The organism is Streptomyces sp. NPDC002536 (assembly GCF_053594995.1).
On sequence record NZ_JBSFWU010000003.1, the window covers coordinates 54,108 to 166,902 of the forward strand.

At 72.7% G+C, this 112,795-nt stretch carries 99 protein-coding genes and 4 pseudogenes (1 of these 103 running past the window's edge); 53 read left to right on the forward strand and 50 right to left on the reverse strand.

Features of this window, described 5'->3' with window-relative positions; translation table 11 throughout:
- The 7 genes in view from panD to ACWD4B_RS02035 are tightly spaced (at most 60 nt apart) and all read right to left on the reverse strand, a layout consistent with a single transcriptional unit that may run on beyond the window.
- Window positions 1–302, reverse strand: the 5' portion of a protein-coding gene (gene panD, locus ACWD4B_RS02005) for an aspartate 1-decarboxylase (RefSeq protein WP_390778748.1). It extends 115 nt beyond the left edge of the window; 302 of the gene's 417 nt are visible here — the first part of the coding sequence; its start codon is at window positions 300–302; its stop codon lies beyond the left edge, outside the window.
- Window positions 303–362: 60 nt separating this feature from the next.
- Window positions 363–875, reverse strand: coding sequence for a flavin reductase family protein (locus ACWD4B_RS02010; protein ID WP_336412220.1), 513 nt, complete (start codon window positions 873–875; stop codon window positions 363–365).
- Window positions 876–880: 5 nt separating this feature from the next.
- Window positions 881–2,080 carry an acyl-CoA dehydrogenase family protein gene (locus tag ACWD4B_RS02015; RefSeq protein ID WP_451418932.1) on the reverse strand — a complete coding sequence of 400 codons (1,200 nt, stop codon included), beginning with the start codon at window positions 2,078–2,080 and terminating at the stop codon, window positions 881–883.
- 16 nt (window positions 2,081–2,096) lie between these two features.
- Window positions 2,097–3,257 (reverse strand): acyl-CoA dehydrogenase family protein, encoded by a 1,161-nt coding sequence (locus tag ACWD4B_RS02020; protein ID WP_451418933.1) that lies wholly within the window; start codon window positions 3,255–3,257, stop codon window positions 2,097–2,099.
- Complete coding sequence (locus ACWD4B_RS02025) at window positions 3,254–3,517, reverse strand: phosphopantetheine-binding protein (protein ID WP_451418934.1); 264 nt, start codon at window positions 3,515–3,517, stop codon at window positions 3,254–3,256. The genes ACWD4B_RS02020 and ACWD4B_RS02025 overlap by 4 nt, the downstream gene beginning before the upstream one ends.
- Window positions 3,514–5,133: an amino acid adenylation domain-containing protein gene (locus tag ACWD4B_RS02030; RefSeq protein WP_451418935.1), complete on the reverse strand. Its 1,620-nt coding sequence runs from the start codon at window positions 5,131–5,133 to the stop codon at window positions 3,514–3,516. The genes ACWD4B_RS02025 and ACWD4B_RS02030 overlap by 4 nt, the downstream gene beginning before the upstream one ends.
- A complete protein-coding gene (locus ACWD4B_RS02035) occupies window positions 5,130–5,915 on the reverse strand; it encodes an alpha/beta fold hydrolase (RefSeq protein WP_451418936.1) in 786 nt (261 codons plus the stop codon). Before ACWD4B_RS02035 ends, ACWD4B_RS02030 begins: the two co-directional genes overlap by 4 nt.
- 283 nt (window positions 5,916–6,198) lie before the next feature.
- Between ACWD4B_RS02035 and ACWD4B_RS02040 the strand changes: the two genes are divergently transcribed.
- Window positions 6,199–7,092, forward strand: a complete 894-nt coding sequence (locus tag ACWD4B_RS02040) for a LysR family transcriptional regulator (RefSeq protein ID WP_451418937.1) — start codon at window positions 6,199–6,201, stop codon at window positions 7,090–7,092.
- Between the two features lie 57 nt (window positions 7,093–7,149).
- On the opposite strand, the gene ACWD4B_RS02045 is transcribed toward ACWD4B_RS02040, so the two are convergent.
- Together ACWD4B_RS02045 and ACWD4B_RS02050 are read right to left on the reverse strand one after the other, a co-directional pair.
- The gene (locus ACWD4B_RS02045) at window positions 7,150–7,716 is read right to left on the reverse strand and encodes a GNAT family N-acetyltransferase (RefSeq protein WP_451418938.1); all 567 of its coding nucleotides are present in this window, start codon (window positions 7,714–7,716) and stop codon (window positions 7,150–7,152) included.
- A gap of 347 nt (window positions 7,717–8,063) precedes the next feature.
- Window positions 8,064–8,804: a Mut7-C RNAse domain-containing protein gene (locus tag ACWD4B_RS02050; protein ID WP_451418939.1), complete on the reverse strand. Its 741-nt coding sequence runs from the start codon at window positions 8,802–8,804 to the stop codon at window positions 8,064–8,066.
- Window positions 8,805–9,050: 246 nt separating this feature from the next.
- On the opposite strand from ACWD4B_RS02050, the gene ACWD4B_RS02055 reads away from it, so the two are divergent.
- The 13 genes from ACWD4B_RS02055 (at window position 9,051) to ACWD4B_RS02115 (ending at window position 18,955) form a co-directional block, all read left to right on the forward strand.
- Window positions 9,051–9,356, forward strand: coding sequence for an acyl carrier protein (locus ACWD4B_RS02055; protein ID WP_451418940.1), 306 nt, complete (start codon window positions 9,051–9,053; stop codon window positions 9,354–9,356).
- Entirely contained in the window at window positions 9,353–10,576 is a 1,224-nt protein-coding gene (locus ACWD4B_RS02060; RefSeq protein ID WP_451418941.1) for a beta-ketoacyl-[acyl-carrier-protein] synthase family protein, read from the forward strand. The genes ACWD4B_RS02055 and ACWD4B_RS02060 overlap by 4 nt, the downstream gene beginning before the upstream one ends.
- Window positions 10,573–12,768: an MMPL family transporter gene (locus tag ACWD4B_RS02065; protein WP_451418942.1), complete on the forward strand. Its 2,196-nt coding sequence runs from the start codon at window positions 10,573–10,575 to the stop codon at window positions 12,766–12,768. The genes ACWD4B_RS02060 and ACWD4B_RS02065 overlap by 4 nt, the downstream gene beginning before the upstream one ends.
- Before the next feature lie 144 nt (window positions 12,769–12,912).
- Window positions 12,913–13,050: a lasso RiPP family leader peptide-containing protein gene (locus tag ACWD4B_RS02070; protein WP_451418943.1), complete on the forward strand. Its 138-nt coding sequence runs from the start codon at window positions 12,913–12,915 to the stop codon at window positions 13,048–13,050.
- 22 nt (window positions 13,051–13,072) lie between these two features.
- Window positions 13,073–13,213 carry a lasso RiPP family leader peptide-containing protein gene (locus ACWD4B_RS02075; protein ID WP_451418944.1) on the forward strand — a complete coding sequence of 47 codons (141 nt, stop codon included), beginning with the start codon at window positions 13,073–13,075 and terminating at the stop codon, window positions 13,211–13,213.
- 16 nt (window positions 13,214–13,229) lie between these two features.
- Window positions 13,230–13,367, forward strand: coding sequence for a lasso RiPP family leader peptide-containing protein (locus tag ACWD4B_RS02080; RefSeq protein ID WP_451418945.1), 138 nt, complete (start codon window positions 13,230–13,232; stop codon window positions 13,365–13,367).
- Window positions 13,368–13,387: 20 nt separating this feature from the next.
- A complete protein-coding gene (locus tag ACWD4B_RS02085; protein ID WP_451418946.1) occupies window positions 13,388–13,519 on the forward strand; it encodes a lasso RiPP family leader peptide-containing protein in 132 nt (43 codons plus the stop codon).
- 6 nt (window positions 13,520–13,525) lie between these two features.
- Window positions 13,526–15,376 carry an asparagine synthase-related protein gene (locus ACWD4B_RS02090; protein WP_451418947.1) on the forward strand — a complete coding sequence of 617 codons (1,851 nt, stop codon included), beginning with the start codon at window positions 13,526–13,528 and terminating at the stop codon, window positions 15,374–15,376.
- Entirely contained in the window at window positions 15,373–15,636 is a 264-nt protein-coding gene (locus ACWD4B_RS02095) for a lasso peptide biosynthesis PqqD family chaperone (protein ID WP_451418948.1), read from the forward strand. The genes ACWD4B_RS02090 and ACWD4B_RS02095 overlap by 4 nt, the downstream gene beginning before the upstream one ends.
- Entirely contained in the window at window positions 15,633–16,061 is a 429-nt protein-coding gene (locus tag ACWD4B_RS02100) for a lasso peptide biosynthesis B2 protein (RefSeq protein WP_451418949.1), read from the forward strand. Before ACWD4B_RS02095 ends, ACWD4B_RS02100 begins: the two co-directional genes overlap by 4 nt.
- Window positions 16,058–17,008, forward strand: coding sequence for an ATP-binding cassette domain-containing protein (locus ACWD4B_RS02105; RefSeq protein ID WP_451418950.1), 951 nt, complete (start codon window positions 16,058–16,060; stop codon window positions 17,006–17,008). The genes ACWD4B_RS02100 and ACWD4B_RS02105 overlap by 4 nt, the downstream gene beginning before the upstream one ends.
- A complete protein-coding gene (locus ACWD4B_RS02110; RefSeq protein WP_451418951.1) occupies window positions 17,005–17,820 on the forward strand; it encodes an ABC transporter permease in 816 nt (271 codons plus the stop codon). The genes ACWD4B_RS02105 and ACWD4B_RS02110 overlap by 4 nt, the downstream gene beginning before the upstream one ends.
- A 313-nt stretch (window positions 17,821–18,133) precedes the next feature.
- A complete protein-coding gene (locus ACWD4B_RS02115) occupies window positions 18,134–18,955 on the forward strand; it encodes a lipase family protein (RefSeq protein WP_451418952.1) in 822 nt (273 codons plus the stop codon).
- An 88-nt stretch (window positions 18,956–19,043) separates the two neighbouring features.
- Here ACWD4B_RS02115 and ACWD4B_RS02120 read toward each other — a convergent pair whose 3' ends face one another.
- The gene (locus ACWD4B_RS02120) at window positions 19,044–20,096 is read right to left on the reverse strand and encodes an NAD(P)-dependent alcohol dehydrogenase (RefSeq protein ID WP_451418953.1); all 1,053 of its coding nucleotides are present in this window, start codon (window positions 20,094–20,096) and stop codon (window positions 19,044–19,046) included.
- 119 nt (window positions 20,097–20,215) lie between these two features.
- On the opposite strand from ACWD4B_RS02120, the gene ACWD4B_RS02125 reads away from it, so the two are divergent.
- The gene (locus ACWD4B_RS02125; protein WP_451418954.1) at window positions 20,216–21,085 is read left to right on the forward strand and encodes a helix-turn-helix transcriptional regulator; all 870 of its coding nucleotides are present in this window, start codon (window positions 20,216–20,218) and stop codon (window positions 21,083–21,085) included.
- 88 nt (window positions 21,086–21,173) lie between these two features.
- Here the strand turns inward: ACWD4B_RS02125 and ACWD4B_RS02130 are convergent, their stop codons facing one another.
- Window positions 21,174–22,250, reverse strand: coding sequence for a S1 family peptidase (locus tag ACWD4B_RS02130; protein ID WP_451418955.1), 1,077 nt, complete (start codon window positions 22,248–22,250; stop codon window positions 21,174–21,176).
- Window positions 22,251–22,822: 572 nt separating this feature from the next.
- On the opposite strand from ACWD4B_RS02130, the gene ACWD4B_RS02135 reads away from it, so the two are divergent.
- Window positions 22,823–25,183, forward strand: coding sequence for a terpene synthase family protein (locus ACWD4B_RS02135; protein WP_451418956.1), 2,361 nt, complete (start codon window positions 22,823–22,825; stop codon window positions 25,181–25,183).
- On the opposite strand, the pseudogene ACWD4B_RS02140 reads toward ACWD4B_RS02135, so the two are convergent.
- From ACWD4B_RS02140 to ACWD4B_RS02150, 3 genes and pseudogenes are all read right to left on the reverse strand, one after another.
- Window positions 25,121–25,573, reverse strand: a pseudogene (locus ACWD4B_RS02140) (DinB family protein); the annotation flags it as partial. The gene ACWD4B_RS02135 and the pseudogene ACWD4B_RS02140 overlap by 63 nt on opposite strands.
- Before the next feature lie 11 nt (window positions 25,574–25,584).
- A complete protein-coding gene (gene proP / locus ACWD4B_RS02145; RefSeq protein ID WP_451418957.1) occupies window positions 25,585–27,153 on the reverse strand; it encodes a glycine betaine/L-proline transporter ProP in 1,569 nt (522 codons plus the stop codon).
- A gap of 220 nt (window positions 27,154–27,373) precedes the next feature.
- The gene (locus ACWD4B_RS02150) at window positions 27,374–27,949 is read right to left on the reverse strand and encodes a cysteine hydrolase family protein (protein WP_451418958.1); all 576 of its coding nucleotides are present in this window, start codon (window positions 27,947–27,949) and stop codon (window positions 27,374–27,376) included.
- Window positions 27,950–28,171: 222 nt separating this feature from the next.
- On the opposite strand from ACWD4B_RS02150, the gene ACWD4B_RS02155 reads away from it, so the two are divergent.
- On the forward strand, window positions 28,172–29,377 hold the full coding sequence (locus ACWD4B_RS02155) for an alpha/beta hydrolase family protein (RefSeq protein ID WP_451418959.1): 1,206 nt from the start codon (window positions 28,172–28,174) through the stop codon (window positions 29,375–29,377).
- A 31-nt stretch (window positions 29,378–29,408) separates the two neighbouring features.
- Here ACWD4B_RS02155 and ACWD4B_RS02160 read toward each other — a convergent pair whose 3' ends face one another.
- Complete coding sequence (locus ACWD4B_RS02160; RefSeq protein WP_451418960.1) at window positions 29,409–30,110, reverse strand: IclR family transcriptional regulator; 702 nt, start codon at window positions 30,108–30,110, stop codon at window positions 29,409–29,411.
- Window positions 30,111–30,302: 192 nt separating this feature from the next.
- Here ACWD4B_RS02160 and ACWD4B_RS02165 point away from each other — a divergent pair, with 192 nt between their 5' ends.
- The 3 genes from ACWD4B_RS02165 to ACWD4B_RS02175 all read left to right on the forward strand — a co-directional run bounded on the left by ACWD4B_RS02165 (window position 30,303) and on the right by ACWD4B_RS02175 (window position 34,436).
- Window positions 30,303–31,331: a radical SAM protein gene (locus ACWD4B_RS02165; protein ID WP_451419020.1), complete on the forward strand. Its 1,029-nt coding sequence runs from the start codon at window positions 30,303–30,305 to the stop codon at window positions 31,329–31,331.
- 248 nt (window positions 31,332–31,579) lie between these two features.
- Complete coding sequence (lanL, locus tag ACWD4B_RS02170) at window positions 31,580–34,345, forward strand: class IV lanthionine synthetase LanL (RefSeq protein WP_451418961.1); 2,766 nt, start codon at window positions 31,580–31,582, stop codon at window positions 34,343–34,345.
- 1 nt (window position 34,346) lies between these two features.
- Window positions 34,347–34,436 carry a hypothetical protein gene (locus tag ACWD4B_RS02175; RefSeq protein WP_336412250.1) on the forward strand — a complete coding sequence of 30 codons (90 nt, stop codon included), beginning with the start codon at window positions 34,347–34,349 and terminating at the stop codon, window positions 34,434–34,436.
- A gap of 66 nt (window positions 34,437–34,502) precedes the next feature.
- Here the strand turns inward: ACWD4B_RS02175 and ACWD4B_RS02180 are convergent, their stop codons facing one another.
- From ACWD4B_RS02180 to ACWD4B_RS02195, 4 genes are read right to left on the reverse strand one after another with little or no spacing between them, the layout of a single operon-like run.
- The gene (locus ACWD4B_RS02180) at window positions 34,503–35,642 is read right to left on the reverse strand and encodes an XdhC family protein (protein WP_451418962.1); all 1,140 of its coding nucleotides are present in this window, start codon (window positions 35,640–35,642) and stop codon (window positions 34,503–34,505) included.
- Window positions 35,626–37,779 (reverse strand): xanthine dehydrogenase family protein molybdopterin-binding subunit, encoded by a 2,154-nt coding sequence (locus tag ACWD4B_RS02185; RefSeq protein ID WP_451418963.1) that lies wholly within the window; start codon window positions 37,777–37,779, stop codon window positions 35,626–35,628. The genes ACWD4B_RS02180 and ACWD4B_RS02185 overlap by 17 nt, the downstream gene beginning before the upstream one ends.
- Window positions 37,776–38,777, reverse strand: coding sequence for an FAD binding domain-containing protein (locus ACWD4B_RS02190; protein ID WP_451418964.1), 1,002 nt, complete (start codon window positions 38,775–38,777; stop codon window positions 37,776–37,778). The genes ACWD4B_RS02185 and ACWD4B_RS02190 overlap by 4 nt, the downstream gene beginning before the upstream one ends.
- Window positions 38,774–39,310, reverse strand: coding sequence for a (2Fe-2S)-binding protein (locus ACWD4B_RS02195; protein WP_451418965.1), 537 nt, complete (start codon window positions 39,308–39,310; stop codon window positions 38,774–38,776). The genes ACWD4B_RS02190 and ACWD4B_RS02195 overlap by 4 nt, the downstream gene beginning before the upstream one ends.
- Before the next feature lie 168 nt (window positions 39,311–39,478).
- On the opposite strand from ACWD4B_RS02195, the gene ACWD4B_RS02200 reads away from it, so the two are divergent.
- Complete coding sequence (locus ACWD4B_RS02200) at window positions 39,479–40,093, forward strand: TetR/AcrR family transcriptional regulator (protein WP_451418966.1); 615 nt, start codon at window positions 39,479–39,481, stop codon at window positions 40,091–40,093.
- 9 nt (window positions 40,094–40,102) lie between these two features.
- Here the strand turns inward: ACWD4B_RS02200 and ACWD4B_RS02205 are convergent, their stop codons facing one another.
- The 3 genes from ACWD4B_RS02205 to ACWD4B_RS02215 form a co-directional block, all read right to left on the reverse strand.
- Window positions 40,103–41,194: a response regulator gene (locus tag ACWD4B_RS02205; protein WP_451418967.1), complete on the reverse strand. Its 1,092-nt coding sequence runs from the start codon at window positions 41,192–41,194 to the stop codon at window positions 40,103–40,105.
- The gene (locus tag ACWD4B_RS02210; RefSeq protein WP_451418968.1) at window positions 41,187–41,417 is read right to left on the reverse strand and encodes a hypothetical protein; all 231 of its coding nucleotides are present in this window, start codon (window positions 41,415–41,417) and stop codon (window positions 41,187–41,189) included. Before ACWD4B_RS02210 ends, ACWD4B_RS02205 begins: the two co-directional genes overlap by 8 nt.
- A 240-nt stretch (window positions 41,418–41,657) precedes the next feature.
- Window positions 41,658–42,131 carry a carboxymuconolactone decarboxylase family protein gene (locus tag ACWD4B_RS02215; RefSeq protein WP_451418969.1) on the reverse strand — a complete coding sequence of 158 codons (474 nt, stop codon included), beginning with the start codon at window positions 42,129–42,131 and terminating at the stop codon, window positions 41,658–41,660.
- A gap of 194 nt (window positions 42,132–42,325) precedes the next feature.
- On the opposite strand from ACWD4B_RS02215, the gene ACWD4B_RS02220 reads away from it, so the two are divergent.
- The gene (locus tag ACWD4B_RS02220; protein ID WP_451418970.1) at window positions 42,326–42,616 is read left to right on the forward strand and encodes a hypothetical protein; all 291 of its coding nucleotides are present in this window, start codon (window positions 42,326–42,328) and stop codon (window positions 42,614–42,616) included.
- Between the two features lie 43 nt (window positions 42,617–42,659).
- Here ACWD4B_RS02220 and ACWD4B_RS02225 read toward each other — a convergent pair whose 3' ends face one another.
- Entirely contained in the window at window positions 42,660–44,267 is a 1,608-nt protein-coding gene (locus tag ACWD4B_RS02225) for an L-lactate permease (protein WP_451418971.1), read from the reverse strand.
- A gap of 19 nt (window positions 44,268–44,286) precedes the next feature.
- Window positions 44,287–45,033 (reverse strand): IclR family transcriptional regulator, encoded by a 747-nt coding sequence (locus tag ACWD4B_RS02230; protein WP_451418972.1) that lies wholly within the window; start codon window positions 45,031–45,033, stop codon window positions 44,287–44,289.
- Window positions 45,034–45,131: 98 nt separating this feature from the next.
- Between ACWD4B_RS02230 and ACWD4B_RS02235 the strand changes: the two genes are divergently transcribed.
- From ACWD4B_RS02235 to ACWD4B_RS02255, 5 genes are all read left to right on the forward strand, one after another.
- Entirely contained in the window at window positions 45,132–46,298 is a 1,167-nt protein-coding gene (locus tag ACWD4B_RS02235; RefSeq protein WP_451418973.1) for a pyridoxal-phosphate-dependent aminotransferase family protein, read from the forward strand.
- Window positions 46,299–46,310: 12 nt separating this feature from the next.
- Window positions 46,311–49,214: an FAD-binding and (Fe-S)-binding domain-containing protein gene (locus ACWD4B_RS02240; protein ID WP_451418974.1), complete on the forward strand. Its 2,904-nt coding sequence runs from the start codon at window positions 46,311–46,313 to the stop codon at window positions 49,212–49,214.
- A 122-nt stretch (window positions 49,215–49,336) separates the two neighbouring features.
- On the forward strand, window positions 49,337–50,146 hold the full coding sequence (locus ACWD4B_RS02245; RefSeq protein ID WP_451418975.1) for a putative hydro-lyase: 810 nt from the start codon (window positions 49,337–49,339) through the stop codon (window positions 50,144–50,146).
- Window positions 50,147–50,263: 117 nt separating this feature from the next.
- Window positions 50,264–51,295 carry a methyltransferase gene (locus tag ACWD4B_RS02250; protein WP_451418976.1) on the forward strand — a complete coding sequence of 344 codons (1,032 nt, stop codon included), beginning with the start codon at window positions 50,264–50,266 and terminating at the stop codon, window positions 51,293–51,295.
- 111 nt (window positions 51,296–51,406) lie between these two features.
- Window positions 51,407–51,775 carry a hypothetical protein gene (locus ACWD4B_RS02255; RefSeq protein ID WP_451418977.1) on the forward strand — a complete coding sequence of 123 codons (369 nt, stop codon included), beginning with the start codon at window positions 51,407–51,409 and terminating at the stop codon, window positions 51,773–51,775.
- A gap of 69 nt (window positions 51,776–51,844) precedes the next feature.
- On the opposite strand, the gene ACWD4B_RS02260 is transcribed toward ACWD4B_RS02255, so the two are convergent.
- Complete coding sequence (locus ACWD4B_RS02260; protein WP_451418978.1) at window positions 51,845–52,258, reverse strand: hypothetical protein; 414 nt, start codon at window positions 52,256–52,258, stop codon at window positions 51,845–51,847.
- A gap of 104 nt (window positions 52,259–52,362) precedes the next feature.
- On the reverse strand, window positions 52,363–53,280 hold the full coding sequence (locus ACWD4B_RS02265; RefSeq protein WP_451418979.1) for an AraC family transcriptional regulator: 918 nt from the start codon (window positions 53,278–53,280) through the stop codon (window positions 52,363–52,365).
- A gap of 87 nt (window positions 53,281–53,367) precedes the next feature.
- On the opposite strand from ACWD4B_RS02265, the gene ACWD4B_RS02270 reads away from it, so the two are divergent.
- Complete coding sequence (locus tag ACWD4B_RS02270) at window positions 53,368–54,789, forward strand: sodium/calcium exchanger protein (protein ID WP_451418980.1); 1,422 nt, start codon at window positions 53,368–53,370, stop codon at window positions 54,787–54,789.
- 126 nt (window positions 54,790–54,915) lie between these two features.
- Here ACWD4B_RS02270 and ACWD4B_RS02275 read toward each other — a convergent pair.
- The 4 genes and pseudogenes from ACWD4B_RS02275 to ACWD4B_RS02290 all read right to left on the reverse strand — a co-directional run.
- Window positions 54,916–55,596: pseudogene (locus tag ACWD4B_RS02275) on the reverse strand (TIGR04222 domain-containing membrane protein); the annotation flags it as partial.
- Window positions 55,597–55,631: 35 nt separating this feature from the next.
- Window positions 55,632–56,874: pseudogene (locus ACWD4B_RS02280) on the reverse strand (DUF692 domain-containing protein).
- A 159-nt stretch (window positions 56,875–57,033) separates the two neighbouring features.
- Window positions 57,034–58,047, reverse strand: coding sequence for an isopenicillin N synthase family dioxygenase (locus tag ACWD4B_RS02285; protein WP_451418981.1), 1,014 nt, complete (start codon window positions 58,045–58,047; stop codon window positions 57,034–57,036).
- Between the two features lie 348 nt (window positions 58,048–58,395).
- Window positions 58,396–58,710 (reverse strand): antibiotic biosynthesis monooxygenase family protein, encoded by a 315-nt coding sequence (locus ACWD4B_RS02290; RefSeq protein ID WP_336412272.1) that lies wholly within the window; start codon window positions 58,708–58,710, stop codon window positions 58,396–58,398.
- Window positions 58,711–58,956: 246 nt separating this feature from the next.
- On the opposite strand from ACWD4B_RS02290, the gene ACWD4B_RS02295 reads away from it, so the two are divergent.
- The 4 genes and pseudogenes from ACWD4B_RS02295 to ACWD4B_RS02310 all read left to right on the forward strand — a co-directional run bounded on the left by ACWD4B_RS02295 (window position 58,957) and on the right by ACWD4B_RS02310 (window position 62,413).
- A complete protein-coding gene (locus ACWD4B_RS02295) occupies window positions 58,957–59,349 on the forward strand; it encodes a rodlin (RefSeq protein ID WP_414166996.1) in 393 nt (130 codons plus the stop codon).
- Window positions 59,350–59,613: 264 nt separating this feature from the next.
- Window positions 59,614–60,615: pseudogene (locus tag ACWD4B_RS02300) on the forward strand (chitinase); the annotation flags it as partial.
- A 102-nt stretch (window positions 60,616–60,717) separates the two neighbouring features.
- A complete protein-coding gene (gene rodA / locus ACWD4B_RS02305) occupies window positions 60,718–61,920 on the forward strand; it encodes a rod shape-determining protein RodA (protein WP_451418982.1) in 1,203 nt (400 codons plus the stop codon).
- A gap of 109 nt (window positions 61,921–62,029) precedes the next feature.
- Window positions 62,030–62,413, forward strand: coding sequence for a hypothetical protein (locus ACWD4B_RS02310; RefSeq protein ID WP_451418983.1), 384 nt, complete (start codon window positions 62,030–62,032; stop codon window positions 62,411–62,413).
- On the opposite strand, the gene ACWD4B_RS02315 is transcribed toward ACWD4B_RS02310, so the two are convergent.
- Both ACWD4B_RS02315 and ACWD4B_RS02320 read right to left on the reverse strand, forming a co-directional pair.
- Window positions 62,384–63,013, reverse strand: a complete 630-nt coding sequence (locus ACWD4B_RS02315; protein WP_451418984.1) for a rhomboid-like protein — start codon at window positions 63,011–63,013, stop codon at window positions 62,384–62,386. The two genes, ACWD4B_RS02310 and ACWD4B_RS02315, sit on opposite strands and share 30 nt — an antisense overlap.
- Window positions 63,014–63,871 carry a DUF2127 domain-containing protein gene (locus tag ACWD4B_RS02320; RefSeq protein WP_451418985.1) on the reverse strand — a complete coding sequence of 286 codons (858 nt, stop codon included), beginning with the start codon at window positions 63,869–63,871 and terminating at the stop codon, window positions 63,014–63,016.
- Between the two features lie 253 nt (window positions 63,872–64,124).
- Here ACWD4B_RS02320 and ACWD4B_RS02325 point away from each other — a divergent pair, with 253 nt between their 5' ends.
- The gene (locus ACWD4B_RS02325; RefSeq protein ID WP_451419021.1) at window positions 64,125–65,093 is read left to right on the forward strand and encodes a cytochrome c oxidase assembly protein; all 969 of its coding nucleotides are present in this window, start codon (window positions 64,125–64,127) and stop codon (window positions 65,091–65,093) included.
- A 32-nt stretch (window positions 65,094–65,125) separates the two neighbouring features.
- On the opposite strand, the gene ACWD4B_RS02330 is transcribed toward ACWD4B_RS02325, so the two are convergent.
- Together ACWD4B_RS02330 and ACWD4B_RS02335 are read right to left on the reverse strand one after the other, a co-directional pair.
- Window positions 65,126–66,079, reverse strand: coding sequence for a M56 family metallopeptidase (locus ACWD4B_RS02330; RefSeq protein WP_451418986.1), 954 nt, complete (start codon window positions 66,077–66,079; stop codon window positions 65,126–65,128).
- The gene (locus ACWD4B_RS02335; protein ID WP_336412279.1) at window positions 66,076–66,459 is read right to left on the reverse strand and encodes a BlaI/MecI/CopY family transcriptional regulator; all 384 of its coding nucleotides are present in this window, start codon (window positions 66,457–66,459) and stop codon (window positions 66,076–66,078) included. Before ACWD4B_RS02335 ends, ACWD4B_RS02330 begins: the two co-directional genes overlap by 4 nt.
- A gap of 91 nt (window positions 66,460–66,550) precedes the next feature.
- Between ACWD4B_RS02335 and ACWD4B_RS02340 the strand changes: the two genes are divergently transcribed.
- Both ACWD4B_RS02340 and ACWD4B_RS02345 read left to right on the forward strand, forming a co-directional pair.
- The gene (locus tag ACWD4B_RS02340) at window positions 66,551–67,255 is read left to right on the forward strand and encodes a DedA family protein (protein WP_451418987.1); all 705 of its coding nucleotides are present in this window, start codon (window positions 66,551–66,553) and stop codon (window positions 67,253–67,255) included.
- 17 nt (window positions 67,256–67,272) lie between these two features.
- Complete coding sequence (locus ACWD4B_RS02345; protein WP_451418988.1) at window positions 67,273–67,914, forward strand: phosphatase PAP2 family protein; 642 nt, start codon at window positions 67,273–67,275, stop codon at window positions 67,912–67,914.
- 159 nt (window positions 67,915–68,073) lie between these two features.
- On the opposite strand, the gene ACWD4B_RS02350 is transcribed toward ACWD4B_RS02345, so the two are convergent.
- From ACWD4B_RS02350 to ACWD4B_RS02365, 4 genes are all read right to left on the reverse strand, one after another.
- Entirely contained in the window at window positions 68,074–68,970 is an 897-nt protein-coding gene (locus ACWD4B_RS02350) for a polysaccharide deacetylase family protein (protein WP_336412283.1), read from the reverse strand.
- A 225-nt stretch (window positions 68,971–69,195) separates the two neighbouring features.
- A complete protein-coding gene (locus tag ACWD4B_RS02355) occupies window positions 69,196–70,275 on the reverse strand; it encodes a YncE family protein (RefSeq protein WP_451418989.1) in 1,080 nt (359 codons plus the stop codon).
- A gap of 118 nt (window positions 70,276–70,393) precedes the next feature.
- A complete protein-coding gene (locus ACWD4B_RS02360) occupies window positions 70,394–71,356 on the reverse strand; it encodes an isoaspartyl peptidase/L-asparaginase family protein (protein ID WP_451418990.1) in 963 nt (320 codons plus the stop codon).
- 60 nt (window positions 71,357–71,416) lie between these two features.
- Window positions 71,417–72,172 (reverse strand): SDR family oxidoreductase, encoded by a 756-nt coding sequence (locus ACWD4B_RS02365; protein ID WP_336412286.1) that lies wholly within the window; start codon window positions 72,170–72,172, stop codon window positions 71,417–71,419.
- 374 nt (window positions 72,173–72,546) lie between these two features.
- Here ACWD4B_RS02365 and ACWD4B_RS02370 point away from each other — a divergent pair, with 374 nt between their 5' ends.
- The 6 genes from ACWD4B_RS02370 to ACWD4B_RS02395 all read left to right on the forward strand — a co-directional run bounded on the left by ACWD4B_RS02370 (window position 72,547) and on the right by ACWD4B_RS02395 (window position 77,420).
- A complete protein-coding gene (locus ACWD4B_RS02370) occupies window positions 72,547–73,752 on the forward strand; it encodes a serine hydrolase domain-containing protein (protein ID WP_451418991.1) in 1,206 nt (401 codons plus the stop codon).
- Between the two features lie 115 nt (window positions 73,753–73,867).
- Window positions 73,868–75,226 carry a glutamine synthetase gene (locus ACWD4B_RS02375; protein WP_451418992.1) on the forward strand — a complete coding sequence of 453 codons (1,359 nt, stop codon included), beginning with the start codon at window positions 73,868–73,870 and terminating at the stop codon, window positions 75,224–75,226.
- Window positions 75,227–76,342: an amidohydrolase family protein gene (locus tag ACWD4B_RS02380; protein WP_451418993.1), complete on the forward strand. Its 1,116-nt coding sequence runs from the start codon at window positions 75,227–75,229 to the stop codon at window positions 76,340–76,342. It abuts the gene before it with no gap.
- A 111-nt stretch (window positions 76,343–76,453) separates the two neighbouring features.
- Entirely contained in the window at window positions 76,454–76,813 is a 360-nt protein-coding gene (locus tag ACWD4B_RS02385; RefSeq protein WP_451418994.1) for a hypothetical protein, read from the forward strand.
- Window positions 76,814–76,871: 58 nt separating this feature from the next.
- On the forward strand, window positions 76,872–77,165 hold the full coding sequence (locus tag ACWD4B_RS02390; RefSeq protein WP_336412291.1) for a hypothetical protein: 294 nt from the start codon (window positions 76,872–76,874) through the stop codon (window positions 77,163–77,165).
- Between the two features lie 12 nt (window positions 77,166–77,177).
- The gene (locus tag ACWD4B_RS02395) at window positions 77,178–77,420 is read left to right on the forward strand and encodes a hypothetical protein (RefSeq protein ID WP_336412292.1); all 243 of its coding nucleotides are present in this window, start codon (window positions 77,178–77,180) and stop codon (window positions 77,418–77,420) included.
- Here the strand turns inward: ACWD4B_RS02395 and ACWD4B_RS02400 are convergent.
- A complete protein-coding gene (locus ACWD4B_RS02400) occupies window positions 77,408–78,595 on the reverse strand; it encodes an aminotransferase class V-fold PLP-dependent enzyme (protein ID WP_451418995.1) in 1,188 nt (395 codons plus the stop codon). The genes ACWD4B_RS02395 and ACWD4B_RS02400 overlap by 13 nt on opposite strands.
- A 279-nt stretch (window positions 78,596–78,874) precedes the next feature.
- Here ACWD4B_RS02400 and ACWD4B_RS02405 point away from each other — a divergent pair, with 279 nt between their 5' ends.
- The 4 genes from ACWD4B_RS02405 to ACWD4B_RS02420 all read left to right on the forward strand — a co-directional run bounded on the left by ACWD4B_RS02405 (window position 78,875) and on the right by ACWD4B_RS02420 (window position 84,164).
- Window positions 78,875–80,431, forward strand: a complete 1,557-nt coding sequence (locus ACWD4B_RS02405; protein ID WP_451418996.1) for an alpha/beta hydrolase — start codon at window positions 78,875–78,877, stop codon at window positions 80,429–80,431.
- 90 nt (window positions 80,432–80,521) lie between these two features.
- A complete protein-coding gene (locus ACWD4B_RS02410; RefSeq protein ID WP_390778665.1) occupies window positions 80,522–81,769 on the forward strand; it encodes a glycosyltransferase in 1,248 nt (415 codons plus the stop codon).
- A 64-nt stretch (window positions 81,770–81,833) separates the two neighbouring features.
- Window positions 81,834–83,114: a wax ester/triacylglycerol synthase domain-containing protein gene (locus ACWD4B_RS02415; protein WP_451418997.1), complete on the forward strand. Its 1,281-nt coding sequence runs from the start codon at window positions 81,834–81,836 to the stop codon at window positions 83,112–83,114.
- A 111-nt stretch (window positions 83,115–83,225) separates the two neighbouring features.
- Window positions 83,226–84,164: an alpha/beta fold hydrolase gene (locus tag ACWD4B_RS02420; protein WP_451418998.1), complete on the forward strand. Its 939-nt coding sequence runs from the start codon at window positions 83,226–83,228 to the stop codon at window positions 84,162–84,164.
- A 51-nt stretch (window positions 84,165–84,215) separates the two neighbouring features.
- Here the strand turns inward: ACWD4B_RS02420 and ACWD4B_RS02425 are convergent, their stop codons facing one another.
- Both ACWD4B_RS02425 and ACWD4B_RS02430 read right to left on the reverse strand, forming a co-directional pair.
- A complete protein-coding gene (locus ACWD4B_RS02425) occupies window positions 84,216–85,139 on the reverse strand; it encodes a D-alanyl-D-alanine carboxypeptidase family protein (RefSeq protein WP_451418999.1) in 924 nt (307 codons plus the stop codon).
- 183 nt (window positions 85,140–85,322) lie between these two features.
- The gene (locus ACWD4B_RS02430; RefSeq protein ID WP_451419000.1) at window positions 85,323–86,939 is read right to left on the reverse strand and encodes a phospholipase D-like domain-containing protein; all 1,617 of its coding nucleotides are present in this window, start codon (window positions 86,937–86,939) and stop codon (window positions 85,323–85,325) included.
- Window positions 86,940–87,217: 278 nt separating this feature from the next.
- Here ACWD4B_RS02430 and ACWD4B_RS02435 point away from each other — a divergent pair, with 278 nt between their 5' ends.
- The gene (locus tag ACWD4B_RS02435; protein ID WP_451419001.1) at window positions 87,218–88,264 is read left to right on the forward strand and encodes a tetratricopeptide repeat protein; all 1,047 of its coding nucleotides are present in this window, start codon (window positions 87,218–87,220) and stop codon (window positions 88,262–88,264) included.
- Window position 88,265: 1 nt separating this feature from the next.
- A complete protein-coding gene (locus ACWD4B_RS02440; RefSeq protein WP_451419002.1) occupies window positions 88,266–89,315 on the forward strand; it encodes a polyprenyl synthetase family protein in 1,050 nt (349 codons plus the stop codon).
- A gap of 16 nt (window positions 89,316–89,331) precedes the next feature.
- Here ACWD4B_RS02440 and ACWD4B_RS02445 read toward each other — a convergent pair whose 3' ends face one another.
- The 3 genes from ACWD4B_RS02445 to ACWD4B_RS02455 form a co-directional block, all read right to left on the reverse strand.
- Window positions 89,332–89,901, reverse strand: coding sequence for an RDD family protein (locus ACWD4B_RS02445; RefSeq protein ID WP_451419003.1), 570 nt, complete (start codon window positions 89,899–89,901; stop codon window positions 89,332–89,334).
- A gap of 95 nt (window positions 89,902–89,996) precedes the next feature.
- Complete coding sequence (locus ACWD4B_RS02450; RefSeq protein WP_451419004.1) at window positions 89,997–91,253, reverse strand: MFS transporter; 1,257 nt, start codon at window positions 91,251–91,253, stop codon at window positions 89,997–89,999.
- Window positions 91,250–91,870: a helix-turn-helix domain-containing protein gene (locus ACWD4B_RS02455; protein WP_451419005.1), complete on the reverse strand. Its 621-nt coding sequence runs from the start codon at window positions 91,868–91,870 to the stop codon at window positions 91,250–91,252. The genes ACWD4B_RS02450 and ACWD4B_RS02455 overlap by 4 nt, the downstream gene beginning before the upstream one ends.
- A 103-nt stretch (window positions 91,871–91,973) precedes the next feature.
- Between ACWD4B_RS02455 and ACWD4B_RS02460 the strand changes: the two genes are divergently transcribed.
- The 6 genes from ACWD4B_RS02460 to ACWD4B_RS02485 all read left to right on the forward strand — a co-directional run bounded on the left by ACWD4B_RS02460 (window position 91,974) and on the right by ACWD4B_RS02485 (window position 100,084).
- Window positions 91,974–92,933: an ABC transporter ATP-binding protein gene (locus tag ACWD4B_RS02460; protein WP_451419006.1), complete on the forward strand. Its 960-nt coding sequence runs from the start codon at window positions 91,974–91,976 to the stop codon at window positions 92,931–92,933.
- Entirely contained in the window at window positions 92,930–93,736 is an 807-nt protein-coding gene (locus tag ACWD4B_RS02465) for an ABC transporter permease (RefSeq protein WP_451419007.1), read from the forward strand. The genes ACWD4B_RS02460 and ACWD4B_RS02465 overlap by 4 nt, the downstream gene beginning before the upstream one ends.
- Before the next feature lie 3 nt (window positions 93,737–93,739).
- Window positions 93,740–94,192, forward strand: a complete 453-nt coding sequence (locus ACWD4B_RS02470; RefSeq protein WP_451419008.1) for a hypothetical protein — start codon at window positions 93,740–93,742, stop codon at window positions 94,190–94,192.
- A gap of 37 nt (window positions 94,193–94,229) precedes the next feature.
- Window positions 94,230–97,067 (forward strand): bifunctional YncE family protein/alkaline phosphatase family protein, encoded by a 2,838-nt coding sequence (locus ACWD4B_RS02475; protein ID WP_451419009.1) that lies wholly within the window; start codon window positions 94,230–94,232, stop codon window positions 97,065–97,067.
- A 21-nt stretch (window positions 97,068–97,088) separates the two neighbouring features.
- Entirely contained in the window at window positions 97,089–97,667 is a 579-nt protein-coding gene (locus ACWD4B_RS02480; protein ID WP_451419010.1) for a GNAT family N-acetyltransferase, read from the forward strand.
- 272 nt (window positions 97,668–97,939) lie between these two features.
- On the forward strand, window positions 97,940–100,084 hold the full coding sequence (locus ACWD4B_RS02485; protein ID WP_451419011.1) for a PIG-L family deacetylase: 2,145 nt from the start codon (window positions 97,940–97,942) through the stop codon (window positions 100,082–100,084).
- 69 nt (window positions 100,085–100,153) lie between these two features.
- Here ACWD4B_RS02485 and ACWD4B_RS02490 read toward each other — a convergent pair whose 3' ends face one another.
- The 6 genes from ACWD4B_RS02490 to ACWD4B_RS02515 all read right to left on the reverse strand — a co-directional run bounded on the left by ACWD4B_RS02490 (window position 100,154) and on the right by ACWD4B_RS02515 (window position 112,438).
- Window positions 100,154–100,936, reverse strand: coding sequence for a thioesterase II family protein (locus ACWD4B_RS02490; RefSeq protein ID WP_451419012.1), 783 nt, complete (start codon window positions 100,934–100,936; stop codon window positions 100,154–100,156).
- 49 nt (window positions 100,937–100,985) lie between these two features.
- A complete protein-coding gene (locus ACWD4B_RS02495; protein WP_451419022.1) occupies window positions 100,986–102,593 on the reverse strand; it encodes a GMC oxidoreductase in 1,608 nt (535 codons plus the stop codon).
- A 109-nt stretch (window positions 102,594–102,702) separates the two neighbouring features.
- Entirely contained in the window at window positions 102,703–103,851 is a 1,149-nt protein-coding gene (locus ACWD4B_RS02500) for a cytochrome P450 (protein ID WP_451419013.1), read from the reverse strand.
- 321 nt (window positions 103,852–104,172) lie between these two features.
- Window positions 104,173–106,938, reverse strand: a complete 2,766-nt coding sequence (locus ACWD4B_RS02505) for an ATP-binding protein (RefSeq protein ID WP_451419014.1) — start codon at window positions 106,936–106,938, stop codon at window positions 104,173–104,175.
- Window positions 106,935–109,622 carry an AAA family ATPase gene (locus ACWD4B_RS02510; RefSeq protein ID WP_451419015.1) on the reverse strand — a complete coding sequence of 896 codons (2,688 nt, stop codon included), beginning with the start codon at window positions 109,620–109,622 and terminating at the stop codon, window positions 106,935–106,937. Before ACWD4B_RS02510 ends, ACWD4B_RS02505 begins: the two co-directional genes overlap by 4 nt.
- 14 nt (window positions 109,623–109,636) lie before the next feature.
- Entirely contained in the window at window positions 109,637–112,438 is a 2,802-nt protein-coding gene (locus tag ACWD4B_RS02515) for an AAA family ATPase (protein WP_451419016.1), read from the reverse strand.
- Between the last annotated feature and the right edge of the window lie 357 nt (window positions 112,439–112,795).

Here is a 112,795-nt window from a genome sequence, read left to right on the forward strand (position 1 = left end):
AGCACCTTGGCCTCCTCGTCCGTCACCGACGCGTAGGCGATGAGGATGACCAGGTCGCCGGGGCTGATGAGGCGGGCCGCAGCGCCGTTGATGCCGATCACTCCGGAGTCGCGGGGGCCCTCGATGACGTAGGTGGACAGGCGGGCACCGTTGTCGATGTCGACGATGTCGACCTTCTCGCCGGGTAGCAGGTCGGCGGCCTCCATCAGGTCGGCGCTGACGGTCACCGAGCCCACGTAGTGCAGATCGGCCTGGGTGACGGTGACGCGGTGGATCTTGGACTTCATCATGGTGCGGTACATGGTGCGACCTCGGAATCGGTAGTGATCGGCAGTAATCGCCGGTAAGGAAAAGGGGGTTGGTCACGCCTGCCAGGTGGCGTAGCGGCGCATGCCGTAGAGCAGGGGACCGGGGCCGGGGCCCTCGGCGGCGTCGGTGCGGATCACCTCGCCGAGCACGATGGTGTGGTCGCCGGCCCGGTCGAGGCGTACGACGCGGCATTCGGCGACGGTGTGGGCGTCCTCGGTCAGCAGCGGCAGCCCGGTCCCGGGGGACGCCTCCCACGGCACCGTGGTGAAGCGTTCTGCGGCGCGGCCCGCGAAGGCCTCGGCCGCCCGGCGCCCGGCGCCGTGCAGGAGGTTGACGGCGAACGCCCCGCGTTCGGCGATCACCGGCAGTGTCCTGCTCGTGTTCGCCGCGCACACCAGCAGCAGCGGCGGATCCAGTGAGACGCTGCACCAGGCGGTGCAGGTGAATCCGTGCGGGTCGCCCAGGGCGTCGGTCGTGGTGATGACGGCGACGCCGCCGGGGTGGGAGCCCATCAGCGCGCGGAACGCCTCGGGCGTCACCGTGGGTGCGGTGTCGACAGGGGACACGGGGCTCACCACTCGAACGCCTGGGCGTTGTAGAGGTTGACGCCGAGGGCGGCCTTGCCGACGTACTCCAGGCACTCGTCGGGCTTGGCGGGCATCACGGCGGAGAAGGCGACCTCGCGGATGAAGCGTTCCAGCGGCTGTGCGCGGCTGACGGCGGCCGAGCCGCAGATGCGCACGGCATCCTGGGCGAGTGCAGGGCCGACCTCGCCGACGATGTACTTGGCGGCGTGCACCATGGCGTTGGCCTCCAGGCTGCCGCGCTGGGTGTCGACGTACTCGCCCGCCTCGTGCACCAGGGCCCGGGCCGCGCGCAGCCGGGCGGACATCCGGCCCAGGTCGCGCTGGAGCACCGGGGAGTCGGCGCGCTTGGGCGAGGCGGCCACGTAGTCGACGGTGTAGCGGTAGACGGCCTCGGCGATGCCCAGGTAGGCGCCGGTGTAGCCGGCGGCCATCCAGTGCGGTTCGCGGACGAGCTTGAACAGCGACATGCCCTCGACGCCGAGGTAGAGGCGCGAGCGCGGCACGGTGACCTCGTCGAGCTTCATGGCGGCGGTGCTGGTGCCGTACAGCGCGGACAGGTTGTGCACCTCGCCGAAACTGACGCCGGGGTCGTCGGCGGCGACGACGAAGTGCGAGACCTCGCTGCTGCCCTCGGTGCCCTCGGCGCGGGCGACGACGATGTAGTAGTCGGCGGCGCCGGCCAGCGAGACGAAGGACTTCTCGCCGTTGAGGACGTAGTGCTGTCCGTCGGCGGAGCGCCGGTAACTGGTGCGGATGCCGCGCAGCTTGGCGCCGGTGCCCGCCTCGGAGGTGGCGGAGGCGAACAGCTTGCGGCCGTTGACGACCTCGTCGAACATCCAGGCGCGGAAGGTCTCGGCGGCCGGAGGCAGTCGGGTGCCCACGGACTCGGACAACGCGCCGATGACGACGTTGTGCATGTTGTAGCCGAGGGCGGCGGCACCGTTGTGGGCGCCGAGCGCGGCCAGGACGCGGGAGTAGTCGGCGAAGCCGAGCCCCGCTCCCCCGGCCTCGCGCGGGACGAGCAGGCCGAGCAGGCCGCTCTCGCGGAGGATGCGGTAGGCCTCGTGGCCGTTGTCGCGCTGGGCGTCGACGTCGGCGGCGAGGGGGGCCAGGATCCGGCCGGTCTCCTCGGCGAGCTTGAGCAGGTCGTCGAGGGTCGCCGGCAGAGTGGCGGTGGTGGTCATGGGGTCCTTCCTCGTGTCAGTTCTCGACCGGCAGGCCGAACTGGCGGGCGACACCGACGCGCAGCAGGTCGTTGTGGCCCGCGTAGACGTGGGCCGCCATCGGGCTGTGCAGGTCGGCGGTCAGACCGGATCCGGGGAGGAAGCCGCGGACGCCGGCGAGCGCGGTGGCGTGCTCGGTGAGGCGTACGTAGTCCTCGGCGACCGAGATCTTGGTGAGGGCCGCCTCTGCGGCCAGCTGCCGGGCGGGCGTTCCGGCGTCGAGCCGGGCGGCCATCGCGTACAGCTGGATGCGGGAGCGGTGCAGCGCGAGCGCCATGTCGCTGATGCGGGCGGCCACTTGGTGGCTGGCGCCCATGCGGCGGCCGAAGTGCTCGCGCGTTCCGGCCCATTCGGCGGTGCGCTGCAGGGTGCGGCGCATGGGGCCGAGCGCGTAGCCGAGGACGACGGCGCGTTCCCAGGCGGTCGTGGAGGACATCACCGCCAGGCCGGATCCCTCCTCGCCGATCAGTGCCGTGGCGGGCAGCCGGGCCCCGTCGAAGAGCAGCTCGCCCATGGGGACCGTGGGCAGGGCGGTCTTGTCGAAGGTCTCGCCGAGGCTCACGCCGGGCATGTCGACGGGGAAGAGGAAGGCCGAGAGCGCGAACGGCGAACGGCCTTCCGCAGTGCGGGCGAAGACGATGGCGAGGTCGGCGACGGGTGCGGCGGTGATGAAGGTCTTGGCGCCGTCGAGCACGTAGCCGTCGCCGTCGCGCCGGGCGCGGGTGTCCATGGACAGCGGGTCGCTGCCCGCGGTGCGTTCGGTGAGGGCGTGGCACAGCATCGTGCGCCCGTCCTGGATGTGGGCCAGGGACTGCCAGGCCTGTTCCGGCAGCGTGGCGCGCAGCGGGAACTGCATGCCGAAGAGCTGGGAGGCCAGGGCGTAGCAGATGCCGGGGTCGGCGCCGGCCAGGCCGATGCCCTCGATCGCGGCGAGGGAGCGGGTGACCGGGCCGGGGTGCTCGCTGCCGGGCGCGGCCATGCGCAGCGCGCCGAGGTCGGCCAGGGCCTGCCACTGGGTGCGGAAGTCCTTGCCCTCGGTCTGCTCCACGGCCGGCCGGGCCCGTTCGCGCCAGGCGTCGACGAGTTCCTCGGCCGGCGCGGGGCCGGACCGCAGCAGGCGGTCGGTGGGGGTGCTCACTTGCGGGCCCCGCCGGCGATGTCCTCGATGGCGGTCCACAGGGCCTTGGGGCTGCGGAAGTTGGCCGCGACGATCTCGGTCTCGGGGAGCGCGATGCCGGCCTGCTTGTCGAGTGCGGAGACGATCTCCATGATGGCCAGCGAGTCCAGGAGGCCGAGTTCGAGGAGCGGGGTGTCGGGGGTCAGGCTCTGCGGGTCCTCGCCCCGGGCCCAGGTGATCTTGCTGCTGATGAGGGCGCAGAGGTCTTCGACGCTGTTCATGTGCGGTTCTCCTCAAGGGTGTGGGAGGTGGTGCCGGGGGTGCCGTCAGGGGTGTCGGCGAGGGTGCTCAGGGCGCGCCGGTCGACCTTGCCGCTGGTGGTGGTGGGCAGCGAGGCGACCGGGACGACCCGGTCGGGCAGCATGCGTTTGGGCAGCAGGCCGCGCAGTTCGGCGAGGAGCTCGCGCTCGCCCGCGTCGGTCAGGGCGTAGGCCCAGATCTCGCCCGCGTGGTCGCCGCCGTCCTTGGCGACGACGGCCGCGGTGGAGACCTGGGGCAGGTCGAGGACGGCGCTCTCCACGTCGAGCAGGTCGATGCGGTGGCCGCGGCGTTTGACCTGTGAGTCGCGGCGGCCGCGCAGGAAGACGCGCCCGTCGGGGGTGATCCGGCCGATGTCGCCGCTGGCGTAGGCGCGGCGGGGTGCGCCGTCGCGGAAGGCCACGGTGACGGTGGGGTCGGTGAGTTCGCCGTTGCGCAGGTAGCCCTGGAAGACGGTGGGTCCGGCGATGTGGATCTCGCCTTCACCGTCGGTGGGCCTGCCGTCGTCGTCCAGGACCTCGATGTCGACGCCGCCGATGCCGCGGCCGATGGTCAGTTCCTGGTCGGCGGTCCAGTCGCGCGGCATCAGCCAGTAGGTGCAGGCGTTGGTCTCGGTGGGCCCGTAGAGGTTGTAGAAGGGCACGTCGCCCAGCAGGCCCAGGTACTCCTCCAGCAGCTGGGGCGCGAAGGCCTCGCCGCCGAAGAAGGCCACGCGCAGGGTCGGCGGCACGGCGTCGGCGAAGCCGCCCTGCTGGAGCATGTTGTGGTAGAGGGACGGGACGGCCATGAAGGCCGTGATCCGCTGCTCGTCGAGCCAGGCGACCACGTCGCGCGGGAAGGCGCGCAGCATGTCCGGCATGAGCACCGCACAGGCTCCGGCGGCCGCCGCGCCGTACAGGTCGAAGGTGGTCAGGTCGAAGGTGAGGGCGGCCTGCGAGCCGATCCTGTCGTGCTCGGTGAGCCCGAACTCGGCCGCGGCCCACTGGGCGTAGTGGGCGACGTTGGTGTGCGAGAGCAGGACGCCCTTGGGCCAGCCGGTGCTGCCGGAGGTGAACAGGATGTATCCGCCGCGGTCGGCCGGCGCGGGCAGCGGGGCCGGGCGGCCGTCCCCGTCCAGGACGCGCAGCCGGTGCAGTCCGTGCTCCAGCGGCTCCGCGTCCGGCTCGGCGCCGTCGCGGGCCTCGGCCGCGGCCTTGCGGCACACGGGCAGGGCCCGGTCGGTGGTGAGCAGCACCGAGATGCCGGCGTTGCGCACCATCCGGGCCGTGCGGGCCGGGGGGTCGGCGATGTCGAGGGGGGCGACGACCGCGCCGGCCCGCAGGGCGGCGTAGAGGGCGATCACGGTGGAGGGGGTCTTGGGGGCGTGGACGCCGACGCGTTCGCCGGGGACGAGGCCGTCGTCGGCCAGCCGGGCGGCCAACGCGTCGACGGCCCGGTCGAGTTCGGCGTACGTCCAGGTCTCGCCCGCGCCGGACAGGGCGGGGCGGTCGGGGTACCGGCGGGCGGAGCGGGCCAGGAGGCCGTCCAGGCGCAGGGTCTCGATGGTGCCGTCGGTGACGGCGGTGGCGGTGGGGGTCACTGCAGGGTCTCCGCGGGAATCGGGCGGCCGGGGGCGTGTTCGTCGAGGAAGGCGCAGGTGGCGTCGATGACGAGGTCGGGGCAGACCAGGTGGGGGTAGTGGTCGACGCCTTCCGGCACGACCCGCCGCACAGGGCCGCGCACGGCGCGTTCGGCGGAGTCGAGCTGGTCGAGGGTGCCGTACTCGTCCCGGTCGCCCTGGATCAGCAGGACCGGCGCGGTGACGTCCAGGTCCTTCTCGATGTTCCAGTCGCGGAAGCCGTCCGAGAGCCAGACCTCGCTCCAGCTGTCGAAGACGCCCCGCGGGTCGTTGTGCACCAGGGCCATCTTCTGTGCCAGCGGCCCTCCTTCGAAGGACGCCCGGGCGGCCTCGATGCCCTGGCGGTTCTGCTCCTCGAAGTACAGGTGCGGGCCGAGGGCGACCACTGCGGTGGCGGGACGCACGGAGGCGTACAGCAGACCGATGGAGGCGCCGTCGCTGTGCCCGACCAGGACCGGGTTGCCGATGCCGAGCAGGTCCAGCAGCTCGGGCAGGTCCTCCTGGCCGTGCTCGTGCATGTAGCGGGGGGTGCGGGGGCGCACGGCGGGTCCCGAACCACCCTGGCCGAGGCGGGAGTACACCAGCGCGCGCCGCCCGGTGGCCGCGGCGAGGCGGGCGGGGAAGCGTCCCCAGCTCGCGATGCAGCCGAGCCCGCCGTGCAGGAAGACGAGCGGCGCCAGGTCGGGGTCGCCGTCGACGAGTACATGCTCGACGGGGCCGTTTCGGGTCTCGGCTATCGGCACATCAATGCCTTTCTCGGTCGGGTGCGGAAAATGACTGGGTAAAGCGGCGCACAGCCGTCTGCAAATATGAAACAGCCTCCGGCGGCCCCGGGGAATGTCACCAAAGAACGTGGTTGAGGCCTCAACTTCCGTGGTGGCACGTGGTATTGATGCAGTACGCGCCCTGTTCAATTGCACAGCACGGGGCTTGACAGCCACCGGCCTTCACATCGGCGACACCGCCTCGTAAGAATCGCGTACGGGACGGGATATGCCTTTACCGGATCACTTATGCTCTGGAGTCATGGATGTCGACCTCCGCCATCTCCGCAACTTCCTGGCCGTCGCCGAGGAGGGCGGCTTCACGGCCGCCGCCCGGCGCCTGCACCTCGCCCAGCCGACCCTGACCAGAAGCATCCGGGCCCTGGAGGACACCCTGGGAGTCCGCCTGTTCGACCGCACGACCCGCAGGACCGCACTCACCGACAAGGGCCGGGAGCTGCGCAGCTCGCTCGTCCCGCTGCTGCACCAGCTCGACACCGCGCTCACCGGACTGCGCAAGGGCGAGTCCCTGCGCGTCGGCTTCAACTGGGGTCTGCCCGAGGGGCTTTCGGGCATGGCGGCCCGGTTCGGGGACGACACCGGGGTGACGGTGGAGTTCGTCCGCACCGACACCCCGATGGCCGGGCTGGACACGGGCGACGTCGACATCGCCCTGCTGCGCGCCGATCCGCTGCCGAGGGGGCTGCGCGGGGTGCTGCTCTGCGAGGACACCCGCGTCGCCGCCGTCCCCGGCCACTGGCCCCTGGCGGCCCGGTCCCGGCTGGGCTGGGCCGAGTTGGCGGACCTGCCGCTGGTCGTCAACACCGTCAGCGGCGTCACCTTCCCGGCGATGTGGCCGGAGGGCCGGCGCCCCACCGTCGGCGCCGAGTGCCGCAACTACGACGAGTGGCTGGAGAAGGTGGCCGCCGGCCTGGGCGTGGGCTCCGCCCCCGCGGCCGCCGCGCGGCGCTACATCCACCCCGCGGTCCGGATGATCCCCCTCGACGGCGCCCCCGTCGTCCGCGCCTACCTCGCCTACCCCTCGCACGGGGCGCACCCGCAGGCGGCACGCTTCGCGGACGAGGCGTGGCGCGCGGCCGAGGCCCTCACGACGGATGGCCTCACGGTCAACGAGCAGCCGGTGCAGGGATGTTGACGAACGTCACATCTCGACGGACATCACATCCTGACGGACGTCACGTCCCGGGAAACGTCACTTCCCGAGGACGCCGACCAGGGCCGACGGCCCGGGGAAGTCCTCGGGAAGGGCGTCCATCAGCAGCTCGTCCACACACTGCCCCAGCCAGTGCCCCGACCTGCGCAGCCGCCCGGCGAACCGGAACCCGGCCTTCTCATAGGCGGCCAGCCCGGCCCGGTTGGGCTCCAGCACCCTCAGCCACACCGCGCGCAGCGCCCCCAGGTGGAAGGCCCAGTCCAGGGTCAGCCGGGTCGCCTCCTCCGCATAGCGCTTGCCGCGCATGGCGGGAGCGATGAGGATCGCGAACTCGGCGGTCGCGGCGACGGAGTTGATCTGCAGCCAGGTGAGGCCGACCGGCTGCCGGTCCTTCAGACGCAGGAGCTCGAACTGGACGTGCTCCCGGTCGACGCGCCGCCGCTCCCATGTGGCCAGGCGGGCCTCCCAGGACTGGGGGAAGCGGCCGCCGTAGCCGAGGATGGTGGTCGGGTCGCTCTCCCAGGCGTGGTACTCGGGCAGCGCTTCGGGGCGGGGCATGCCCAGGGCGAGACGTTCACCGGTCAGCAGGACGTGCGGGCTGCTCATGCGATTCCTCAAGGGGGGACCGTACGGGGGCGGTGGCGCGCGGCGCGGATTCTCGCAGGGGACGATGGAGGCCCGGCCCCCGCTTCCTCCACCGACCCGCCCCTGACCAGCGCGGCCGCCGCTCCCGGCATCACCCGAACGGTCTACGGTGTGCTCTGCCAGGGCCCGCCCTCGCGCAGCGCGGTGTTCTCGGGCACCAAGGATGAGCGCCCCGTCAGGGGCGCGGGGAACTGCGCGACCAGCCACAACGCACCCGCAGTCGAAGTCCCGAGGCTTCGCCCCGGACCCCTGGGCTGGTGCGTCAACTGCGGGCCGTCAGTGGCCGGTCGCGCAGTTCCCCGCGCCCCTTACGGGGCAACCGCCGCCCCGAATTCCCGGACCGCGTCGTCGACGATCGTCTGCAGCCGTGCGTGATGGGCACCGCGCCAGTACACGCGCTCGCACGCGGTGCACTGGGCGAAGACGTCGTAGGTGCGCTGCGTGCCGTGCTCCAGCTGCTCGCGGACCGCGTCCTTGTCGGTGTCCCGGAGCGGCCCGTTGCACGCGGTGCAGCGGGTCCAGGGGGCGAGCTCCGGGGCGAACCGGCCGAGCACGTCGCGGAGTTGCTCGTCCGGGCGGTCGCTGTAGACGTACGCACCCGCCCACAGCTCGCGGCGGCGCAGCAGCCCGCGGTCGCGGGAGAGCATGACCCGGCGCTGGGAGGCGGAGAGCGCGGCGAGGGCGGGGTCGCCGATGTCCTCGCTCTCGTAGGCGGCGTCCACGCCCAGCAGCCGCAGCCGGCGGGCGAGCGTCCCCAGGTGCACGTCCAGCAGGAACCGCAGGGGCGCGCCCGGCACCTCCTGGGGCCGGGCGACCGCCTCGACCTCCACGGTCTCCCCCGCGCCCGGCACGTGGGAGGCGGCCGTCTCCCGGCCGTCGACCAGCAGCCGGCCGACCTCGGTGAGCGGGACGCCGAGCGACTCCACCACGTGGCCGAGCGTCGACGCGCCGTCGGTGACCACGGTGGTGCGGGCCCGGTGGCGCCGTCCCGGTTCGACGAAGACCTGCAGGCCGGGGGCGAAGCTGATGGCGATCTCGGGTCCGTTCACACCACCAGCATGCCACCGGCCCCGGACACTCCCGGCCCCGGGCCCCCGTCATGAGGGCCACCGCGGGCGGAACTTGGTGCCAGGGGAGCAGGCGGGTGACAGTGCCCGCGGCGGCGCGCGTGTCGGGCCCTCCTCGGGTGCCCGGCGGGGGAGGCTGCTGCGCACGCGATAACCGGATTAACCCGACAAGCATGCAATGCGATGTGCCGGGTGCCCGGTTCCGGCCCCGATCGAGGAGAGCGGTCGATGGAATCCGTCTACCACATGATGGCCACAACCCTCAGCGAGCACTTCGGCGTCCCCGAGGAGCACATCCACCCGGACGCCACCTTCGAGGAGCTCGACATCGACTCCCTCGCCCGGGTCGAGATGCTCGCCGTGGTGGAGGACCGGCTGAAGGTGACCCTCGATCAGGAGCCCCGGGGCACCACGCTCGGGGAGGCCGCCGCCCAGGTCGAGCGGCTGCTGGCCGGCGGCACCGGCGGCGCGGCGGCGGCCGCGGGTCCCCCGCCGGGGGCGGGGCCCGCTTCGCTGCCCGGCCCTCTCCTGTGAGCGAACGCGAGGTCGCCGTCACCGGCATCGGCATGGTCACCCCTGCCGGGCTCGGCCGGGAGGCGACCTGGGACGGCCTGTGCGCGGGCGTCGGCGTCGGCGCCCGGGACCCGGCCCTGGCCGGGCTGCCGGTCGACTTCTCCTGCGCGGTTCCCGGCTTCGACGGGGACGCCCTGCTGGGCAAGAAGATCACCTGGCGCAACGACCGGTTCATCCAGCTCGCGCTCGTCGCCGCGCGGGAGGCCGTCGCCGATGCGGAGCTGGACCCCGCCGCCTGGGACGGCCCGCGCGTCGCGGTCGTCCTCGGCTCCGCCAGCAACGGCGGCGACCGCTGGCCCCAGGAGTACCGCAACCTGGCCGAGGGCCGGGTCGCGGCCGTCTCCCCCACCGCGCTGCTGCGTTCGCTGCCCAACATGGTCGCCGGCGAGATCTCCGCGGACCTGCAGGCGCTGGGCCCCTGCCTCACCACCTCCACCGCCTGCGCCTCGGGGGCCACCGCCATCGGCACCGCCCGCGACCTGATCCGGGCGGGCGCCTGCGACATCGCCCTCGCCGGGGGCACCGACTGTGCACGGGTGCCCATGGGGTCGGCCGCCTTCCACCGGATGCAGGCGCTCTCCACGCGCCGTGACGATCCGGCGGGCGCCTCGCGCCCGTTCGACGCCGACCGCGACGGCTTCGTACTCAGCGAGGGCTCCGCCGTGCTCGTCCTGGAACGGCCGGAGCACGCCCGGGCCCGCCGGGCGCGGGTGCGCGGCTGGCTCTGCGGCTACGGCGCCTCCGGCGACGGCTACCACGCCACCCGGCCCGACCCGCACGGCGCGGGCGCCCGCCGCGCCCTGCTGGCCGCACTCGCCGACGCCCGCGCGCAGCCGCAGGACGTCCACCACGTCAACGCGCACGGCACCTCCACCCCGCGGGGCGACCGGGTCGAGGCCGACCTGATCGCCGACGTCTTCCGCACCGCGCCGCCGGTCACCTCGCTCAAGGGCGTCATCGGGCACGCCCTCGGCGCGGCGGGCGCGGTCGACGCCGCGGCCTGCGTGCTGTCCCTGCAGCGGCAACTCGTCCCGCCCACCGCGAATCTCGACCGGCTGGACGAGGGTATGGAGCTGGACGTGGTGGCGAAGCAGCCCCGGCAGCACCGGATGGAGACCGTGATCAGCAACGCGTTCGGCTTCGGCGGGCAGAACGCCGTGCTCCTCTTCCGGGCCGCGTGACGACACCGCCGGACCCCGCAACGGCCCCGGCCGCCGCGGCGCGCACCGGCCGGGCCCGCCCCTGGCTCGTCCCCGTCCTCGCGGCCGTGCTGACCGTCCTGCTCGGCGCGGCCGGGTTCGGCACCTCCGGCCGCCTCGCCAACGGCGGCTACACCGCCTCCGGCACCGAATCGGACCGCGCCGACGCCCTGTTGGCCGAGCACTTCGGCACGGGGCGGACCGACCTGACGCTGCTCGTGCGGGCCGACGACGGCGTGGACGACGATCCGGTCGCCGCGCAAGGGCTGGCGCTCGCACAGCGGCTCGCGCGCTCGCCGGGGGTGACGAGGGTGCGCGCGTACTGGACCGGGGACACCGGCCGGAACCCCGTCCTGCGCTCCGCCGACGGCTCCGCGGCGCTCGTCACGGCGGACCTCGCCGGAGCGGACCGGGACGCGGCGCGGACGGCCGCCCGCCTGGTGCCGCGGTTCACCGGCCGGCACGGCGTGCTGCGGGTGTCCGCGACCGGCCCGGCCTGGGTGAGCGTCGAGGCCGGGCGGGCCGGGCAGCGGGACCTGGTGCGGGCCGAACTCGTCGCTGCGCCGCTGACGCTGCTCCTGCTGGTGGTCGCGCTCCGCTCACTGGTGGCCGCGCTGGTCCCGCTGGTGATCGGGGCGGTCGCCGTCGTGGGCACCTTCGCGCTGCTGCGGCTGCTCACCTTCTTCATGCCGGTGTCGGTCTTCGCCGTCAACCTCACCAGCGCCCTCGGCTTCGGACTCGCCGTGGACTACGGGCTGTTCCTCGTCACCCGCTACCGGGAGGAGTTGCGCGCCGGCCTGCCCGTCGACGCGGCGGTGCGGCGCACCGCGCGCATCGCGGGGCGCACGGTGGCGGTGTCCGCCGGGGCGGTGGGGCTGTCGATGTCGGCACTGCTGGTGCTGCCGCTGCCGTTCCTGCGCTCGATGGCCTGCGCAGGAACGGGGGTTGCCGTGTTCGCGGCCGTGACGGCGACGGTCCTGGTCCCGCCGGTCCTGGCCCTGCTGGGCACGCGCATCGACCGCTGGGATCCGCTGGCCGTCCTGCGCCCGACCCGGGCTCCCCGGCCGGACAGCCCCGCCTGGCGCGCCGTCGCCCGCGCCGTCACCGCCCGGCCGCTGTGGTACGGGACGGGCTGCGCAGCCTTGTTGCTGGTGCTCGCCGCGCCCTTCGGCCATGTGCGCTTCGGCCTGCCGGACGAGCGGATCCTGCCCGCGCAGGCCGAGTCGTACCGCACCTCCCAGGACGTCCGCGAGAACTTCGCGGTGCGCACCGAGCGGAACCTGACGGTGGTTCTGCCGGCGGCGGACCCGGTGCGCGACCGCGCGGCGCTGCAGGCGTACGAACGGGCGGTGACGGACCTGCCGGGCGTCGCCCGCGCCTCCCACTTGCCCGGAACGCGGGGCGCGGCCCTGGTGGTGACCGGGCCCGACGCCCGCCCGCAGTCCGCGGCGAGCCGGGCCCTGCTGCGGCGGTTGCGTGCCCTGCCGGGGCCGGGCGGCGGGCAGTTGGTGACGGGGCGTGCGGCGGTGCTGGCCGACACCTGCGCTGCGGTGCGCGCACGGCTGCCGCTCGTGGTGGCGGTCGCAGGGGTCGCGCTGTGGGCGGTGTTGTTCCTGCTGACCGGGAGCGTGCTGCTGCCGGTGAAGGCCCTGGGCATCGGGGCGTTGAGCCTCGGGGCGAGTTTCGGGGCGATGGTGTTCGTCTTCCAGGACGGTCATCTGCGCGGCGTGCTGGGCCGGTTCGCCGTGACCGGCATGCTCGACATGACGATGCCGCTGCTGATGTCGGCCATCGCCGTCGGGCTGGCGGTCGACTACGAGATCTTCCTGCTGTCGCGGGTGAAGGAGCACTACGTACGGACGCGCGACAACCGCGAGTCGGTCGTGGAGGGCGTGGCCCGGACCGGACGGCTGGTGAGCACGAGCGCCCTCGCGGTGGCCGTCGTCACGGGCGCCCTGGCCACGTCGGGCGTGACGGTGCTCAAGCTGCTGGGCACGGGGCTGGCGACGGCGGTGCTCGTCGATGCGGTGCTGGTGCGCGGCGTGCTCGTACCGGCGTACCTGGCACTGCTGGGTCGGGTCAACTGGTGGGCGCCGGGGCCGCTGCGGCGGGTGCACGGGCGAGTCGTGCGGCGTGTGGGGCTGGACGAGGGGCATTCCGCCGGACTTCGGTGACGACGCAGGACTTCAATACGACTTATCACCCACTGGAGTGGAATGGCTGGCCTCACGGCTTGGCGAGTTGACATCCTGACGTCTCCAGATGGGTGCGAAATCCCGCACCGCATCAAGGGAAGGCCACCTGAAAGAGGAACTCCCATGGAACAGCAGGAATTCTACGAGCCCCCCGTCGTGGCGCAGCTCGGCGACTTCGACGAGCTCACCTGCGGGTACCCGTACGGCATGGACCTCGACATGTACGGCGGCTGGTACTACGCCACGGGTTCGCGGAGCTGACGGGCAGGAAAGGGGAGCCCCCATGGAAAAGACCGAGGTCTACGAGCCTCCGGCCATCGTGGAAATCGGCGACTTCGCCGAACTGACCCGCAGCAGCAACTACGGTACGTACGCGGACGGTTACTTCACCGGCTGGTACTACCGGGACAATGCACGGGGCTGAGCCGAGAGGAGTTCTCATGGAGCAACAGGAAATCTATGAGCCCCCTGTCGCAGTGGAGCTCGGCGACTTCACCGAGCTGACCCGTTCCTCCAACTTCGGCAGGGGCAACGATGGTTACCTGTACTGGTACGACTTCGCGAACGCGCGAGGCTGACCACCGGAAAAGGAGCTTCCATGGAACAGCAGGAAGTCTACGAGCCCCCTCTCGTCGTGGAGATCGGCGACTTCGCCGAGCTGACCCGCGGGCCCATCGCCTACGGCCACCCCGACGTGTACGGCTACTACTTCATGACCGCACAAGGCTGAGCACGCGTGACGGGCGAGGTGTGGTTCGCGGTTCTGCCGGACGGTGAAGCGGGCCTCGCCGCGGCTCGAGCGCTGCTTCCCCAGGCCTCCCGGGTGATCCCGCACGCTTCGGGACGGCCGTGGCTGCTGGGCGACTGGCCGGACGGCCGGGTGACCGTGGCAGCAGCAGGGGAGGCGCGGCTGGCGGTGGTCGGGCGCTGCCCGGTCACCGTCGGTGCGCTGGCGGCGCGGCTGCGGCCGGTGCGGGAGATATCGGGCGTGGAAGAGGCGGTCCGCGGTCTGGCGGGCAGCTTCCACGTGGTCGCTTCGGTCGCCGGCCGCGTGCGCGTGCGCGGCAGCGCGTCCGCGGTGCGGCGGGTGTTCCATGCCCGGGTGGACGGCGTGACCGTGGCGGCCGACAGTCCGTACAGGCTCGCATCGCTGGCAGGTGCGGGGATGGACGAGGCGGTGCTGGCGCTCTCCCTGTTGTCCGTACCGGTCTTCCATCCCCTGGACAGCTGGTGCGTGTGGCGGGGCGTCCGGGCACTCCGGCCCGACCGGTTCCTGCTGATCGAGGCGGACGGCCGGGCGCGCACCGGCAGATGGTGGCAGCCGCCGGACCCCGTGCTCTCGCGTACCGAAGGCGCGGCGGCGGTGCGACGGGCCCTGGTCGACGCTGTGGAGAGCTGCACCACCGGCGGCGGCACGATCAGCGCAGACCTGTCCGGCGGCATGGACTCCACCAGCCTCTGCTTCCTCGCCGCCCGGGGCCCGGCACGGCTCGTCACACTGCACTTGGCCGGTGCCGATCCGGACAACGACGACACCACGTGGGCCACACGTGCCGCTGCCGCGTTGCCGGACAGCGAGCATCTGAGGCCGGAGCGTGCCCAGTTGCCCGCGTGGCTCGCGGGGATCGGCAGCCTGGACGTCTCCACGGACGAGCCCGGCGGCTGGGTACGGGACGTCGGCCGGTGCGCGGCCCTCATCCCCCTTCTTGTCGGCCGGGGTTCACGACTGCACCTCGTCGGCATCGGCGGCGACGAGCTGTTCTGCGCGCTCCCCCCGCACTTGCACGACTACATCAGAAGTCACCCGCTGGCAGCCGCCGGCCGGATCCGGCGCCAACGGGCGGCAGAATCGGCGCCCTTGTGGCCCGTCCTGCGCGAGCTTGCGGACCGGAGCACGTACGCGCGGTGGCTGGCCGCCGAGGCGGGACGGCTCGCCGTACCGCCACCGTCCACGCGCGGGCGAGAGCTCCCCTCCCTGGCCTGGGGGCCCGAACTCCGCATGCCCCCGTGGGCGAGCCCCGAAGCCGTCGACCTGGTGCACCGCCTGCTCCGCGAGGCCGCCGACGGCGCCGAACCGCTCGCGCCGCAGCGCGGCCAGCACGCCGCCCTCACCTACGTCCAGACGGGCGGGCGCGGTATCCGCCACATGAACCAGGTGACCACCGGCCTCGGCCTGGAGTACGCCGCCCCCTACCTCGACGACAACGTCATCGAAGCCGCGCTCTCCGTCCGCGTCCACGAACGCAACGCGCCGCGCCTCTTCAAGCCGGTCCTCACCACCGCGCTGCGCGGCATCGTGCCCGACCCCCTCCTGGAACGCTCCACCAAGGGCGACTTCACCGCCGACTACCACGCCGGGCTGCGCGCGAACCGGACCGCCCTCCTGCGGCTCTTCGACGACTCCCGGCTCGCCCGGGCGGGCCTGATCGATGCCGACGCCGTCCGCGCGAGCCTGCTCGGCCCGCAGACCGGGCCGGACGCACAGCGTCTCATGGAGCCCACCCTGGCCTGCGAGGCCTGGCTCCGCTCCCGCACCGATCCCCTCGCACCTCCGCGCACCGCCGTCCCCACCGGAGAACGCCCATGACCCTCACCCTGCGCACCAATGTCTGCGCGACCGACACCGACGACGGCATGGTGCTGCTCGACGAGGCCAACGGCCGCTACTGGCAGCTCAATACGACCGCCGCGCTCATCCTGCGCACCCTCCTCGGCGGAGCAACCCCCCAGCAGACGGCACACCGGCTCGGTGACCGCTACCCACAACTCACCGCCGAGCGCAGAGACCAGGACGTGGATGCCCTCGTACGCTCGCTCCTCGACGCACGCCTGGTGGTGCAGGCATGAGCCAGCAGATGGTCGCCGCGGCCCGGGAGAGCGTTCCCCTGCTCCGCCGCCCGCCCGTTCTCCTCGCCGTCGCAACCGCCCGGCTGCTCATCCGGCTCTCGCCCCGCCGCCTGCGCCGCGTGCTCGGGCTGGCACGGCGCGGCGCCGGAGCAGCCACCGCCGACCAGGCCCACGCCGCCCGCAGCGCCGTCGTCGCGGTCAGCGCCCGCTGTGCCGGAGAAGGCTGCCTCCAGCGCTCCGTGGCCACCGCACTGCTGTGCCGGCTGCGCGGCACCTGGCCCACCTGGTGCACGGGGGTGCGCACGGGCCCGTTCCGTGCCCACGCCTGGGTCGAGGTGGACGGGCAGCCGATCGGCGAGCCGTACGCCGTCGGTTCGTACCGCACGATGATGACCGTGCCGAGCCTGCCCCGCACCCGACCGTGACCGACGACCGGCCGACCGTCCTCACCCGCGGGCTGCGCAAGACCTACCCCGGCGGCACCGAAGCCGTGCGCGGCGTGGACCTGACCGTGCACCCCGGAGAGACCTTCGGCTTCCTCGGCCCCAACGGCGCCGGCAAGACCACCACCATCGCCATGCTCTGCACCCTCGCCCGGCCCACTGCCGGGCGGGCGCTCGTCGGCGGCTCCGACGTCACCGCCGACCCCGGCGCCGTGCGCCGCCGCATCGGCCTGGTCTTCCAGGAGTCCACCGTCGACCCCGACCTCACCGCCGCGGAGAACCTGCGCTTCCACGCCGAGCTGCACGCCCTGCCACGGCGCACCGCCCGCACCGCCACCGCCGACATGCTCGCCCTCGTCGGTCTGACCGCCCAGCGCGACCGGCTCGTGCGCACCTTCTCCGGCGGGATGAAGCGCCGCCTGGAGATCGCCCGGGGGCTGCTCCACAGCCCCCGGGTGCTCTTCCTCGACGAGCCCACCGCCGGCCTCGACCCGCGCTCGCGCGCCCAGGTCTGGGAGCACCTGCACCACGTCCGCACCCGGCACGCGGTCACCCTGTTCCTCACCACCCACTACCTGGACGAGGCCGAACACTGCGACCGGATCGCCGTCATCGACGACGGCCTCATCGTCACCGAGGGCACCCCGGCCGCCCTCAAGGCCGCCATCGGCGCCGACCGGGTCGACCTGCGCACCGCCGACGACCGCACGGCGGCCGCACGGCTCCGCGACCGCTTCGGCCTCGCCGCCGTCCCGGCCGCGGAAGGCCTGCGCATCCACGTCCCCGACGGTGCCGCCTTCGTCCCCGCCCTCTGCGCCGGACTCGGCGTGCCGCTGCTGTCCGTTTCCGTCACGCGGCCCAGCCTGGACGACGTGTTCCTGCACTGCACCGGCCGCACCCTGCGCGCTGCCGGGGAAGCCTCGCCATGACCGGGCAACGGACCGCCCGACGCACCCGGTTCGGCGGGGAGTTGCGTGCCGCGCACGTCGTCTGGCAGCGCGAGATGATCCACCTCCTGCGCGGCCGGACCCGCGTGGCCCTGACCCTGCTGCAGCCGCTGCTCGTCCTCCTCGTCCTCGGTACCGGCCTGGGCACCCTGGTCCCCGGGAACTACCGCACCTTCCTCTTCCCCGGCGTCCTGCTCATGACCGTCCAGACGCCCGCAATCGCCGCGGGCGCCTCCCTCGTGTGGGACCGGGAGGCCGGCTTCCTGCGCGAAATGCTCGTCGCCCCCGTGCACCGCGCCACCCTCCTGCTGGGCAAGTGCGCGGGCGGCGCCACCGTCGCCACCTGCCAGGGCGCCCTGCTCCTCGCCCTCGCCCGCACCGCCGACATCCCCTACGACCCGCTCCTCCTCGCCGCCCTCACCGCCGAACTCGCCCTGGCCTCACTGGCGTTGACCTCGCTCACCGCCCTCGCCGCCGTCTGCATCACCCGCCTCCACACCTTCCAGGCCGTCCTGAGCTTCGCCCTCATGCCGATGCTCTTCCTCTCCGGCGCGATGTTCCCGCTCTCCGGCCTGCCGCACTGGCTGCTCCTGCTCTGCCTCGTCAACCCGCTGACGTACGCCCTCGACCCGCTCCGCCAGGCGGTCGCCCACCACGCGCCGCACGGCGGGCCCGTCCTCTCCGCCTGGCCCCTCGGCCACCGGCCGTCGGCCGCGGCGGAACTCGCCGTGACAGCACTGATTGCCGTGGTAGCGCTCACCGTGGCGGCACGGCGCTTCGCGCGGCCGGATTAGGCCGTGTCCGGCGGCTCTTCCCGCCCCGTCAGGGGCGCGGGGAACTGCGCGACCAGCCACCGACGGCCTGCAGCCGACGCACTGCCCCAGGGGTCCGGGGCGAAGCCCCGAGAACCTCGACTGCGGGCGCGTCGTGGCTGATCGCGCCCACGCGGCGGAGCCGCAAATCGAATACAGCCCCGCGCCCCTTCGGGGCGCAGGACCGCCGGTCCGTTCGGGTGAATGTCATCGGCCGGTTCTTTGGAGCGCGGGGCCCCCGGTAACGACTTGTGGTGCATCCACGCCGTCAGAACCCCGAGAAAGGGAGTCCCCCGTGCCTGTACCCTCCGCCCCCGACCACAAGGCCCGCGGCTACAGCCTGGCCCAGGCGTACTGGCTGGCGCAGGCGTCCGACCTCGCCTACAAGGACCGGCCCACCATCGAGAAGCAGGCGCGCAGTTGGGGGTTCGACCGGGTACGGCATCACGAGACGCGATTCACGCCGCCGTTCCCGGTGCAGGACACCCAGGCGTACACCATGGCCGGCGACGACATGATCATCACCGCGTTCCGGGGCACGGAACCGGCGGAGATCCGCGACTGGCTCTCCGACGCCGAAACCCCGCCGTGGCCGGGTCCGGCAGAGACGGGATACGTCCATTACGGCTTCGGCGAGGCCCTCCACTCGATCTATCCCGAAGTCGAGGACGCCGTCCGGGAGTTCCGGACGAACGGCCAGACCGTGTGGTTCACGGGCCACAGCCTCGGCGGCGCCCTGGCCATGCTCGCCGGTGCGCGGCTCTACCTGGAGGATCCGAAGCTGCTGGCCGACGGCGTCTACACGTACGGTCAACCCCGCACCTGCGACCGCCTACTGGCCGCCGCGTACAACAAGGGCTTCAAACAGCGCATGTTCCGGTTCGTCAACAACAACGACATCGTGCCGCAGCTGCCGCCCGAGCCCGCGTACACGCACGTCGACGCCCTGCGGTACATCGACTCCGGCGGCAAGATCCACGAGACGGTCTCGTTCTTCGACGGTATGGCCGACCGGGCCAAGGGCCTGACGGCCGATGCGTTCGCTCCGGCGAGCGCCGGTGTGCGGGACCACTTCATGCGCAACTACATCGCCGCACTGGAGAAGAACCTGAGCTGACCGGCGCCCCGTAAAAAACGCTGCCGCTCCGGCGCCCGGTCCACAGGGGAGGGACCGGGTGCCGGAGCGGCGGCGGGGGTGGTGCGCGTCAGATCGTCGCGGTGTCGATGACGAACCGGTAGCGCACGTCGCTGGCCAGGACCCGCTCGTACGCCTCGTTGATCTGGTCGGCGCGGATCAGCTCGATCTCGGAGGCGATGCCGTGCTCGCCGCAGAAGTCCAGCATCTCCTGGGTCTCCGGGATGCCGCCGATCATCGATCCGGACATCGACCGCCGCTGACGGAAGAGGGCGGACGCGGGAACGGACAGCGCGTTCTCGGGGGCGCCGAGCTGGACCAGGGTGCCGTCGGTCTTCAGCAGCTCGAAGTACGCGCCCAGGTCGAGGTCCGCCGAGACGGTGTTGAGGATCAGGTCGAAGGTACCGGCCAGCGCCTCGAAGGTGGCCGGGTCGGAGGTGGCGTAGTAGTGGTCCGCGCCGAGCCGCAGGCCGTCGTCCTTCTTGCGCAGGGACTGGCTGAGCACCGTGACCTCGGCGCCCATGGCGTGGGCGATCTTCACGCCCATGTGACCCAGCCCGCCGAGGCCGATGACGGCGACCTTCTTGCCGGGGCCGGCCTGCCAGTGGGCGAGCGGCGAGTAGAGGGTGATGCCGGCGCACAGCAGCGGGGCCGCGGCGTCCAGCGGGATGCTCTCGGGGATGCGCAGGACGTAGTTCTCGTCGACGACGATGTGCGTCGAGTAGCCACCCTGTGTGAACTCACCGTCACGGCCGGTGGAGGCGTAGGTGCCGATCAGGCCGGTCTCGCCGGTGCAGTACTGCTGCAGCCCGGCACGGCAGTTGTCGCACTCGCGGCAGGAGTCGACGAAGCAGCCGACGCCGACGCGGTCGCCGACGGCGTAACGGGTGACGCCGGGGCCGACCTCGGTGACGATGCCCGCTATCTCGTGGCCGGCGACGATGGGGAAGGTCTCGTGGCCCCACTCGCCGCGCACGGTGTGGATGTCGGAGTGGCAGATGCCGGCGAACTTGATGTCGATCAGGATGTCGTGCTCGCCCAGCGCGCGACGGGTGATGGTGATGCGCTCCAGGGGAGCCTTGGGGGCAGGGGCCGCGTAAGCGTGGGCAGTGGTGTGCGTCATGTCCTCGATCCTGCGGCAACCGGAAGATCGCAGCCAGGACCCGGCTGTGCCTACGCTTGCCGTTCCTACCACTGGCAGGACCACCCTCGGCGTCCGTGGGCACCCGCATACTGGTGGGTATGGACCAGCGCACCGAACTGAGCGAGTTCCTCCGCTCCCGTCGCGCCCGGCTGCGGCCGGAGGACGTGGGGCTGACGGCGTACGGAGCCCGGCGGCGGGTGCCGGGGCTGCGGCGCGAGGAGCTGGCGCAGCTCGCCGGAGTGAGCGTCGCCTACTACACACGGCTCGAACAGGGCCGGGGACAGAACGTGTCGGCGTCGGTGCTGAATGCGATCGCCGATGCACTGCGGCTGGACCGGGCCGAGCGGGACCACCTCACGCACCTGGCCAGGCCGGCCGGGCACCGCCCGCGCACCGCGGCCGCCCGCCCGCAGCGGGTGCGCCCGGCCGTGCAGAACCTGATCGACACCATGGAGAACGTGCCGGCGTACGTGCTCGGGCGCCGGATGGACATCATCGCCTGGAACCGGCTCGCCTGCGCCCTGCTCGGCGACTTCGCCGCCATGCCCGCCGCGCAGCGCAACATGGCCTGGCAGGCTTTCCTGGAGCCGGCCACGCGCGAGCTGTACGTGGACTGGGAGTCCAAGGCGGCCGACCTCGTCGCGATGCTGCGACTGGAGGCGGGCCGCCGCCCCGACGATCCCCGGCTCACCGCACTGGTGGGCGAACTCTCCGTCAAGAGCGAGGAGTTCCGCAGTCTGTGGGCCGCGCACAACGTGCGGGACAAGTGCTACGGGGTGAAGCAGCTGCACCACGCGGTGGTGGGCACGCTGACGCTGGCGTGCGAGACGCTGGTCCTGCCGACCGACCCGGACCAGCAGCTGGTCACGTATCACGCCGAGCCGGGTTCCGAGTCCGCCGAGTCGCTGCGGCTGCTGGCCAGTTGGACGCTCGGCACGGCGCCGGAGGTTCCGGCGCGCTCGTCCTGACCGCACCGGCCGTCCGTACGCGGGCGCGGCGCGACGCGGCCCCTGGATCCGGGGGAAGATCCAGGGGCCGCGCCCTCCGGAGGAGTTCCTACGGGATCGTGGCCCCGGTGGCGCTCAGCGCCGCGGGTACCGGCTGGAAGAAGGTCTCGCCGCCGTTGGTGCAGTCGCCGCTGCCGCCGGAGGTCAGGCCGAGTGCGCTCTCGCCGTCGAAGAGCGGGCCGCCGCTGTCGCCGGGCTCGGCGCAGACGGTGGTGTCGATCAGGCCGTTGACCGTGCCCTCCGCGTAGTTGACGGTGGCGTTGAGGCCGGTGACCTGACCGCCGTGGACCTGGGTGGTGCTGCCGCTGCGCTGGACGTTCTCGCCGACGGTCGCATCGGCGGCCCGGCTGATGGTCTGCAGGCTGCCGTTGTAGAGGTCGACCGCGCTGGGGTGGTCGACGTTACCGGTGTAGGCCACGAGGGCGTAGTCGGTGCCGGGGAACGATGACGTCTCGGTGGAGCCGGCCTGGGATCCGCCCTGCGAGTCGGACCAGGTGGCCGAGGCGTTGCCGCAGTGCCCGGCGGTGAGGAAGTAGGGCTGGCCTCCCTTGGTGACGTTGAAGCCCAGCGAACAGCGCACTCCGCTGCCCCAGATGGCGTCGCCGCCGGCGAGCAGCGGCCGGAAGGTGCCGGAGGCCCGCTTGAGGGTGGCCTTGTCGCCGAGCCCGGCGACGACCTTGTTCAGCTGCGCGAGCCTGGCGCCCTTGACGGTGCTGTCGGCCTTGACGACGACCTTGTTGGTCCTGGGGTCGACGGACCAGGCGGTGCCGGGGATGGCGGCCTGCTGTTCCAGTGTCCGTCTGGCCGAGGCGAGTTGGGCGGCGGAGTGCCGGACGTACCGGGCCTCCGCGCCGGCCGCCTGCGCCTTCGCGGCGGCGGATGCGTCGGTGACGTCGACGACGAGCCTGCCCGCCGATGCGTCGTAGTACGAGCCCGCCGTGCCGGCCCCGAGGCCGGCGGCCAGTTGCTGCCCGACCTGTGCAGCCCGGGCCGGGGACATGGCGGCGGTGTCGGACGCCGGAGCGGCGTGGGCGGTCTGGAGGGTGAGGGAGGATGCCGTGGCCAGGGCCACGGCGCCGGCGACGGCCAGGGCCGTGCGCCTCCTGGGTATCGTTGAGTCCTTCAACTCGGGCCTCCTGTGAGGGGGGTGTGCCCGTCGTGGTCGGCGGGCCCGGAGGACGTGGCGGCCTGATACGCGACCGAAATACGTCGCGTCCATGCCAAGAGTCGTGCGATCGAGTATCGGACCGGCCCCGGCACCCCACAAGAACACATCCGGTCGCACACGATCGCGCGCCGCGGGACCGCCGCCTTCGATTCCACTCGGGAGCACCGGAGGTCACGGAGGTGCGCGTGCGTGGCAACTCCCGTACGCCCAGGGGCGATTAACGGACGGTGAGGGAGCCGGCTGTCCGATACCCGTCACCCGGGACCGGCGACCGCGCCGGCCCGGCTGTGCATCCGTGCGGCCTTCTGTGCGGAAGTGGTCCGTCCGGCCCGGCGGAAGCGCGCCATCGGAGGCCGCCGGGGCTGAAGATCCTTAACCGGACTCCCCACGGCTTTCATCATATTGAGGGGAAGAACGACAGTCCGGCCCGGGCCCTGCCGCCCCTCCGCCTAGCGTGGCGCGTGAACCGGCCGCGGCAGCCGCGGCGGCCACCGCCCCTCCCCCGGCCCCGGCGAAAGGCCGCGCACGCAATGGCGAACCCCTTCGAGCTCCCCCGCTTCTACATGCCGCACCCGGCGCGCCTCAACCCCCATCTGGAGCGGGCCCGGGCGCACTCCAGGGCATGGGCCAGGGACATGGGAATGCTCGAGGGCTCGGGCATCTGGGACGAGAGCGACCTCGACTCCCACGACTACGCGCTGCTGTGCTCCTACACCCACCCCGAGGCCTCGGCCGAGGAGTTGGAGCTCGTCACCGACTGGTACGTGTGGGTCTTCTTCTTCGACGACCACTTCCTGGACGTCTTCAAACGCACCCTCGACACCACCGGGGCCAAGGCCTACCTCGACCGGATCCCCGCCTTCATGCCGATCGGCCCGGGCGGGACGGCTCCGGACGAGCCGGCCAACCAGGTCGAGGCGGGCCTGGCGGACCTGTGGGCGCGCACGGTCCCCGGCATGTCGGAGGACTGGCAGCACCGCTTCAAGGAAAGCACCCGGCACCTGCTGGAGGAGTCCCTCTGGGAGCTGGCCAACATCAGCGACGAGCGCGTCGCCAACCCCGTCGAGTACATCGAGATGCGGCGCAAGGTCGGCGGAGCCCCCTGGTCCGCCCACCTGGTCGAGCACGCCGTGCAGGCCGAGGTCCCCGCCGCCATCGCGGCGAGCCGCCCGATGCGGGTCCTCAAGGACACCTTCGCCGACGGGGTGCACCTGCGCAACGACCTCTTCTCGTACCAGCGCGAGATCCAGGACGAGGGCGAACTGTCCAATGCCGTCCTGGTGCTGGAGCACTTCCTCGGCTGCCCGACACAGGAGGCGGCCGACCGCGTCAACGACCTGCTCACCTCCCGGCTGCAGCAGTTCGAGCACACCGCCCTCACCGAGATCGGCCCCCTCCTCCAGGACCACGCCCTCGGCCCGCAGGCCGCGGCGGACGTGCTCACCTACATCCGGGGCCTCCAGGACTGGCAGGCCGGCGGACACGAGTGGCACATGCGCTCCAGCCGCTACATGAACGGCACCGCGCAGGGCACCCCCTCCTCCCCCGCGACCCCGCTGCCCGCAGGCCCCCTCGGGCTGGGCACGTCGGCGGCACGCCTCGTACCGTCGCTGATCGCCTCGATGCCGGCGCGCCTGCGCAGCTTCAGCCACGTGCCGTTCCAGGTGACGGGCCATCTCCCGCTGCCGGAGCTCCACATGCCGTACGAGGCCCGCCTCAACCCGCACCTGGAGCGCTCGCGCGAGAACACCGTGGCCTGGAGCCGCCGCATGGGGTTCCTGGAGCCGCAGCCGGGCATCCCCGATTCCGGCCACTGGACGGAGGAGAAGCTCAGGGACTTCGACCTCCCGCTGGCCGCCGCGGGCCTGTACCCCGACGGCTTCCCGTACCGGCTCGATCTCGCCTCGGACTGGTTCGCCTGGGGAACCTACGCGGACGACTACTACCCCGCAGCCTTCGGCCGCACCCCCGGCGGCCCGGCCGCGGCCAAGCTCTGCACCGAGCGGCTCCTGACCTTCATGCCCCTGGACCTCGGCGCCATGCCGCAACCGCAGTACGCCATGGAGCGCGGCCTCGCGGACCTGTGGTCCCGCTCCGCCGGCCCCATGCCCGTCGAGGCGCGCCGCGAACTCCGCGCCGCCGTCCGGGCGATGCTGGAGAGCTGGGTGTGGGAGCTGGGCAACGAGCAGCAGCACCGCATCCCGGACCCCGTCGACTACATCGAGATGCGGCGCGACACCTTCGGCTTCGACCTGATGGCGGCGCTCAGGCGCTTCGACCACGGCCTGCCGCCCGAACTGGCCCGCAGCCGCCCGGTCCAGGCCATGGACAACACCGCGGCCGACTACGCCTGCATGACCAACGACCTCCACTCCTACCAGAAGGAGATCCAGTTCCAGGGCGAGCTCCACAACGCGGTCCTGGTCGTGGAGAAGTTCTTCGACTGCGACCGCATGACGGCCCGCGACATCGTCGCGGACCTGATGAACTCCCGCATGCGCGAGTTCGAGCACGTCGTCACCACCCAGCTCCCGTCCCTCTTCAGAGAGTTCGACCTGGACGAGCAGGCGCGCACCGCGGTGGAGAGGTACGCCGAGGACCTGAAGAACTGGATGTCGGGAGGCCTGGCGTGGCACCGGGCCTGCCACCGGTACGGGGAGGCGGATCTGCTGCGGCATCACGGGGTACCGGTGACGTCTGTGGCGCCGGAGGGGCTGGAGAAGGGGCTTCCCTCACGATCGGCGCAGGTACAGGTCGCGCAGGAGCGTGATCTCCGCGCCGTGGTGGATCACCTCGCGGTTGACGTGCAGGATCAGCGCCGCCAATGGGCGGTCGGCGTACGGGCCTCCGGCCGGGCCGCGACGCCGGCCTGCATCCATCGGGCCGAGTGACTGCACGCCGGACGACCACGCCTCGTATGCCCGGTCGAGTTGGCCCAACGCCTCGGCCGCGGTGCCGGCATAGACGTGGGTGTCGTAGTCGATGGGCGGTCCGCCGAAGCACATCTCGGCGCGTTTGGACAGGACATGGACGGTGATGTGCGCCAGCCGCCAGGCGATGGTGGTGACCGGTGCCGGTTCGGGGGCGGGGAAGGCGTAGTCGACGGTGAACGTCCCCCCGCCCCTCTCGTGTGCGGTGCGGCACGGACGGACCGTCCAACAGCCGGGAACCGGCTCCCAGAAGTATTCGCCGTCGGTCAGCCCGTCCAGCCGCGGCCGCAGCCGCTCCTGCCAGTGCCGGTGCAGCTGATCGCCGAGTTCGGCCGACCACTCGATGTCCATGAGCCCCCTCACTATTGTTGTGTGTGGTGCCGGTGCCACGGGTGACGCAGTCGTACCCAGACGTCCCGGGCCCCGCGCCCGGCCTCGACCCGGCTGCGGGCCACGAGTTCGCGGGCCTTCTCCTCGCTGTCCACCATCGGCCCGGAGCCGCGCAGGGGCCGACCGGCCGTCTCGTGCAGGAAGAAGGCGGAGACGAAGCCGATGGCACCGGCCGCCATCAAGTAATAGGCCGGGATCATCTGGTTGTGGGTGTTCTCGATCAGGGCGGACACCACCAGCGGGGTGGTGCCGCCGAAGAGCGAGACGGAGATGTTGTAGGAGACGGAGAGCGCTCCGTAGCGCAGCCGGGTGGGGAAGAGGGCAGGCAGGGTGGATGCGGCGGTGCCTGCGAAGGAGACGAGCAGCAGGGCCAGGATGAGGCATCCGATGGCCGGAAGCACCACGCCCTGGGCACGGATGAGCAGCAGGGCGGGGACGGCCAGGACCACCAGGGCGGCGCTGCCGGCCATGAAGACCGGCCGGCGTCCCCAGATGTCGGAGTAGCGGCCCACCGTGGTGATGGTGAGCGCGACGACGATCATGGTGCACAGGACGAGCAGTTGCGAGGTCGTGGAGTCGCGGCCGAGCGTCTCGGTCATGTAGGTCGGCAGGTAGGAAGTGACGAGGTAGCTGGTCACGTTGTAGACCACGACCAGGCCCATACAGATCAGCACCGCGTGCCAGTGCTTGGTGAAGGTCTCCTTCAACCGTCCGCGCCCGGACTGCCGGCCCTCTTCGGCGTGCCCCTCCAGCGCTTCGGGGGACTCGTCGGGGTCCTTGGCCATACCGGCCGTGCCGACCGAGGCCGCGGCCCGGAAGGCGGGCGTCTCCTCCAGCTTCATCCGCATGTAGAGCCCGATCAGGCCGAGCGGCCCGGACAGCAGGAAGGGCAGCCGCCAGCCCCAGTCGACCATGGTGCTCTCGCCCAGGGTCGCGGTGAGCGTGGTCACGAGCGCGGATCCGAGGACGTATCCCACGAAGGTGCCGAAGTCCAGCCAGCTGCCCAGGAAGCCCCGGCGCTCGTCCGGGGAGTACTCGGCGATGTAGGTGGTGGCTCCCGCGTACTCGCCGCCGGTGGAGAAACCCTGCACCAGCCGGCACGCCAGCAGCAGAACGGGCGCCAGCAGGCCTACCGTCCCGTAGCCGGGCAACAGGCCCACCGCGAAGGTGCTGGCCGCCATCATGATCATGGTGGCGGCCAGCACCCGCTGCCGCCCGATGCGGTCGCCCAGCGGCCCGAAGGCCAGTCCGCCCAGCGGACGCACCAGGAAGGCCACGGCGAAGGTGGCGAAGGACGCGATCACCTGGATGCCGGGGGAACTGCCGGGGAAGAACACCTTGCCGAGCACGGCCGCAAGGTAGGCGTACACCCCGAAGTCGAACCACTCCATCATGTTGCCGAGCGCCGCCGCCGAGACGGCCCTCCGCACCTCGGGGCGGTCGGTGACCATGACCTCGTCGATGCTCAGCGCGTTCTTGCGGCGGCGGAGCGCGATGCGGACCAGCCGGTCGGTCGCGGGAGTACTTTCCCGCGGCGACATGACCTGGCCAGGCCTCGGGGGCTTCCTGCGGTCGGCATCCATATACCTATTCAATCCCTATGCACGGTTTGACGCTTTTTGTGGCCCGAGTGAAACGGGCCAGCCGCGCGCTTACCCGGGCGGGCCGACCGCAAGCCCTCTTGCACAGGTAAAACGTTTGCCGTCGAGAGACTGCTGCGTCACGCCGCGGATATGGGCATGCCGACTGACCGCCGGCGCGTCAGGACCACCGCGGCGCGATGGCCGTGAGCCAATCCTCGACGGTGACGACATCCGCCCACTGCGGGAACAGTTTTTCCGTGAGGACCCGGTGCACCTCGGGGTCGGTGTCCAGGCAGGCATCCGCCAGGACGGTGAGGCCGAAGTCCATGTCGTTGGCCTGGCACAAGGTGTGCAGTACGACGCCGCTGGTGGCAATGCCGGTGAGGACAAGGCTGTTGATGCCGCGAGCCCTGAGCACCACATCGAGGTCACTGCCCGAGAACGCACTCCCCCGTCTCTTGGTGACCACGATCTCCCCCTGCCGGGGCGCGATGTCGGGGTGAATTCCGGTGCCGGGAGCACCCTCGGTGAAGAGGCCGGCCTGCACGGCGCTGGTGAGCACCCTGTTGCGCGTGCCGACATCCGGCCGGCCCGCCCGTAACGCGATGACCACGTAGATCACGGGGATGCCCGCCGCCCGGGCACCGTCGATCGCCCTGCGCAGGCGGGGCAGATATCCGGAGCCGCCGCCGTCGACGATATCCACGATGTCCTTTTGCACGTCCATCACCAGGAGTGCGTTGTTGTCGGCCATGCTTGCCGTCCCTTCGTCATCGGGAAACGAGAACGACTCCGGGGAATCGAATCAGCCCCAGGCCACACGGCCACCCTAACCAGCCCGGCCCCCCCGGCTCGGGCTGTGGGACTGCTGCACAGACCATCGTTTTCCGAAGGCGACTGAACCGACCACGTCACCCTGCAGGGGTAGCTCGGCGGTTGGATGTGCTCGCGTGCGTCGCATGACAGCGTTTCCTCCATGACCACCACGCCGTTCACCGACCGAACCGGAATCTCGCGCCGTCGCATGCTGGGAGCCTCGCTGGCAGCCGGTGTCGCCGTGCCGCTCGGCATCGCACGCCCCGCGTGGGCGGCTCAAGCCGGCCTCGGCCCGGCGCAATTCACCCTGCCCGTGCCCACCGGGCCGTACCCGGTGGGCACGGTGGCGCTGCACCTCGTCGACGCCTCACGGCCGGACCCCGTGGCCGGGCCCGGGCATCACCGTGAGTTGATGGCCAATGTCTGGTACCCCGCCCGGGACACCGGGCGGTATCCGCAGGCGCCGTGGATGCCCGCCGGCGCCCTGCAGGCGCTCCTCACGTCCGCGGGGTTCAAGGCCGATGCCATGGTGGCGCCGCTCACGGCCGGTCACGAGGGTGCTGCGGTGCGGCGAACGGGCCGCAGATGGCCCGTCGTCGTGTACTCGCACGGTGCGCACAGCCATCGCGCCGACCACACCGTCATGGTTCAGGAGCTCGCCAGCCACGGGTATGTGGTGGTCACCGTGGATCACACGCACGACGCGATCAGCGAGTTCCCCGACGGCCGGGTCGTCGTCCCGCTCAGGGATCCCAAGTACGCGCTGGGGCCTGCGGACTTCGCCACGGACGTCCGGTTCGTCCTCGACTGCATCGAGGATCTCGATGCCGGGCGCAACCCCGACGCCGCACGGCGGCCGTTGCCGGGCGGCTTGCGCGGAGCTCTCGACCTGCACCGCATCGGCATGTTCGGCTGGTCGAAGGGCGGGACGGCGACCGCCCGCCTCATGGTCGAGGACCGGCGCGTCCGGGCCGGGCTGAGCCTCGACGGCCCGATGCTGCCGGCGATCACCGCCGACCTGGACCGGCCGTTCATGATGATGACGGCCCAGTTCACCCGGGCCGCGGAGCCTGCCGTTGCCGAGTTCTGGTCGCACCTGCGGGGGTGGCGGCTCAACATACGGGCCGACGGCGCGATCCACAGTTCGTACGGCGACAACCAGGTGCTGATCCCGCAGTTGGCGAAGGCGGTCGGGATGAGCGACGAGGAGCTCCGCAGCTGGATCGGCACCCTCGATCCGGCCCGGGCGGTGCGGATCCAGCAGGCGTACCCGCTCGCCTTCTTCGACCTGCATCTGCGACACCGCCGGGGGCAGCTGCTCGACGGCCCCTCCCCGGCCTTCCCGGAGGTGAAGTTCCTTCCCTGAGCAGACCTCCGGCCGGCCGACTGCGGGCCCGTCAGAGAACCGCACCGCGCAGCCCCGCTTCGACGGCCCGTCCCGCGCGCTCCACGGCGCGGGCCAGGCGTCGTACGTCGTGGGAGGGGTCCACCATCGCGCACAGTGCGCCGACGGCCCTGCCGCGGCCGACGGCCACCGGCACGGCTGCGCAGCACACGCCGGGGATCAGCGCCTCCCGGTCCAGGGCCACCCCGCTGTCGCGGATCGCCGAGGCCTCGTGCCGCCAGGAGCCCGGCAGCGGGTCCAACGGCGTGCCGGGCGGGGCCACGGCGACCAGCACCTTGCCGGCGGCGGTGCTCCAGGGCCAGTTCGTCCCCGGCTGCACCGGGGCCACCTCGTCGACCGCGCCCGGCACTCCGGAGACGGCCAGGGTCCTGCCCTCCCGCAGGACGCACATGGCGACCGTGGCGCCGGTGGCGGCGGCCAGCCGCTGCATCGGGCCCGTGGCTGCGGCCCGCAGCCCCGGGTGCGGCTGCCACTCCCGGCCCAGCCGGAACATCCGTGGTCCCATACGGTAGTTGACGCCGTGGCGCTCGACAGCACCCAGTTCAACCAGCTGCTCCAGCAGCCGGTGCGCCGTCGTCTTCGGCAGCCCGCTGCCTGCCGCCAGCGCGGTGAGCCCGGCCTCCCGGGCCTCCTGTATCGCCTCCAGCAGGGCGAACGCCCCGTCCAGCACACCCCGCCCCGCGGAACCGGGCATGGCCGCCCCCCTTTCCGTCATCGGAATTCAGTCAACGGCACGGCAATAAACGGCGTGTAAATGGCAACTAGTCGTACCACGCCCGCAGTTGAGCGGTCCGCTCAACGGAACACGGCTTCGTCCGCCCGTCGTGGCAAAGCTACGGTGAACGTCGCTGCGCCAACGTCCCTCGCGGAAGGGGGTCCGGTGAACATGCAGAACGGTCCTGCGGGCGTCATCTGGGACATTACGTATGCGTGTCCGCTGCGATGTATGCACTGCTATTCGGAGTCCGGACGGCGGCCGTCCCGGCAGCCCTCGCACAGTGAGCTCCTTCGCATAGCCGATGCGCTGGCGTCCCTGCGCGCGCAGGAAGTCGCGATAGCCGGCGGCGAACCCCTGCTCGTGCGCGGCCTTTTCGAGATCATCGAGCGCTTCTCGCGCGAGGGCAGCCCCGTCGTGCTCTACACCAGCGGCTGGACCGTCGACGCGGCCCTGGCGGAGGAACTCCTCAGGACGGTCCACGGCGTCGCGGTGAGCCTGGACGGCGCGACGGCCGAGGTGCACGACCGGATCAGGGGTCGCGCGTTCTCCTTCGAGCGCGCCGTGAGGGCGCTGGAGCTGCTGGACGAGGCGTCCCGTGCGCTGAAGGCGCGGGGCGAGACGCCCGGTGTGTTCGGCGTCGAGGTCGCGGTCATGCGCAGCAACCACCATCAGGTCGAGGCGTTCTGCTCGGACATCGCCCCCAGGTTTCCCGAGATGCGGCACCTGGTCTTCGGCGTGACGATCCCCGCCGGCCTGGCCAGCCGCGAGGGCTTCGTCGACCACGAGCTCCTCGACGACGAGCAGGTGCGCCGGCTGTGCGACCCGGGGACGCTCGCGTTCCTCAAGGCCCTTGCCCCGGCGGGGCTGCGCGTCGCGGTCGAGGACAACCGGCGGGAGATGATGCACCCCGACTCCGTCGCGAAGGGAGAGCCCCTGCCCGTCATGCATGTGACCCCGGACGGTGACGTGCATGCCATGCCGATCTACGAGGGCAGCGTGGGCAACGTGCTCGACGAGTCCCCGCACGTGCTGTGGGAACGGGCGCTCGCCAGGAGGAGCGACCCCTTCGTCGTCGAGACGCTGGCTCCGGTGGTGACCATGCGGGACTGGGCGCAGGCCGTCCGCCGTATCGACCGTCACTTCGGCTCCGCCGAGGACCTCGCCAGGATCGGCCGCCGATCCGCCTTCCGCGCCTAGGGCGTCACCACGGCGCCCCGTAAGGGGCGCGGGGCGGTGACTCCCCCAGCTACCGCTGGGAGGTACCCCCAGCGGCTCCGCCGCGTGGGCGCGACCGGCCACCGACAGCCCGCAGCCGACGCATCACCCCAGGGGTCCGGGGCGATGCCCCGGGAACCTCGACTGCGGGCGCGTCGTGGCTGATCGCGCAGTTCCCCGCGCCCCTTACGGGGCACGAAGATCCGCCGGACAGGGAGACAGGCAGGCAGATGACCACCAGAAGCCGCACCGACGCGGACGGGGACGACGGCTCGCTCCTCGTGGACTGTGTCCGGTCCGTCCTCGCCCGGCACGCACCCGACGACTGGCAGGTCGCACCGGGGGAGTTCTGGTGCCAGGTCAGGCCGGCGGGCACGCCCACCCGGGTCCAGGGGTGGAAGCTGCACCTGTCCGCCACTCCCCTCTCCGCCGTACTGGTGCTGGCCCGGTCGGCCGAGGTGCTGGCCCGCCGCCGGTGCACGTTCAAGTTCGCCGCCACGCTCGGCCGCGTCGCCGAACTCACCTCCCGGCAGGCCGACCGCGGCGCGGGCGGCAAGTTCATCACCGTCTACCCGGAATGCGGCGACCGCGAACTGCGCGAACTGGCCAGCGAATTGGACCGGGCCACCCGGGGGCTGCCCGGCCCGGGCATCCTCTCGGACCGCCCGTACCGCCCCGGCAGCCTCGTGCACTACCGCTTCGGCGTGTACCGGGGCATCACCATGCTCGGCAACGAAGCGACATACGAGGCCATGCTGATGGCACCCGACGGCTCGCTCGTCCTGGACCGGCGCGCCGCATGGTTCTCCCCGCCGCCGTGGGCACCGCAGGACCCCTTCACCACAGAGCGCACCGCTCCCCCGGCGGCGGACGGTACGGCCCCCAAGCCGGTACGGCTCGACGACCGGTACGTCGTCGACGAGGTCGTCCGGCACGCGTTCACCGGCGGGGTGTACCGGGCGACGGACACGCGCACGGGCGCGCCCGTCATCGTCAAGCAGGCGCGGCCCCACACGGGCAACACCCTGGCCGGGCAGGACGCGCGCGACACGCGCCGGCACGAGGCCGCCATGCTGGAGCTGTTCGCGCCCTCCGGCCTCACTCCGCGCCCGGTCGCGCTCTTCGAGCAACAGGGCGATCTCTTTCTCGTCCAGGAGGCCGTGGCAGGTGTCACCCTCCGGCAGTGGGTCGCCCGGCACATCGCGCCGGACGACGGCGGAACCTGGGGCCTGCCCCCGGACACCGCCCGGGACCTCGCCGCCCGGCTGGTCGGCCTGGTGGAGCTCGTCCATCTCAAGGGCTTCGTCATCAGGGACTTCACTCCCAACAACGTCATGGTCACCGAGGCCCGCGAGCTCCGCCTGATCGACCTCGAACTGCTCGCCCGCCCCGGGGACCAGGTCCTGCGCGCGTACACGCCGGGCTACGCGGCGCCCGAGCAGGTGGACGCACCCGTGACCGGCCCTGCTCCCGGGCCGGCCGCTGATCTCCACGGCCTCGGTGCCACGCTCTTCCATCTCCTCACCGGCGCCGACCCGTTGCTCGCGCCGGACGATCCTCCTGTGCGCCCGGGCCGCCGGCGGATCGAGCACTGGCTGGGCCACGTGTGCCCGGGCAACCCCGCCGCGCGGGAGCTCGCCCCGGTCGTCCTCGATCTGCTGCACGAGGAGCCCGCCCGGCGCCCGGGCCCGGCCGATGTGCGGCGCGCCCTGACGTCCGGCCGCGGAACACCGGTGGCGGCCGCCCCGGCCGGTCTCAAGCAGCTGACCGACGACTCGCTCGACCACCTGCTCGCCACGATGGACCGCGACGCCGCGGACTGGCTCTGGGCGCCGCAGTCCTCCGGTATGAACGACGATCCCTTCACCGTCCAGAACGGTGCCGCCGGGATTCTCGGCGTCCTCGCCCGCGCCTGCCGCACCGCGCCGGACCCGGCCCTGCGCGAGGCCGTCGCCACGGCCGCCGACTGGATCGTGCAGCGCTGCGGCCGCGAGCCACGGGTGCTGCCGGGCCTGTACTTCGGCCGGTCCGGCACGGCGTGGGCCCTGCTCGACGCGGCCGAGGTCCTCGCCGACGGCGAACTGGCGGACCGCGCGGCCGAGCTGGCCCGCCGGGTCCCGGTCCGCTGGCCCAACCCGGACATCTGCCACGGTGCCGCCGGAGCGGGCATGACCCAGCTCCGCTTCTGGGAAGCCACCGACGCAGACGACTTCCTCGACCGGGCGCGCGAGGCCGCCGCCGCGGTGATGTCGGCGGCCGTCCGCCGCGACGGGTTCGTCCACTGGCAGATCCCACGGGACTGGCCGTCCGGCCTCGCAGGCCTCGTCCACCACGGCTTCGCCCACGGCATTGCGGGCATCGGCGCCTTCCTGCTCGCCGCGGGGCGCGCGACCGGCGACCCTGCCTGCCGCGGGACGGCGGACGCCGCGGCACGCACCCTCCTGGCGCAGGTCGAACTCGACGACGGCGCCGCCTACTGGACCTCCGGCCCTTCGTCCCGCGTCCGCAGGACCAACTGGTGCAGCGGCTCTTCGGGAATCGGCACCTTCCTGCTGCGTGCAGGGCAGGACAGCGGCGATCCCCGTCTGCAGGAAGACCTTCAGGAAGCCGCCGGACAGGCCGCGCTCGCCGTCCGCCGTTCGCGCTGGCACACCGCAACCGCCCAGTGCCACGGGCTGGCGGGCGACGGGGAGTTCCTTCTCGACCTCGCCGGGGCGAGCGGACAACAGCGCTACCGGCAGTGGGCCGAGGAACTCGCCGCCGCCGTCCAGGTGCGCCACACCCTGCGGGACGGGCGGATGCTCGCACCGGACGAGACCGGTCTCTCGGCCGGCCCCGCCTACGGCACCGGACTGGCCGGAGTCCTCGCCTTCCTGCTGCGTCTGCGCGACGGCGGCCCCCGCATGTGGCTGCCCCGAGTCCTCACCGGGCCGGACCGGCCCGGTGAGCACCACTGCGACCGGACACGAGAGGGGGTGACATGGGATGGAGCGTGACGTGACTGCTCTGCAGCTGCTGCTGGAGGAGGAGCCCGAGACGGGCTACTGGCCGTGCACAATGACGTCGTATGTGACGTCGCCGAAGTGAGGCCGGGTCGTGGTGTCTCTGCCGTCGGGGGGCGGCAGAGGCACCCGCATGCCGGAGTCCCGCCGCTCAGCCTGCGACCCGTGCCGGCGGGTCGGGGACGTGGTGGATCGCCGTGCGGGTCCCGGTGAGCGGGAGGCCCGTGGCGCCGTGCCGGGCGGCGACGATCTCCGCCGCGATGGACAGGGCCGTCTCCTGCGGTGTGCGGCCGCCCAGATCCAGGCCGATGGGGGCGCGCAGGCGTGCCAACTCGGCCTCGCCGACGCCCACTTCGCGCAGCCGGCGCACGCGGTCGCGATGGGTGCGGCGCGAGCCCATCGCGCCGACGAAGGCGACCGGCAGGCGCAGGGCGTCCCTCAGCAGCGGCACGTCGAACCTGGCGTCGTGGGTGAGGACGCACAGCACCGTGCGGGTGTCGACGGCGGTGTGGCGCAGGTAGCGGTGCGGCCAGTCGACCACGACGGCGTCCGCCTCGGGGAAGCGCGCCGCCGTGGCGAACACAGGGCGCGCGTCGCACACGGTGACGTGGTAGCCGAGGAACTTGCCGACCCGGACCAGCGCCGCCGTGAAGTCGACCGCCCCGAAGACGATCAGGCGCGGTGGTTCGAGGGACGGCTCGACCAGGAGCGTCACCCCGCCGGGGCAGTGCGCTCCGTCCTGCGACAGCTCGACGGTGCCGGTGCGGCCCGTACCGAGCAGCGCCCGCGCCTCGGCCACGGCGGTACGGTCCAGCTCGGGCCGGCCGCCGAGGCCGCCCTCGGAGGACCCGTCGGGCCGGACGAGCAGGATCCCGTCCAGGAGTTCGTCCGGGCCCCGGACGACCCGGGCCAGGGCCACCGCCTCGCCGTCGGCGGCAGCCGTGAGCGCCCGCGCGAGCACGGCCCGGCCCGGTGCGGCCACGGGGAACGGGGCGGCCACGACCTCAAGGGTGCCGCCGCAGGTCAGGCCCACCGCGAAGGCGTCCTCGTCGCTGTAGCCGAACCGCTCCCGGAGCACCGTCCCGTCCTGGAGCGCCCGGACGCACAGGTCGTACACCGCTGCTTCCACGCAGCCCCCGGAGACCGAGCCGACGGCCTCGCCGCGGCCGTCCACGGCCAGGGCGGCGCCGGGGCCGCGCGGGGCGCTGCCGCTCACGGCCACGACGGTGGCGACGGCGAAGTCCCGCCCTTCGGCGGCCCATCGGGCCAGTTCCTCAGCGATGTCCAGCACTGTCCTGCCCCTGCATCAGGACGCGGTCGGGCCGGATCGGCAGGTCCCGGTGGCGGACGCCGGTCGCGTGCCAGACGGCGTTGGCGACCGCCGCCGCGGACCCCACCGTGCCGATCTCGCCGATGCCCTTGATGCCCACCGGGTCGTCCGGGTCCGCGTCGTCCAGCCAGTCCACCTCGATGGCGGGCACGTCCGCGTGGGCCGCGATGTGATAGCCCGCGAGGTCGGCGTTGACCAGGCCGCCCGAGGCGGTGTCGCGGACGGCCTCCTCGTGCAGGGCCATGGACAGACCCCAGATCATGCCGCCGGTCAACTGGCTGCGGGCGGTGAGCGGGTTGACGATGCGGCCCGCGGCGAAGATGCCGAGCATGCGGCGTACGCGGATCTCGCCGCTGCCGGGATCCACGGCGACCTCGGCGAACTGGGCCCCGTACGCGTGCCGTTCGTACTCGGCGAGAGCCCGCACCGCCTGTTCCGTGTCGGAGCGCACGGTGATGCCGTCCGCCGGGATGTCCGCGCCGAGGGCGAGGCGCTCCCGCAGCTCGCGTGCCGCCAGTGTGACCGCCCAGCCCCAGGAGCGGGTGCCCATGGAGCCGCCGGCCAGCCACGCGTTGCCGAAGTCGCTGTCGCCGATGAGCACGTGCACCCGGTCCTGGCCCACTTCCAGTGCATCCGCGGCCAGTTGGGCCAGGGCGGTGCGCGCGCCCGTCCCGATGTCCGCCGCGGTGATGCGCACGGTGAAGCTGCCGTCCGCGCAGGCCGTCACGGCGGCGGTCGCCGGGAAGACGCCCGTGAAGAAGGTGGACGCGGCCGTGCCGGTGCCGACGAGCCAGCGGCCGTCGCGGCGGACGCCGGGCCGCGGATCGCGCTCGGCCCACCCGAACCGGCGGGATCCTTCGGTGAAGCAGTCGAGCAGGCGGCGCCCGGCGAAGGGCAGCCCGGAGACGGGGCCGGCGGCGGGCTCGTTGCGGGCACGCAGGACGATCGGGTCCAGGCCGCACCGCTCGGCCAGTTCGTCGAGCGCGCACTCCATGGCGAACGACCCGGGGGCCTCGCCCGGCGCGCGCATATAGGTCGGCGTGGGGACGTCGAGGCGCACCACGCTGTGGACCGTGCGGTGGCCGCTCGCGTCGTACATGGAACGCGCGTACGTGGCACTCGGTTCGACGAAATCGCGGACCGTGGAGGTGGCACTGAGCGCCGAGTGCTCCAGGGCTCGCAGCCGGCCGTCGGTGCCGGCGCCCAGCCGGACGCGCTGGGCGGTGGGGCTGCGGTGGCCGATGAGCGTGAACGTCTGGGTCCGGGTGAGCGCGATGCGGACGGGGCGTTCGAGCAGGGTCGTCGCCATGACGGCGAGGATGAGGTGCGGGCGGACCTGGGCCTTGCAGCCGAAGCCGCCGCCGACGTGCTCGGACCGCAGGTGCACCGAGGCGGGGTCGAGGCCGAAGAGCCGGGCGAGGTCCTGCGCCGTCGCGTAGGCGCCCTGGGTGGTGTCGACGACTTCGAGCCGGCCGGCGTCCCAGCGTGCCATGGCCGCGTGCGGCTCCATCGGGTTGTGGTGTTCCTCCGCGGTGGTGTACCGGGCGTCCACCACGACGTCGGAGGCGGCGAGTTCGGCCTCGACGTCGCCCTTGTCCGTGCGGGCCGGTCCCATGCCCGCCGCCTCCGGTGTGCAGGCGCCGGGGTGTTCGGGGCGGAAGTCCGCGTCGTGCGGTGCGGTGTCGTAGGTGACGACGAGCGTCTCCGCGGCTTCCCTGGCCTGTTCGGGGGTCTCGGCCACGACGCAGGCGACCGGCCAGCCCGCGTAGGGCACGCGGTCGTGCTGGAGGACCTGCGTGGTGGCGTCGGGTCCGAAGGTGCCGACGAAGTCCTCTTTCAGGCGGGGTGCGTTGTCGTGGTGCAGGACCGCGAGCACGCCGGGCATCTTCAGGGCGGCGATGTCGTCGACGGAACGGATGCGGCCGCGGGCCACCGTGGACACCACGATCCAGCCGTGGGCCAGTCCGTCGGCGGGGAAGTCGGCCGCGTAGCGGGCGGCGCCGGTGACCTTGTCGCGGCCTTCCCGGCGGACGTGCGGCGTGCCGACGGCCCGGGGCGCGAGTCCGGTGGTCGTTGCCGATGTCGTTGCCGTGGTCATCGGGCGGCCTCCTCGGCGAGTTCGGTCAGGACGCTGACGGCCAGGTTGCGCATGAGCGGCAGCTTGTAGGCGTTGTGCGGGAGGGGCCGGGCGGCGGCCAGTTCGGCGTCGGCGGCCGCCGCGAACGCCGCAGCCCCGGCCGGGCTCCCGGTCAGGACGCGCTCGGCCTGCCGGGCCCGCCACGGGCGGGAGGCGACCGCGCCGAAGGCGAGGCGCGCTTCGTGCACGATGCCGTCCCGTACGTCGAGGGCGGCGGCGAGCGAGCCGATGGCGAAGGCGTACGAGGCGCGCTCACGCACCTTGCGGTAGCGGGAGGCGGCGGCGATCGGTGCCGGTGGCAGGACGATGCCGGTGATCAGCGCGCCGGGCGGCAAGGCGGTCTCCGCCTGCGGGGTGCTTCCGACCGGCCGGTAGAACTCGGCGAGCGGTAACTCACCGGGCCCGTCCAGGGTTTCGTAGGCGACGACCGCGTCGAAGGCCGCCAGGGCCACCGCCATGTCGGAGGGGTGCACGGCCACGCAGTGCGGGGAGGCGCCGAGGACGGCATGGTTGCGGTGCTCGCCCGCGAGGGCGGCGCAGCCGCTGCCCGGGACGCGCTTGTTGCAGGGTGCGACGTCATCGGCTGCACCGGTGAAATAGCCGCAGCGGGTGCGCTGCAGCAGATTCCCGCCGACGGTGGCCATGTTGCGCAGCTGGCCCGAGGCACCGGCGAGGACGGCCTGCGCCAGGGCCGGGTAGTGGCTGCGCACGTGGGGATGTGCGGCCAGGTCGCTGTTGGTGACGGTCGCGCCGATGCGCAGGCCGCCGTCGGCGGTGGGCTCGATCCGGTCGAGGGGGAGGTCGCGCAGGTCGACGAGGAGCGCGGGCCGTTCGACACCGCTCTTCATCAGGTCGACGAGGTTGGTGCCGCCGCCGAGCGGGCGGGCGTCGGGTTCGGCCCCGAGCAGGGCGAGTGCACCGGCCATGTCGGTGGCGCGCTCGTAGCGGAACTCCCTCACTCCGACACCGCCTTGGCGGCCTGTGCGACGGCCCGGACGATCGCCGGGTACGCGCTGCAGCGGCACAGGTTGCCGCTCATCCGTTCCCGGATCTCGTCGTCGGTGAGGGCGGGCGGGCCCGCCTCGGGGCGGACGTCTGCGGTGACGGCGCTCGGCCAGCCGGCGGCGTGCTCCTGGAGGACCGCGAGGGCCGAGCAGATCTGGCCCGGGGTGCAGTAACCGCACTGATAGCCGTCGAGTTCGAGGAACGCCTCCTGCACCGGGTGCAGCCGGTCGCCGTCGGCGACGCCCTCGATGGTGGTGATCGCCCGTCCCTCGGCCGCGACCGCGAGCTGCAGGCAGGCGACGGTGCGACGGCCGTCGAGCAGCACGGTGCAGGCGCCGCACTGCCCTTGGTCGCAGCCCTTCTTGGTGCCGGTCAGGTCGAGGCGCTCGCGCAGGGCGTCGAGCAGGGTGGTGCGGTGGTCGGCGGTGAACGTGTGGGGTTTTCCGTTGACGTGCAAGGTGATGACGCTGGACGTCGAGGCGGTCATGAACGGCCCTTTTCAGCGTGAGGGGTTCGCACTGCGACAGCGATTGCTACTAGAGTGAACTCAAGCGGACGGTTGTCCGGAAAAATAGTCCGAGTCTCCGAAGTTAGCGGACAGCTGTCCGCTCAGCAAGGGCCGACGGCCCGGAACGAACCGAGGGCGAGGAAACAGGTGCGGACGAAGGCGGCACAGCACAACGACGAGCCCCTGCCCCGGCGTTCGGACGCCCGGCGCAACCGCGAGCGCATACTGGAAGCGGCCCTCGCCGAACTGACCCGCTCGCCCGCCGTGCCGCTCAGCACGATCGCGAGGAAGGCCGGTGTCGGGCAGGGCACCCTCTACCGCAACTTCCCCGACCGGGAGTCACTCATCCTCGAGGTCTACCGCTTCGAGGTGCAACAGGTTTTCGAGGCCGCCCGCCACCTGCTCGACACCCGGCCGCCCGAACAGGCCCTGCGCGAGTGGCTGGACCGCCTCGCCCAGTACGCGTCGGCCAAGGCGGGCCTGGCCGACGCGATGCGCGAAGCCACCCGCGCACCCGCCACGCCGGCGCGCTGGGGCCACACAACGGTCACGGCCGCCGTCGAACTCCTCCTGGAGGCCAACGAGACGGCCGGCACCATCCGCCCCGGGGTGACCCCCGACGACCTCCTGCTCGCCATCTCCGGGCTGTGGCACATCAGCACGCACGACGACGCGCACGAGCGCGCCCAGCGCCTCTTCGACCTCGTCACGGACGGGCTCCGGGCGGGCGCGCCGGGGGTCCGTCCGGACGGGGACGGGTGACGTTCGCCCCTACGGGGCGCTACGCCGCCGCTCCAGGTAAATACCGGTGAAAACCGCGACCTTGGCGCGCAGCACCCACGGGTCGATCGGTTTGCCGATGTAGTCGACGGCACCCGCGGCGTAGCCGCGGGCGGAGTGTTCGGGGTCCGCGCCCATGGCGGTGAGGAAGATGATGGGGACGTCCCGGTTGCGCGGGCGGCGTTTGATGTGGGCGGCGGTCTCGTAGCCGTCCATGTCCGGCATCTGGACGTCCATGATGATCACGGCGAAGTCGTCGTGGTCGAGCAGCGCCTTGAGCGCCTCCTGCCCGGAGGGGACCGCCACCAACTCCTGGTCGAGGGTGGACAGTACGGCGGTCATGGCCAGCAGGTTGTCCGACTGGTCGTCGACGATGAGGACCTTGGGCATGGCCTGCGGCGTCGCCGTCGGCAGGGCACCGGCCGTCTGCCGGGTCTGCTCGACGGCCGACAGCTGGCGCTCCAGCAGGGCGCACCGCTCCTCGGCCTCCTCGCGCTGCTTCTGCGCAGCGTGCAAGTCGGCCGACAGCCGGGCGACTTCGCCCTGGAGCACGTCGCGCTCGCGCAGGAGCTCGGTGACGTCGGGGTTGGCCGCAGCCAGGCGGTCGGCCCGCTCCCGCTCCGCGCTCCACTCCGCTTCGAGCTGGCTCAGGCGGACCTCCAGGTCCGCGATGCGGTGCTTGCGGTCCAGCAGGGCGTCACCCAGCGCGTCGCCGCGTGCGGTGGAGCGCCGCGAGACCCGGTCGGCTTCTGCGAGTTGCCGCTCGAGAACCTCGACCGCGTGGCGCGGGGCGGCACCGGTCTCGACGGCGGCCCGGTGCAGGCGGCGGACGAGCTCGACGGCCTCCGGAGTGGCGGCCGTGCCGCGGTGCTCGGCAACGTCGGTGAGCAGGTCCATCACCACTTCCCACGGAGGGACGCGGGTGCCGCCCAGATAGCGGGAGAAGGTCCCGGCATCGCGGACCCGCCGTGCCGCGTACCGGCGCACCGACACCTCAAGGCCCTCGAACAGCTCCCGCAGCGCCAACGCCAACGCCCGGGATTCCGGCGTGAGTTCCTGAGCCAACGGCCTGAGCTCACCCATGGTCGTCCCCCGACGGCTGCAACCGGGGTTCATCGCCGGCGCGGTCGGGAGCGATCACCCGGTTGATCACCGGCAGGGCGCCGCCCGCCGCGGCGAACCCGCACAGCGCACAGCGCGCCGCCCCGTCCCCCGCGAGTGCCGACAGCAGACCCACTGCCGCTCCGGCCAGCACGGCGAGTAACAGCACCAGTGTCGCTCTCGTCGACAGCAGCGAACGGTCCATGGCTCCTCTTTCATCACCTGGTCGAACTGGGGTCGGAACAGCGCCCCAGGCCGGTCGCCAGAAGGTGAGCCACAGGATGGTGGGGAGCGAAGGCGTTGCGCCAGGCGAGTGACCAATCGGCAACATCGGCTGCCGTTTCCGCTCCCCACGCGTGGTGTTGGCAGGCGTTGCGCGGGTCGGACGGCGGGTGCGGCAACGCGGTCCCGGGGCTGCCGCAGGCAGCCCCGCAGACACGCGTCGTTATGCGAACTGGCCGGGCCGGTAGTCGCCGGCGGGCTGCTGGACGATGACGTTCAGCCGGTTGTAGGCGTTGATGAGGGCGATCAGGGACACCAGGGCGATGAGCTGCTCCTCGTCGTAGTGCTTGGCGGCGTTCGCCCATGCCTCGTCCGTGACCCCGCCGGCCGCGTCGGCGATGCGGGTGCCCTGCTCCGTCAGCTCCAGCGCCGCGCGCTCGGCGTCGGTGAAGACGGTGGCCTCCCTCCACGCCGCGACCAGGTGGAGGCGCGTCGAGGTCTCACCGGCCGCGGCGGCCTCCTTGGTGTGCATGTCGAGGCAGAAACCGCAGCCGTTGATCTGGCTGGCACGGATCTTCACGAGCTCCTGCGTCGCGGCCGGCAGGGCGGAGTCCGCGACTGCCTTGCCTGCCGAGTTGAGGCCCTTCACGACCTTGCCGGTGGCCGGGCTGGCGAAGACGTTCAGACGGGCGTTCATGGTGTGCTCCTTTGTGGAGGTCGTCGGCTGCACAACCAGGACGGAGCGAGCCCGGCGCGCTGTGACATGGATGAATGTGACCTGCGTCTCCCCTGCTCGGCCGGTGTCTCAGGCCGGCAGGTTCCGGTGGGGAGCTGCGGGATCGACCGACGCGGCCCGCATGGCCCGGGCGACCGCCGTCTACGGGCGGCCTGGTGGCCGGACTCGCCCTCACCGGAGCCCTGTTCGGGGCCGTTCCGTCCGCTCAGGCCGCCACTGCGGGGGCCCCGAACCTCAACTGCGTGAACGAGTACATCGGGTTCAACAACGGTCAGCCCTTCTACCACGTCCAGTGCGGCGTCATCGGACAGGCGACCTGGTACGCCAACGCCGCCTGCTCGGACGGCAGCTTCCCGAACGCCGGTCCCATGACCAACTTCCGCGAGGTGTGGGTGTACTGCCCGGCGGGCACCGAGGTGAAGCGGGGCTGGGTCACCAGCTACTGACGCGCCTGGTGCCTCACGCAGTACGACGGTGTCCGGCGGCCGTTCACCCGCCCGGCACCGTCCAGCCCAGGACCGACGTGGACTGCAGCCACGCGAGCAGGCACAGCGCAGTGAGCACGCCGAGGCTCCAGCCGATCACCTTGCGGAGGATCTCGCCCTCGCGCCCCGAAATCCCCAGCGCGCCCGCGGCGATCACCAGGTTCTGCATGGCGGCGGCCTTGCCCTGGACGCCGCCGGTGCTGTTGGTCGCGGCCATCAGCAGAGGGTTCAGGCCCGCCTGCCGGGCGGCGGAGACCTGCATCGCGCCGAACAGGGCGTTGGAGGACGTGTCCGAACCGGTCAGGGCCACGCCGAACCAGCCGAGGAATCCGGAGAGCAGGGCGAACGCGCGGCCGAGGCCGGCCAGCCAGGTGCCCAGGGAGACGGCCATGCCCGAGAGGTTCATGACGTAGGAGAGGGCGAGGACGCACGCGATGGTGAGGGCGGCCCGGCGCAGCCCGTACAGGGTCTGCGCGTAGCAGCGCACCGCCCGGCGGGCCGGTACGCGCAGGATGACGGCGGTGAGGATTCCGGCGATCAGCAGCAGCGTGCCGGAGGCGCCGAGCCAGCCGAAGTCGAAGACGGTGACGGTGACCGGGCGGCCGTCCGTGCCGAGGACGTCGAGGCCCGGCCAGGAGAAGGTCACGTCCTGGGACGCGAGGAAGCGCTGTACGGGGCCGTGGTACGAGGTCAGGGCGAACAGGGCGATCAGGAGCGCGTACGGGGAGAAGGCCCGGGCGACCTCCGACGGGCGGTCGGGGTGCGGGGAGCGTTCCGGTGCCTCGGGTGCGGGCAGTCGGCCCCGCGGCTTCCAGACCCGTAAGAGCGCGATCAGCGCACCCGTCGAGCACAACGCCGCAACGATGTCGGTGAGTTGGTAGGCGAAGTAGTTCGAGCACAGGAACTGTCCCGCGCCGAAGCCCGCACCGGCGGTCAGCGCCGCGGGCCACGCCTCGGCCAGGCCCCTGCGGCCGTCGAGCATGAGCAGCAGGACGAACGGTACGAGCGCCGCGATGACGGCGGACTGCCGGCCGACCATGGCGCCGAGGTCGTGCGCCGGGTACGCGGTCACCTTGGCCAGTGCCTGGATCGGGTTGCCGACCGAACCGAAGGCCGCGGGTGCGGTGTTGGCGAAGGTGGCGACCGTCGCCGCCCTGAGCGGTCCCAGGCCGAGGGCGAGCAGCAGCAGGGACGTGATCGCGATCGGGGTGCCGAAGCCGGAGAGGGACTCGACCATGGCGCCGAAGCAGTAGGCGATGAGGATGGCCTGCACGCGCAGGTCGCCGGAGAGCGAGGAGAACGTCCTGCCCACGATGTCGAAGTGGCCTCCGACGCGTTGCAGTCGGTTGATCCAGACGGCGTTGAGGACGATCCAGACGATGGGGAACAGGCCGAAGGCCGCTCCTTCGGCTGCACCGTCGACGACCTGGGGCAGCGGCATGCGGTAGACGGTCGCGGCGATCAGGGCGGCGGTGGCCAGGCCGCCGAGTGCGGCGCGGTGGGAGGCGGTGCGCAGAACGCCGAGCAGGGTGAGGAGCACCAGCAGGGGGAGGGAGGCGAGGAGTGCGCTGAGGGCGGGGTGCCCGAGGGGGTCGGGGACTTGTCGGAACACGGATGTGTCTCGCTTTCTTTCAGCGGCGGCCCGCCAGCGCGGCGCCCAGTGTCTTCGCCGCCTCCGCGACCAGCGCGCCGAACGCCGTGCGCGAGGCCTCGCTCATCCGGCTCGTGGGGACGTTCACACTGATCCCGGCCACCGGCAGCCCGGAACCGGCGACGACCGCCGCCGCGACCGCCGAGACGTCCGAGCGCCACTCGCCGCCGTTGGCCGCGTAGCCCCGCGCCCGGATGACGGCCAGTTCCGCCCGCAGCCGTTCCGGGTCGGTGATCGTGGTGTCGGTGTAGCGGGGCAGGCCCTCGGCGAGGCAGCGCTCGATCGCCTCCGGCGGGCTCGCGGCGAGCACGGCCTTGCCGTTCGAGGAGGCGTGCAGCGGCAGCTGCTGCCCCAACGGCAGGACGATGCGCACGGGTTGGGACGTCTCCAGCCGCTCGATCAGCACGACCCTGCCGCCCTCCGGGACCGTCAGGTGGACGGTCTCGTCGGTGCGCCGGCGCAGCTCCTCCAGCACCGGGAGCGCGACGTCGCGCAGCCCGAGCTCGCCGGTGGCGCTCCGGCCCACCTGCAGCGCCTTGGTGGTGACCGCCCAGCGGGTGACCGTCTCCCCGGTGGGCCGGATCCAGCCCGCGTCGTGCAGGGTGACCAGTGCGCGCTGCACCGAACTCTTCGGCAGGCCCAGCGCCCTGGCCAGCTCCGCCACGCCGGCCGGCTGGCGGGCGGCGACCTCTTCCAGGGTCCGCAGGGCGTTGAGGACGTTCTGCATCCATTGACTCCTTCCGCTCGCCGCGCCTACCCTCCGGCATGCCTCTTCACGGTACGGCGTGCCACAACACGGCACAATGACTTGGGAGTTGATCGTCGATGGCCTCCCGCATCGGACAGCACTTCCTCCAGATCCCCGGCCCCACCAACGTCCCCGACCAGGTGCTGCGCGCCATCGCGGCGCCGACGATCGACCACCGGGGCCCCGAGTTCGCCGCTCTCGTCCTCCGGCTGCTCGACGCCCTCAAGCCGGTGTTCGGCACGGACGGCCCCGTCGTGATCCATCCCGCCTCCGGCACCGGCGCCTGGGAGGCCGCCCTGGTCAACACGCTCAGCCCCGGCGACCGGGTGCTCTTCTGCGAGACCGGCCACTTCGCCGCCCTCTGGCAGCAGATGGCCCGCTCCCTCGGTCTCGACGTCGTCTGCCTCCCGGGCGACTGGCGCCACGGCGCCGACCCGGACGCCGTGCGCCGCGAACTCGACGCCGACGGCGGCCGGTTGATCAAAGCGGTGTGCGTCGTGCACAACGAGACCTCCACCGGCGTCACCAGCCGCGTTCCCGAGATCCGGCAGGCACTCGACGCCGCCGGGCACCCCGCGCTGCTGCTCGTCGACGTGGTCTCCTCGCTCGCCTCGATCGACTACCGCCACGACGCCTGGGGCGTCGACGTCACGGTGGCCGGCTCGCAGAAGGGCCTCATGCTCCCGCCCGGGCTGGGCTTCAACGCCGTCAGCCGCAAGGCGCTCGACGCCGCCCGCACCGCCCGGCTGCCCAAGTCCTTCTGGGACTGGCGCCCCGTCATCGAGGCCAACCGGCACGGCCGCTTCCCCAGCACCCCCGCCACCAACCTCCTCTACGGGCTGGAGGAGGCCCTGCGCCTGCTGCACGCCGAAGGCCTGCCGCAGGTCTTCGCCCGGCACGCCCGGCACGGCGCCGCCACCCGGGCCGCCGTGCGCGGCTGGGGACTCGAGGTGCTGTGCGCCGACGAACGCGAGTACTCCGCCACCCTCACCGCCGTCGTCCTGCCCGACGGCCACGACGCCGATCATGTACGCGCCGTCGTTCTGGAGCGCTTCGGGATGTCCCTGGGCGCGGGGCTGGGCCGGCTCGCCGGCCGCGTCCTGCGCATCGGGCATCTCGGCCGGATCGGCGACCTGACGCTCGCCGGCACCCTCGCCGGCGTGCAGATGGGACTCCAGCTCACCGGCGTCCCCCTCGACCCGCGCGGACTCGACGCCGCCCTCGACCTGCTCCGCGCCCCCTGAACGGAGACGCCCGTGACATCGGCTCCCGGCAGCAGCACGGCCGACGGCCTCGCCCGAAGGCTCCGCCACGACCTCGACGGCGAGGCCCGCTTCGACGACTACACCCGCCACCTGTACTCCCGCGACGCCAGCATGTACGCCATCACCCCGCTCGGCGTCGCCTTCCCCCGCCACGCCGAGGACGTCCGCGCGGCGGTCGCCGCGGCCGCCGAGCACGGCGTGTCCGTCACGGCCCGCGGCGCGGGCACGAGCCTCGCCGGGCAGACCGTCGGCCCCGGGCTCGTCCTCGACCTCTCCCGCCACATGCACCGCATCATCGACCTCGATCCCGGAACCCGCACCGCCGTGGTGGAACCCGGAGTCGTCCAGGACCGGCTCAACCGGGCCGCCGCCGCCCACGGGTTGATGTTCGGGCCCGACACCTCCACCGGCAACCGGGCCACCATCGGCGGCATGATCGGCAACAACTCCGCCGGCAGCGGCTCCCTGCGCCACGGCATGACCGTCGACCACGTCCGCGCCCTGGACGTCGTCCTCTCCGACGCGACCTGTGCCCGCCTCGCACCCGTCACCGAGACCGAACGCGCCCGCCGCGCCGGCCTGCCCACCCTCGAAGGCCGCATCCACCGCGGCCTCCCGCGCCTCCTCGCCGCCAACTCCCGGGCGATCGCCGAGGACTTCCCCGCCTTCTGGCGGCGCGCCTGCGGCTACCGGCTCGACCGCCTCGCCGACAGCAACCCCTTCGACCCCGCACAACTCCTCGTCGGCTCCGAGGGCACCCTCGCCCTCACCACCCGCGCCGACGTCGCCCTCGTACCGGCCCCTGCCCGAACCGTCATCGCCGTCGGGCACTTCACCGACGTCGACGCCGCCGTCGAGGCCACCGAGGACGCCCTGGCCTGCGACCCCGCCACCGTCGAGCTCCTGGACCGCACCATCCTCGAACTCTCCCGGCAGAAGATCGCATACGCCTCGCTGTCCGCCCTCCTCGAAGGCGACCCCGGCGCCCTGCTCTTCGTCGCCTTCACCGGTGACGACGCGGACGAACTCCGCGGCCGCCTCGATGAACTCACCGCCCTGTGGGCCCGGCACGGTCACGGCTACCACACCCTGCACGCCCTCACCCCCGACCGGCAGGCCGCACTCCTCACGGTCCGCAAGGCGGGACTCGGCCTGCTGATGTCCGCCGGCGAGGGCACCCGACGCCCCCTGGCCTTCGTCGAGGACACCGCCGTCCACCCCTCCCGACTCGCCGCCTACACCCGCCGGTTCCGCGCCGTCCTCGACCGGTACGGCCTCACCGCCGGCTTCTACGGACACTGCTCCGTCGGCTGCCTGCACATCCGGCCCTTCGTCGACCTCGCCGACCCCGCCCAGGTCCGCACCCTGCGCGCCGTCGCCGAGGAGATCAAGGACCTGGTGGGCGAGTACGGCGGCGTCAACTCCAGCGAGCACGGCGACGGTCTGGCCCGCAGCGAGTTCAACCGGGAGATCTTCGGTCCGCGCCTGTACGAGGCCATGCGCGAGGTCAAACGGCTCTTCGACCCCGACAACCGGTTCAACCCCGGCAAGATCGTCGACGCCCCCGCCATGACCGACCACCTGCGCGACGCCGCCCTCGCCCCCGCCGCGCCGCTGCGCACCCGGCTCTCCTTCCCCGTCGTCGACGGCATGCGCGGCGCCGCCGACCGCTGCATGAACATCGGCGCCTGCCGCAAGACCGGCACCGGCACCATGTGCCCGTCCTACATGGCCACCCGCGAGGAACACGACTCCACCCGTGGCCGCGCCGGCGCCCTGGTCAAGGCGCTCTCCTCCCCGGACCCCCGGCACGCCCTGGGCGACGAACGCCTCCACGAGATCCTCGACCTGTGCCTGATGTGCAAGGCGTGCAAGAGCGAATGCCCCCTCGGCGTCGACATGGCCACCCTCAAGGCCGAGGCCCTCTCCCACCACCACGACCTGCACGGCGTCCCGGCCCGCTCCCGTCTCTTCGCCGGCGCCCGCACCCTCAACCGGCTCGGCTCCGCCACCGCTCCCCTGTCCAACCTCCCCGGCCGGATCCCCCTCCTGCGCACCCTGCTCGACCGGACCCTGGGCATCACCCCGCACCGGCCGCTGCCCGTCTTCGCCCACAGCAACCTTGTCCGCTGGGCTCATCGGCGGAGTCTCACGGCACAACCCGCGCCCCAAGGGCAACTCACCTTCCTCGCCGACTCGTTCACGACCTACACCGAGCCGGGCATCGGCCGCGCCGCCGTGGAACTGCTGGAACACTGCGGCTGGGAGGTCCGCCTGGAGAGCGGCGGCTGCTGCGGCCGCGCCGCGCTCTCCAAGGGCCTGCTGGACGATGCCAGGGAACAGTCCCGCGCCCTCGCCCACCGCATCGCGGCCTCCTCGCCCCCCGGTTCGCCGGTCGTCGGCTGCGAACCCTCCTGCCTGATGACCCTGCGGGACGAACACCTCGCCCTGCACCCCGGCGACCCTGTCGTCGCCGACCTCGCGGGCCGGGTCCGCCAGGTCGAGGACCTGCTCCTGGAAGCGGTCACCGACGGCCGGCTCCGCCTGCGCGCCGACTCCTGGCCCGCCGGCCGGCGCCTGCTCCACCACGGCCACTGCCACCAGAAGGCCGAGGTCGGCACCGCGGCCACCGTCGCCCTGCTCGGGTCCGTGCCCGGCACCGAGGTCGTCGAACCGGACACGGGCTGCTGCGGCATGGCGGGCTCGTTCGGCTACGAGTCGGAGCACTACGCACTCTCCATGACCGTGGGGGCGGACCGGCTCTTCCCCGCGGTACGGGCCGAGCCCGACGACACCGTGATCGTCGCCACGGGGACCTCGTGCCGCCAGCAGATCCTCCACGGGACGGGGCGACGGGCCTGGCATCCGCTGGAGATCGTCCGCGCTGCGCTGTGAGCGTCGGCCAACCGCCATGGGGCATCGAGGAGTTGAGACCTTGTGATTTTGTTCAACAATCCCTAGGCTGCCGTATCCGGCGGCCGTTCGCCGCCCTCCACCCTCACCTCCGCGAGGTGCGCATGGGAACCATCGCCCCACGCCTGCCCGGACCGCAGGCGTCCGCAACCCCGGCCGAGGCCCGCGCGGCCTTCCGGGCCGGCACGGCAGGGCCCACCGCCGGCTGGGCCGACGGCCGGACCCAGGCCAACCTGATCGCCGTGCCGCGGGACTGGGCCTACGACGTCCTGCTGTTCGCCCAGCGCAACCCCCAGCCCTGCCCCGTCCTCGACGTCACCGAGCCCGGCGTCCCCGGCACACCGCTCGCGCCCGGCGCCGACCTGCGCACCGACCTGCCCACGTACCGCGTGTGGCAGGACGGCCGGCTCGTGGCGGAGCCCGCCGACGTCACCGGTCTGTGGCGCGACGACCTGGTGGCGTTCCTCATCGGCTGCAGCTTCACCTTCGAGGCGACCCTGAGCGCGGCGGGCATTCCGCTGCGCCACATCGAACAGGGCCGCAACGTCTCCATGTACGTCACCAACCGCCCGTGCCGGCCCGCCGGCCGGCTGCACGGCCCGCTGGTGGTCTCCATGCGGCCCGTCCCCGCGGGGCAGGTGGCCGAAGCCCGCCGGCTGACCGCCCTCATGCCCGCCGTCCACGGCGCACCGGTGCACGTCGGCGACCCCGCCGCGATCGGCATCGAGGACCTCGGCGCCCCCGACTTCGGCGACCCGGTCGAGATCCGCAGCGGCGAGGTCCCCGTCTTCTGGGCCTGCGGAGTGACGCCCCAGGCCGCCCTCATGGCCTCGGCCCCGCCGTTCGCCATCACCCATGCGCCCGGGCACATGTTCATCACCGACGCGAGGGACTCGGCCTACCGGCTCCTGTGAACGCCGTAGGACGGAAGTCCTAGGCGAAGATCCGCACAGCGCCGGTGCCGCGGCCGGGCCGCCGGCTGGAAGGGTGGTGACCGTCCGGTACCCCCCAGCCGTCCCCGGGAGATCCTCGTGGAGCCCTCGTCCAGCCGTCACCCGGCCGCCTCCGACACCTCCGGAGCCCTGCGGCTGATGGAGGAGACCTTCGGGTTCCTCCATTCCGCCGCCCTGCGGACCGCCGCCTCGCTCCGGCTCGCCGACCGGCTCGCCGGCGGGCCGCGCACCGCCGCCGAACTCGCCGCGGACACCGGCACCGACGGCGCGGCACTGCAGCGGTTGCTGCGGCACCTGGCATCGCGCGGCATCTTCCAGGAGGACGGCACAGGCGCGTTCGGGCTGACGCCCGCCGCGTACGCGCTGCGCACCGACGTCCCGGGCTCGCTGCACTCCGCCGTGCTGCTGCTCACCGACGACATGTTCCTGCGTTCCGCGGCCGACCTCGCCGGGACCGTGCGCACCGGGGAGTCCGCCTTCCCCAGGGTCTTCGGCACCCCTTTCTTCCAGCACCTCGAAACCGACGGCGCGGCGAGGGAGGTCTTCGACGCCGGGATGGCGGCCTTCTCCGGCCCGCTCGACGACGTGGTCGCGGCCGCGTACCCGTTCCCGGAGCGGGGCACGGTCGTGGACGTCGGCGGCGGACGGGGCGGGCTGCTCCGGTCCGTCCTGCTGCGCCACCCCGGCCTGTCGGGCGTCCTCTTCGACCGGGCTGCGGCGGTACGCGAACCGCTGCTCGCCACAGAGGAGTTGACCGGGCGCTGGCGGGCCGAACCGGGGGACTTCTTCGCCGCCGTCCCGGAGGGCGACGTCCTCCTCCTCAAGCACGTCCTGCCCGACTGGAGCGACGAGGACTGCGTCCGCATCCTGCAGTCCTGCCGCCGGGCCCTCGCCCCGGGCGGACGGGTCCTGGTCGTCGACGCCGTCCCGCCGCCGGGCAACGCCCCGCACCCGGGCAAGGACCTCGACCTCCTGATGATGACCGCGCTCGGCGGCAGCACCCGCAGCCCCGCCGAACTCGACGCCCTCTTCGCCCGCTCAGGACTGCGCCCCGTCCGCACCCTGCCCACGCCCGGCTTCGCCTCGATCGTGGAGGCGGCTGCGGACTGAAGGTCCGTCCGGGTGAACGTGAAGGACCGGACGCTGCGCAGACTTGGCCTGCACCGGAGCTCCCGGTAGCAAGGCGGTGGGATTTACCAACCGCGAGGTCAGGACCACACAGTGAAGAGAACTAGTCGCACGAAGATGGCGGCCGCAGGTCTTCTCGGCCTGCTTCTGGCCGGGGGCACGGCGTCGCCCGCCATGGCCTGGGGCCATGGGCGGTACGGCGACGAAGGCAATACGTTCGTCCGTATCTCCGCCGGATTCTCCTGCGAGGGCAGGGCGGCCCGTACCTGCGTCAACGGGCCCGTGAACAGCGGCAATACCAACAATGCGCAGAACGTCCGGCTGACCGGGACTCCCACCAGCAGCGGCAGTCCGACGAGCAGCAACGGGTCCGTCAACTCCGGTTCGTCCTCTACGGGCGCCTCGTCGCACAGTTCCAACCACCTGGACCACACCGGCGGGGGCGGCGGCCAGTTCACGTGAGCCGACGCCTCGGCAGCTGCACACGCCTCGGCCCCCGGGTGACCGGGGGCCGAGGCGTGTCGGAGGTCCTCAGGGGAAGACCGGGTGCCCCAGGGAGGTGTCGTTGCTGCTGTTGGACCTCGGGCCGTTGACCTCGTTGAGGCTGTTGGTGGAACCGGCGGCGTTCTTGATGTTGCCGCTGTCCACCGGGTTTCCGTGGTTGAGGAAGTTGTTGCTGTTCTCGTTGTTTCCGCTGTCGACCGGACCGTTGATACAAGGGTGCGGCGACTTGATCCTCGGCGAGTAGTAGTTGTACTCGACGAGGCGGTTGTTGCAGACCACTCCCGACACCATTTGCGTGACGGTACCGAGATCGGCGCCCGCCACGGCGCCCAGCAGGGATCCCGGACTGGCCGGGTTGGTCTGCGCCTGCGCGATGCCGCTGCCGAACAGCACCAGACCGCATGCCCCGGTGAAGCTCACCGCCTGCCCGAGTCTTTTCACGATGCTCCTCGCCGGTCCGCCTGTTGGTCCAAGACGTATCGTTGCCGTGGTTGTCCCGCCCGGTCTCGGCAACCCACAGAAGGCCAAACGCTCGCGGACCATATTCAGCCGGACGGCCCAATCCCCGACGGCCCCGGGCCGGCCTCTGCGACGAAGGGGTCGCGCCGGAAGTCCCCGGGCGACTGCCCCGTGGCACGTGTGAAGAACTTGCCGAAGTTGGCCGCCTCGGTGAAGCCCAGGCGCCGTCCGATCGCGGCGGCGGACAGGTCCGTGTGCGCGAGCAGGCGCTTGGCCTCCAGCGCCACCCGGGCGTCGACGACGGCCTTCGCGGACATCCCCGCCACCCGGTGACAGGCCCTGGTGAGGGTCTTGGGCGTCGTGGCCAGGGCGGCGGCATGGGCGGCGACGGACCGGTGGTCGGCGTACGTCTCCTCCAGCGCGGCCCGGAAACGGGCGAAGAGTTCGGCAGCCCCGGCGGGGGCCGGCGCGCGTTCGGAGCCGGGCAGCAGGGCGATCCTCAGCAGCAGGGCCGTGAGCAGGTGCCGCAGCAGCTCGGTGGCCGGCTGCTGCTCGTGCACGGCGTGGGCGGCGGCGATCAGGTCGGTGTGCAGGGCGAGTTCGGCCCGGTCGGGCCCGGAAAGCTGCCAGTGCGCGGGGCCGTGGGGGTCGTCCAGCAGGCCCCGGGCCGTCGAGGGCGAAGGGAAGTCCGGGGTGAAGAGGACGAGACGGGCCCGGAGCCCCGCCTCGGGGGCGTAGCGGTGGACCTGGCCCGGGCGGACCCACAGCAGCGTGCCGGGCCGGCAGTCGTGCCCGACGAAATCGATCATGTGCGTCCCCCGGCCACGGGTCACCAGAACGAGGAGATGGAAGTCGAGCCGCTGCGGAGCGCCCTCCTCGCCCGGCGGCACCCGGCTGCGGGCGTCGGCGAGGGTCCCGATGTCCATGCCGAGCGCCGGACAGTGCGGATTCCGGTAGCCGACGTCGACGATCGGCGCCGGATGTCCGTTTTCGACCATGGCCATGCCCGAACATACCTCGCACACCGCTCACCCGCCCCCGCAGAGTGGAGATCCGGAAGGACACGGCATGAGGCGCGGGAGGAGAGCACGATGGCCACGACGACAAGGACGGCTCCGGGTGCCGCGGCCGTCCGCGGACGCCTCTCGGCAGCCCTGCTCGCCACCGTCCCGGCCCTGGCCCTGCGCCTGACCGGCACGGATCCCGGGGCCGTCGGCGGCATGCTCGTCTTCGGCCTCGGGGTCCTCGCCGCGGCCGTCCTGCTGATGTGGGCGGCGGAGACCGCCCGCGCCGACATGTCCGGCGCACTGGCCCTGTCCCTGCTGGCCTTCGTCGCCGTGCTGCCCGAATACGCCGTCGACCTGTACTTCGCCTACAGCGCGGCCGGCACGCCCGGGAACGCGGCCTATGCCGCGGCCAACATGACCGGCGCCAACCGGCTCCTCATCGGCGTCGGCTGGCCGCTGGTCGCCCTCGCGGGATTCCTCGCGGCGCGCCGCACCGGCCGGCGCGGGCGGCGGGTCCCGCCGGACGTGGTGCTGGGCCCGCACCGCCGGATCGACATCGGTTTCCTCGCGGTGGCCGCCGTGTTCGCCTTCGTCATGCCGCTCACGCGCCAGATCGCCTGGTACGTACCGCTGTTCCTGGTGCCGTGGTACGCGTTCTACCTGTGGCGCATCGGCCGCAGTGGCGCCGACACCGACGAGGAGCCGGTGGGCGTGCCGGCCCGGCTGGCCGGACTGCCCGCGTCCCGGCGCCGGCCGGTGACGGCCGCGCTCTTCACGGCGGCCGCCGTGGCCGTCTTCGCCTCGGCCGAGCCCTTTGCGAACTCCCTCGTCGGGGCGGGCAGTTCGCTGGGCGTCGACCGCTTCCTCCTCGTCCAGTGGGTGGCCCCGCTGGCGACCGAGGCGCCCGAGCTCCTCGTCGCCGTCGTCTTCGCATGGCGCCTGCGCGGCGACGACGGTCTCGGGGCGCTGCTGAGCAGCAAGGTCAACCAGTGGACCCTGCTGGTCGGCCTGCTCCCGGTCGCCTACCTCGCCGGAGGGGGCTCCCCCGGCGGCCTCCCCCTCGTCGAGCGCCAGGTCGACGAGGTCGCCCTGACGGCGGCGCAGACCGTCCTGGCCGTGGTCGTCCTCCTCGACCTCCGCTTCCGGGCCTGGGAGGCGGCGGGTCTGTTCGGCTTTTTCGTGACCCAGTTCCTCCTGCCGTCCGAGAGCGCCCGCCCTGTCCTGACGTACCTCTACCTGGCCCTCGCGGCGGTCCTGCTGACCCGGCGGTGGCGCCTGGCGGCGCCTGCCCTGCGGGCGATCGGCGGTGCGGGAGGCTCAGGAGCAGCTACTGCTGCTGCAGCTGGAGGAGGAGCAACTGCTGGAGGAACAGCTGCTGGTGGAGCAGCTGGAGGAGCTGGACGAGCTCGAACAACCGGAGCCGCCCCCGTCGCCGAAACCGCAGCCGGATCCGCTGCCGACGTCGCAGGAGGCTCCGACGACGACCGTCGAGCAGGAGGAGGTTGAGGATGCCGAGGACGAGGAACCGTAGGTGCGCGCCCGGCGGCGCCGGGCGGCACGCCGTGCGGCCTCGCTCTGTTCGGCCGCCTTCCCGAACTGCTTGCGCAGATCGTCGTCGGTCAGGGCCTCGAACCCCCGCACGGCGACGACCCCGGCGGGGCCTTCGGGATGGACTGCCGGGTCGCTCTCCTGCCAGGGATCCTTCCTCCTCAGGTCCTGGGCCACGGAACGACCGCGGTCGGTGTACGGGATCCACTCCTTGCGGGGGCGGCACGTCACCTGCACCACGATCCCCGCGACCACCAGCGGCAGGAGGATCAACGGTGCGGGGTAGGAACGGGTGTTGAACAGCAGCACGAACGTGATGAAGCCCGCGACGAAGAGCCCTGCCCGCTGCACGACGACAACCCGGCGCCACAAGCGCCATGCCTTCGCCGTCAGCAACAGCCCTTGCTTCACCAGCGAGTCGTGCACGGCTTCCAGCGAAGGGTCGCGCCGTATTGCCCTGCGCACCCCGCGCAGGGTGTTGCTCCAGGTGGAACAGCGCTTCAACAGCGCGCGCTCCACGGCGTTGTGGGTGATGGGTTCGACCACCATGACCTTGTCGTTCTTCACCGTGATGCGTTTGTCGGCGTACATCCTGGTGATGACGGTGTCGGCGACCCTGCCCGCGCCGCCGCACAGATAGGCCGCTTCCACCAGGCTCGGTTCGGGGTCGAGGAAGCCGGATCCCCGCGCCTGCCGCCGTATCCGCAGCAGCCATACGGAAGGGAGAAGCAGGCACAGCAGTGCCCCGAGGGCAGCAAAGATCATCGGTTGGTTGCCTTTCGTTCAGCGCGCGGCAGGCGTCAGGCGCTCGCGCGCAGTGCCGTGGCCAGGCGGCGAAGAAGTCCGGGGGGCGGGGGCGGAGCCGTCTGCTCCGCCACCCAGGCGGCGAGTCGGCGGCGCCGGTCCGCTTCGGGGACGGCGTCGGGCGTGCTCAGCAGCGCGCGGGCGAAGTCGAGCACATCCCGGCGGTAGCCGTCGGCCATGGGCCGCCCCTGGGCGTGGTCGAGGAACAGGCGCCGGAAGTCCCGGCCCAGGATCTCCCGCAGTCCGGGAGCCGTCCTGGCCGCCACCCCGGCCCGTTTGTCGAGCAGAGCACGCCGCTGCGCTCCCAGCCGCCCGGGGTCGAAGCCGGCCGGCGGCGGGGCGCCGGCCACCAGGGAGGAGAGCAGCGCGGACTGCGCCTGGGCGAGCCGCTGCCGGGCCGCCGTGGCGCCGGGGTCAGACACGGTGGGGCGCTCCCCCGGCCACCACGGCCCGTATCGCGTCGAGTTCCGCCGACAGCACGCTCGCTTCGGGGAAGTTGTCGTCCCGCTCCAGCAACACGCCGGGGGGCGTGGCCCGTTCGCACAGTGCGGCCAGGACGTCCAGCACGGGCCGCGACACCGGATGGGCGTGGCTGTCGTGCCACAGGCCCTCGCGCTCGAAGCCGCCTGCCACGTGGACGTAGGCGATGGCCTCGACGGGCAGTTCGTCCAGGACGGATGCCGGATCCTCGCCGCGGTTGACGTGGTTGGTGTGGAGGTTGGCGACGTCGACGAGGAGCCGCACGCCGGTCCGCTCCACCAGCTCGGCCAGGAACTGTCCTTCGGTGAACTCCTCGTCCGGCCACGTCAGGAAGGCCGCGACGTTCTCCAGGGCCAGGGGGACCGGGAGCACGTCCTGGGCGATGCGCACGTTCTCGCAGAGCACGTCCAGGGCGTCGCGGGTGCGGGGCACCGGCAGCAGGTGCCCGGCCTCCACCCGCGGCGTGCCGGCCCGGACGAAGGCGATGTGCTCGGTGACCAGCGGTGCTTCCAGGGCCTCGGCCCGTTCGGCCAGCCCGACCAGGCGGCCGAGGTCGGGGCGGTCGGCGCCGCCCAGGCCGAGGGAGACGCCGTGCGGGACGACGGGCGTGCCGCGCTCGCGCAGCCGCCGGAGGGAGTCGGGGAGGTGGCCCGGGCAGATGTTCTCCGCCACGACCTCCACCCAGTCGACTCCCGGCAGCCTTTCGACGGCTTCGGCGATCTGCGGCCGCCAGCCGATGCCCGTCCCCAGCGATTTCATGATCCCGCCCCTCGTGCTCCCCCGTGGCGCCAAGCGCCCTGTACGGAGAGTGATTCCCTCCCTGCACTTTACTAACCCTTGACCGAGGGGGTGAAACGGGATCCGTGTGTGATCTTTGCTTCGGGGTCCTTCCGCCGGGATCCTTCCGGGATCCTCCCGTCAGCCGGCGGCCGCCGCCCCGACCAGGTCCGCGTGGTAGCGGCGCGCGACCTCGGGGTGCGCCCGGAGCCAGCCCTTGATCTCGTTGCGGCCGTACTCGGCGAACAGCGGGTTGGCCGCGTCCTGGGTGACGCCGGGGGCGCGGTCGGCGAGCGGGAACGGCACCGGCGCGATCCGGGCGTCCAGCCGCGGGTTGTAGAAGAACGGGACCGAGAAGCGCTCCCGCTGTCCGGGCGGGCTCACCACCCGGTGGTTGGTGGCCTTGAGGTAGCCGTTGGTGGCCACTTCGAGCAGCTCGCCGAGGTTGACGACGAAGGCGCCCGGCAGCGGCGGCACGTCGATGAAGGTGCCGTCCGGGTTCTCCACCTGGAGGCCGCCGACCTGGTCCTGCAGCAGCAGGGTCAGGAAGCCGTAGTCCTTGTGGGCGCCGACGCCCTGCCCCGCGCCGTCGGGGGCGCTGCCGGGGTAGCGGACCAGCTTGAGGTGCAGGTGGGGACGCTCGGCGAAGGCCTCGTCGTAGAAGTCCGCCGGGGCACCGATCGACGTGAGCAGCTCGTGGAGCAGCTGCCGGGCCACGGAGCTCAGCCGGTCGATCCAGTGCAGGGCGTTGGCGCGCAGGGCGGGCAGGGAGTCGGGCCACTGGTTGGGGCCCTCCAGCCACCAGTAGCCGGGCTCGTCGCCGACGGGTATGCGCGGGGTCCGCTCGGCGCCTATGTCGAGCTGGTCGCGCCAGTCCTGGCTGCCGCCCGTACGCTCGTCGCCGATGCGCGTGTAGCCGCGGAAATGGGGGGAGTTGAGGTTGCTGATGGCCAGCCGCTCGGCCTCGGGCAGGGCGAAGAAGGCGCGCAGGGCGCTCATGAGTGCATCGGTCTCGGCGGGGGTGATGCCATGGCCGGTCAGGTGGAAGAAACCCACGTCGCGGGCGGCGGTGTGCAGCGCGTCGTGGAGACGGGCGCGGGCGTCGGGCCCACCGGAGGCGGCGGAGAGGTCGATGACGGGAAGCTCGTTGATCATGGGGTGTCCCACAGCGTGAAGGCCCGGTCGCACCCGGTGGTGACCGGGTGGCCCGCGAAGCCGCCGCAGGTGTGCGGAAGCGCGGGGCCGGGAAGCGGCTAGGAAAGCAAAAAGCTGGCAGAGCTCGGAATGCAGGAAGAGCACAAGCAGGAAGAGCGCAAAGAGGCCACGGCAGCAGAGGTGCCGGGCGGCAGCGTGAAGTGTCAGGCGGAGCGGCGACAGGACATGGTCGTGACGCGGACGAAGTCCACGTGGCGGCGCTTGACGAGCGTATTCACATCCCTGAGGGTAATACGTTCGCGCCGCGATCGAAGCTCCGGGACGGGTGGGACCGGTCACACCTCCCGGTCAGCCCCTCTCCTTGTCGACCACCAGCGTCCGCTCGTAGTGCTTCATCTCCTCGATGTCGCCGGCGAACGGCCGGATCTCCGCAAGGAACGGCGGGAAGTGCGGGCCCCGGCGGAACCCGTTCTCGTGGTCCTCCACCGAGGTCCATTCGATGCGCAGGACGTAACGCTCGGGCTCCTCCACTCCGCGGGAGAGTTCATAGCCCAGGCACTGGGGCGCGGAGTACAGGTGTTGCACCGCGGCCGCGTACGCCTTCTCGAAGGCGGTGCGGCGCTCGGGGTCCGCAATGCGATAGCGGACGTATTCGACGGTCATGGGTGCGCCTCCATCGGGTCCACCGGATTCGGCCGGAATGTGCCCCAGCATGGCGAAACCCGCGGCCTCTTGTCGCGATCCGTGGCCGAACGGCCCGGCCGGACACGCCGGATGGGACACGCTGCGCCGAACCGGTACGGAGGGCAATGGGGCGAATGAGTGAAAGTCCGGAACTTCTTAATTTGCCCGGAGTTACTCAGATCACTTCCCAGCGGGAAACGCTCGATCGATCGAAAGGCTAGAGAAGTGCTCAAGAAGGTACTCGCCACGGCGGCCCTGACGGCTACCGCGGTCGGCACGATGGCCGCCCCGGCGATGGCCATTGGCAACGACACCGACGTGGCCAACGCGAACGGCGCCAAGACCGGTTACGGCAACACCAAGACCGGGGGCCAGGAAAGCCCGCAGATGAGCCTGATCCAGGGCACGCTCAACAAGCCTTGCATCGCCATCGGCAAGGCCGAGATCCAGTCGGTCATCGGCCTCATCAACATCGGTCTCCAGGACATCCCGATCCTCACCTCGCAGCAGCAGCAGCAGTGCACCGACAACTCCACGATCAACGACGGCGACGACGCGCTGTCGCACATCCTGGACGAGATCCCGATCCTGTCGGGCAACGGCTCGGCCAACGGCTGACGGTCGCAGTAGTCGGACGGAACTCCCCCCGCTCCGGGTGTACGGGCACCCGGAGCGGGGGGATTCTTCTGCGCTCACGAAGATTCACCCCCGCGTCGTCGGACGCTCAACTCGTCCGCGCACACGATGTGTTCCACATCTTGACACCGCATTGGTCCGGTCCAACGATGTTCCCCGCACAAGAGCCCCCACCTCAGTGCACGACATCGGCCACCGGGAGCCTCCGTGAGACGACTCATATCCCTCCGCACCGTGACGGCCGCAGTGGCCACCACGGCCGCAACCGCAAGCCTGGTCCTGGGCGGCGGCAGCGGCACGGCACGGGCGGCCACGCCCTCGCTGCCGCCGCACGTCTTCGCGCCCTACTACGAGACCTACACGCCGGGAAGTCCCGCCGCGCTCTCCGCCCAGTCGGGGGCGAAGTACCTGACGCTGGCGTTCCTGCAGACCGAGGCCCGGGGTTCGTGCACCCCGTACTGGAACGGCGACACCAACAAGCCCGTGTCACAGGCCGTGTTCGGCTCCGACGTGAGCACCATCCGCGCGAACGGCGGCGACGTCATCCCGTCCCTCGGCGGATACGCCGCCGACAACGGAGGCACCGAACTCGCCGACAGCTGCACGGACGTCGACAGGATCGCCCAGGCCTACGAAAACGTGATCACCACCTACGGGGTGACCCGCCTGGACCTGGACATCGAGGACAACTCCCTGACCAACACGGCCGGAATCGACCGCCGCAACAAGGCCGTCAAGCAGGTGCAGGACTGGGCCGCGGGCACGGGCCGCGCCGTGCAGTTCTCCTACACCCTGCCGACGACCACGCACGGCCTGGCCGACAGCGGCCTCGCGGTCCTCGACAACGCCGTCTCCAACGGCACCCGCGTCGACGTCGTCAACATCATGACCTTCGACTACTACGACGGTGCGACGCACGACATGGCCGCCGACACCGTCTCGGCGGCCGACGGGCTGCACGACCAGCTGGCGCAGCTCTACCCGGACAAGTCCTCGGACGCACTGTGGGCCATGACCGGTGTGACGGAGATGCCGGGCATCGACGACTACGGGCCCGCCGAGACCTTCACCGTCCAGAACGCGGCCAAGGTGGCCGAATGGGCCGCCTCACACGGCGTCAACACCCTGTCGTTCTGGGCGCTCCAGCGGGACAACGGCGGCTGCCCGGGCACCAAGGGGTCGGACACCTGCTCCGGACTGCAGCAGGACACCTGGGACTTCAGCCACGCCTTTGCGCCCTTCACCAGCACGGACACATTTGAACGACAATAGTTTTAACGGTTGCGCAAGTCGTTAACTGTAGAGTCTGCCCCACCGCTTTGGCTGTTCCCCACGGCGAATCCGGAGGGCGTGACCGTGAGAACCTCGCTCGTGCATGCACAGGCCGCTGCCCGTCGGCCCGCCCTGCGGGCCTTCGGCCGTGCCTCGCCGCTGTGGCGCCTGGACTGGATCCTGCTGGGCGCCGTGGTGACGCTCGGCTCGATCGGCGGGCTGCTGACCTGGTCGGCCACCATGCACCGCGAGGACGTCACGGGCACGGACCCGCACACCTACCTCAAACGGCACCTGCTCAACCTGCTCATCGGGCTCGTCCTGTGCATCGCCCTCAGCATCGTGGACTACCGCCGGCTACGCGGCTACGCCCCGGTGTTCTACGGCGCCGCACTGCTCTTCCTCGCCACGGTGCTCACCCCGCTGGCGAGCACCATCAACGGCGCCCACTCGTGGATCGTGATCGGCGGCGGCTTCTCCCTGCAGCCCTCGGAGTTCGTCAAGCTCGCCCTGGTCGTGATGCTGGCGGCACTGCTGGCCGAGGCGAAGGACGCGCGCGACACACCCGCGCCGGGGCCGCGGCACATGCTGGCGGCCCTGGCCCTGTTCGGGGTGCCCGCCCTGGTCATCATGGCCAGCCACGAACTGGGCACCAGCCTGGTGCTGGCGGCGGTCACGGCGGGGATACTGTTCGCCGCCGGCGTCCCCGCCCGGTACCTGGCCGCGCTGGGGGGCGTGGCGGCGACCGTGGTCGCGGCCGTCTTCTCCCTGCATCTGCTCAGCGCCTACCAGTTGAACCGCTTCGCCGCCTTCGCCGATCCCGGGCTGGACCCGGGCGGTGTCGGCTACAACACCCACCAGGCCCGGATCGCCATCGGGGCCGGCGGGCTGGTGGGGCAGGGCCTCTTCCACGGCAACCAGACCAACGGCGGCTTCGTCCCCGAGCAGCAGACCGACTTCATCTTCACCGTCGCCGGCGAGGAGCTCGGCTTCCTCGGCGCGGGCGCCATCATCGCCCTGGTCGGCGTGGTGCTGTGGCGCGCGATGGTCATCGCCCGCCGGGCGGGGGACATGTTCGCCATGCTGCTCGCCGTCGGGGTCGTGTGCTGGCTGGCGTTCCAGTCCTTCGAGAACATCGGGATGACGCTGGGCATCATGCCCGTCGCCGGCATCCCGCTGCCGTTCGTCTCCTACGGAGGCTCGTCGATGTTCGCCGTCTGCGGGGCCGTCGGACTCCTGCAGTCCGTCCGGATCGACTCCAGACGGCCGCGCAGCGGTTAGCGTTCCACTCGGGGTGCAACGGTCTTGTGCAGTTCGTCGGGTGCGGGTTCGTTGCGGCTGGTCGCGCAGTTCCCCGCGCCCCTTCGGGGCGCCTGGTGAAAGGACACGCATGCGGCACGTACTGGTCGCCGTCGTGGTGGTGGTTCTGGCGGCGGCGCCTGCCGCTGCCAAGGGGGCCATGGAGATCAGCGCCGCCGCGCACACCGTGCGCTCCGGTCAGGCCGTGCGGGTCAGCGGTGCGGGCGACGACGACGCGGCGCACTATCTGCAGGCCTGCGTCGAGGAGCGCGACGGCGGCCAGGAGGCCTGGCGCATCGTGTCGTGCGGCAACCCGGCGAGCTCGGGCGCGGGGGCCAGGGTCGACACCCGCATCACGCCGCAGCGGCGCGGGATGATGCAGTTCCGGGGCGTGCTGTACAGGATGGCCGACCCCGACGACAGGCACCCCAGTGTGCTGCGGACCTCACCCGTCACCACGGTCCGGGTGCGCTGACAACCAGGGGCTGCGGGCGGCCAGGACGCCGAGGCCGAGGGCCACGAGGTGGCCCGCGTCGGCCAGTTCGTGGTCGACGGTCCAGGCGATCGTGAGCGCCGCGGTGAGCAGGCCGAGCCCGTAGCGCCGCGACCGTTCACTGCCGACGGCGAGCAGGCAGGCGACGGTGGCCACCAGCCCGTAGCTGATGCCCACGTCCCGGGCCCGGCTGAGGGCGCCCGGGAGGTGGGCCAGGCGCATCAGCCACATGGCGCCCTCGGTGAGCAGGGTCGCCACGAGGTGGCCGAAGAGGAAGATGCCCATCCCGCGCAGCGTGCCCCAGCGCCACTCGGCCAGGCCCACGGCCGTGGCCACCGCGCCGATGCCCAGCAGCGCGGGGACGCCGTCCACGACGAGCCCGCTGGCGAGCAGGGTCCACCACTTGCCCACCTTCAGGTGGTGCACATTGCTGCTGATGTGCCGTATGAACCGCGCCTGCCCGGATCTGGACTCGGTGGCCATCCAGCCGGCGGTGGCCAGCAGCACGGCCACGTACACCGTGGTCGCGGGCAGCCGCCGCAGCAGGTCCGCCGGGCGGCGCTCCGCTCGCTGCACCGTCATTCAGGAACCGTTCCGCACCGGGCCCGGGTGGACCCGTTCCAGGGCCTCCCAGCCCATGTCGCGCTCGCGCGCGGCCTCCTCCGCGCGCCCGCCGCCGCGCACCCCGAACAGCCGCTTGGCGAACAGCAGGTAGACCAGGACCGCGACGTTGATCAGCAGGGTGAGGATCTTCGTGGCGCTGATGTGCCCGGTGAGCTCGTAGATCTCGGGCGCGAGCAGCACGGCCGTCGCCACGAAGGTGAGGTACTCGGCCCACCGCTTCGCCAGCCAGAGGCCGATCGCCTCGATCCCTTCGAGCAGCGCGTACGCCGCGACGACCGCACCGACCACCCAGAGCGTGGAGGTGTGGGCGGCGAAGGCCTTGTCCAGGTCGCCCAGGAAGCCGTGGCGGCCGGTTCCACTCGGGCCGCCGACGCCGTTCTGCACGGCGTCGATGATCCGGTAGAACGGGCCCCGCAGCCGCTCCCGTTCGCGCGCGAAGGCGAAGACGGCGACGGCCAGCACGCCGAGGACCAGGAAGTGCACCAGCCGGTCGACGGCGATGAGCCGCAGGACGTAGCGGTCGCGCAGCGGGCGGCCGCGCAGCGGGAGTTCGATCGTGTGCCGCTCCGGCACGGTCTGCGCCGTGGGGCGGTCCGGGGCCGGCAGCGGCAGCCAGGCGTCGCAGCGCAGGCAGCGGTGCCAGCGCATCCCGTCGGCCGTCTCGCGCACCAGCAGCGCGTCCCCGGGACTCACCTGTGCGGCGTCGGTGCCGACGAGGCTGTGCCCGTGCAGGCCGCACCCGATCAGCTCGTACTGCAGCCGGCGCTTCTTGTGCCGTACCCCCGGAGCGGGCACCGGTCCCTGCTCGTGCGTCACCTGTTCGTCCTCCTCCCGGTGCACGCCCCCGCGTCGCACCCCCGACTCATGCTCCCGCGCCCGTTCGGGGACTTGACCAAACTTCACCACCAGGGGGTGTTTCCATGGTTTCTCCTTGGTGTGAACTTGGCCGAATACAGCCATTTCTTGTGCGTTGGCAAAGAGAACGAACCCGCCGAGTGATCCTTTTTCGCCGCCCCTACGCTGAACGTCCGTGGCAGTGGCAAACCTTCCTGAGCTCACGCCCGGGCGCATGCTCGGGACGTGGCAGGCCGATCCGTTCGGACTCGCGGCCGTCGTCGTGCTGGGCGGGCTGTACGCGTGGGGCGTCGTCAGGCTGACGCGGCGCGGGGAGCGCTGGCCGGTCGCCCGGACTCTCGCCTTCGCGGTGCTGGGCCTGGGGACGACGGCCGTCGCGACCATGTCCGCGCTCGCGGTGTACGACCGGGTGCTGTTCTGGCCCGCCGCCGTGCAGAACATCCTGCTCGACCTGATCGCCCCGCTGGGCCTGGCCCTCGGCGACCCGCTGGCGCTGGCCCGGCGGGCGCTGCCCGCACGGTCCGGGGAGCGGCTGGAGCGGGCGCTGCGCAGCCGGCCGGTGCGCACGCTGACCTTCCCGGTGCTCAGCACGGTGCTGGTCCTGGCCAGCGAGCTGAGCATCTACTTCACCCCGTACTTCGAGGCCGCCCTGCGGCACGAGGCCGTGCACCAGGTGATGTACCTGCAGCTCGTACTGACCGGGTGCCTCTTCGTGCTGCCGATGCTCTCGCACGAGGAGATGCTGCCCCCGTGGTGCGGGCATCCGGTGCGGGCGCTGTTCGTCTTCGTCGACGGGCTCGTCGACGCGGTGCCGGGCATCGTCGTGATGACCAGTAGCACGCTGATCGCGGGCGGCTGGTACCGGGCGCACGCGCCGGAGTGGGGGCCGGGGGCCGAACGGGACCAGGCGATCGGGGGCGGGCTGATGCTCACGATCGCGGAGCTGGTGGGGCTGCCGTTCCTGATCGCGGTGTTCGTGGAGTGGGTGCGCGCGGAGCGCGGCACCACGGCGGCGCTGGACCGGAGGCTGGACGAGGAACTGGCCGCCGCGGCCGCGCCGCAGCCCGCGGTGGCCGGTGACAACGCCGAGGCGGCCGAGGCGGCAGCGCCCGAGATGATGCGGCCGTGGTGGGAGACCGACCAGGGCGCGATCGGGGAACGGTTCCGGCGGGGACAGGGCTGAGCGGGTCCGGGGTGTGAGCCCCGGATCCGTTTTCATGTGCCCTGCGGGCCGGCGTGCTGCGCGGTCTCGATGTTGTCGTGCAGGTCGTTCGTCGCATCCGCAGCCGCGGCGCCGGAGGCGAGGAGGCAGGCGGCCAGCAGGAGCGCCACGGCCCGCGCCGTGCGGCCCGCCGGGATGGCGCGGGTCGCGGCGGGAGCCGCCAGGAGGGCCGCGACGCGGCGGGGTACGGGGCCCGCCGTCGCGGTCAGGGCCGTCGCGGGGCGGTGGCGGGACGGGGCCGCGGAGGCGGCCAGGGCCGCGCGGCCGACCGCGCGGGCGGCCAGGCTGCGGTCGCCGACCGCGGTGGCGGCCGCCTCGTCCGCCCAGCGCTCCAGTTGGAAGGCCAGCGGCGCGCGCAGCGCACGCAGGGCCGGATGCAGGCACCCGGCGAGCTCCGCGCAGAGCAGCAGCAGATGGTGCCGCCCGGCGAGGTGGGCGCGTTCGTGGGCCAGCAGCACCGCACGCTCATCGGCGTCCAGGCTGCGCAGCATCCCCGCGGTGACGACGACCCGGCCGGGCCGGCCGGGCAGGGCGTAGGCGTCCGCGGCCTCGTCGGGCAGCACCGTCAGGTCGCCCGCGCTGGAGCGGCCCGCCGCCTCCGCCCCGGCGCGCAGCAGCTGCCGGACGTGGCGCAGCAGGGTGCGGGCGGTGTCCGCGGTCACGGCGAGGGCGGCCGCGGTCGCGGCCAGCCCGAGCGGGACGGCGAAGGCGGGGTCGTGCGGCAGCAGGGCCACCCTGACGTGGCCGAGCGCGGCCACGAAGGGCAGGTGCAGCAGCGCGGCCACGGTCAGCAGGGCCAGCGCCGCGGCGGCGAACGCCCCCAGGGCGGCCGCGGAGGCGGCCAGCAGCAGGGCCGCGGCGCGCGGCGGCAGCAGTCCCGCCAGCCTGCGGGCGGCGGGAACCGCGAGGAAGGGCGCGAGCAGCGGCGCCCAGACGGCCCAGATCATCCCGGCTCCCCGGAGCCGTGGGCCCGGCGCAGCAGGTCGCGCAGGAGCGCCTCGTCGTCGGTGGAGAGCCGGGAGACGAAGCGGGCGAGCACGCCGGGCCGGTCGGCCTCCTTGTCCAGCTCGCTGTGCATGCGGTGGGCGGCGAGGGCGGCGTGGTCCTCGACGGCCGGGCTGTACGCGTAGGCGCGCCCGCTGCGGATGCGCCGCACGGTTCCCTTGTCGTGGAGCCGGGCCAGGATCGTCGCCACCGTCGTGCGGGCCAGCGGGCCGCCGAGCGCCAGCTGGACCTCGGGCGGGGTCAGCGGGCCGTCGGCCGCCCAGAGTGCGGAGAGCACTGCGGCCTCGAGTTCGCCCGCCGGGCGGCGTATGGACTCGGTCACGGGAACCGCTCCCTCCCTGGAATCGTCTACAGTCACGTAGACCGTCTACGGGATTGTAGACAGTCGGGGCCGTTCGGCCCTGTCCTCGATTATGGGAGGCCTCGCGCTCGTGCCCGCACCCCCCGCGGCCACCTTGGCCGTCAATGTCCTGGATGCGTCCTCGCTGCTGGCGGCCTTCGGGGCGCTCGGCATCGCCGTCGTCCTCTTCGCGGAGACGGGGCTGCTCGTCGGCTTCTTCCTGCCCGGCGACTCACTGCTGTTCACCGCCGGCCTGCTGTGCCGGCCGGGAGCGCACTCCGGACCGCACCTGGACCTGGTGCAGGTGCTGGCCGCGGCCGTCGTCGGGGCGCTGGCCGGTGCCCAGTGCGGTTACGTGCTCGGCAGGCGCGGCGGCCGGACGCTGCTCTCCCGCTCCCGCAACAAGCGCCTGCACGAGGGCGTGGAGCGGGCCGAGGAACTGCTGGGCAGGTACGGACACGCCCGCGCGATCGTGCTGGCGCGCTTCGTGCCCGTGGTGCGCACCGTGCTCAATCCGCTGGCCGGGGCACTCGGCATCGCCCCCCGGACGTTTGCGGTGTGGCAGGTGGCCGGAGGTACGGTCTGGACGGTCGGGCTGGTCCTGGGCGGTTACGGACTGGGCTCGGCCATTCCGAACGTGGACCGCTACCTGCTCCCCGTCGTCGGCGTTGTAGTGCTGCTGTCACTGCTGCCGGTCGGCATCGAGTTGCTGCGCGGCCGCCGCCGGGCCGCAGCCGGGGCGGCGTCGGCCGCCTCGGGGAGCACGGACGGACAGTAACGACAGAAATGACGGGAATGACTGCGACAACCATCGGTTTGGCGGCGGGCACTGCGCCTGCCTTCGACGGCTCGGGTATCGACGGCAGCCTCTACACGGACGTCACCGAGGAGGCCCGGCACGCCCCCGCGGTACTGAACGATGCCATCTCCGCCTGGACCTCCTACGGCCTGGCCCTGTTCGCCGTGCTGATGCTCCTGGCCTGGTGGCGCGCGCGGCGGCTGGACGCCCCGGTGATGGCCCGGGCCCTGGCGGTGCCCGTGGTGGTGGTCGCCGTGTTCGGGGTCGACATGGTGCTGAAGACACTGGTGCAGGAGGACCGGCCGTGCCGGTCCCTGCCCGGCAGCTTCACACTGGAGGCCTGCCCCGCGCCGGGCGACTGGTCCTTCCCCAGCAACCACTCGGTGATCGCCTTCTCCGCGGCGGCGGCCCTGTGGATGATCGACCGCAGGCTCGGGGCGATCGGACTGCTCGCGGCCGTGGCGATGGGCTTCTCCCGGGTGTGGGTGGGCGCCCACTACCCGCACGACGTCGTCGCAGGCGCGCTGGTCGGCATCGTCCTGGCACCGATCCTGACCCTGCTGGCGACGCGGGCCGCGCCCTGGGTCGAACGGGCACGCGGCGGACCGCTGCGGCCTCTGCTGACCGCCGCGGTGTAAACACGGCGCCCCGAAGGGGCGCGGGGAACTGCGCGACCAGCCACGACGCACCCTCAGACGGAGCTCCCGGGGCTGCGCCCCGGACCCCTGGGGTGGGGTGCGTCGGCTGCAGACCGTCCGTGGCTGGTCGCGCGGTTCCCCGCGCCCCTTCGGGGCACTTCAGCACTGCAGCGGATAGGGCACCCGGTCGCCGACCGGGCCGGTGTTGCGGCACAGGTGGTAGCCCTGGTCGTGGAGGTCGCCGATGATGCCGGGCAGGGCGTCGGGGAAGTTGCTGAAGAGGTGGCCGAGGATCACGCCGTTGTGCTTCTCCTCGGGGGTGGCGTTGCGCACGTTGGTCCGGATGGCGTCCACGCTCGTGAAGTTGCCGCCCGGCTTCTCCCAGTCGTGGGTGTCGATGGTCCAGTTGCAGATCCGGTAGCCCATGTCGGCGGCGACGTCCTGCTCCCGCTCCCCGGCGTCCCCGTAGGGCGGGCGGAGCACATTGCTGGGCAGGCCGCCGGTGATCTCGTCCTTCAGGGCCTGGTCGGAGAGCGAGGTCAGCTTCGCGTGCGAGAAGGAGTGGTTGGCCACCCAGTGCCCCTGCTGCCGCAGGGTGGCGACGATCTGCGGGTACCTGGCGGCGAACTGGTTGATCAGGAAGAAGGCGGCGCGGATGCCCTGCGACTGCAGCTGCGCCCCGACGCGCACGGCGCGGTCCGGGTCGTTGTAGGCCCAGTCGTCCAGGGTCAGCAGGACCCGGTTGGAGGTGTTGCCGCAGCGTTCACGGTCGTAGACGCCGTCCGGCTCCGCGGCGTTCTGGTCCGAGCCGTTGCGGGGGGCGTCGTCCGGACCGCCCGTCCTGCGTATGCCGGCCGCCCGCTGGGCGTTGCGCCCGGTGCAGGAGGCTCCCGGGCCCTTCTTGCCGCACTCCGGCGGCGGGTCGTCCAGCGAGGTGGCCGCGAACGCGGAGCAGGTGACCAGCACGGTGAAGGCGGCGGCCGATTTCACCGGCGGGCGCCGGCGGCGCCGGTGCCGTCCGCTGCCTCTCCGAAGGGCTGCACGGTATCCGGACATGCGCGACTCCTCACGGGTGACGGACCGCCAGGCGCACGATCCGCACCGCACCCGGGGCGCCCGGGCACGGACGGGGCGCCGTGCCCGGGCAGACACACCGAGCAGATTGGGTGATCTTCGCCCCCACACTCCCGGCAGCCGGGGCCCCGCGCAACCGCGGGCCCGTGCGTCGCTGGGCCGCCCGGGTGGCTTGTTCGGCGTGTCGGGTGACAAGGCGACAAATCGTCAGGCAGCGGTCCCGGGCTGCGCGGCGGCGGGGATGTACGCGAGGCCGTGGGCCCCGGCCTCGCCCTTGCGGTCGACGTCGAGGGTGGCGAGCACGCACAGGTCCACCAGGTCGACCACGGTCACGGTCGAGGACAGCACGGCGGAGACGTAGGCGCGGGTGCCGTCCGGGGACGAGGTGATCGTCAGGGGGAACCGGCCGACGGGGACCTGCCCGGCGGGCTCGAGGGTGCCGGGTGCGAAATAGGTGAGCACGCCGTCGGTCTGCGCCCCCAGGACACCGCCCTCCCCCGGCGCCATGCGCAGCTCGCCCGCGAGGAGCGCGCCGGTCGCCGTGGTGTGGACGGGGAAGACGATGCCCTCGGTGGGGAGGGTGCGGACGACCTCGGCGGTGGCGGTGTCGACGACCCGGATGCCCGGCTGCACGGCGGGCGGGGAGCCGAAGCCGCCCTTGGGGACGGCGATGTAGGCGTGGGCCCCGTCCCGCGAGACGTCCAGTCCCTCGCTTCCGGCCACGGGGATCCGGCCGGTGAAGGCGTCGCGCTCCAGGTCCACGACGGAGACGAACGGCGCCTCCTTGTTCGTCGCGTACCCCCGGCGCCCGTCCGGGGTGACCGCGAACCAGTGCGGGCCGTCGGCCATGACCGGGATCCGGCCGATCCGCTTCCGGGTGCGGGTGTCGAAGACGAGCACGCCGCCGGGGGCGTCCGCGGTCGCCTCGACGCTGACGTAGAGCCGGCAGCGGGCGCGGTCGAGGGCCAGGCCGTGCGGCGCGTGGTCGGGGGCGGTGTCCAGGGTGTCCACGACCGTACGGGTGGCGACGTCGATGACGCTGACCTGCCGGGCGCGGCCCTTGTGGGCGCCGTAGTAGCCGGAGACGTACGTACTGGCGCAGTAGAGCACGCGCTGGTCGGGGTCGAAGCACAACTCGTGGGGTTCGGCGGGGACTTCGACGACATCCAGCAGCTGATGGGTGGCGGCGTCGAAGAAGGTGACGGTCGGTCCGGTCTGGCTGGCGACGGCCAGCAGGTCGCGGCCGGGTGCGGAAGTGGTGCCGTTCTGCGGCGTGTTGGAGGTCATGCAGTCATCTTCGGCCGCAGGGAGGCATGACTCCAGTGCAAGATAGGCAAGCGAGGATTGTGCTGAACTCAAATGACCAGGCAGAGCGGTGACTTCACATCCCGGCAGATGACCTGTGTCACACGGGCGACTCGTCGGGGAACACCCGCGTGACGACCGTGCCGTCCCGCGTCACATGGCCGTGCACCATGCCCTGACTGCTGTACGGAGCCGCCAGCGCGCCGCGGGCGTCCAGGGCGATGACCCCGCCCGTGCCGCCCAGCGGCGGCAGCCGTTCCATGACGACCTCGTACGCGGCCGATGCAACGTCCCTGCCCCCGAACTCCATCAGGTGCACCACGGTCACGGCCGCCGCGCCGCGCAGGAAGCCCTCGCCCTTGCCCGTGGCGCTCACGGCGGCCATGCCGTTCTGCGCGTACGTACCGGCTCCGATGACGGGCGAATCCCCCACGCGACCGGCCTGCTTGCCGGTCATGCCCCCGGTCGACGTCGCCGCGGCGAGGCCCTGTGCGTCGTCGAGGGCAACGGCGCCCACGGTGCCGGTGATGCTGTGGTCCGCCGCCGCCCCCGCCTTCGCCTTCGCCTTCATCAGCTCGTCCCAGCGCTTCTGCGTCCGGAAGTAGCCCTGGGTCACGGGCGGCAGGCCGCTGCGCTCGGCGAACTCGTCGGCGCCGCGCCCCGCGAGCATCACATGGCTCGTCCGCTCCATCACCAGGCGGGCCGCGGAGACGGGGTTGCGCACGTGCCGTACGCCCACGACCGCCCCGGCGGCCAGGTCCGTGCCGCGCATGACGGAAGCGTCGAGCTCGTGCGCGGCGTCCTCGGTGAACACCGAGCCACGGCCCGCGTTGAACAGTTCGCCATCCTCCAGCACGCGCACCGCCGCCTCGACGGCGTCCACGCTGCTGCCGCCGCGGCGCAGCGCCGCGCAGCCGGCCTGCAGGGCCTCGGCCAGCCCTGTGCGGTAGGCCCGTTCGGTCCGGGCGTCGGTGGCCTCGCGGCACAGGGCGGCGCCCGCGCCCCCGTGCACGGCGAGGACGACATCGCGGGCGTCGGGTCGGCGAGTTGCAGCAGGGCGCATACCTCGACCCTGGACACCGCGCACCGCGGTGTCCATACGGCATTCGCGCCAGGTGCGGGATCAGCGGGTGGTGTAGCCGCCGTTGACGAAGAGGGTCTGCCCGTTGAGCCACCAGCCGTCGGTGAGCAGGAACTTCACGTACGGCACGATGTCCTCGATCTTCGTCAGCTCGCCGTTCATGGACGAGGACTTGTGGAACGCGACGGAGTCGTCGCTCTCGGCGGGGTAGAAGAACGAGGTGTCCATCGGGCCCGGCGCGATGTTGTTGACCGAGATGTTGCGGCCGAACAGCTCCTTGGACAGGGCGCGCGTGAAGTGCTCGACGGGCGACTTGCTGCCCGCGTACACGGAGTAGAGGCCGGTGTAAGCGGCGAGCAGCGAGGTGACGATGGTGACGATCTTGCCGCCGTCCTCCATCCGCTTGGCCGCCTCCTGCATCATGAAGTACGCGGCCTTGGAGTTGACGGCGAACATCCGGTCGTATTCCTCTTCGGTGACCTCCGTCATCGGCTTCTTGATCACCATGCCGGCGGTGTTCACCATGCAGTCGACCTTGTCGAAGGCGCCGACCGCCACCTCGAAGAGCCCCTCGACCTCGGACACCTTGGTCAGGTCGGCCTCGTGGACGATCGCTTCGCCGCCCGCAGCCTTGACGGCCTCGGCGGTGCGCTGCGCGCCGTCCTTGGAGGACGGGCTGTTGTAGTGGACGACCACCTTGGCGCCGTCCGCTGCGACTTCCTTCGCGATGAGGCTGCCGAGGTTCCTCGATGCGCCGCCGATGACGACGACCTTGTCCTTGAGCGTGTGCGTGGGCATGTGCCCCTCCTCGAAGAGGGTGACGACGAGGGCAGGCCCACCCTATGGGCACATATCGGGATCTGCATGTCCGCGTACGCGCCGGCGGGCGGACCCCACCGCCCGCCGGCCGCCCCCACCCTCCCGGGACGCGGAACACCCCTGGGGCCGTCTGCGGCACCCCCGAGCCGCATACACCTAGCGTAGTCGACCGATTACCTTGGGTGCATTCCACCGAAAGAGTGAGTTACCGAAGCGGAGTCCGGCTGCGCCACGGCACCCATGGCCGGATCTCGCGCCTGCTCCGAATCCCGCTCAACCCGCGGGCAGTTGGCCGTGTCTGCTGTAACGGCACACCCACGTGTCACCGTGATCGGAGAGGCAGGACCGCATCGATGCGCAAACAGACCGTACGCAGAGCCCTGGCCGCAGCAGTGGTGTCCGCAGCGCTGACCGCCACCACCCTGACCACCACGGCCTCGGCCGCGCCGGCCGGCTCGCACGACGCCACCCAGGCCGCGATGGACGCCCAGGTCGCGGCCGGTGTGCCGGGAGTCCTCGGGGAGACCCGGAACGGCCGGGACGTCTGGCACGGCTCCTCCGGCGTCGCCGACCTCACCACGCACCGCCCGCGCCTCGCCCAGGACCGCTTCCGGGTCGGCAGCATCAGCAAGGCCTTCACCTCGACCGTCCTGCTGCAGTTGGAGAGCGAGGGCAGGATCGACCTCGACGACACCGTCGAGCACTGGCTGCCGGGCGTGGTCGACGGCAACGGCAACGACGGCAGCCGCATCACCGTCCGCCAAGTCCTCAACCACACCAGCGGGATCTACAACTACACCGAGGATCCCGCCATGCTCACCCGGATCTCGAAAGACTTCCTCAAGGATCGCTACGACACGTACACGCCACAGCAGTTGGTGGACATCGCCGTGGCCCACCCGCCGTACGCCGCACCCGGCGAGAAGTGGCACTACTCCAACACCAACTACATCATCGCCGGGATGATCGTCGAAAAGGTGACCGGCCGCTCCTACGCCACCGAGATCCGCGAGCGCATCATCAGGCCCCTGCACCTGAACGGCACCACGCTCCCCGGCACCTCGCCCCGAATGCCCCGCCCGCACGGCCGGGCCTACAGCAAGCTCCTGGACACGAAGCCCGACGCGAAGATCTATGACGTGACCGAGCTCAACCCCTCCTGGGGCGGGTCCGCGGGCGAGATCATCTCCACCACCGACGACCTCAACCGCTTCTACCGCGCCCTGCTCGGCGGCAAGCTGCTGCCGGAGAAGCAGCAGCAGGAGCTGACGACCACCGTGCCCACGGACGAGAAGAACCTCGGGCGCTACGGGCTCGGCGTCTCCTCCGCCACGCTCCCCTGCGGAAAGGTCCTCTGGTTCCACGGCGGCGGCATCCACGGCTCGACCTCCATGGCCGCCTCCAGCGCGGACGGCCGCCACACCGCCGCGTTCAACTTCAACGGCGACTGGACGGGTGACACCACCGGCATGCTCCTGGCCGAGTACTGCGGCACGACGAAAACGGCCGACGCCGGCGCGGCGCGCAGCGCCCTGAACCGGCTCGCCGCACTGCGCTGACCCCGGCGACGGGCGGCACGGGCCGACGGGCGACACCGCCCGTCGGCCCGCTCCATGTGTAATCGGAGAAGTGACGGTCCAGAATCTCTGGGCGGAGTGTTGCGGAGGAGCCGGTATGCAGAGAGCACAGCGGGAGCGGGCGGAGTCGGCGGCACGCCAGGAGGCCGCCCAGCTCACCGCGCAGGACGTGCACGGTGTCGCCCTCACCTGGGTCGACAACTCGGGCCTGACGCGGGTCAAGGCCGTCCCCGTCTCCCGGCTCGCGCACACCGCCCGGTGGGGCGTGGGCATGTCGCCGGTCTTCGACGTCTACCTCACCGACGACTCCTCCGTCATGAGCCCCCACATCGGCGGCCCCGACGGGGACCTGCGGCTCTTCCCCGACCTGGACCGGCTCACCCTGCTGGCCGGGCAGCCGGGCTGGGCCTGGGCGCCCGTCGACCGGTACGAGCAGGACGGCCGCCCGTACGCCGCATGCCAGCGGCAGTTCGCGCGCCGGATGACCGACCGCGCGGCGGAGCGCGGACTGCGGCTGAGCATGGGCTTCGAGACCGAATGGGTCGTCACCCGCGCCGGTGCACCGGGCCCCGGGCCGGCCTACGCGGGCACCGGCCCCGCCTACAGCATGGCGCGGATGGTGGAGCTCTCGGACTACCTGCGCGACCTGCTCGAAACCTTCGCGGCACAGAGCGTCGACGTGCTGCAGCTCCATCCCGAGTACTCCCCCGGGCAGTTCGAGGTCTCCGTCGCCCCCGCCGACCCGGTGGGCGCGGCCGATCTCGTGGTCCTCGTCCGCGAGACGATCCGGGCGGTGTCCGCCCGGCACGGCCTGGACGCCGGCTTCGCGCCCGTGGTCGAGGTGGGCAAGGTCGGCAACGGCGCGCACCTGCACCTCAGCCTCTGGGAGGACGGCCGGAACCTGTGCCGGGGCGGGGACGGCCCGTACGGCATGACGAAGGTGTGCGAGTCCTTCCTCGCCGGGGTGCTCGCCGAGCTGCCCGCCCTGATGCTCCTCGGAGCCCCGTCGCCCGCCAGCCACCTGCGGCTCGAACCCTCGCGCTGGGCAGGGGTGTTCCAGTGCTGGGGGCTGGAGAACCGGGAGGCCGCCCTGCGTTTCATCACCGGCGACCCGGACCACGCCTCGGGCGCCAACGCCGAGGTCAAATGCTTCGACGCGGCCGCCAACCCGTACCTGGTGGCCGGCGCCGTGACGGCCGCCGGGCTCGCCGGCATGGACGCGGCGCTGACCCTGCCGCCGCCCGTCGCGGGCGACCCCGTCGCCGCGGCGGGGCAGCAGCGCCTGCCGGCCACGCCGGACGAGGCACTGGAGCACTTCGAACGCTCGTCACTGCTGCGCGAGACCCTGGGCGAACCGCTGTTCCAGGCCATCCTCGCCGTGCGCCGCGCGGAGGCGGAACAGTACGCCGGCGCCGCCCCGCAGGACATCGCCGACGCCGTCCTCCGGCGGTACTGAATGACCACGCCGCGCCTGTCCCCCCTGGTGGACCAGCACTGTCACAGCGTGCTCCGCGACGACCCCACCGCGGACACCTTCGCCGCGTACCTGACCGAGTCCGACGCACCCCCCGCGCCCGGCACGACCCACCTCGACACCCAGCTCGGCTTCGCGGTACGCCGCTGGTGCCCGCCGCTGCTCGGCCTCGAACCGCACTGCCCGCCCGGCCACTACCTCGACCGCAGGCGGGAATTGGGTGCCCACGAGGTCAACCGCCGGCTGCTGGGGTCCACCGGGATCACCGACTACTTGATGGACACAGGTCTGGACGGCGGCCTGCTGGACCTGACCGGGTTCGCGGCGGCCGGCGGCGCCGCCGTCCACGAGATCGCCCGGCTGGAGAGCCTGGCGGAGCGCACGGCCGACACGGCCGGCAGCGCCGAGGCCTTCGCCGACGGCCTGGCCGACGTCGTCCGGGAGGCGGCCCGCACCGCCGTGGGCTTCAAGTCCATCGCCGCGTACCGCCACGGCCTCGACCTCGACCCCGGTCCCCCGTCCGGGGCCGAGGTCCGCGCAGCGGCCGGCCGCTGGCTCGGCAGCCGTGCGCCGGGCGGGCGCCTGACCGACCCCGTCCTGCTGCGGCACCTGCTGTGGTCGGCCGCGGAGACCGGGCTGCCGCTCCAGCTGCACACCGGGTTCGGCGACCCGGACCTGCGGCTGCACCGCTGCGACCCGCTGCTGCTCACCGACTTCATCCGGGCGGTGCGCCCCACGGGCTGCTCGGTGGTGCTCCTGCACGGCTACCCGTACCTGCGCAGCTCGGGATACCTCGCCCACGTGTACCCGCACGTGTACGCCGACGTCGGGCTGTCCCTGAGCTACACCGGGGCCCGGGCGCGCGCGGTCCTGGCCGAGGCGCTGGAGCTGACGCCCTTCGGCAAGCTGCTGTTCTCCACCGACGCCCACGGCCTGCCCGAACTGTTCGTCGTCGGCACCGAGCTCTTTCGCCGGGGGCTGACGGGCCTGCTGGCCGAGTGGACGGCGGAGGGAGCCTGGTCCGCGGCCGACGCCGAGCGGGTGGCGGCCATGGCCGGCGGCGGCAACGCCCGGCGTCTGTACGGCCTGGACGGCTGACGGGCGCACGCCGTCGTTCGGGTGAAGCTTCCGCCGAACGGCCCTGCCCGGCCGCCGTCCGCCCGTAGCGTCGCGGCGGACCGGGCAGCGGAGCGGCAGCCGAGGAGAGCCATGCGACGTCCCATCCGGGCCCTGGAGGCCCTGGCCCTCGCCGGCCTGCTCACCGCCGTCACCCCCGCGGACGCCCGCGCGGCCGGCGGCGCATTCGTCTACTACACGAAGCAGGGCACGGAGCGGCACTCCCTCACCGACCCGGTGGACGGCCGGTGTTACCCGGTCGGCGAGGCGACCGGCGTCACCGGCAACGAGACGGAACACGACGCCTACCTCTACGACACGGAGGGCTGTCGCGGCGCCGCCGTCTACTTCCCGTCCCGCTGGTACGGGTACGAGACCTTCCACAGCGTCATGTTCGTGACCCGGTGCGCGGACCGCACGCCGGTCGTGCGCGCCCGCACCGCGTTCCGCTGAAATCGCACTACCCCTTTCGCTAATCTGGTCGGCCGAGCCGCCTACGCGGGAGGGACCCATGAGCACTGGCCGGCCGTGGAGCATCGAGCGCATCCGCGAGGCCCTCGGCAGCCCCGATCTCGCCCAGCGCTTCACCGACGAGATCGGCAGCGCCCCGGCGCACCGGGTGCTGGCCGTGTTCGCGAAGTGGCAGGGCATCGCCGAGCGCACCCTGATCGCGGTCGAGCGCGGCCGGCAGGCCGCCGCGGCCGAGGCGGCGGGCCGCGAGGTGCCCGGCGAGTGGATCGACATCACCCGGAAGGTGCAGGAGGAAGCTGCGCTGATTCGCTCCCGCGGAGCGGCCTGCGGCTGACACCCTGGGACGGTGTACGCGCTCAAGTACGACGCGACGATAGCTGCCGTCTGGGACGCGCTGCCGCAGGCCGTGAGCGAGCAGCTGAACGACGGTCTCGCCGCGGCCTGCGCGGATCCGCTGGCCGCGACCGTCCCGTACGGCGAGGACGACGGGATCATGCGCATGCTCGTCCTCGACGAGGTCTTCGTCGTCATCTATCTGGGTCATCAGACGAAGACCCTGCACATCTACCAGATCGACTACCTGGGCTGACCCTTCTCCAGGAAGAGCGTCAACACCTCGACGGCCCGGTCGAGTTCGTCCGCGGTGTTGTAGTAGTGCGGTGAGAACCTCACGAGCGGGTGCAGGCCGCGGTCCTCCGTGTCGAACTGTTCGTAACCGGGCACCGTGGTGCTGACGTTGACGCCGTGCCGGGTCAGGGCGGTGGCGACGTCCGCGGTGGGGATGCCGTCGACCTTGGCGGTGACGATGGCGCAGCGCCGGCTGCCCAGGTCGTGCGTGGTCACCCGGGGCACCGCGTCGAGGCGCCGGCGCAGCTGCTCGCCGAGGGCGGCGGTGCGCCGGCCGATGTTCTCCGGCCCGAGTTGCAGCGCCTGGTGGACCGCACTGCCCAGTCCGAGGACGTTGGCGTAGCTCATCTCCCAGGTGCCGAACCGCCGGGCCCCGCGGTGCCAGCTGAAGCCCCGGGCACCGTCCCAGGTGGCGGACCCGACCTCGGCGACGTACGGGACGAGGTGCTCCAGCATGCCGGTGCGCACCCACAGGAAGCCGGTGCCGCGCGGACCGCGGAGGAACTTGCGGCCGGTGGCGGCCAGCATGTCGCAGCCGATCTCGCGGACGTCGACGGGGAACTGGCCCACCGACTGGGTGGCGTCCAGCAGGAACGGCACCCCGGCCCGGCGGGTGATCGCCCCGATCTCGGCGGCCGGGTTGACCAGGCCGCCGCCGGTGGGCACGTGGGTGACGCCGACGAGCTTCACCCGCTCGTCGACGAGGGAGGCCAGCGCGGCGGTGTCCAGGGCGCCGGAGGAGTCGTTGGGGACCACCACGACCTCGGCCCCGGTGCGCTGCGCGGTCTGCAGGTAGGCCAGGACGTTGCTGCCGTACTCGGCGCGGCCGGTGAGGATCCGGTCGCCGGGGCCGAAGGAGAGCGCACAGAAGGCGGCCTGCCAGGCGTGGGTGGCGTTGTCGAAGAGCGCGACCTCCTCGGGGCGCCCGCCGACGAGGGCCGCGATGTCCTCGTACGTCGCCTCGACGGCCCGCCGCTCCTGTGCGGCGGCCTCGTATCCGCCGATGCGGGCCTCGAGTTCGAGGTGGGAGACCACGGTCTCCAGCGTCGGGCGGGAGAGCAGGCCGCTGCCCGCGTTGTTGAGGTGCACGCGGTGGGCGCAGCCGGGGGTGTCACGGCGCAGTGCGGCGATGTCCATGCACCGACCATGCCGGGTGCTCCGCAGGGACGGGAGCCTCGACGCGCCGTTTTCCGGGGCTTCGCCCCGGACCCCTGGGGTGGTGCGTCGACTGCGGGCGCGTCGTGGCTGGTCGCGCCCACGCGGCGGAGCCGCATGTTGTCACAGCCCCGCGCCCCTTACGGGGCGCCCCGAAGGGTGGCACTGGTACCACCCCCGGAACGGATACTGGCGGGATCGATCGGGGGTCCCCCGGGCGGAAGGATCGGTGTTGCAACCGAAACCGTCCCAGGAGGACCGATGTTGAAGATCCGGAAGTCTCGGCGTACCGCTGCCGCTGTGTCGGGCGTGGTCACGGCGGCCGTGGCGGCCGCCGTCCTTCCGGCGTCCGCCGCACTCGCCCGCACGCCCGCCGCCCCCTCCGTGCCCTCCCGCTACGCGTCCCAGAAGCTGGACTGGCAGTCCTGCGACCAGGGCCTGGAGTGCGCCTCGATGGCCGTCCCGCGCGACTGGCACCACGCGGACGCCGGCCCGGACCTGACCATCAAGGTCTCCCGGCACCGGGCGGACGACCCGGCCAAGCGGCGCGGCGTGCTGATGATGGCGGCCGGCGGGCCCGGCGGCACGGGTCTGATGCGACCCGCGGGCTTCGTCAAGGGCGCGCCCGCCCTGGGCGCCGCCTACGACGTGGTGAGCTTCGACCAGCGCGGCGTCGGGGAAAGCACCAAGGCGACCTGCCAGACGGACGCGGAGTTCAAGGAGTTCTTCTCCGGCGACTTCCGGGACCGCTCCCCCGCCGACATCCAGCGGGTGCTGAACTCCTCCCGCAAGTTCGTCGACGACTGCGAGCAGCGCAGCAACGGACTGCTGCCCTATCTGACCACGGAGCAGACGGCCCGCGACATGGACCTCTTCCGCTCCCTGCTCGGCGAGGAGAAGATCGCCTACTACGGGCCCTCCTACGCCACGATGATCGGCGCCTACTACGCGACGCTCTACCCGCAGCACGTCGAACGCGCCGTCCTGGACAGCAACATAGCCTTCCAGGGCAGCTGGGAGGAGTTCGAGAAGGGGCAGCCGAAGAGCTTCCAGCGCCGCTTCGAGCAGGACTTCCTGCCGTGGCTGGCCAAGTACGACAACGTGTACCACTACGGGCGGACGGCCGCCGAGGCCAAGGCGAAGTGGGAGCAGCGGCGGCAGGCGCTGCACGACCACCCGCTGACGGTGGGCTCCCTGACGCTGGGTCCCAACCAGTTCGACAGCGGCACGATCCAGGCGATGTACTCGGCCGACCAGGGCTTCACCGCGCTGGCCTCGTCGCTCGCCGCCCTCGACCACTGGGACACCGCGAACGCGGACGAACAGAAGCTGGCGGGAAAGCTGTTCGGTTCGTACCTCAACCCCGGGTTCCTCGCCGAGTTCTTCTCGGTGACCTGCAACGACACTCCGTGGAACAAGAACGTCCAGTACTGGGTCGACCGCAGCGCCAAGGACACGAAGAACCTGCCGCTGATGGGCGCCCGCTCGCTCACCTTCGCCTCCGTGTGCGCGTACTGGCCGAAGTCCCCGGCGCCCGAGGTGAAGGTCACCGGCAAGGGGCTGCCCACCACGCTGATGCTCAACTCGGTGCACGATCCGGCCACCTACTACGAGGGCGCGGTGCGGGCCCACCGTGCGCTGCGCAACTCCCGTCTGGTGACGGTCACCGGCGGCGGCGACCACGGCCAGTTCCTCAACCAGAACGCCTGTGTGGACGGCATCGTCGACGACTACCTCCTCACCGGCAAGGCCCCGGCGCACGACACCACCTGTGAGACCAAGCCGCTGCCCGTTCCCGCGGGCGCAGCGGCGAAGTAGCCGGACCCGGCGCCGACGAGGCGGCCCCCGCACCGGATACGGTGCGGGGGCCGCCTCGTTGACTTGGTCAGGGCAGCGGGAGGGCCGGACATGCGCATCCAGATCATCACGGCGGGCACCACGGGATCCGTCGCTCCGTACACCGGTCTCGGCCACCGGCTCGTGGCCGAGGGGCACGACGTGGAGATCGCCACGCACCCGAAGTTCGCGCCGATGGTGACGTGCTGCGGCAGGCTGCGGATGCGGGCCCTGGAGGCGGACCCGTTCGAGGAACTGATCGGTGCGCACAGCCGGTTCCGGGGTGCGCAGCGCTCACCGGGCGCGGTCCTCGGGCTCGCCCGGGCCACCGAGCGGGCCGCGCTGGCGCTCGTCGACGGCATCCTTGCGGCGGCGGACCCCAAGGCCGATGTGTTCCTGCTGTCGACGCTGGCCGCGCCGATCGGCCGGGTGGTCGCCCAGTACCACTCCGTGCCGAGTATGGGCGTCTTCCTCCAGCCCGACGTCCCCACGGCCGCGTTCCCGCCGTGCACGAGCCCCTGGCGACCGCCGGGGTACGGCAACCGGCTGCGCGGGCGCGCCGCCAACGCCGTGCTGGACGCCCTCTATTCCGCCGCCCACCGCAATCTGCACGCTCGGCTCGGGCTGGCGCACCGCAGCGGTCACCGGCTGCGGCAGGAGCGCGAGCGCAGCCGGTGGCCCATCTGGCACGGGTACAGCCCGTCGGTCGTGCCCCGCCCCGCGGACTGGCGGCCCGGGCTGAAGGTCGCCGGCTACTGGTGGCCGCACGAGTGCCCGGGCTGGGAGCCCCCGCAGCAGGTCGCGGACTTCCTGGCGGCCGGCCCGCCGCCGGTGTTCATCGGTTTCGGCAGCATGATGCCCGGCGATCCCGAGCGGCTCGGCGCCGTCGCGTCGGCCGCGCTGCGCCGGGCCGGGCTGCGGGGCATCGTGCAGTCCGGCTGGGCCGGGCTGTCGGTGCAGGGGGACGACGTCCTCACCGTCGGCGCGCTGCCGCACGGCTGGCTGATGCCGCGCACGGCCGCCGTGGTGCACCACGCGGGCGCCGGGACCACGGCGGCGGGCCTGCGGGCCGGGGTGCCGGCGGTCCCGGTGCCGGTCTTCACGGACCAGCCGTGGTGGGCCGCGCGGCTGACCCGGCTGGGCGTGAGCCCGGGGGTGCTGCCGTACGAGCGGCTGACGGCCGCCCGGCTGGCGGAGGCGCTGCGGCGGGTGACGGCCGAACCCCGGTTCGCCCGGCGGGCGGTGGGGCTGGCCGGCCGGCTGGGCCGGGAGGACGGGGCGGGAGCCGTCGCCCGGGCCGTCGCGGAGACGGCCCGGTGACGGAGCACGGGCTGTCGGGCCCACGGTCGCGCGGCAGCCGGAGAACCGCGAGACGAGGAGACCCGTGACATCCCCTACCCAGCTGCCCGCCCTGGTCGCAGCCGGTACCGCACGGCAGGCCGCGGTGGACATGCCGCCGCTGGACGCCTGGCTGTTCCGGCATCAGAGCGGCGGCGCGATCTGTATGACCGCCGGCCTCCTGGCCTGGTTCGAGGGCCCGCCGCCGACGCCGAACGAACTCCGGGCGCGGGTGCGGCAGCGCTGGGCGGTGCACGAACGGCTGCGCCTGACGGCCGTCGAGACCCCCGCGTGGCCGCAGTGGGTGCCGGGCCCGCAGTGGGATCCCGCGCACCACGTGGCCGCCCACGACACCTCCCCCGCCGCGCTGGACACCCTCGCGGCCCAGTTGCTCGCCCACCCCCTGGGCCCGGCCCGGCCGCCCTGGCAGCTGCATCTGCTGCCCGCCGACGGCGGGTTCGCCCTCTTCCTCCTCTCCCACCACGCCCTGCTCGACGGGGTGTCGCTGGTCACGCTGCTGCGCGCCCTGCTCGACGCCCCGGCGGCGGTGCCCCGGCCGCGCTCCCCGGGCGATGCGGAGGTCGCCGCACCGTCCCGGCTGGACCGGGTGCGGGCGGTGCTGGACGTGCTGCCGCGGGCGCGGCCCCTGCCCTTCCACGGTCCGGTGGACGCACGGCGCGCGGTGTCGTGGAGCCGGGTGCCCGTGTCCGAACTGAGCACGGCCCGCGACGCCCTGGCCTCCGGGCGGGCCTCGGCCAACGCGGTCTTCCTGGCCGCGGCCGCGGGTGCCCTGCGCACCGCGGGGCTGACCGGGCGGGTGTCCCGGCTGCCGGGGGTGTGCGCGATGGTGCCGGTGGACGTCCGGGACGGCTCCGGGCCGGTGGTGCTGGGCAACCACTACGCGACGGTCCGGGTGCCGCTCCCGGCGGGCGGGGGTCCGCGGCAACGGCTCGCCTCGGTGGACGGTTTCACCCGGCGCGCGGCGCTCAAGCAGCGGGCGCAGGCCCAGGCGCGGCTGGTGGCCTCCCGGCCGCAGCGGCACGGCCGCTTCGACGCCTTGCTCGGCCGCTATGCCGACTCCCCGCTGTTCTCCTCGCTGTTGTGCACCAGTGCGGCCAGCTATGCGGGTCAGCTGACGTTCGGGCCTGCGCGGTTCACCGCGCTGGCGGGGCTGCCCCCGCTGAGCCCGGGTCACCCCCTGGCGATGTCGATGCTGCTGCACGACGAGACCGCGGTGGTGACGGTCGTCACCGATCACGGTCACCGTCACCTGGCGGCGCGGCTGCCCGGTCTCATCCGGGAGGAGATCGATGCGCTGCGCGGCTGAGCCGGACGTCCGTTCCCCGAAAACCCGGGCTACGGGCGGCACATGGGCAGTAACGTCAAGCCACCGGCTCTCGTTCCCCCTGGTGAATCCCCCCACGAACGGAGACCGGCCGTGACGACGCGTACCGCACTCTTGGAAGAGGTCATCCCGCTCACCCTCCACGGTTACGCGTACAGCGGCCGCATCGTCCACCGTCCGGATGCCAGAGTGGCGCCCATCGTCCTGGTGGGCGGAGCCTTCCAGCACCAGAACGGGTGGGGCCGGGTGGAGCGGGCCTTCCTGGAGGCGGCGAGTGTGATCACCGTGGACCTGCCGGGCTGGGGCAGTGCGGACCGGCTGCCCGCGCGGTACGGATTCGACTTCCTGGCCGAGGCGCTCGACCGGCTGCTGTCCAAGGTGGCTCCCGGCCCGGTGAACGTCCTCGGCACCTCGTACGGCAGTGCGGTGGCTCACCAGTGGGCGTGCGAACACCCCGGGCGGGCCGAGCGGGTGGCGCTCGTGGGCACCATGGCGCATCTGACGGACCACGCGCGGGCGCGGGTGTCGCACCTGCTGCGGCTGGCGGAGCACGGCAGCCGGACGGAGTTCGTCAACAGCGTGCTGCACACGATGGTGTGCTTCTCGCCGCGTGCCACGGTGCTGCGCCGGCCCACCGTCGTCCGGTGCCTGACCCGTGCGCTCAACGAGCTCACCGCCGACGACGTCGCCAAATACCGGGACAACACCCTGCGGCTGCTGATGCATGCGGAGCTCCCCCGCGGCTACGCCGTCCGCGCCCCGGTGCTCGTCGCGACGGGCGAGCACGATCCGCTGACCACTCCGGCGCTGAGCCGGGAGGCCGCCACCCGGTGCCCGGACGTCCGGTTCACCACGCTCAAGGACGCGGACCACCTCGTCCATCTCGAACGGCCCACGGAGATCGTGGATCTGCTGATCCGCTTCTTCTCCGGCGAGTCCCTCGCCGGTCTCGACTACTGCCACCCGGTCGAGTACCTGCGGCAGCAGGCGGGCGGGACGCTGCCCTCCCCCCGTCCCTCGCACGGCAGTTGAGCGCCCGGCCCTCCTGGGCGAGGGCCGGGCTCCGCCGGTCTCCCGTGCGCGTCAGTCCTCGTGCGCCGAGGCGGGCAGCCGGCGCAGCTTCAGTGCCGTGCGGGTGCGGAAGGCGTAGTCCAGCATCCTGGCGGCGTCCGGGAAGCGGCTCGTCCGGTCGTTCAGGACGACGCCGACGACCTCCCGGCCGGAGCGCTTCGCCGCGAACACCAGGCAGGGGCCCGCGGAGCGGGTCGAGCCGGTCTTGACGCCGATCACCCCGTCGTAGGAGCCGAGCAGCTTGTTGGTGTTGTACCAGGTGTAGAGGCGGTTGACGTTCTTCGCCCTCTGCTCGCTGCGCACGGACTTCACGACCTCGGTGAAGGTCCGGTTGCCGAGCGCGTGCCGGGAGAGCACGGCCAGGTCGCGCGGAGAGGCGACGTTGCCGCCGTGCGAGGAGTTGCCGTCGAACGAGTCGAACCGGGTGTGGTGCAGGCCCAGTTCGCCCGCCTTCTCGTTCATCCGGGCGATGAACGACTCGGTGCGCTCCGCCTCGGTGTCGCCGGTGCCGAAGGTGTCGGCGAGGGCGTAGGCGGCGTCGCAGCCGGAGGGCAGCATCAGGCCGTAGAGCAGTTGCCGCACGGTGAGCTTGTCACCGGTGCGCAGGTCGGCCGTGCTCGCCTGGGTGCGGGCGACGTAGTCGCGGTAGGACTGCTGGATGGTGACCTGCCGGTCCAGCTCCCCTGCGTGGTCGTCGAGGACCACGACCGCGGTCATGATCTTGGTGGTGCTGGCCATCGGCCGCTCGGTGTCGGCCTCCTTGCCCCACAGTTGTCCGGCCTTGCTGTCCAGCAGGTACGCGCCCTTGGCGTCGATCCCCGCCGGGCCTTCCGCGGCCCCGGCGGTGGCCGTCGGGAGGGCGACGGCGACGACCGCCGTCGACGCGGTCAGCGCCGCTCCCCAGCGGCGGACCGCACTTCCCCCACGTCGTTCCATTGGTTCTCCCGAATTCCTCGTGCAGTGGCATGAGTTGCCGTGGCATGGGTTGAGGGACGGCATGGTTGCACCCGGTGCCGGTCAGGGAGAAATTGCGGCCACTAAAGAGTGAAAGACGATCGTCTGAACGCGGAGATGCCCGCACCTCGCGGTACGGGCATCTGCGGTGCTGCGCGGCGGGGTTCAGCCCTGACAGACGCCGCGCTCGTGGTCGAAGGTGGCCGTCGCCTTGGCGTACGTCCACTCCGGGTCGAGCAGCTTGGTCTGCAGCTGCTTGGCTGCGTCCTGGTTCTCGACGATGTAGCCGTAGTCCTGCAGCCACGACGGGTAGAGGTTCTTGGACCCGACGTAGAAGGCGGAGCCGTCCACGGAGACCAGCTTGTGGTGCAGGCGATAGGCCTTGCCGTCGGCCCAGTTGGCGCTGTCGGAGCTGCGGAACGTGCCGAGCTGGAGGGTGGAGCACATGGCCGCCTTGGCCTTGTCCTGGCTCCCGGTGACGAGGGCGAGGCGGTTGCGCAGGGTGTCGCTGACCTCGCTGAGGGACTTGATCTGCGAGTAGCCGCCGCTGCCGACCGCGCCGCGGTTGGCGGGGTCGCTGAGGACGATCCGCACCTTCACGCCGGCGGCCATCTTGGCGGCGATGGCGTCGTAGAGGCGGATGTCGTAGCGGGCGATGGGCGGGCAGGTGGAGTTGAGGTCCTGCTGCGAGATCTCGACGTGGTCGGTCGCGCTGGCCACCAGGGCGCGCAGGGCGCTCTCCTCGGGGTTGACCGTGTCGTAGTCGCGGTCGGCGTTGGTGCTGTCGTGCACGCCGACGACGCACTTGGTGTCCGAGGCGGTGGGCAGGTCGGGGCTGAACGCCGAGGAGGCGTCCTTGTCCTTGATGCCGACGCCCAGGCCGCCGACGGCGATCACGGGGACGTTGCCGGCCGGCTTGGGGGCGGCGGGGTTGGCGTCCTTCTCCATGGTGGGCATGCAGCCGCTGTTGGACCCCACGAACCAGACGCTGGCCACGTTGCTCTTGTTCTGGCACGTCCACGTCCAGAGCGTGTCCAGATAGCGGCCGGCCGAGGCGGCACCGGGGCCGCTCAGGGCGAGGTCGACGTCGGACACCGGGTGGGCGGTGTCGATGTAGTCGTCCTTCCAGCCGTTGATGCCGCCGGCGATCACCGACTCCCCGTCGGTCACGAGGAGTTTGGAGTGGTTCCAGGAGAAGCCGGTCTTCGAGGTCGTCATCGAGGCGACGTTCAGCTCGATGCTGTCGTAGGCCTTGCCGAGCCGCTTCTTGAGGTCGTCCCGGTAGGACGAGGGCAGCACGTTGAGGTGGTAGACCGGGGCGGCGCCGACCATCACACGGACCTTGGGCTTGTTCCCGGCCTCGACCGAGGCCTTGAGGCCGGCGGCTATGGCGTCCTGGAAGGCGCCGTCGGGGAAGGGCGCGAGGGTGGAGATGTCCACCGTGCGCTTCGCCTTGGAGATGTTCTCCGTCATCTTGGCGAGCAGCCTCTTCGTGCCCGGCCGGTCGGCGCACGACGCGTCGCCCCAGCAGTCGGGGGTCTGCAGCAGCCAGCTCGCGGGGTCCGCGTCGGAGCCGTCCAGCTTGTTGCCCTCGGTGCGCTCCCACACGGTGCCCTCGAGACCGGGCGAGACCTGACGCAGCGTCTGCTCGATGGAGTCGAGGTGCGGGGTGGCGGAACCGTCGGCGAACGCGGGGGCTGCGGGCAGCACGGCGAGGACCACGGCCGAAGCCGTCACGCGGAGCGCGGGACGGCCAGGACGGCGGAGTCGGTTGCGGACCAAGATGCTTCCTTTTTAAACGAAGTTGATGGGAACTTGATGGTTTATGGCCATAGACGGCCATAGGTTGATCATCTTGCCGGAAGGCGCTGTTCCGCGGCTACGGATTGCCGTGCACCAGTTTCGGCCATGACATTCCGGCCATCACCCGTACATCTCGCGTATGACATGCCGCTCCCGCACCCGTCCCGAGAGGTACGGCGGACGACCTCGGAGAGGGATGCCCCGCCCGCATCCCTGGCCATAGCTTCGTGATCAACGGTCACGAAGAGAGGCACTGCATGTACGGCAAGGCATTCGCTCCCGAATACCGCGGCGCTCTGGGCGAGCTCTCGGTCAACTCCTCGCTGGAGGAGGTCCTGGAGAAGGCGCTGGAGCAACGGGCCCGGGCCGAACGGGACGGCAGCGCCCTGGAGTCGGCGCACGCCGGACTCGCCGTGGCCGAGTCCAGCCGGCGGCTCGGCCGGGTGGCGGAGGCCGAGGACGCCTGGCGGGAGAGCTACCGGGCGGCACGCCGGGCCGGGGACGAGGGCGCCATGGCGTGGGCGGTGTGGAGCGGCGGCACGCTGGCCCGGCAGCGGGGCGCCCTCGCCCTCGCCCGGCGCCTGCTGGCCCTGGCCGCCGAACTGGCCGAGCGCGGCGGGGACATCGTGGCCCGCGGCTACTCGCTGGCCGGGCTCGCCGAGACCGGCCGCATCCAGGGCGACTACCGAGCCGTCGGCGAACTGCACGAGAAGCTGCTCGCCGAGGCCCGGCGGCGCGGCGAGGCCCGGCACACCGTGTGGGCGCTGGAGGGCATCGCGCAGATGCACCGCAACACCGGCTCGTACGACACCGCCCTGGCGATGTTCGAGGAGTCGGCCGTCATAGCGGAGCAGGCCGACGACGCCCGTGGCCACGCCTGGGCCCTGCGGGGCATAGCCGACGTGGTGTCCCTGCGCGGCGAGACGGAGCGGGCGCTGGAGCTGCTCTCCCGCGCCGAGCGCACCTGCCGGGAGATGCGGCTGGCCAGTGCGCTGGCCTACAACCACAAGATGCGCGGCAACGTGCTCTTCCGGGCCGGTCGTTACGACGAGGCACGCGACTGCTACAGCGGCGCGCTGGAGGAGTTCCGGGCCATGGGCGAGCCGCGGGGCGAGGCCCTCTCCCGGCTCGGCCTGGTCAAGTCCCGCGCCCGGCTGGGCCGGGACGGCGCGGAGACCGCGGCCGAGCTCGACGAACTCTCGCGCACGCTCGGCGGGTTCGGGCTGCAGCACGCACGGGAGATGGTCGACAAGGCGCGCGCCGAGCTGGGGCTCGTGGCCGCCGGTTCGAGGACGGCGGCCTGAGATGACGTCCGTCTTCACCCTCCCGCACACCCCTCCCCCGGCCCTGGTCCGCAGCAGGGACGCGGTCGGACCCGCCCTGCGCGCGGCCGTGGCACGGCTGCACCCCTGGCCGCAGCAGATGGCCGGCTACGCGTTCGGCTGGTGCGACGCGGACGGCGCCCCGTCCGCCGGCGGCAGCGGCGGCAAGGGCGTCCGGCAGGCCCTCGCGGTGCTGGGCGCCGAGGCGGTGGGCGCGCCCGCGTCCGACGGCGTCACGGCGGCGGTCGCGGTCGAACTGGTGCATGCGTTCTCGCTGGTGCACGACGACATCATGGACGGCGACGAGCGGCGCCGGCACCGCGAGAGCGTGTGGAAGGCCTTCGGCACGGGCCCCGCGGTGCTGGCCGGGGACGCGCTGTACGCCCTCGCCGTCGAGACGCTGGCCGGGGCCGGGGGCGCGCACACCGCCGCAGCGGTGCGCGAACTGTCCGGGGCACTGGGCGAGTTGGTGCACGGCCAGGCCGACGACCTGCTCTTCGAGACCCGGCCGTGGACGGGCCCGGAGGCGGTGGGCGCCGCCGAGTACCGGGACATGGCGGTGCGCAAGACGGGGTCGTTGCTGAGCTGCGCCCTGTCCCTCGGCCCCGTGCTGGCGGGAGCCGCACCGGGCCGGGCGGAGGCCTTGGCGGAGGCGGGACGGCAGTTGGGGGCGGCCTTCCAGGCCGTGGACGACCTGCTGGGCATCTGGGGCGATCCGCAGGTGACCGGGAAGCCCGTCCACAGCGACCTGTTGCGGGGGAAGAAGACGCTCCCGGTGCTCACGGCGCTGGCCTCGGGGACGGAGGCGGGTCACCGGCTCGCCGGGCTCCTCGGCGGGGGCCCGCTGCCGGCCGCCGAAGCGGCGGGCGCAGCACGGCTGGTGGAGGAGGCCGGGGGCCGGGAGGCGGTGCTGGCGGAGGCGCACCGCGCGGTGGCGGCGGCGCGCCGGTGCCTGGAGAGTGCGCCGCTCGCACCGGGTGCGGTCGCCGAGCTCGGGGAGCTCTCCGCGTTCCTGGTGGAGCGGCGCCTCTGAGGGGTGGACCCCGGCGTCAGGCCTTCACCACGACACTGCTGACGACCTTGTCGTGCAGGCACTGGCGGTAGGGCTTGTCCCAGGTGCACCACAGGACGTTCAGCAGACCGCCGAACGGCAGGAAGCCCAGGACGTAGGTGATGAGCACACGTCCCAGGGCAGCACCGAAGGAGAGGTTCTGCCCGTCGGAGAGCCGGGCGACGCGCACGCCGCAGATGCGCTTGCCGAAGGTGGCCCCGTACTTGGAGTTCATGTAGGGCTCGTAGAACACGAGGGCCGCGATCAGGGCGGCGAAGAAGACGAGGGCGGTGACGATGCCCGCGCTCTTGTTGGACGACGCCACCATCGCGTTGATCACGCCGACGACGATCAGCGGCACCATGATGATGAGGCCGTCGAGGAGACGCGCACCCAGCCGGGTCCCCTGGCCGGCGAGGGCCTGCTCGGGCGGGCCCTGCGTGGGGTAACCCATCGGGTAGCCGCCGCCCATCGGCGGCATGCCGGGCGGCGGGGCCTGGGGGTACTGAGGAGGCTGCGGGGGACCGTAGCCGTAGGGGTTCTGCGGAGGCTGCTGGTAATTGCTCACGCGGCTGATCCAATAGGAGACCGCATCGATCATACAAATCGGTTCTGCCACACAATCAAGATCAACAATTGTGGGGCGTCGGCCTCCGCACCCCCTTATTCGTCCATCTCCCGCCATTCAGGGCGCAGTCCGCCGACACAGATCGTGAGGAAATAGAGACCGGCGCCCGCGAGCAGAGCCGGTCCGAGTCCGACGGCCGCGACGGCCCCGCCCGCGAGCAGACCCCCGAACGGGATGCCCGCCCAGGCCAGTCCGCCGCTCAGCGCCCTGACGCGGCCCAGCATCGGCCGCGGCACCCGCTCGTAGGAGATCGCCCCCAGGATCGGATTGAGGAATCCCGCGCCGAACCCCGCCACCGCCAGGAGCGCCGCCACCGCCCACAACGGCATTCCGGAGAAGAGGATGACGAACATCGTCGGACCCGAGAGCACGTAACCGGCGAAGAACACCAGGCGGCGCCGCAACCGATGGGCCACCGCCGCCGCAATGAGACTTCCGCAGACCGCCGCGGCTCCGAACATGCTGTTGTTGAGCCCGATCGCGGCCGGCCCGTGCCCGGATTCCCGCGCCCAGACGGGCATGAACACCTGGGAGAAGGCCGCGTTCAGCATGTTGGTGCAGCCGACGACCACGGCGATGGTCAGCAGCAGGGGCTCGCCCCGCAGGAAGGCGTAGCCCTGGCGCAGCTGCTGCCCGTAGCCGTCGCGCTCCTCCGCGTCCGGCGCCTTGCGCCCCATGCCGCGCGGCAGCGAGCAGGCGACGATCAGCGAACCGAGGCCGAAACAGGCCGCGTTGACGAACAGCGCGCCGAGCGGGCCGGCCAGGGCGACGAGCGCGCCGCCGACGGCCGGGCCGACCGTGGCGGCGAGCTGCTCGATGACCCCGGCGCACCCGGTGGCGTGCTCCAGCGGAATGCCCGCGCGTTCGGCCGCCTCCGGGACCATGACGTCCTTGGCCAGGTCGCCGGGCCCGCGCACCGATCCGACGAGGGCGACCAGGACCAGCAGCAGCCAGAGAGGGAGCACGCCCAGGGCGTGGCAGAGCGGGACGAGCAGGGCGGCGACCGCGCTCAGCGAGTCCGCGGCCCAGGAGACCCGGCGCGGTCCGACGCGGTCGACCAGCGGGCCGACGAGCGTCTTGACCACCACATAGGGCGCCAGCTCGCAGCAGGCCACCAGGCCCGTGCTCGTGGCGCTGCCGGTGGTGACCAGGACGAACCAGGGGATGGCGATGGCCGAGACGCGCGTGCCGGTGAGGGACACGGTCATGGCGGCGAGCACGCCGGCCAGCGGACGGATTCTGCGGAGCCGCCCGGGCGCCGGGGGCGCGGCCCGGCGTTCGGCGACCGTCATGACGGGTCCTCGTCGAGCGCCCTGGGCTCGGGGAGGAAGTGCGTCACCAGCAGGACCTGTTCCGCGGAGTCGCTGTCCTCCGGCGCCTCGGTGCGGTAGCGGGATATCACCTCGCGCAACTCCGTCTTGAGGCGCTCGGTCTCCTCCGGGGTGAGGAACAGGCGGTGGTCGCCCAGGCCGAGGGTGTGGCGCCACGGCCGGGGCATGAACGGCATCTGGCTGAGGGCGAGTTGGGTGCGCAGCGCGTGGAGGGTGGCGATGGAGCCGAGGTAGGCGGCGGTGGCCTCGGGCTCCTGGTCCATCAGCTCCTTGTCGCTGAACCAGGTGGCCCGGTGGGCCGCCTTCCACCAGCGCTCGCGGGCGTTGCCGCGCTCCGAGTCCTCCTCGACGAAGCCGGCTGCGCCGAGCTGGCGGAGGTGGTAGCTGGTGACGCCGGAGCCGACGCCGAGGCGCTCCGCGAGGCGGGTGGCGGTGGAGGGGCCGTGGGTGCGGAGGAGGCTGACGAGCTGGACGCGCACGGGGTGCGCGAGGGCGCGCAGGCCCTTGGCGTCCAGGACGACGTCCGTTGCGGGGTCCGGGCGCAACGGGGCGCCGTGCGGCGGGTGTTCGGTGGTCATGGGCGGGAGCCTAGATTGCGAAGAGTTCTTCGCAAAGAGATTTTCGCGAAGAACTCTCGGCAGTTGAACACGGTCCGGTCCCCGGACAGGCGGTGTTGCGCCCGTGGCGCAGCAGGAGGATGCTCCCTGCGCGAAGGAGGTGCCGGAGGTGACGGCGGTCGAGGCGCGAGGTCTGACCAAGAAGTACGGGGACGTCGTGGCGGCCGACGGGATCGACCTGGTCGTGCCCGCGGGCGGGGTGCACGGTCTGCTGGGGCCCAACGGCGCGGGGAAGACCACGTTCCTGCGCATGCTCCTCGGCCTGGTCCGCCCGGACGCGGGGACGCTGCGGGTCTGCGAGGGCGTGGCCGGGTTCGTGGAGAGCCCGCGCTTCTACCCCTATCTCAGCGGCGAGCGGAACCTCGCGCTCCTCGCCGACCTGGACGGCGGCGGTGCGGCGGACCGGATCGACGGCGCCCTGCAGCGGGTCGGACTCGACCGGCGCCGCGGGGAGAAGGCCGGGGGCTATTCGCACGGCATGCGGCAGCGGCTGGGCATCGCGGCGGCACTGCTGCGCGCGCCGCAGCTGCTGGTGCTGGACGAGCCGGCGGACGGGCTCGACCCCGCGGGCATCCGCGACATGCGCGCGCTCGTCGGCGAACTCGCCGGGGACGGGCGGACGGTGCTGCTCAGCAGCCATCACATGGCCGAGGCCGAGGAGTTGTGCGACACCGTGACCATCATGCGCTCGGGCCGGGTGGTGTACTCGGGCACCGTGGAGGAGCTGCGCGGCCGGGCCCCCGACCCCTCGCACCGGCTGCGCACGAGCGACGACGCCGAGGCGCTCACCCTGGCCGGCGGACTGCCGGGGGTACGGGTGGGGCCGCACCCGGAGGGCGGGCTGACGGTGCACGCGGAGCAACCGGCCCTCGACGCCTTCGCGGTGGCGCTGGGACGGGCCGGGGTCGCGGTGCGCGCGCTGCGGCTGGAGGCCACCCCGCTGGAGTCGCTGTTCTTCCGGCTCACCGAGGCCGTGCTCCCTGAAGACACGCTCCCCGAAGACGTGCCCGCGGAGGACGCATGAGAACCGTGGGCCTGTGGGAGCTGGAGAAGCTCGTCGCCCAGTGGCGGGTGCGCGCGGTGCTCGCGGTGTGCCTGCTCGCCCCGTTCGCCTTCGTGCTGGCCCTGCGGTCGCAGTCGGCGGTTCCCTCGGACACGCTCTTCGGGCGGTGGGTGCACGACTCGGGGTACGCGGTACCGCTGGTGGTGCTCGGCTTCGCCGGACAGTGGGCGTTTCCGCTGCTGACCTGCCTGGTCGCGGGCGACATCTTCGCGTCCGAAGACCATCACGGCACATGGAAGACGATCCTGACCCGGTCCCGGTCGCGCGCTGCGGTCTTCGGCGGCAAGGTGCTGGCGGCGGCGGTCTTCGCGCTGGTCGTCGTGGCACTGGCGGGAGCGGCCTCGCTCGCGGCCGGGGTGCTGCTGATCGGGCATCAGCCGCTGGTGGTGCTGGACGGCTCGCAACTGGCCTCGGGCCGGGCCGCGGAGCTGGCGGTGTGGGCGTGGCTGACGGCCCTGCCCCCGGTGCTGGGGTTCACCGCCCTGGGGGTGCTGTTCTCGGTGGCGGCCCGGCACAGCGCCGCCGGGATCCTGGGGCCGGTGGTCGTGGGGCTGCTGATGCAGCTGTCCTCGTACGTCAACGGGGTGGACGCGGTCCGGCACGCCCTGCTGACCACGCCGTTCGACGCCTGGCACGGGCTGGCGACGGCGCGTCCGTACCACGGGCCGCTGGTGGAGGGGTGCGCGGTGAGCGCCGGTTACGCCCTGGCGTGCCTGGCGGCCGCGTATGTCCTGTTCCGGCGGCGCGACTTCGGCAAGGGGTGAGCGGTGGGCAGCAGGCGTGCACGGACCGGGGCGGCCGCGGCCGCCGTGGCGGCCCTGGCCCTGACGGCCGCCGGCTGCGGTGACGGCGACGTCACCGCGGCCCGGCTGGAGGCCGCCGTCGGGCCGGAGTTCCGCAATCTCTACGTCCGGCAGCAGACCGTGCTGCACGGCGAGCACAACGGGGTCACCCCCGACGCCTGGGCCCGCTGCAAGAAGGGCGGGCCGGACACGGCGGACCGCGGTGCGGGCGACGACTGGGTGTGCGTGGTGCGGTGGCCCTCCGGGGGCGGCATCACCAAGCCGATCAGCTATGAGGTGGAGGTCAAGCCGAACGGCTGCTTCGTGGCGCAGGGACCGGCGGGGCTGGTGGGACAGCAGCGGGTTGTCGGTGCCGACGGCGAACGGCGTACCAATCCGCTGTATGCGTTTGACGGGTGTTTCGACGTCTTCCGTTAACTTCCGTCAACTACGTTGCCGCCGTACGGTTTTCGCCATGACTGAGCGCTCCGCTGGAAGTGCAGTTCTTCGTCTGCGGGCCGTCTTTGGCTGGTCGCGCAGTTCCCCGCGCCCCTTACGGGGCGCGGCCCGTGCCAGACACAGAGGCACCACCGTCGCCGCCCTCGCCGTCGCCACCGCCTTCGCCACCACGGCCGCCGCCACCGCCGTCGGTATCAGCGGCGGCTTCGGCAAGGACAAGGCCGGCACCGAGACCGCCAAGGGCATGCTGCTCCCCTCCAATCAGCGCATCACCCCCTTCGGCGTTCGCCACCGCATCGACGACGGGCGGCTGTTGTCGAGCACCGTCAGCCCGGACGGCGCCCGTATCGCCGCCGTCACCTGGAAGAGCTTCACCGGTTTCCTCACCGTCTTCGACGCCCGCACCGGCAAGGTCGTCCAGCAGACGGGCACCGGGCAGGGCAAGGACCAGCGGTTCGGCGACGGCTCCGCCGGCACCGACGCGCCGCTGTATTCGCCCGACGGCCGCACCCTGTGGTTCCCGCAGGCCGGTGACGTGGTGCGGTTCACCGTCGGCCGCGACGGCACGGTCTCGAAGCCGGTGGTCGTCAAGCTCACCGGCGCGCACGGCAGTGCCCTGCCGGGCGGCATGGCCCTCTCCCCCGACGGCTCCCGGCTCTACGCCGCCCTCAACGGGAGCAACACCCTGGGGGTCGTCGACACCGGGACGAACAAACTGGTGAAGGAGATCAAAGTCGGCAATGCGCCCCGGCAGGTCGTCCTCTCCGGCGGCAAGGCCTTCGTCTCCAACGAGGGCGGACGCCCCGCCACGGCACAGGACTTCACCAATCTCTCCGACGGAACCCCGCTCGTCGCCGACCGCACGACGGGCGCCGCGAGCACCGGCACCGTCTCCGTCGTCGACCTCGCCGCGGAGAAGGAGACGGCGACGGTGAAGGTGGGCCTGCAGCCCACTGCCCTGTATCTGAACGGCAGTTCGCTGCTCGTGGCCAACAGCAACGACGACTCCGTCTCGGTCGTCGACACCGTCAGGCAGCGCGTCACCCAGACGTTCAACACCAACCCGCTGCCCGGCTCCACGGTCGGCAGCCACCCCAACGGGCTGACGATGCCGGACGCGCACCACGTTCTGGTCTCCCTCGGCCGGGACAACGCGCTGGCCCAGTACCGCTGGGACGGGCCGCGTTCGCCCGTCCACTACGAGGGGCTGATCCCCACCGACTGGTATCCGGTCACCGTCCAGTACGACAAGGCCGTGCGCAAGGTCGTCGTCACCAACGCCCGGGGCATCGGCTCGCGCGGCCCCGCCTCCACCGTCCACGACGGCCCCGACACCGAGCCCGCGACCGGGCACAACACCTACGACGACACCGGCACCCTGACCGCCTTCGCCCCGCCCACCCCGGCACAGCTCGGCAGGCTCACCCACCAGGTGTTCGCCGACAACGACTGGGAGAAGCTGCTGGCGCGCGGCAGCGGCCCCGACCGCAAGGCCCCGCCCGTGCCGGTGCCGGCCCGCCTCGGGGAGCGGTCGACGATCGACCACGTCTTCCTGATCGTCAAGGAGAACCGGACCTACGACCAGGTGCTCGGCGACATGGGCAAGGGTGACGGCGATCCCTCGCTCGCCCAGTTCGGCAGGCGCGTCACGCCCAACCACCATGCGCTGGCCGAGCGGTTCGGGCTGTTCGACAACTTCTACGACGAGGGGACGCTGTCGGCCGACGGCCACAACTGGCTGACGCAGGCCGATGCCAACGACTACATCGAGAAGGAGTTCGGCGCCTTCTACCGCAGCTACCCCTCCCAGGGCGCGGACGCGCTCGCGTACCAGCGCAACGGCTTCCTGTGGGACGCCGCGCGGCGGGCGGGGCGCTCGGTGGAGAACTACGGCGAGTACGTCAACCTCCAACTGCCGACGACCGGCGCGGTGCCGTCCTGGTCCGACTGGTACAAGACCTCGCGCATCCTGGAGGGCAAGGAGAGCGGGCAACTGCCGGTGCCGACCGGGAAGTACCCCAGCACCTCCGACATCCCCTCGCTGACAGCGGTCAACCGGCCGGACTTCCCGACCTTCGACACCGACATCCCCGACCAGTACCGCGTCGACGTGTGGCTGCAGCACTTCCGGCAGGCCGAGAAGAGCGGGAAGCTGCCGAACCTGACGCTGATGACGCTGCCCCAGGACCACACGGCGGGCAGCAGCGGCAAGGACCCGTACCCGACCGCCATGGTGGCCGACAACGACCTCGCGGTCGGGCGGCTCGTGGACGCGCTCTCGCACAGCCGGTTCTGGAAGTCCTCGGCGGTGTTCGTCGTCGAGGACGACTCGCAGGACGGCGTCGACCACGTCGACGGGCACCGGGCGCCGGTGTGGATCGCCAGTCCCTACGCCCGCCGCGGGGCCGTGGTGAGCACGTACTACTCGCAGCTCAACGTGGTCCGGACGATCGAGCAGATCCTGGGCGTCCCGCCGATGAACCAGCTGGACCGGGCCGCCGAGCCGATGGCCGACGCCTTCACCTCCCGTCCCGACACGGCCCCGTTCAGCGCGCTGCCCAATCAGGTGCCGCTGGACCACGGGCTCAAGAAGGCGCAGGCGGCGGCCCCGTCGGCGGAGCCGCTCGACGTCCCGCACGGCATGGCGGCCGTCGCACGGCAGTGGGAGCTGTGGAGCGCGCAGCAGTCCACCGGGGGCAACCGGCCGCAGCTCGACCAGGTCAATCCGGCGCAGTTGAACAGGATCGACTGGTACGAGTCCACCGGCTGGCGCCGCCCCTACCCGGGGGATGCGCGCATTCTCGGGCCCAACGACGTACCCGGAAAGGACAAGCCCCCGCAGGAGCTCGACTGACGGCCGCTCTACGGTGGGCGGATGATCACTGACGCGTACGACATCGCGCCCTGCCCCCTGGCCCCCGGCGTCCTGCTGCGCCCGCTCGCGGCCGAGGACGCCGGGGCCCTGGCCCTCGCCTACACCCGCAACCGCGACCACCTGCGGCCGTGGGAACCGCGCCGGGACGAGGCGTTCTTCACCGAGGAGGGCCAGGCCGCCCGGGTGGGCGAGCTGCTGGCGATGCGCGGTGCCGGGCGGGTCGCGCCGTGGGTGGTGACCGACGAACAGGACGGCATCGTCGGGGTGGTCAACCTGAACAACATCGTCCAGGGCGCCTGGCACAGCTGCAACCTCGGCTACTGGATCGCCGCCGGCCACGCGGGCCGGGGGCTGGCGACGGCGGCGGTGACGGCGGTGTGCCGGGCGGCGGACGAGCGGCTGGGGCTGCACCGGATCGAGGCCGGCACGGTGACGGCCAATGCGGCCTCGCAGCGCGTGCTGGCCAAGTGCGGGTTCGAACTCATCGGCCACGCACGGCAGTACCTGCACATCGACGGGGAGTGGCGGGACCACGTCCTCTTCCAGCGCATTCTCAACGACCGGCGGCCGGCGGCCTGATCACGGTGCGACGGGACCCGGACACCGGCGGTGTGTGTCCGGGCCCCGTCGCATGATCGCCTCGGAATCTATGTCTCGCCGACGCACGGCTGTTACACAACAGTCGGAAAACCGGAGGGTGCGGATCATAGGATCGACTGCATGGTCCGCCGGGCAATTGGTACCTGATTAGAGCCAATTGTCCATTTTTATTGCACTACCGCGCTCAATTGGCGCAGGAGATGGGAGAGACACCTGTGCCGGGGGGAATAGCGCGCCGACGCGTTCTGCAGGTGACCGGCGGAGGACTCGTCCTCGGGGCGGGCGGGGTGGGCTTCTGGCAGTGGCTGGCGCCCGGGAGCGGAAAGCCGCACCGCACGGACGAGGTGTCGGCACGCCCCGCCAAGGCCGCGACGACGGAGTCCTTCGTGCACGTCATCGCGCACGCGGACGACTCCCTGTACTTCATGAACCCGGAGCTGGAGCAGGCCGTCACCAGCGGGGCGCCGACGGTGACCGTCTGCATGACGGGCGGCGAGTCCGACGGCCGCAACGCCCTGTCCCACAGCCCCGGTTACGCCCGGCTCCCGGAGAAGCGCGCCGACTTCGTCCGCGCCCGCATCAACGGACTCCGCGAGGCCACCGCCCACATGGCCACCGGCGACTGGCTCAGCCCGTGGACCGTGGAGGCGACCACCCTCCTGCCGGGCTTCCAGGCCGAGTTGCACACCCTCAAGGCCGCACCGCAGGTCCAGCTGATCTTCCTGGAGCTGATCGAGGCGCGGTTCATCAAGGCACCGCGCAAGGACAGCCTGCGCGGCCTGTGGCTGGGGGCCACCCCGAAGCTGACGACGCTCGTGCCGACCGCGAGCCCGGTCACCCGCCCCTACCTCTACACCCGCCAGCAGGTCGTCGACACGCTCACCGCCGTCTTCGAGCGCTACCAGCCCACGGTCGTGCGCACCCTGGACCCCAACCCCACTCACCGGGCGCAGCAGCCGCACGCCACCCTGCCCCCCGGTGTGCCGCAGGCCCTGCAGGGCATATCCCACTACGACCACCAGGACCACACGACCTCCGCCTACTTCGCCCAGGCCGCCCTGGCGCAGTACTGGGGACGCCGGCACTCCCGGCCCACGGCCGTGGAGAGTTACGTGGGCTACGAGGTCTCCCTGCTGCCCAGCAACCTCGACCGGGCGACGATCAAGCACAAGCTCGAGGCCCTCGACATCTACGGCTGGGCGGACGGCAAGGACTGCGGCGACCCGGCAGGCTGCGGCGACCGCAAGGTCGGCAACCGCTCGAAGGACACCCGCTGGTCGGACAACCTGCGCCACCGGGCGACCGGCACCCAGCGCTGGGTGCAGCCGCTCCCCGACGGCCGGCTCGCCGCCTTCGCCCTGCTGGACGGGCAGGCGCAGTGCTGGACCGAGACCCGGGCCGGCAGCGGCATCTGGTCCCGGCCCGCCCGGGTCGACGGCTCGATGCTGGAGGGCCAGGTGCAGGTGCTGCGCCACTCCGACGGCACGCTGCAGCTGTTCTCGGTGCGGACGGTGCTGCCGGCGCAGGACACCCCGCACCACCGGGAGATCGTCACCTCCCGGCAGACCGGCCCGGTCTCCCCCGGCCGCACCCCGGCCTTCGGTGCATGGGAGTCCCTCGGCTCCCCCGAGGACGACCCCGAGCGGTCGATGGAGGTCGGCTACCCCGTCGCGGTGGCGGCCAAGGACGGCACGGTCCACGTCTTCGTCAAGGACTACGCGGGCGGCGTCAGCACCCGCCGGGGTGCGGACGGCCGGGACTGGAGCGACTGGGAGCAGGTCGACCAGCAGACGGACGACACCCCCGTGAAGGTCGAGGACGGTCTCGACGCGGTGCTCGACGCCAAGGGCCGCGTCCATCTCGTCGCCGCCGACACCAGGACCGTTCTGCACTGGATGTCCGACGAGTCCGGGGGGCCGCTGCGGCTCGCCGGGCCCACCCGGCTGCCCGCCACCACCGGCCCGCTGACCCTGGCCGTGCTGCCGGGCGGGGGTGTGCGGATGGCCTCGCGCGAGCCGTCCACCGCCCGCGTGGTCGTCGCCGACCGCCCGGAGAACGGCAGTTGGCGGGTGACCGCGCAGTGCCAGGCGATCGGCGGCTACGGCCGGGTGGCGCTGGAGCAGGCGGGCCGCACGACCGTGCTCGCCGCCCGCGACGGCAAGGGGCTGGTCCGGCTGTCGGCCGGTTCCGGGCGCCCGGGCCCCTGGCAGGACGCGGGTGTCCCGCATCTCGGGACCGTCGGGTTCGCGCAGGATGCCAAGGGGCGCAGCGTTGCCGTTGCACTCGGCATGGACGGGACGCTCAGCAGCGTTCGGGGGCGTGCCCCCGGGGCCGCGGCGTTCGGTGACTGGGTCGACTTCAACGGGAAGACGTTGGGGGACTTGCAGACGTCGTAAGCTGCGGGCCGTCCTGGGCTTGTCGCGCAGTTCCCCGCGCCCCTTTGGGGCGCGGGGTGGGCGTCACACCTACCGCAACACGTCTGCCATCGCCTTGATGACCTCCGCCTGGTGCTGCGCGAGGTAGAAGTGCCCGCCGGGGAAGACCTGCAGGGAGAACGGGCCCTCGGTGTGCTGTTCCCAGGCTGCGGCCTCCTCCACCGTCGCCTTCGGGTCGGCGTCGCCGACCAGGCCGAGCACGGGGCACCGCAGCGGCTCCCCCGGCTCGTACGCGTAGGTCTCGATGGCGCGGTAGTCGGCGCGGATGGACGGCAGGATCATGCGCAGCACCTCCTCGTCGCCCAGCAGTTGGGTGTCGGTGCCGCTGAGTTCCTTCACCTCGTCGATGAGGCCTTCGTCGTCGCGCAGGTGCACCGTCTCGTTGCGGTGCGTGGACGGGGCGCGGCGGCCGGAGGCGATGAGGGCGGCCGCGACGATGCCCTTCTCGCGCTCCAGGCGCCGGGCGACCTCGAAGGCGAGTATGGCGCCCATGCTGTGGCCGAACAGAGCCAGCGGCCGGTCCGTCCAGGGCAGCAGGGCCTCGAAGACCTTGTCGGCGAGGTCGGGGATGTTGTCGATCAGCGGCTCGGTGCGGCGGTCCTGGCGGCCGGGGTACTGCACGCACAGCACGTCGGCGAAGTCCGGCATCGACCGCGAGACGGGGAAGTAGAAGCTCGCGGAACCGCCCGCGTGCGGGAGGCAGACCAGCCGGACGGCAGCGTCCGGGCGCGGGTGGTACCGGCGGATCCACAGGCTGTTGTCGTCGGCATTCACGGTATGGGGGCGTTCCTTCCGGGATGGTGCGGTGGGCATGCAGGAATGCCGGGGAAACCCCCCGGCATTCCTGGCCTGTCGACGGGAATTACGACGCCGTGACGTCCTGCTTGATGATGCGCTCGACGTTCCGTTCGGCCAGCGCCGTGATGGTCACGAACGGGTTGACCCCGACGGAACCCGGAATCAGCGAACCGTCCGTCACGTAGAGGTTCTTGTAGCCTGCGACGCGGCCGTAGTCGTCCGTCGCCTTGCCCAGGACGCAGCCGCCGAGCGGGTGGTAGCAGAAGTCGTCGGCGAAGGCCTTCAGCTGGGTGCCGAAGAGGTCGTACCGGTAGATCGTCGTGTTCGCCTTGTTGATCTTGTCGAACAGCGCCTTGGCGGCGTTGACCGCGGGAGCGTTCTGCTCACGGGTCCAGTTGAGCTTCGCGCGGTCCGACGCGGCGTCGTAGACGAAGGTGCCGCGCTGGGGGTTCTTGGTGATCGCGAGGTAGAGGCTGACCCACGTCTCCAGGCCGGCCGGCATGGGGGCGATCTCCGCGAAGACGGAGGAGTCGCTGTTGTCCCAGGCGTCGATGCCGAGGGCGGGGATCGAGGACTGGTGGGCGCCGGTGGGGTTCCACATGTGGTTGGCCCGGGCGGTCATGATGTTGCCGTTGGGGCCCCAGCCCGCGCCCACCTCGGAGTTGAGGTTCGGCAGGGTGCCGGTCTCGCGGGCGCGCACCAGCAGTTCGGTGGAGCCGAGGCTGCCGGCGCCCAGGAACAGGTAGCGGCAGGAGATCTGCTTGGTGGCCAGCAGCTTGCCGTCGGTGTCCTTCTGCTCGACGGTCAGCACGTAGCTGCCGTCCTTCTGCTGACGGATCTGCTTGACCTGGTGCAGGGTCTGGATGGTGACCTTGCCGGTGCCGAGGGCGGCGGCCAGGTAGGTCTTGTCCAGGCTCTGCTTGCCGTGGTTGTTGCCGTAGATGACCTCGGTGGCCAGGGCGGACTTGGGCACCTCGCCGGCGGCCTCGCGCTGCATGTAGCCGAAGTCGTAGACGTTGGGGACGAAGACGGTGCCCAGCCCGGCCTTGCCCGCCTGCTCGCGCGAGACGCGGGCGAACTTGTACCACTCGGTGTCCTCGAACCACTTGGTGTCGATGTGGTTGACGCGGAGCATGGAGTTGGCGCGGGGGAAGTAGCGGTCGTACATCTCGGAGGAGTCGACCCGCGGGAGGATCTCCTCGAAGTAGGAGCGCTTGGGCTCCACGGCCATGCCGCCGTTGACGAGCGAGCCGCCGCCGACGCCGCGTCCCACGTAGACCGACATCTGGTCGTAGTTCACGCGGTCCAGGACACCGGCGTAGGGGTCGATGTTCCGGTTGACCACGTCGAGCCAGAGGAAGCTGCCGAGCGGGGCCTCGGTGCGGTTCTTGAACCAGCTGGAGCGCTTGTCCGGGTTGAGCATGCCGCAGAAGATGTTGCCGTCGGGGCCGGGCTGGTTCCACAGCTGGCCCATCTCGAGCATCACCGTCTGCACGCCCGCCTCGCCGAGGCGCAGGGCGGAGACGGCCGCGCCGTAGCCGGTGCCGATGACGACGGCGGGGACGAATCCGCCGTCGTCGGCCGCGGACCGGGCGGCGGCGGCCGCGCGCGGGGTGGCGATGGTGGTGCCCCCGGCGAGGGCGGCGGCGCCGAAGGCGGCCATGCCGAGCATGCGGCGACGGGACAAGTGCTGTTGTGCAGTCACGCGGGGTCTACCTGACCTTTCCGAGACGGTACTTCGGGGGTGGGGGGAAGGGTGGTCCGGGGGGTGACGGGGACGGTCACCAGGCGACCGGCAACCGGTCGACGCCGTAGACCTGCATGTCGTGGCGGAGGGGGATCTCCTCCGCGGGGCAGGCCAGGCGCAGTTGCGGGAAGCGTTCGAGGAGCGCGGTGAGGCCGACGCGCAGTTCGATGCGGGCCAGTTGCCGGCCGAGGCACTGGTGGATGCCGTGGCCGAAGGCGAGGTGTCCGGTGTCCTCGCGGGAGACGTCCAGGGTCTCGGCCCGCTCGAAGCGTGCGGGGTCGCGGTTGGCGGCGCTGAGCGAGACCACGACGACCTCGCCCTCCTTGACGAGGGTGCCCTCGATCTCGGCGTCCTCCAGGGCGGCCCGGGTGGGGCCGTGGTGGACGATGCTGAGGTAGCGCAGCATCTCCTCCACCGCGCGCTCCGCCAGGGAGGGGCCGGCGCGCAGGGCGGCCAGCTGGTCGGGGTGTTCGAGCAGCAGGAAGGCGCCGAGGGCGAGCTGGTGGGCGGTGGTCCCGTGGCCGGCGACCAGTAACAGGAAGGCGATCGAGGCGAGTTCCTCGTCGGTGAGCGCGGGGTCGGCGGCGATCAGGCCGCTGAGGAGGTCGTCGGCCGGCTCCGCGCGCTTGAGCCGCACCAGCCGGAGCAGGTAGGCGCCGAGGGAGACGAAGGCCGCGGTGACCTCCTCGGTGGACCGGCCGAAGCTGCTCCACAGCCGGGCGTCGTGCTGGAACTTCTCCCGGTCGGCACGGGGCACGCCGAGGAGTTCGGCGATGACGAGCGAGGGGACGGGGAGGGCGAAGTGCTCGACGAGGTCGGCCGGGGAGCCCATGGTCTCCATGGCGTCGAGGTGTTCGCGGGTGATCCGCTCGGTCCACTCGGTCAGCTGCCGCATCCGGCGGGCGGTGAACTGTCCGGTGAGGAGCGTGCGGCAGCGCGGGTGCTCCTCCAGGGTCGCGGCGCGCGGCACGGGCGGGTGCCCGAGTTCTCCGCGGGCGCTGAAGCGGGAATCGGATAACACCGCGCGCGCGGCGGAATATCCGGTGACGAGCCAGCCGAGGCGGCCGTCGGCGAATGCCATGCGCGTGACGGGCTCCTTCTGCCGCAGTGACCGTATCTCCGCCGACGGACCGAAGCAGTTCTCACGGACCGTCGAGAAGGTCACCGGTGGAGCCTGGGTCATGTATGCCCTTTCACGGGGTGGGCATCCGACTGATCGGCGCCGTCGAAATGACCGTATGGAGGCGATGTGAGGCTGTCAACGAGATGGATCCCCCGACGGGCTAACCCTGCGGGTACGGGCACAGGGTTCGGTTACCGGCGGTACCGGTGGACCGGGGGTTCGGTACGGTTCCACGGATCTTCGCGCCCCGTAAGGGGCGCGGGGAACTGCGCGACCGGCCACGACGCGCCCGCAGACGGCGTGCCGGGGGCTTCGCCCCGGACCTGGGCAGTGCGTCGACTGCGGGCAGTCGGTGGCTGGTCGCGCAGTTCCCCGCGCCCCTTACGGGGCGCCTGCCCCCGCCGGGCCGGGCAACAGGTGGGCGACGGCGGCCAGTTCCGCCCGGCCCGCCACCTGGAGCTTGCGGTAGGCGCGGGTGAGGTGCTTCTCCACCGCCCGTGAACTGACCTCCAGCTGCTCGGCGATGTCCTTGTTGGACGCTCCGTGGGCGGCGAGCCCGGCGACCCGGCGTTCGGTGCGGGTGAGGGCCTCGACGGCCAGCGAGGTCTGGCCGGAGGCCATGGTGTGCAGTTCGCGGCGCGCCCGTTCCACGATCCACGGCGCGCCGCAGGCGAGGGCCTGGTCGCGGGCCTGGCGCAGCCGCACCTCGGCCTCGGCGGGCCGGTCCGCCGCCTGCAGCCGCCGCCCGAGCAGCAGCGCGGTGCGGGCCCGTTCCATGGCGTTGACGGAATGTTCCAGGGTGGCGGCGGACTCGCGCAGCAGCTCGATGCCGCGCTCCCCCTCGGTGACCGCGCCCTTGACCCGCTGGGCGCGGCCGATGGCCACGGGGGTGCCCCAGGCCACGGCGCGCTCGTACTCCTCGTCGACGAGGTCGTGGGCGTGGTCCTGCCGGCCCAGCCGGTAGTGCAGCCCGGCGGCCCACGAACGCCAGGGGAAGACCGCGGGGTTGCACCAGTCGGCGCGCTCCGCCGAGCGGCCCCAGTCGAGGAAGTACTCCAGGGCGGTGGGCAGGTCGCCGCGGGCGGCCGCGTTGGAGCCGCGGATGAGCTGGAGCGAGGAGGGCCGGTAGCCGTGCCCGTCGCCCTCGCGGCGGTGCGAGAGCAGCCGCCGGGACAGCTCGGCGTCCCGGGTCTGCAGGGTGACCAGCACGATGGCGGTCATGGCCTGGAGCGTCGCCCAGTCGGCGATGCCCAGGTCGAGGGCCTCCTCGGCACGGGCGCGGGCCTCCTCCAGCCGGCCCTGGGCGAGCAGGACGTGGGCGAGTTCGAGGGAGATCACGGCGTGCGGGACGGTGGCGTTCTCCCTGCGGGCGCGCTCGCGCGCGGTCTCCAGCCAGCAGCCGACGGCCTCGACGGAGTCGGCGGCGACGAGCACGTGGGCGAGCAGCGGCAGGGCCGTGTGCACGTGGCCCGGTGCGGCGGGCTCGTACTGCAGGACGCGGTTGGCCAGCGGGGCGACCTCGGCCGCGGTCATGCGCTGCGTCAGGGTGGCGCCGTGCAGCAGCACCGTGACGAGTTCCCGCTCGGCCGCGGTGTCCAGGCGGGGCACCGGGCCCAGGGTGCGCAACCGGTCGGCGCTCAGGACCAGTTCCTCGGGTCCGGCCACGGCCACGTGGCGGGCCCGGGCCTCCATGCGCAGGGCCATCTGCCGTTCGGTGCCGCGCAGGGCCCCGGGGTCGCCCAGTTCCGCGGCCAGCTTGACGACCGCGTCGACGACCGGCGGCGGGCAGCCGCCGAGCAGCGAGGGCGGTATCCGGGCGGCCGCCAGGGCACGTTGGGCGGCGGTGGGCAGCAGCAGGAGGGCCTGCGAGAGGTGCCGCATGGCGGCCTGCGGGTCGAAGGCGCGCTCCACGGTGGCCAGTTCGACCAGGAGGGCCGCCCGGTCGGGCCCGGCGGGTGCGCTGCCCAGCAGGGCGCGGCGCAGGTAGCGGGCCGCGTCCCGGGGCGCGCCGCGCCGTACGGCGGTCGTGGCGCCGGCCCGGAGCACCTCGACGGCCCAGGTGTCGTGGCAGGAGGTGGCGGCGAGGAGCTGGGTGGCGGCCAGTTCGGCGGAGTGGCCGGCGCTGTGCAGGAGCAGGGCGGCGTAGACGTGGATGTCCTCCTGCTCAGCGGGGGTCATCGACTCCTCGACGGCGTCCCGCACGGCCCGGTGGACGAAGCGCAGGCCGGGCCCGTCGGCCAGCAGCCCGAGCCGGCGCAGCCCCCGGACGGCCTCCTCCCGGCCGGTGCCGTCGAGTCCGGCGAGGCGGCCGGCCAGCTCCGGGTCGGCGGCCTCGTCGAGGACCGCGAGGGCCTTGGCGAGTTCGCGCACGGGCGCGGGCTGGGAGCGCAGGGCGACGGCGAGCCGCTCGCGCAGGGAGGCCAGGCCGGGCTCGCGCACGGTGTGCGCGCGGGCGGCCACGGGTTCACCGGTGCCGGCGAGGGCGGCCAGGGTGGCGGTGAGGAACATCGGGTTGCCGCCGGTGGCCTCGTGGCAGGCCGTCACATAGGCGAAGTCGCCCGCCCGCCCGAAGCGGTCGGCGACCAGGGCCGCGGTGCTCGCCGGGGTCAGCGGGCCCGGGCGCACGACGTGGGCGGCGCGGTCGGTGATGTCGTGGACGCGGGGCTCGTCGGCGCCGGGGTCGCCCTCGCGCACGGTGGCGGCCACGGCGACGTGCAGGCCGCCCAGCCGCTTGGCCAGCAGGCCGAGCCAGCGCAGCGAGGGCGTGTCGGCCCACTGGAGGTCGTCGACGAGCATCAGCAGGGGGGTGCGTGCGCTGCGCTCGGCGACCAGGGAGAGCAGTTCGCCGTGCCGCTCGGGACCGGAGGGGTCGCAGAGCGGGTCGGCGGGCGTTCCGGCCAGCAGGGAGTCCAGGAGCTGGCTCACCACGCCGAGCGGGAAGTCCCGTTCGAGCACGGCGCCGCTGGCGGTCAGGACCTGCATCCCGCGCCGCTCGGCGGCCGCGGGCAGGGCGCGCAGCAGCGCGGTCTTGCCGTTGCCGACGCCGCCGGTGACGACGACGAGGGATCCGGCGCCCTGCTCCGCGCCCTCCATCGCGGCGGTGATCAGGTCGAGTTCGTGCTGCCGGTCGAACAGCAGGGGGATCATGCTCTCTCCATGGGTAGGGGGCCCAGCGCCGCGGCCAGCTGCGGGCGCCCCCGGATGCCCAGCTTGCGGTAGGCCTTGGTCAGGTGGAGTTCGACGGTGCGCAGGGTGACCTGGAGTTCGGCGGCGATGGCGCGGTTGGCCAGGCCGCCCGCGGCCAGTGCGGCCACGCGCAGTTCGGCGTCGGTCAGCCCGTGCTGTGTGCCCGGCGCGGGCACGGCGGGCCGTTCCTCGGCGGGGGCCGGGCGGGCGGCCGTGGCTCCGCTGCCGAGCAGGGAGTCGATGGTGCGGTGGCCGGAGAAGGGCGCGGTGCCCAGGGCGACGAGCGCCTGCCGGTACTGCCAGCTGGCCGGTGCCCCGGCGGCCGGGTGCGGGTGGTGCAGCCGGCCGCCGGTGAGGGTGCCGAGCAGGGCCTCGGTCACGATGCCGGGGGCGCCCCAGGCGAGGGCGAGGCGGCGTTCGTCGGCGAGCAGCTCGGCGGCCACCGGGCCGTCCGGCTCCGGGCCGTGGGCCAGGGCGGCAGCCGAACGCCAGGGCAGCAGCGCCGGGTTGAGGACCTGGCGGGAGAGCAGCAGCCGCCCGCACTCCAGCAGGTCGGCCAGCGCCTGCTCGCGCTGCCCGTCGGCCAGGCGCACCCGGCCGCGGGCGTAGAGCAGATAGGCCCAGGCCAGGCCGCCCTCGGCGCCGGCCGGGCGGGCCAGGGCGAGGGTCCGTTCGGCCGCGCTCCGGTCGCCGCGCTCCAGGAACAGCAGGGCTTTGAGGGCGATGAGGCCAGGGGTCATCAGCGGGTGCCAGCAGTGCGGGAGCATGACCTCCTGGGCCCGGTTCAGGGCGACGGTCGCCGCGTCGGGCCGCCCCCGGCGCAGTTCGGTGAGGCCCGCGACGAGCAGGGCGAGCCCGGCGACCGCACGGGAGTCGGTGTGCTCGGCGTACACCAGCACCCTGTCGAGGGCGGCGCGGGCCTCGGCGAAGTCGCCGCTGAGCACGAGCGCGTGGCAGGCCGCCACCTGGAGGGTCGGCGGGACGACCGCCCGGGCCTCCGGTGCGAGGGCGGCGCGGGCCAGTTGCCGGGTGCGGGTGACGTCGCGGCCGAGCAGGGCGGCGCGCCAGGCGGCCCCGGCCGCTTCGGCGGGCTGCTCGGGCAGCTCCGGGAGCTCGTCGACCGGGGGCCGGTCCAGTTCGTGGACGGCCTCGGGCTGGCTCTGCTCGGCGAGCCAGTACAGCGCGCGCAGTGCGGCGCGGTCCGCCGAGCCCGGTTCCGTCCGGCCGATGCACTGGGCGATCAGCGGCTGCGCGGCGACGACGTCGCCGCGGGCCACGAGGAGTTCGGCGGCCCGTACCCAGGAGGGCCCGGCGTCGGCGTGGGCGGGGACGAGCAGGGCCTGGCGCAGGTGCCGGTCGGCTGCCTCGGGCTCGGAGGGCAGGACGGCCGCGCTCAGATCGGTCAGCAGCCGCACGCGCAGCGGCGGGGGCATCGGCTCGCGCAGGGCGCGCTGGAGCAGCCGGGCCGCGGCGGTCCCCCGCCCGGCGAGGCGGCAGCGGGCGGCCTCCCGGCGCAGGACGTCCACCGCCCAGGCGGCGCCCAGCACCCGTGCGCCCAGCAGCATCCGCGCCACACCGCTGTCGGGGACGGCCACCCGGTGCGCCCAGTCGGCGGCGCGGGCGTGCAGTTCCTCGCGCCGCTCGGTGCTGAGCCGGCCCAGGACGGCCTCGGCCGCCTTGGGTTCACGGAAGGCGGGCCGGGGGCCGGGGGTGAGCAGGCCGGTGCCGGAGAGCAGCGTGAGGGCGCGGGCGGCGCCGGTGGTGCGGGGTTCGGCGAGGGAGGCGATCATGCCGGTGCTGCAGTCCTCTCCGGCCACGGCGACGACGCGCAGGACGTCCAGGAGTTCCTCGGGGAGCACGGCGAGGGTGCGCAGCGTGCGTTCGCGGACGGCCTCGGCGGCGCTGTCGGTCAGGTGGGGCAGGTGGTCGATCCACGGGCGCCAGCCGTGCCGGCCGAACCGGCGGACGACCGAGCGCAGTACGGCGGGGTTGCCGCCGACGGCCCGGGCCGCCGCCTCCCGGAAGCCGGGGTCCACCACCGTGCTCCAGGCCCGGGCCAGGACCTCGCCGACGGCGTCCTGGGTGAGCGGGCCGAGGTCGAGGGTGTGCCGGGCGACGGCGCGTCCGTCGGCCAGCGGGCAGGGTTCGATGCGGTCGTCCGGGCCCGGGGGCAGGGCGTCGCTGCGGGCGGTGAGCAGCATCAGGGAGGTGCCGGCGAGCCGGCGGGCCAGGGCCTGGAGTGCGTGCAGCGAGGGTGCGTCGGCCCACTGGACGTCGTCGACGACGACGAGCAGGGGCTGTTCGCGGGCGGCCGCGAGCAACGCCGCGCAGAGCTGGGCCGGTTGCCGCCCGGTGCCGAGGGCGGCGTGCAGTTGTTCGGCGACGGCATGGGGCAGGTCCGCCTCCTCGCGGCAGGCCTGGGCCGCGACGGTCCGCACGCCGGCCCGTTCGGCGAGGACGGCCGCGCGGTCGAGCAGGGCGCTGCGGCCGATGCCCGGCGGGCCCTGCACGCCGACGAGGGCGGGCCGGCCCTGCCGCAGGTCCTGCAGCAGGGAGTGCAGCAGGTCTTCTTCGTCCCGGCGTCCGGGGAGCGGTGTCGTTCCGTCCGGGATGCCGCCCGGCGGTGCCGCTGTCGTGCGTCTCATGTCCCCCCGTACGGTCAGTGGCCCTGGACGGCCAGGCCGAGGCCGCCGGGCAGGTCGGCGCGGCCGCGGACGGCCAGCTTGCGGTAGACGTTGGTCAGGTGCATCTCCACGGTGCGGGTGGTGATGAACAGGGCTTCCGCGATCTTCTTGTTGCTGACCCCGCCCTGGGCGAGGGCGGCGACGCGGCGCTCGCTCTCGGTGAGGGAGTCGAGCGGGCTGGTGGCGAGCTGCGGCATCCGGCCGCCCGCGGTGACGAGCAGTTCGCGGGCGAGCGCGGCGAGGACGTGGTAGCCGCAGCGGGTGGCCAGTTCGATGGCCCGGCGCAGGTGGTGGCGGGCCCCGCGGGCGTCGTCGCGGCCCAGCAGTTCGCGGCCCAGGAGGTACTCGGCCTTGGCGAGTTCCAGGCGGGCCGGGGAGGCGGCGAGGGCGTCGACGCCCTCGGCGAGCAGTTGCAGCCGGGCCCGGCCCCGGGCCACGGCGGCGGCGGCGAGCAGGCCGAGGCCGAGGGCGCGCGGGGTGCCCCAGCGCAGGGCCCCCGCCTGGGCCTGCTCGGCGACGGCGGCGGCCTCCGCGGTGCGGCCGGTCCGGACGAGGGTGTCGGTGGCGGGCAGCCACCAGGGGGCGAGCACGGGGTTGGCCACCCCGGCCTCGTCCAGACTGTCCCCGCAGCGCCGCCAGGCGTCCAACGCGCCGTCCAGGTCGCCGAGTTCGCGCAGCACCCGGCCCCGGGCGTAGAGGTACTGGTGCCACTCCCAGACGCGCGCCTCCAGGTTGTCGCCGGCGCCGGCGATCCGGTCGAGGACGGTGCGGGCCGGGCCGGCCTCGCCCTGGGAGAGCAGGGCGTTGCCCAGGGCGATGTGGGCCAGGGGCACGGCGCCGGTCATCCCGTTCTGTTCGGCGAGCGCGACCGCGGCCCGGGCGTCGTGCAGCGCGCCGGTGACGTCGCCGGTGCCGTGCAGGGTGTGCGAGCGTCCGGCCAGGGCGGCGACCTGCATCCACGGCGCGTAGCACGCCTGCCCGTTGGTCAGCGAGCGCTCCAGGCCGGCGTGGGCCTCGTCGACGGCGTCGGCCAGGGAGAGGACGAGGGAGGAGCCCAGCACCCACCACCCGGCGGGGGCGGCCTCCTCGACCCGCAGGGACCGCCGGGCGAGGGCGGCCGCCTGGTCGGCCGGGCGGCCCTCCAGCGCGGCGAACGTGCTGAGGGCGGAGAGCAGTTGGCGTTCGGCGGGGCTGTCCCCCTGCGGTACGGGCCAGGAGGCGGCCCGTTCGCGGGCCACGGACATCGCGGTCCTGTCGTTGACGGCGGTCACCAGCAGGGCGGAGGCGAGGGTGGTGTGGAGCTCGCGGTCGGCGGGTGCGGGGTCGGTGCCGATTTCGCCGGTGAGGCCGTCGAGGACGTGGTCGAGGGCGCGGACGGCGTCGGGGGCGCAGCGGGTGCCCAGGGCCGCCATGCCGTACTCCACGGCGATGGGCGCCTGTTCACGCGGGCCGGCGGCGGTGGCGAGGGCCTGGCGCAGGTGCCACAGGGCGGTGGCGGGGGCCGTCGGGACGGAGGCCCTGGCCAGTTCGACGTGGACGTCCTTGCGCTCGGCGGCCGTCAGCCGCGACTCCAGGGCGCGGCGCAGACAGCGGACGGCTGCCCGGGTCGCGGCCCGGCTGGGGGACTCGGCGATGGCGTCGCGGAGCACGGCGAGCATCCAGGGCTCGTCGAGCCGTTCCAGGAGCACGAGTTGGTCGGCGACCTCGGTGGCGGGCCGTCCGGCGTCGCTGAGGACGCGGGCGGCACGCACGCGCAGTTGCTGGAGCGTGGGTGCGGCGATGCCGCCGAGGATGGCCTCGCGGACGGCGTCGCGCATCTCGGCGGGGGCGCCGGGGAGGACGACCTCGGCCCGGCGCAGGTCGCCGAGGGCGGGCTCCACGCGGGTGCCGGTCACGCCGCAGAGCGCGCCGAGCAGGTCGGCCTCGCCGCGGCCGAGGACGGCCAGGGCGATCGCCACCCGGCGTACGTGGCGCGGCTGTCCGGCCAGCAGGTCCGGGACCATCGAGGCGAGGATCCCCTCGCGCACCGCCCCGAGCCGGCGCAGTCCGGCGGCGTCGGGGCGGACGCCGGCGCCGCGCAGCCCGGCGAGCAGCCGGCCGAGCACGAGGGGGTTGCCGCCGCTGGCCTCCGCGCAGCGCCGGACGAAGAGGTCGTCGGCGGGGCTGCCGAGGGCGCTCTCGATCATGCGGGCCGCCTCGGAACGGTCCAGGGGGCCGAGTTCGAGCAGCGCGCAGCGGTCGTGGGCGAGGAGTTCGGCGAGGACGGGCGCGCCGGGGCCCTCGCACTCGGTGCGCTGGGAGAGCAGGACGAACAGGGGGCGGGCGGCGGCCCGGCGCAGGACGAAGTCGAGGCAGCGCAGGGAGGTTTCGTCGCACCACTGGGCGTCGTCGACGACGAGGGCCAGCGGGCCGGCGGACAGCAGGCCGAGGAGGTGTCCGTGGAGGCGGCGCCGGTCGGTGTGCGGGTCGGCGGGGACGGGGTCGGTGTTTTCGGGGTCCGGGGCGAGAAGCACGTCGACGGCGCGGCGGGATGCCGTGCCGTCGTTGTCGTCGGGGCGTCCGCCGAAGCGCCGTACGGTCACTCCGTCCGCCTGCAGGCGTTCGGCGACGGCGGACAGCAGACTGGTTCTGCCGATTCCGGCCGGGCCGCGGACGAGGACGGCCCGGGCGGAGCCCGCCCGGGCCCGGGCGGCCTGCCGCAGCAGGGTGTTCAGTTCGGTGGAGCGGCCTACGGGGATCCGGGGGGAGACCTGTTCTGTCTCGAGAGTGACCGCCACAGTGTTTCCTCTTTCATGAAGCCACACGCGACCTCTGGCGCCTGGTCGTAGGGGAAGATGCCGGATTGTCCGGTGACGTTCCGCAAGTCGGTCTCGAATGAGCCGACTTGCACGACCAAGATCGGAAACGACGGTAACAGGGGAACTCGTGACCACCCACCACGTTTGAGCCAGAATAAAGACGGTCGGTGGCCGAAGTCAGGCGTCCCGCTTCCCTCCGGGCCCAGGATGTGACCTGATTGCACCGAGTCCATACGTGACCATGACGTGACGAATTGAGCCCGAAAATGCTCGTGTTCGGCGTACCCGATACCCGCCGGACATAGGACTCGGGTACGCTGCGTCATTCTGCCCGCA

Bases quoted from the DNA above. Each gene is read 5' to 3' on its own strand.
- ACWD4B_RS02015 (WP_451418932.1), bottom strand. From the start codon at position 2,080: ATGACCACCACCGCCACTCTGCCGGCGACCCTCGACGACCTGCTCAAG.
- ACWD4B_RS02025 (WP_451418934.1), bottom strand. From the start codon at position 3,517: ATGAACAGCGTCGAAGACCTCTGCGCCCTCATCAGCAGCAAGATCACC.
- ACWD4B_RS02040 (WP_451418937.1), top strand. From the start codon at position 6,199: ATGGATGTCGACCTCCGCCATCTCCGCAACTTCCTGGCCGTCGCCGAG.
- ACWD4B_RS02045 (WP_451418938.1), bottom strand. From the start codon at position 7,716: ATGAGCAGCCCGCACGTCCTGCTGACCGGTGAACGTCTCGCCCTGGGC.
- ACWD4B_RS02055 (WP_451418940.1), top strand. From the start codon at position 9,051: ATGGAATCCGTCTACCACATGATGGCCACAACCCTCAGCGAGCACTTC.
- ACWD4B_RS02070 (WP_451418943.1), top strand. From the start codon at position 12,913: ATGGAACAGCAGGAATTCTACGAGCCCCCCGTCGTGGCGCAGCTCGGC.
- ACWD4B_RS02075 (WP_451418944.1), top strand. From the start codon at position 13,073: ATGGAAAAGACCGAGGTCTACGAGCCTCCGGCCATCGTGGAAATCGGC.
- ACWD4B_RS02080 (WP_451418945.1), top strand. From the start codon at position 13,230: ATGGAGCAACAGGAAATCTATGAGCCCCCTGTCGCAGTGGAGCTCGGC.
- ACWD4B_RS02085 (WP_451418946.1), top strand. From the start codon at position 13,388: ATGGAACAGCAGGAAGTCTACGAGCCCCCTCTCGTCGTGGAGATCGGC.
- ACWD4B_RS02095 (WP_451418948.1), top strand. From the start codon at position 15,373: ATGACCCTCACCCTGCGCACCAATGTCTGCGCGACCGACACCGACGAC.
- ACWD4B_RS02100 (WP_451418949.1), top strand. From the start codon at position 15,633: ATGAGCCAGCAGATGGTCGCCGCGGCCCGGGAGAGCGTTCCCCTGCTC.
- ACWD4B_RS02110 (WP_451418951.1), top strand. From the start codon at position 17,005: ATGACCGGGCAACGGACCGCCCGACGCACCCGGTTCGGCGGGGAGTTG.
- ACWD4B_RS02120 (WP_451418953.1), bottom strand. From the start codon at position 20,096: ATGACGCACACCACTGCCCACGCTTACGCGGCCCCTGCCCCCAAGGCT.
- ACWD4B_RS02125 (WP_451418954.1), top strand. From the start codon at position 20,216: ATGGACCAGCGCACCGAACTGAGCGAGTTCCTCCGCTCCCGTCGCGCC.
- ACWD4B_RS02135 (WP_451418956.1), top strand. From the start codon at position 22,823: ATGGCGAACCCCTTCGAGCTCCCCCGCTTCTACATGCCGCACCCGGCG.
- proP (WP_451418957.1), bottom strand. From the start codon at position 27,153: ATGTCGCCGCGGGAAAGTACTCCCGCGACCGACCGGCTGGTCCGCATC.
- ACWD4B_RS02150 (WP_451418958.1), bottom strand. From the start codon at position 27,949: ATGGCCGACAACAACGCACTCCTGGTGATGGACGTGCAAAAGGACATC.
- ACWD4B_RS02155 (WP_451418959.1), top strand. From the start codon at position 28,172: ATGACCACCACGCCGTTCACCGACCGAACCGGAATCTCGCGCCGTCGC.
- ACWD4B_RS02160 (WP_451418960.1), bottom strand. From the start codon at position 30,110: ATGCCCGGTTCCGCGGGGCGGGGTGTGCTGGACGGGGCGTTCGCCCTG.
- ACWD4B_RS02165 (WP_451419020.1), top strand. From the start codon at position 30,303: ATGCAGAACGGTCCTGCGGGCGTCATCTGGGACATTACGTATGCGTGT.
- lanL (WP_451418961.1), top strand. From the start codon at position 31,580: ATGACCACCAGAAGCCGCACCGACGCGGACGGGGACGACGGCTCGCTC.
- ACWD4B_RS02185 (WP_451418963.1), bottom strand. From the start codon at position 37,779: ATGACCACGGCAACGACATCGGCAACGACCACCGGACTCGCGCCCCGG.
- ACWD4B_RS02195 (WP_451418965.1), bottom strand. From the start codon at position 39,310: ATGACCGCCTCGACGTCCAGCGTCATCACCTTGCACGTCAACGGAAAA.
- ACWD4B_RS02205 (WP_451418967.1), bottom strand. From the start codon at position 41,194: ATGGGTGAGCTCAGGCCGTTGGCTCAGGAACTCACGCCGGAATCCCGG.
- ACWD4B_RS02210 (WP_451418968.1), bottom strand. From the start codon at position 41,417: ATGGACCGTTCGCTGCTGTCGACGAGAGCGACACTGGTGCTGTTACTC.
- ACWD4B_RS02215 (WP_451418969.1), bottom strand. From the start codon at position 42,131: ATGAACGCCCGTCTGAACGTCTTCGCCAGCCCGGCCACCGGCAAGGTC.
- ACWD4B_RS02230 (WP_451418972.1), bottom strand. From the start codon at position 45,033: ATGCAGAACGTCCTCAACGCCCTGCGGACCCTGGAAGAGGTCGCCGCC.
- ACWD4B_RS02235 (WP_451418973.1), top strand. From the start codon at position 45,132: ATGGCCTCCCGCATCGGACAGCACTTCCTCCAGATCCCCGGCCCCACC.
- ACWD4B_RS02245 (WP_451418975.1), top strand. From the start codon at position 49,337: ATGGGAACCATCGCCCCACGCCTGCCCGGACCGCAGGCGTCCGCAACC.
- ACWD4B_RS02265 (WP_451418979.1), bottom strand. From the start codon at position 53,280: ATGGCCATGGTCGAAAACGGACATCCGGCGCCGATCGTCGACGTCGGC.
- ACWD4B_RS02270 (WP_451418980.1), top strand. From the start codon at position 53,368: ATGGCCACGACGACAAGGACGGCTCCGGGTGCCGCGGCCGTCCGCGGA.
- ACWD4B_RS02285 (WP_451418981.1), bottom strand. From the start codon at position 58,047: ATGATCAACGAGCTTCCCGTCATCGACCTCTCCGCCGCCTCCGGTGGG.
- ACWD4B_RS02290 (WP_336412272.1), bottom strand. From the start codon at position 58,710: ATGACCGTCGAATACGTCCGCTATCGCATTGCGGACCCCGAGCGCCGC.
- ACWD4B_RS02310 (WP_451418983.1), top strand. From the start codon at position 62,030: ATGCGGCACGTACTGGTCGCCGTCGTGGTGGTGGTTCTGGCGGCGGCG.
- ACWD4B_RS02315 (WP_451418984.1), bottom strand. From the start codon at position 63,013: ATGACGGTGCAGCGAGCGGAGCGCCGCCCGGCGGACCTGCTGCGGCGG.
- ACWD4B_RS02325 (WP_451419021.1), top strand. From the start codon at position 64,125: ATGCTCGGGACGTGGCAGGCCGATCCGTTCGGACTCGCGGCCGTCGTC.
- ACWD4B_RS02330 (WP_451418986.1), bottom strand. From the start codon at position 66,079: ATGATCTGGGCCGTCTGGGCGCCGCTGCTCGCGCCCTTCCTCGCGGTT.
- ACWD4B_RS02340 (WP_451418987.1), top strand. From the start codon at position 66,551: ATGGGAGGCCTCGCGCTCGTGCCCGCACCCCCCGCGGCCACCTTGGCC.
- ACWD4B_RS02345 (WP_451418988.1), top strand. From the start codon at position 67,273: ATGACTGCGACAACCATCGGTTTGGCGGCGGGCACTGCGCCTGCCTTC.
- ACWD4B_RS02350 (WP_336412283.1), bottom strand. From the start codon at position 68,970: ATGTCCGGATACCGTGCAGCCCTTCGGAGAGGCAGCGGACGGCACCGG.
- ACWD4B_RS02355 (WP_451418989.1), bottom strand. From the start codon at position 70,275: ATGACCTCCAACACGCCGCAGAACGGCACCACTTCCGCACCCGGCCGC.
- ACWD4B_RS02360 (WP_451418990.1), bottom strand. From the start codon at position 71,356: ATGCGCCCTGCTGCAACTCGCCGACCCGACGCCCGCGATGTCGTCCTC.
- ACWD4B_RS02365 (WP_336412286.1), bottom strand. From the start codon at position 72,172: ATGCCCACGCACACGCTCAAGGACAAGGTCGTCGTCATCGGCGGCGCA.
- ACWD4B_RS02370 (WP_451418991.1), top strand. From the start codon at position 72,547: ATGCGCAAACAGACCGTACGCAGAGCCCTGGCCGCAGCAGTGGTGTCC.
- ACWD4B_RS02375 (WP_451418992.1), top strand. From the start codon at position 73,868: ATGCAGAGAGCACAGCGGGAGCGGGCGGAGTCGGCGGCACGCCAGGAG.
- ACWD4B_RS02380 (WP_451418993.1), top strand. From the start codon at position 75,227: ATGACCACGCCGCGCCTGTCCCCCCTGGTGGACCAGCACTGTCACAGC.
- ACWD4B_RS02385 (WP_451418994.1), top strand. From the start codon at position 76,454: ATGCGACGTCCCATCCGGGCCCTGGAGGCCCTGGCCCTCGCCGGCCTG.
- ACWD4B_RS02390 (WP_336412291.1), top strand. From the start codon at position 76,872: ATGAGCACTGGCCGGCCGTGGAGCATCGAGCGCATCCGCGAGGCCCTC.
- ACWD4B_RS02400 (WP_451418995.1), bottom strand. From the start codon at position 78,595: ATGGACATCGCCGCACTGCGCCGTGACACCCCCGGCTGCGCCCACCGC.
- ACWD4B_RS02405 (WP_451418996.1), top strand. From the start codon at position 78,875: ATGTTGAAGATCCGGAAGTCTCGGCGTACCGCTGCCGCTGTGTCGGGC.
- ACWD4B_RS02410 (WP_390778665.1), top strand. From the start codon at position 80,522: ATGCGCATCCAGATCATCACGGCGGGCACCACGGGATCCGTCGCTCCG.
- ACWD4B_RS02425 (WP_451418999.1), bottom strand. From the start codon at position 85,139: ATGGAACGACGTGGGGGAAGTGCGGTCCGCCGCTGGGGAGCGGCGCTG.
- ACWD4B_RS02435 (WP_451419001.1), top strand. From the start codon at position 87,218: ATGTACGGCAAGGCATTCGCTCCCGAATACCGCGGCGCTCTGGGCGAG.
- ACWD4B_RS02440 (WP_451419002.1), top strand. From the start codon at position 88,266: ATGACGTCCGTCTTCACCCTCCCGCACACCCCTCCCCCGGCCCTGGTC.
- ACWD4B_RS02450 (WP_451419004.1), bottom strand. From the start codon at position 91,253: ATGACGGTCGCCGAACGCCGGGCCGCGCCCCCGGCGCCCGGGCGGCTC.
- ACWD4B_RS02455 (WP_451419005.1), bottom strand. From the start codon at position 91,870: ATGACCACCGAACACCCGCCGCACGGCGCCCCGTTGCGCCCGGACCCC.
- ACWD4B_RS02465 (WP_451419007.1), top strand. From the start codon at position 92,930: ATGAGAACCGTGGGCCTGTGGGAGCTGGAGAAGCTCGTCGCCCAGTGG.
- ACWD4B_RS02475 (WP_451419009.1), top strand. From the start codon at position 94,230: ATGACTGAGCGCTCCGCTGGAAGTGCAGTTCTTCGTCTGCGGGCCGTC.
- ACWD4B_RS02480 (WP_451419010.1), top strand. From the start codon at position 97,089: ATGATCACTGACGCGTACGACATCGCGCCCTGCCCCCTGGCCCCCGGC.
- ACWD4B_RS02490 (WP_451419012.1), bottom strand. From the start codon at position 100,936: ATGCCCACCGCACCATCCCGGAAGGAACGCCCCCATACCGTGAATGCC.
- ACWD4B_RS02495 (WP_451419022.1), bottom strand. From the start codon at position 102,593: ATGCTCGGCATGGCCGCCTTCGGCGCCGCCGCCCTCGCCGGGGGCACC.
- ACWD4B_RS02500 (WP_451419013.1), bottom strand. From the start codon at position 103,851: ATGACCCAGGCTCCACCGGTGACCTTCTCGACGGTCCGTGAGAACTGC.
- ACWD4B_RS02505 (WP_451419014.1), bottom strand. From the start codon at position 106,938: ATGATCCCCCTGCTGTTCGACCGGCAGCACGAACTCGACCTGATCACC.
- ACWD4B_RS02510 (WP_451419015.1), bottom strand. From the start codon at position 109,622: ATGAGACGCACGACAGCGGCACCGCCGGGCGGCATCCCGGACGGAACG.